This is a genomic window from Mycolicibacterium sp. CBM1 (assembly GCF_054073305.1).
Genome location: NZ_JBSXPP010000004.1, coordinates 229,022 through 340,341 on the forward strand (window position 1 = coordinate 229,022; position 111,320 = coordinate 340,341).

A 111,320-nucleotide genomic window follows, 5' to 3' on the forward strand; every position below is an offset into this window, starting at 1 on the left:
GGCCCGCGCCCACGAGCACTTCTCCGACGAGTTGCTCGCCGACCTGACACTGTCATGCGCCATGTGGGTCGGCATGGGCCGGATGCTCAGCACGCTCGACATCGGCCAGTCCTGCAAGCTGACGCTACCAAGCCGCGCCTGACGGCACCGATACCCGGCACACGGCGGGCACGCTCGGCAGAATTGCTCCCATGACCACACCGCTTGCCGGGGCAGGGATCACCCAGCTCCGGGCCGACGGCGTCGATACCGTCGTCGGCACCGTCGTCAATCCCGCCGGCCTCACCCACGCCAAGACCGTGCCCGTCGCGCGGACCGGTGTCTTCGCCGATCCCGGCCTGGGTGCGAGCCCGGTCTGGCACGGGTTCGCCATCGACCGCGCCGGTATCGCGTTCAGCGAGGGCATCAGCGTCGTCGGCGACGAGCGGATCCGCATCGACGTGGAATCGCTGCGTGTGCTAGGTGACGGCCTGGCCTGGGCACCCGGATCGTTCTTCGACCAGGGCGGCGCCCCGATCCCGGCGTGCGCGCGGGGGACGTTGGGGCGCATCGAGTCCCGGCTGTCCGAAGCGGGGTTGCGGGCGCTGGTGGGTCACGAGATCGAGTTCCTGCTCGTCGACCCCGACGGTAACCGGCTACCGGGCAATCTGTGGGCGCAGTACGGGCTGGCCGGAGTGCTCGAGCACGAGAGTTTCGTGCGCGAGGTCACCGCGGCCGCCACCGCTGCCGGTGTCGGGATCGAGCAGTTCCACCCCGAATACGGCCTGAACCAGTTCGAGATCTCGCTGACGCCGAAATCCCCGGTTGCCGCCGCCGACCAGTTGGTGCTCACCAGGATCATCGTCGGCCGAGTGGCCCGCCGCCATGGGATGCGGGTCAGCCTGTCCCCGGTGCCGTTCGCTGGAAGCGTGGGTTCGGGTGCGCACCTGCACTTTTCGCTGCTGCGCGGTGACACGACGCTGTTCTCCGGCGGAACCGGGGCGCAGGGCATGACTGAGGAGGGGCAGAGCGCCGTCGCCGGCGTCGTCGCCGGACTGCCCGAAGCGGGGCTGATCCTCTGCGGTTCCATCGTGTCGGGATTGCGGATGCAGCCGGGGAACTGGGCCGGCGCCTATGCCTGCTGGGGCACCGAGAACCGGGAAGCGGCGGTGCGCTTCCTGCGCGGCGGCCTGGGCAATCCCCACGGCGCCAACGTGGAGGTGAAGGTGATCGACCCGTCGGCCAATCCGTACTTCGCCACCGCTGCGGTCCTGGGACTGGCGCTCGACGGTATCGAGCGCGGTGCCCCGCTACCGGCCGAGACCACGGTGGATCCCGGCACGCTGTCCGAGCAGGCGCGCGCCGCCGCGGGCACCGTGGCGCTGTCGGTGTCTCAGGCGGATCAGATTGCGGCACTGGATCAATCGGTGCGGCTGCGGTCGATCCTCGGCGATCCCGCGGTCAACGTGCTGGTTGCGGTGCGCCGCTACGAGCACGAGACCTACGCCCACCTCGATGCCGAGCAGCTGACCGACAAGTTCCGGATGGCCTGGAGCCTGTAGGGCTACTGGGGCAGGTCGAAATGCGTCCACCGGGCAATGTCCGCCGGCCCGGTGCATATCAGCGGGATGCCGGGCACCTGCGGTTCCAGAGTGTTGCCGGCGAGCCGCTCCTGGGCGGTGGTGCCCGGTGTCGCACACGGCAACGCCACCTTGCCCTCCCCGACGAGGGGACCGGTGGCTTGCCACACGCCGGCGGCCGAGCAGATGAGAGTCCGGTTGCCGGAGTCCATTCCGAAGACGAAGGACAGGCTGGGCGTGCACGGCGCGCCGTCGACGACATTGCGGGCGACGTTCGGCACGCAGGCGGCCGCGTTGCACGAATCGGCTGCCGACGGCCCGGCGAACGGGAGCGCAGCGGTCAACAGCCCGCACGCGACGAGCGGGGCGGCGATGAACTGGCGCATGGGTGCTCCCTCGACATTGCGGTAGCCCTTCGGCACATTCAGGCTATCCCCGGGCGGCGTCACACCGAGTGACGTTGCCGAGAATGGTTGCGCCGCAGCCGGACCTGGCCTCGGCACGCCACAACGGCGCGGCCAGTGCTCAGATCAGCCCGGTGGCGTCGAACATCCAGGATGTGTCAGCGCCGGCCAGCTGCTCCAGCCAATCCGCAGGAGCATGGTTGACCAAGCCGCCGAAGTCCCAGTAGTCCTTCCACAGCGTGATCTTGCCGTTCTGCACCTTGTGCACGGTAACGAACTGCAGCACCGTGCTTTCCCCGGTGGGCCACGTCCAGGTCTCGGAGTGCTCGTACATCGTGTCCACGCCATTGCTCACTAGCACGCCGTCGTGGTTCTCGTAGCCGGCCAGCGTCTGCAGCCCGACCTTGAGCCGCTTGACGATGTCCTCGGGTCCACGCGCCGCCGCGATGGGGCCGACCGGCATGTCGACGTAGATGCAGTCCTCGGCCAGGAACGTCTTGACCCTGTCCCAGTTCCGGTCGGACAGCGCCTTCCACATGCCCAGTACGGCCTCGGCGATCTCGGCGGGGACGGCCTGTGCGTCAACGGTGGGCATGTGCCAACTCCGATTCGGTTGTCGTTCCCGGCGCGGAAGTGGTCTGGCCGACTCGCAGGAAGCTTCCGGTGCGCTGGCTTCCGAGCACTGCGGTGGGGACGCCGTGCCGGACGACGGCGCGGCCCCCGATCAGGACCAGGTCGACGGCGTCATCGTTGCGATTGACCATCCGAGGCAGGCCCGCGTACTGCGCGACAGGCTCCTCGGCGTAGTCGTCGAGCCGGCTGTCGAGGTGATCGGGTTCCACCACGACCAGGTCGGCACGGTCACCGAGACGCAGATGGCCGGCGTCGATCTGGTACCAGTCGGCCAGCTCACCAGTCATCCGGTGCACCGCCTGCTCGAGGGTCATGAAGGGCCGCCCGGCGCGCTCGGCGTCGCGCACATGGCGCAGCAGCCGCAACCCGTAGTTGTAGAAAGCCATGTTGCGCAGGTGGGCCCCGGCATCGGAGAAGCCCATCTGGACGCCGGGATCGCGGGCCAGTTTCTTGAGCACCTCGGGGCGGTGATTCGAAATGGTGGTGCGCCACCGCAGCTTGGTGCCGTATTCGAGCACCAGATCCAGGAACGCGTCGACCGGGTGCAGGCCGCCGCGGTCCACCCCGACCTGTCCGAAGGACTTGCCGATCACGGATTCATCGGGGCAGCCGACGATTTCGGCGTCGAAGAAGTCTCGGTGCCATACCCGCACACCGAACTTGGTGTCATAGTCCTTGCGGAATCGGCGGCGGTATTCCTCGTCGGCCAGCAGCGCGTTGCGTTCGACCTCGTCGCGCAGGTGCAGCGCGGCGGCTCCGGAGCCGAACTCCTCGAACACCACCAGGTCGATCCCGTCGGCGTAGACCTCGAACGGGACCGGCAGGTGCTGCCACCGGAAGTCGGCGCCGAGCGCGTTCACCAGGCGGGCCAGCGGGCCCAACACCAGGATCGCCAACGGATTGGACTTGACGTCCGCAGCCGACAGCAGGCTGGTCTTGAGCTTCTTACGCAGTACCGGAAGTGATTGTGCCACTTGGGAGGCCAAGTTCAGCGGGTTCTGGATGTCGGGCCCGGACTGCAGTACCCGGCCGCGTTTGCGGACCAGCGACTTGAGCCGGCGCAACTCGCGCGGCTTGGCATAGGTCGACGGCAGCGTCCGTGAGCGGCAGGTCTCGCCGTCGATCTTGTCGAACAACAACTGCATCGAGGACATGCCGACGAAACCCGCATCGAGGGCGTCGACGAGCATGCGCTCCATCTGAGATTGTTCACTTGCGCTGGGCCGCTGGTCTTTCCGAGTTGCCCGGTCCAAACCCATGGTCGCGGTGCGCATGTCGGAATGGCCGATGAACGCGCCGATGTTGGGGCCCAACGGCCGTGATTCGAGTGCCTGCACGTACTGCTCGGCGTTGCTCCACGTCTTGGCCTCGTCGACGGCACGGATGACATGCTCCCGCGGTATGGCCTCCACCCGGCCGAACAGATCGCCGGCCTGGCTGCCGTCGACGTAGAGCGTCGACAGTGAGCATGAACCGAGCAGCACCGTGGTCACACCGTGGCGCACCGACTCGGTCAACCCGGGCCCGCCGAGCACCTCGACGTCGTAGTGGGTGTGGATGTCGACCATCCCCGGCAGCACCCACTTGCCGGCCGCCTCCACGATCTCTGTGCAGCCGGTCTCGTCCAGCGGATGCGGTGTCACCGCCGCGACACGGCCACCTCGGATGCCGATGTTGCGGATCGCCGACGGCGCACCTGTCCCGTCGAACCACCGGCCGTTGCGGATGATCGTGTCGTAGGTCACGAAAGTCCATAGAACCGTCCGGCCAGACCGGTGTCAACGATTTAGTTGACACTTTTTCTCATCTGTTTACTGCCGGGCGCCGCCTCACGCTTCGTGGCCGGGCTCGAGGTCGTTGACGTCGGTGAAGGCGACCAGCTCATCGAAGCGATCCGGCGGGCTGCCGGCCACCGGGTCGAGCAGGTGTCCGACGTGATCACCGAGGTCGAAGCGGTGCGACACCCGGCCGGCGCATACTCGCGAAGGTGACCCCGCTACAGCGCTACATCGCCGAAGAGATCGCCACCGATCACGTCGACGGCCTGCTCAGCCGCCGGGAGGCGCTGCGCCGGCTGGCGCTACTGGGCGTGGGGTCGGCTGCGGCAGGCGCGCTGATCGCCGCGTGCGCCGACACCAAATCCGCCACATCCACCATCTCCGCCTCGCCGGGGACCTCGTCAACGCCCCCGTCGGGGACCTCGTCGGTGCCCCAGTCTCCGCCGCCCGGCATGGCGGGCGGGCTACCCACCGCGCCGGTCACCTGGGCCGGCCCGCAGGGTCAGCTGCAGGGCAGTTGGTCAGCGGCCCCCAACCCGCGCGGAGCGGTGCTGGTGATCCACGAGAACAAGGGGCTCAACGACTGGGTGCGCTCGGTGGCTGGCCGGCTCGCCGGTGTCGGGTACTCGGCGCTCGCCATCGACCTGCTCTCCGAGCAGGGGGGTACCGCGACGTTCAGCGACCCGGCGGCGGCCACCGCCGCCCTGGGCGCCGTCGCACCCGAGCGCTTCGTCGCCGACCTGCGGTCGGGCCTCGACGAGGTACAGCGCCGCGCGCCGGGCCAGAAACTGGCCGTGGTCGGCTTCTGCTTCGGCGGGGGACTGGTGTGGCGGCTTTTGGCCGCCGGCGAGCCGAGGTTGGCCGCCGCCGTCCCGTTTTACGGCCCGCTGCCCGACAGCCCGAACTTCGCCGGTTCCGCCGGCGTCGCGGTGCTCGGCTTCTACGGCGCACTCGACCAGCGGGTCACCGCATCCGAACCGGCGGCCAAAGCAGCGCTGGACCGGGCCGGTCTGGTCAACGAGCTGATCGTCGAACCCGACGCTGATCACGCCTTCTTCAACGACACCGGCCCGCGCTACAACCCGGCGGCGGCCGCCGACGCCTGGACCCGCATCCAGGACTGGTTCACCGCTCACCTGGGCTGACCCGCGGCGGAGTTCACCGGCTGTTCAGGACGCGGAAGCACCGTGGTCGCCGTACGCACATGGCCACGCGTTCAGATACCGCCATGATGCGGGTCGCGCAGGTCGCGAACTTTTACGGCCCCCGCTCCGGTGGCCTGCGCACCGCGGTCGACCGGCTGGGCGCCGAATACTGCGCAGCCGGCCACGAAGTCTTCTTGGTGGTCCCGGGACCGGCCGCGACACGCACCGAGCTGCCGACCGGCGTGACCCGAATTACCGTTCCCGCCAGGCAGATTCCGTTCACCGGCGGATACCGGGCGGTGATGCCGGCGCCGGTGACGGCGCTACTGGAGGAGCTGGCGCCCGACGCGGTGGAGGTCTCCGACCGATTCACCCTACGTTCGCTGGGTAGTTGGGGCGCACACCACGGCGTGACGACGGTGATGATCTCCCATGAACGCCTGGACCGCCTCACCGGCCAGTTGCTGCCCAGACCGCTGGCCCGCCGGATCGCCGACCTGGCCAACCGCCGCACCGCCACCAATTACGACACGATCCTGTGCACCACCGGCTTCGCCCGCGAGGAGTTCGACCGCATCGGTGCCACCAACGTGATGACGGTGCCGCTCGGAGTCGACCTGGAAATGTTCCACCCCAGCCGGTACTGCACCCGGACTCGCGGCCGGTGGGCCGGGCCGCACCAGGTTCTGCTGGTGCACTGCGGTCGGCTCTCGGTGGAGAAGCGTGCCGATCGCAGTATCGACGCCCTTGCCGCGCTGCGTGATTCGGGGGTGGACGCGCGGCTGGTGATTGCCGGCGACGGCCCGATGCGGGCCCGGTTGGCTCGTCAGGCGGCCCGGCTTCCGGTGGACTTCACCGGATTCATCGAGTCCCGTGGCGCGGTGGCCACGCTGCTGGCCTGTGCCGACGTGGCGCTGGCGCCCGGACCGCACGAGACCTTCGGGTTGGCCGCGCTGGAAGCCCTTGCCTGCGGCACACCAGCCGTCGTCTCCCGCACGTCGGCGCTGGCCGAGATACTGACCGCGGACAGCGGCGCTTGCGCGGACAACGACCCGCAGGCCATCGCCGCGGCGGTCGCCGGGGTGATCGATCAGCCGGTGCAACAGCGACGGTTCTGCGCGCGGCGGCGCGCGGAGACGTTCACCTGGCCCCGCTCGGCTGCGGGCATGCTCAGCGCGCTGAGCGGTTTGGCGGATGGCCCGGCAGGGAACGCCGTGAGTTGACGGTGCCGCGTCCGCCACCCGCTCAACGAAGGAGCCGAGGATGGCCACGAACACGACCGTGTGGATTGTCGTCGCTGTGATCGCCGCGCTGATCGTCATTGCAGCGCTTGCCTGGATCGCCCGCAACCGTCACTGGTCGTATGCCGAAAAGCTCGACCCGCGGTCGGCGCAGAGCGAGACCGAGGCCGAAGACCGGGTGCGCGCCGATGTTCCCACCGCCGAGCCCCGCACCAGCTAGCCGCAGCGCGCCGGTCAGTCCGGCACCGAGATAAGGTGCGCCGAGCCAAGTTTGACCGGGAGTTCGGCCCAGCCGCGCAACACGCGGGTATCGCGCCGGGCGCCGAGGCCGGCGGGTTGCGCATCGGGGAACTGGGTGAAGAACCGGCGCAGCCCGACCTCGCCCTCGGTGCGCGCCAGGGCAGCACCGAGGCAGAAATGCCGGCCGCCCGAGAACGCCAGGTGCTTGCCGGCGTTCGGCCGGGTCACGTCGAAGCGGTGCGGGTCGTCGAACACCGCAGGGTCGCGGTTGGCGGCAGCGAGGTACAGGACCACCATCTCCCCGGCCCGCACTCGCGCCCCGGCGACGTCGGTGTCTCGCCGAGCGACTCGCGCCGAGAGCTGCACGGGTGACTCGAGGCGCAGGATCTCCTCCACGGCGCCCGGCCACAGCGTCGGGTCCGCAGCGAGAATCGCCCGCTGGTCGGGTGCGTTGAGCAAGAGCCGTATCCCGTTGCCCAACAGGTTTACCGTCGTCTCGAACCCCGCAGCCAGCACCAGTCCCGCGATCGCCTGCAACTCGGTCTCGTCGAGTCGATCGGCGTCGGTGATCGCGATCAGCTGACTCATCAGGTCCTGGCCCGGGTGCTCGCGCAGGCCGCGCAGATGCTCGGCGAGCCAGTGATTGAATCCGGCGATGCCGTGCTGTACCCGCTGGTACTGCGGCCAGGCCAGGCCCACGTCCAGGCTGGGCGCGGCGAGTTCGCCGAACTCGAGGATGCGCGGCCGGTCGGCTTCCGGGACGCCGAGGATGTCGCTGATCACGGCCACCGGCAGTTGTGCGCAGTAGGCCGCGACGACGTCCACCACTGCGGGCCCCTCGGTCAGCCCGGCGAGCAGTTCGGTGGCGGTGTCCTCGACCCGGTCGCGCAGCGCGGTCACGGCGCGGGTGGTGAACACCGACGATACGGTCTTGCGGTAGCGGGTGTGTTCCGGCGGTTCGACGGCGAGCAGTGACGGCGGCCGCAGTGGGTGCAGCAGGTCGTCGCGGGTGCGCCGCTCTAGCCAGCGCAGCGGCGCGGGCAAATTCGCGCCGAGGGTGATCACCCGGAAGTCGTCGGAGCGCAGCAGTTCGTGCGCGACGGCATGGTCGACGGTCAGGTAGCCGGCCCGCGAGCGCACCAGCGGGCCGGCCGCGCGCAACTCCTCGTAGAACGGCACCGGATCGGTGCGCACCGTCGGGTCGGCGACCAGCCGGGCCTGCGGATCACCGCGGCGCGCCGACCAGCCGGCCACCCCACGGACCACGCCGTGCATCGCAAACCAGTGCAGCCGCTCTTTGAACATCATCGTTCCCTCCGCCGGCTCGTGGTGTTCACGCTACGAGCGCTACGCGCCGCGCGCCACCACCTCAGCGCGGTGCCGTCCAGGCGACCGGAAGCCGCTTGATGCCGTGGATGAATGCCGAGAGCAACATGGCCGGCTCTTCGGTGACCTCGATGTCGGGAATCCGCCGGTGCAGTTCCTCGAACACCACCGCGATCTCGCGGCGGGCGAGGTTGGCGCCCAGACAGAAGTGTGCGCCCCCGCCGCCGAAGCCGACATGGTGGTTGGGGCTGCGGGTGACATCGAACAGCCAGGGGTTGGCGAACTTGTCCTCGTCGCGGTTGGCCGAGGCGTACCACATGGAAACTTTGTCGCCGGCCGCCATTTTCACCCCGCTGAGTTCGATGTCGCGGGTGACGGTGCGGCGCATGTAGATCACCGGCGAGGCCCAGCGCACGATCTCTTCGACGGCGCTGGCCGTTGTGGCCTCGAAGTCATCCCACCAGATCCGGCGCTGCTCGGGGTAGCGGGTCAGCGCCAGCACACCGTGGCTGATGGCATTGCGGGTGGTCTCGTTGCCCGCGACGGCCAGCAGGATGAAGAACGAGGCGATCTCGGCCGACGACAGTCGCTCCCCGTCGACTTCGGCAGCGACCAGGGCGGTGGTGAGATCTTCGCGCGGATTGAGCCGGCGGTCCTCGGCCAACGCGGTGGCGTAGGCACCGATGTCCATCGCCACCTTGAGGAACTCGTCGAAGTCGGTGGTCAGGTCCGGGTCGCCGAAGCCGAGGATGATGTTGGTCCAGTGGAATATCCGGTCGTGGTCGTCCTCGGGGATGCCCATCATGTCGCAGATGACCTGTAGCGGCAGCGGGCCGGAGAGTTCGGTCACGAGTTCCGCGGTGCCGTCCGGGTGGTTCTCGATCATCGCCGAGACCAGACGTTGCGCACGGTCACGTACCGACGCTTCGGTGCGTGCGACGACCTTGGGGGTGAAGGCGCTGCGCACGATGTTGCGCAGCCGGGAGTGCCGCGGATCGTCGAGGGCGATCATCGACCCGAAGTACTCGGCCACCTCGGGGATCTGATCGCCGATGGTGATGTTGGGATAGGAGCTGAAGATCTCGGGATGCCGGCTGGCGAAGAAGACGTCGTCCAGCTTTGTCAGCGCCCAATGGCCCTGGCCCTGCGGCACACCTTCCATCTCCATCTCGTGGAAGAACGTGATCGGCGACTCCCGGCGCAGCGTGGCGAAGGCGCCGTCGCGGACGGCGTCGTCGAGTTGCCAGAACTCGAAGGTGCCCAGGTCGATGTCCGCCAGTGCGACGTCGGGTGGTGGCTGACCGTTGATCCGGGTGGTGATGCCCATACCACTTCGTCCCATCGTCGTCGATGTCCAGCAGGATGATTCGACAGTAGAGTTCAGCGGCGGCGGTCGTCATCGTTTCCGGGATCAGGGCGCCCGCGGCGGTGGTGCACGCGATAAGGGACGGAGAACCGACGTGAGCCTTCCAGCACTGCAATGCCGCTCGTGCGGGCGCGAATTCGGCGTCACCGACCTGCTGTGGCGATGCCCGTGCGGTGGCCTGTTCGACGTCAGCGAACAGTGGCGCCCGGTGCCGGGCACGGTGACGCCGGTGTCAGTGGATCGCGCGACCACCCTCGGCGAGGGTCACACCCCGATGATCGCGTCGCGCAGCGTGGCGGGTATTCGCTTCAAACTCGAATTCCTCAGCCCGACATTGTCCTTCAAGGACCGGGGTGCCGTCGTGCTGGCAGCCCTGGCCGACCGCATCGGTGTCGGCTCGGCGGTGGTGGACAGCAGCGGTAACGCCGGAACCGCTGTGGCCGCCTACTTCGCCAGGGCGGGCATCGACTGTGAGGTGCTGGTGCCGGCCTCGACGTCGAAGGAGAAGCTCGCTCAGATCCGCGCCCACGGCGCCACGCTGACGCTGGTACCGGGCAGCCGGGTCGACGCCGCCGCTGCGGCGATGCGCATCGCCGAACGACCCGGCGTCTTCTACGCCAGCCACGTGTATCACCCGTACTTCCTGCACGGCGTCAAGACCTACGGCTACGAGATCTGGGAGCAGAACGCAGGCACCCTGCCCTCGGCGGTGCTCGTCCCGGTCGGCAACGGGACCCTGCTGCTGGGTTGCCACCTGGCGTTCACCGAACTCGTCGCCGCCGGCCTGGCCGAGCGGGTGCCGGCATTGGTGGGTGTCCAGGCGGCCGGCTGCGCGCCGCTGGCTGCGGCCCTGCACGGCGGCGCCGCGACGCAGGCTGCGACGGTGGCCGAGGGGATCGCGATCACCGCACCGCCGCGGGCAGAGCAGATTCTGGCCGCGGTGCGCGACAGCGGTGGAACCATCGTGACCGTCGACGACGCCGCCATCGTCGCCGGTCGGGCGGCGCTGGCGCACGAAGGTCTGTTCGTGGAGCCGACCGCGGCGGTCTGCTACGCGGCGGCGGCCACCGCCGCGACGCGTGCCGGGGCGGGCTGGCAGCTGGTGCGCGACCTGCTGGCCAACGGCGACGCGGTGATTCCGCTGTGCGGTGCGGGGCTCAAGCACCCAGACGATTGAGGACCGCTTTCGACGACACCGAGGGCTGCGCCGGCTGAGCGCGGCCCAGGCCAGGTCTAATTCGGGTCCCAGCCCAGCTTGCGCGCAAACTCGACCGCGTCGTCGGAGATGGTGCCGAGATTGCGGCATGCCTCGATGTACTCGCGCACCATGGGCACGAAGTTCATGGGGTTGTAGGCGTCTTCCTCGTAGCTCCACAACCCGTCACCGGCGTACTTGAGCACCGAGATGTTGGGACGCTGGTGGATGCTGCCGTCACCGGGATCGCGCATGCGGTTCTGGAACTCGCAGATCACCCAGCCCTTGTCCTCGTCGATGGAATGCCACGTCGAGGGGTAGAAGGGCATCTCGCTGCCGGGAAAGGTGTTCATGGTCTTGACGATCCACGCCCGGATCTGTTCGCGGCCGTGGAATGTGCCGTAGGAGTGCTCGACGTAGGTTGCGTCCTGGGTGAACTGGTCGGCGAACCGGGCCCAGTCCCAGCTCTGGCCGATTCCGACGACCACCTGCTTGTGCTGCTCGAACGCGGAAGCGAGCTCGTCGCGTGACCATCGACCCATTCAGCGGTTCTACCAAACCCGCGGCGGGACGTGGCCGGGTTCAGTCGTCTTCGACGACCTTCTTGATGCGTTCCAGTGTGGTGCGCATGTCCCGCACGTTGCGGCGGCCGCGCTGGAAGCCCGCGAACACCCAGAAGATTCGCTGGGAAGGGCCGCTTCGAGCCGGAACGATTCGGTGACGTCGGTCCCGTCGCCCTTCGGCTCCAGTCGGTAGTGCCAGTTGTTCAGCGCGCGGTCACCGGCCAGCACGGCGAACCCGACTTCGCGGCCCGGTTCACACGCGGTGACGCGGCACGTCGTCCAGTACACCGGTCCGATCTCGTTGCGCCGGACATGCCCGCGGAACCGGGCGCCCAGTGCGGGTCCGGTGGCGCCGTCGAGCCACTCGGCCTCGAACACCTCCGGGGAGAACCGGGCGGTGTTGCGGACGTCGGCGATGAGGCTCCTAGATCTTGTCGGCCGGTGCGGCCATGTGCACGGTGGCTGAGCCTTCCATCAGGTGAGCCTATGCGCGTCGTTGCCGATCGCTCGGCCCGGTGGTCATGCGGCGTAGCGTCGCAGACGTGGGCAGGGGATTGCCGTCGCGGCCGCGACTCGGGGTGCAGCGCCACATCGACGCACCGGTCGACGTCGTGTGGCAGATCCTCGTCGACCTGGATTCATGGCCGCGCTGGGGTCCGTCGGTGGCCGCCGCGACCCTCGACGGCGGAGCCCGCCGGATCGAGGCGGGCTCGACCGGCCGGGTGCGGACCGTGGTCGGCGTCGAATTGCCCTTCGTCATCGACGAATTCACGGCCGGCACGCGTTGGGCGTGGGTGGTGGCCGGTGTGCCGGCCACGGCGCACGAGGTCACCCGCGACGGTGCGGGCTGCCTGCTGCGGTTCACCGCACCCTGGTGGGCGACGGCGTATCTGGCTGTGTGTGCGGTCGCCCTGGGCCGCATCGCCCGGCTGGCGGTCGCTAACCCGATATGACGTGCGGGATTTCCGGCTGCAGGAACACGTCGTTGAGGGTCACTGTGCGCAGCTTGCGGGACCGGATCACGTCGACCAGCGCGGGGTAGACGTGGGTAACCGGTAGATGGTTGAGGTGGCCGATCACGATGTTCTGCTGGATGAAGTACTGGTCGGCCATCTTCACGATGTAGTCCTCGGTGACCGGCGTCGAGTCGGCCAGCGACCCCGACCACAGCGTGGGCACCCGGTAGCCGAGATCGGCGGCGATGCCGTCGACGTCGTCGTTGTGACTGCCGTAGGGCGGCCGGAAATAGGGCGTGGCGTCCGCGCCGAACGTCGAGCGCAGGAATCGGTCGTTGCGCAGCAGCTGGTCGGCGACGGCGTCCTTGCTCAGGGTGGTCAGGTCGGGATGTGACCAGGTGTGGTTGCCCAGTTGGATCTGGCCAGAGTCCACCATGGGCCGCAGTAGCGTGGCGTTGTCGCGCCAGGAGTCGTAGACACCGTTGACGAACATCGTGAGCCGGATGCCGGTGTCCTTGGCGAGTTGGGCGTAGAGCCGCACGACCTCGGAATTGACGCCGTCGTCGAGGGTCAGTGCGAGCAGGTCTCCCGAGCCCGGCAGCTTGGTCAGTTCACCGCCGCCGGGTAGGGCGAGCCGTGCGGCCGGCGGCGGTGGGGGCAGCAGGGGAGCGGCGCCGACCGGCGGCGGCGCGGGTTTGGCTGCGGGTGGAGTGCTGGCCTGCGACATGCCGATGGCACTGGAGGCGCCGACCATACCGGCCGAGGCGAGCAGGCCGATTACGAACTGGCGCCGGGTCACCTCGGGCATGTCGACCGCCGAATCCCTGAAGTCACACCCGTAACACCAGTCACATTTCTAGGCTAAGCCTCGTCCGGTGGAATCACGGCACATCCGCGCTGTGTCGCGCTCATCGCACGGGTTTACCGTGGCGGAATGGGCGAGGTGAAGATCAGATTCGGGGTGAGCCCGGGGCCGAGCACTGGTGTCGGCGACCTTCCGCGCATCATCGACCGGCTCGAATCGGCCGGCGTCGACTCGCTGTGCTTCTCCGAGCTGGTGTATACCCCGGCCGTCGACCCGTTCGCCGGCATGGCCTACGCCCCGGGCCGGACGACCCGGCTCAAGGCCGGTACGTCGGTGGCAGTGCTGCCGTGGCGCAACCCGGTGCTGATGGCCAAGCAGCGCGCCTCGCTGGCGGCGTTGCGCCGGATCGGGCGGCTCGCCGACGGCTGGCTCGGCAGCTTCCTCACCGCCGCGGAAGCCCGGGCCGCCCGCGAGACCATCGAGCGGGCCGCCGCCGAAGCCGGGCGGGCGATCGAACCGGGCCACTACGGTCTTAGCGTCGCAGTCGCCGATGGGGTGGTGCCCGACGAGGTCACCGCCACCTGGACGGGCTGATCGCCGCCGGGCTGAGCAAATTCGTCGTACGGCCGGTCGGGCACACCCCGGTCGATGAGTTCATCGACCGTTTCATCGGCGAGCTGTTGCCTCGACAGAACTGATCGGGCAAAGTTCCTTCGTCAGCGTGTGGTGGGGGTCAGCGAAGGGTGCCTCAGATGTCGAATCACTTCACCGGATTGAGCCTCGGTCCGCCCCTAGGCGATCAACGCCTGGACCTGTGCGACCTCTACGCGTTCCAGTCGCCCGCCGACCCGGCCCGCACGGTGCTCATCCTCAACGCCAACCCGAATGCCGACGCGTTGCACCCCGAGGCCATCTACCGGCTGGCGATCGACAACGACGGCGACCTGCGCAACGACATCGCGTTCAGCTTCGTGTTCTCCGAGCCGGTGGACGGCCGCCAGACCGTCGACGTGTTCCTGGCCGTCGGCGACGAGGCCGAATCTCCGCTTCCCTTGGGCGAGAAGATCTTCGAGGCCGTCGAGGTGTCTTTCGGTCCCGAGCCGCACATCGCGACCAGTGGTAGCTTCACGTTCTTCGCCGGCGCCCGCAGCGACGCGTTCTTCTTCGATTTCGACGGCATCAAGAACCTGTTCGACACCACCGGGGGCCGCAACTTCACCGCGCCGCATCTGGGGGGTGAGTCGCCGTGGACCGGCCAGGACTCCAACACCGAGGCGAATGTGTTCTCGATCGCCGTCGAGCTGCCGACCGCCGAGCTCGGCGCCGATCCCGACATCCGGATCTGGGGGCGGTGCAGCCTGCGGCGCGACGGCGAGCTGGTCCACGTCGACCGGGCCGGGCATCCGTCGGTGAGCAGTTTCTTCAACACCGACGACACCAAAGAGGAGTACAACGCCAGTGTGCCGGTGCACGACCGGGAGCGCTGGATCGAGCAGTTCATCCACTTGATGGGCCACACCGGTGACTACAGCCGCGAGGAGGCCATCGAAGCCATCGACACCGAGGGCACGCTGCCCGACATGCTGACCTTCGACCCCGCCAAACCCGCGAAGTACCCGAACGGCAGGGTGTTCACCGACGACGTGATCGACTACCGGCTGGCGTTCCTCACCAAGGGTGACTGCCCGCCGACCGGCCTGTCACCGCACACCGACACCCTCGAGGTCTTTCCTTACCTGGGCCCGCCGCACCCGAAAAGCTAGGCGCCGCAATACGACCGGGTGGCAACGTCGAGCGCCGCGCGGTAGAGGTCGTCGAACTGCCGCGCGGTGGCGACCCCCGTCTTGGCTGTGCCGAGCGCGTCGAGGCATCCCGGCGAGTGCAGCACCGGCCACTGCAGCGCGATCTGGGTGACCATCGTGTGGTTGAGGCCGTCGATGACCGAGCGGGAGGACGCGAGTTCAGGTGCCGACGTCGGCGCCGTGGCGGGATCGAACTTCCAGCCGGCGAACCTGCTGTACTGGATGCCCTCGGTGGCGTCGATCTGGTCGGTGAAGACATCGGTGACGTAATCGCCTGACACGCCGTTCGATTCGGCATCCTTGGCGACCGTGGCCAGCACCTGCTGCACCCTGGCCGGGTCGGTGATCGGGCCGCCGGTCAGCCACTTGTTGGCGGCCACGGGATCAGCGGTCTGCAGCCGCTGAGCCGCAGCGTCGACCAGGTCGTGTAGCGGATCGGCAGGCTCGGCTGCGGCCGGGCCTGCCAGCGCGATGGCCAGCACGCCCAGCGTCGTCGCGGCGCCGAACGCCAGGGCAGTGCTCACCCGATCGTTCTTCAGCACGCGGCTCAGCCCACCGGGCCGGCGGCCAGGACCAAGGGGGCGCTGCGGGGATTGCCGTCCCGATCCAGCCAGGTCAGAGTGATGCTGTCACCGGGGCGGTGGGCGTCCATCAGATTGGACAGATCCGATGCCGAATTGATCGGGACACCGTCGACGGCGGTGATCACGTCGCCACCGGCGAGGCCGATGTTGCGGGCCGGGGTGTCCGGGAGGACCTGGCGCACAACGGCACCCGGCGGCCCGCCGTTGACTGCGTCGGCGATGCCGACCCCGATGAAGGCGGTGTCGCCGATGTGGACGGTGCCGCCGGCGACCCCGGAGCGGATCTGATTGGCCACGCCGAGAGCGCGGTCGATGGGGATCGCGAAGCCCTCACCGCCCCGCACGCCACCCATCCGGTAGGTCAGTGTCGCCGCGACATTGACGCCGACAACCTCGCCGACGCCGTTGACCAGAGGCCCGCCCGAGTCTCCGGGCCGCACGTCAGCGGCCACCCGGATCAGATCGGACAGCTCACGCGAACCACCGCCCGACTCGTCGGACGCCCGGACCGAGGCACCCAGCTGGGTGATGCTGCCCGGGGAGAAGCTCGGTGCTCCGCCTGCCCCGCCGGCGTTGCCGATCGCGGCGATCGGATCGCCCACCGCGAGGTTCGACGACGTGCCCAGCGACGCCACCGGCAGGTCCGCGGCACCACGCAGGCGCACCAGCGCGATGTCGTTGGTGCGGTCGTAGCCGATGACGTCGACCGGGTAGGTGCGGCCGTTGGCCAGGCTGGTGGCGTTGATCTGGGTCGCGCCCTCGATGACGTGGTTGTTGGTCAGCACTTCGCCGCTGGGATCGAGCACGATCCCCGTGCCCGCCCCCACCGCGCCCTGGTATTCCAGGGTGGTGTTGATATCGACCAGCCCCGGGGTTACCTGACCCAGCACCGCGGACTGGTCGAGTGGGGCCAGCGGAGCCGGCAGCGCGGGTGCCGGCGCAGCGTGCGCCGGTGCCGCGAGCAGTCCCCCGACCAGCAGAAGAGAGGCCCCAAGTGCGGGCAGCCGGCGGGCATGGCGAAGTGGATGCTGTGCGTCCATAGCTCAACTTTGCCTGAAAAGCGGCGCATATGGCACTCGGATGGCATTCACGCGCGTGGAACGTTGCTGAGCGAAGTATCACTGTTTGGTGGGTCACACATGTGGGCAGTCCATGCAGAGCGTCACATCGGTCCCCGAGGGGAACCGGCAGATCGGCTCCCGCAAGGCCAGAAGGGAACGCATCGTGAGCACCCCGCAGATCACGCCGGACGACGGCGCTAAGGCCAAAGCCAAGGAGATGGCCAAGGCCTACGAGGACCGGCCGACGGCGGCACTTCCCGGCTCGAATGGGGCGGTCACCGGCGCCGCCATCAACGAGTGGCTCGACGATGGCGGCCAGCCGATCTACGGCCGCGACGACGACAACGGAGGCCCCACCTACGGGTGAATCACAGCGCCCACACAGTTTGCTCAACTGTGGCGCTATTCGGAAGTCACGTAAAGTACAGGCGTCACGTCACCAGGGGAGTGTGACCGGTTTCGCGGGGGTTGAGCCGGGACAGACGCTAGAACAGGATCCGGAATTTTGTCAGATACGCCCGCACACGCCGCGCCCATGATGCCGCGCTTCGACGATGTCCAGCACCACTACGACCTGTCCGACGACTTCTACAGGTTGTTCCTCGACCGCACGCAGACCTACAGCTGTGCCTATTTCGAGCGCGACGACATGACCCTGGAAGAGGCGCAGATCGCCAAGATCGACCTCTCGCTCGGCAAGCTCGGCCTGCAGCCAGGGATGACGCTGCTCGACGTGGGCTGCGGCTGGGGCGCCACGATGATGCGAGCCCTGGAGCGCTACGACGTCAACGTCGTCGGGCTGACACTGAGCAAGAATCAGGCGCTGCACGTCCAGCAGCTATTCGACGAATCGGACAGCCCTCGGACCAAGCGAGTCGTGCTCGACGGCTGGGAGCAGTTCGACGAGCCGGTGGATCGCATCGTGTCGATCGGGGCCTTCGAGCACTTTGGCTTCGACCGCTACAACGCGTTCTTCAAGATGGCCTACGACGCTCTGCCCTCCGACGGAGTGATGTTGCTACACACCATCGTTCAGCCGGGCAACGAAGAATTCAAGGCGCGCAACATGCCGATCACCATGCGGCACCTGAAGTTCTTCAAGTTCATCTTGGACGAGATCTTCCCCGGCGGCCGGTTGCCCAGCGTGGCGGTCGTCGAAGACCACGCGACCCGCGGTGGCTTCACGGTGAACCGCGTGCACCCGCTGCGTCTGCACTACGCCCGCACGCTCGACCACTGGGCCGCCGCACTGGTGGCCAACGAAGAAGAGGCCGTGGCCCTGCAGTCGCGTGAGGTGTATGACCGCTACATGAAGTACCTCACCGGATGCGCCGAGCTGTTCCGCGACGGCTATACCGACATCTGCCAGTTCACCCTGGCCAAGGGCTGACTGCTCGCGATCAGCCCCTGGCATCACCACATCGGGCGATACGGGTGCACCGCTGGCCCTTCCCCCGAGTGGGCCGATGCGGTGGCAGTCTCGACGTTAGAGGTTTGCCGAGTCGCAGTCCCGGGCCGGAGGTCCGCAACCGGTAGGGACTTTGGTCCATTCCACGGTGTTAGCATGCCCGCGTGGCCGGGGTGGCCGGTGAGGAGCTCGACATGGTCCGCGCGTTGACGTTCGCCGGTGCGGTGCTGGCGATCGCCCTGGCGCCGGTGACAACACCGGGCAGTGCCACCGCCGATTCCGGCACGGTCTACATGTTCGGCCGCTGCTACGACCCGAGTCAGCCGCTGGAACAGCAACCACAGCGGGTGGTCTACGGGTGCGACTCGACGAATGTCATGCAGGACATGACCTGGACGTCGTGGGGCGCCGACGGTGCGCGCGGTACCGGAACCGACAATGCCGTTGAATGCCAACCGAATTGCGCCCAGGGCCGCCACCTCTACAACCCGATCGTGGTGCACGCCTGGAACCCGCTGCCGGCGGGCGAGCCGGGGTGCCCCGCCAATGCTGAGTTCTTCGCCGACTTCACTGTCGCCTACCCCGCCGGTGTGCCGCCGTGGGTGGTCCCGGGGACCGCGTGGGGCTCGGATGTGCAGTACGTCTACGTCGACGGCATGCCTGCCGTGCACTACTTCGACCAGCGGCCCTTCAGCTGTACCCCGCTGACCTGAGGCCATGCCCGCCCCGCCCGGCCTTCGCTCGAGACCCGCGGTGCTGCTCATCGCGGCGGCACTGCTGATCAGCCTGGTGATGGGGCTCAGTTTCATTGCGCTGCACCGGTTCCGGGAGCTGCGCGGCCCAGCGGTCGAGCCGGTCGCCGACCCGCTCAGCGACGAACAGAGCCGACTGCAGGTCGTGACACCGGCACGCGAGATCGTCGCAGGCAGGGCACTCGCGCGGGTGAGCGCCAGTTATCTGCTGGTGTCGTGTAAGAACGCCGACGACCCGCCCTACCAGGGCGCGATCTATCTCAACTTCGACGCACCCGCGGTGACCGAGACACCCCGGTTCTTCCGGTCACTCGCCTCGTCGATGACGGCCAGGGGCTGGACAGAGGGCCTGGCGCCGAATCGGCATCCGGGTGGGCGAACCTTCACCCGCGACGGGGTGGCCGTCATCTTCTACCGCAACCCCGACCTGGTCGACCGCGCCACCATGCAGATCTACGGGCAGTGCCGCAACACCACCGACCATCGGATGGACACCACCGGGTGGGTGGACGTCACCGCGGATCTCACTCGCTGACGTCCGTCCACGCGGCATCCATACCCCACCAGCCGGCCCCGCACCGGTCCCGCGAAATGGGGACTTTGGTCCCCGGCGCGGCGGGCCTTCGACTCGTGTCTGGTACGGCTGGTAACAGTTAGGCTGCGGTCATGACCTACGTGATCAGCAGTGCGTGTGTCGATGTCAAGCACAAGGCGTGCATGAAGGAATGCCCGGTGGACTGCATCTATGAGGGCGACCGCACCATGTACATCAACCCCGACGAGTGCGTGGAGTGCGGGGCCTGCCGGATCCTGTGCGAGGTCGACGCGATCTACTTCGAGTCGGACCTGCCCGAGGACGAGAAGCGGTTCCTCGCCGACAACGCGGCCTTCTTTACCGAGGTGCTGCCTGGGCGGGACGCCCCGATCGGAAATCCGGGAGGCTCTTACGAATTCGGCGCGGTGGGGGTGGACACCCCGATGGTTGCCGCTCTGCCGCGCCAGCAGGACTGACTCAGGTCGAGGTGGGCGCCGCCGCGTCTGCGAATTCACAGAACGCGTCATAGGCGCGGGCGCCGTAAATGGTGGCCGGTCCGCCGTGCATCATGATCGCCACGCCGACGGCCTCGGCGGCCTCTTCCTTGGTGGCTCCGGCCTGCACGGCCCCGCGCGCATGGGAGGCGATGCACCCGTCGCAGCCCTGCACCACGCCGACGACCATCGCCATCAGTTCCTTGACCTTCGTATCCAGCGCGCCCGCGCCGAGAGTCGCGCCGCTCATGTCGTTGAACGCGCGGTAGACATCGGGAATCATCTGCCGCAACGCGCGGTGCTGGGGCCGCAGATCGTCGAGAACTTGGTGGTAGTGGCCGTGGTCCATACCTCGACCATATACCGGGCACCGTATGGTGAGCTGGCTTTTCATCCGCCTCAGCCGTGGGTGTGGCCGTTATCGCATCGTCGCCTTACCGCGACCGCCCCGCGCTCGCTCGCTGGTATTAGCCACTGCGGGTAGGCTCCTCGAAGGTCGACGACCACCACGCTGTCCGGTTCACTTCCGGCGCTCTCGGCGACGTACCGCAGCCAGACCCCGCACGGGCCGCGGCGCGGCGTGCGTGGCGGCAAGTCAGGGCAGAAGAGGAGCACTAGTTGGACACCGTCCTGGGACTGTCGATGACACCCACGACCGTCGGACTCGTCCTCGTCGAAGGCGACGGGATCGATGGCGCCACCAAGCACCATGACGCGTTCGAGGTGCGCCGCGGCGGATTCAGCCCGGTCACCACCTCGGAGTTCGTCGCCGAGGCGCTCTCCCGCACCCAGGCCATCGCCGGGGGCCAGCGACTGCAGTCCATCGGTGTCACGTGGAGCGACGACGCCTCCCTCGAGGCATCGCTGCTGCTGGACTCCCTGGCCGACTCCGGTTTCCGCAATGTGGTCCCCATCCGGCTGCCGGAGGCCACCGAGGCGTTCGCCCGCGGCATCGGCGCGGTGATCGGCTCCGAGGTCACCGCGGTGTGCGTCGTCGAGCCGGAGGCGGTGGTCGCCCTGGTGGTCGACTCGGGCCAGGAGGCGGTCCAGACCGCGGTCAACTACGACCTGCAGACCGAGCAAGATCTCATCGCCTGGTTGTCGGATCTGCTTGCCCGGCCGGGCTGGCAGCCCGACGGCCTAGTGTTGCTGGGCTCGGGCGACGAGTTCGACGTCATGGCCCGCGAGCTCGAGCAGATTCTGGGCATCCTGGTACTCGCGCCGGCAGAGGCCGAACTGGCGCTGGCCCGCGGCGCCGCGCTGGCGTCGGTGAACAGTGTCGGTCTCCTCGACGATCCGTTCTTCGCCGTCTCGGCGGTCGCCCCCGCCCCGCGTCGGGCTTCGGCCGCTCAGCGGGCCCCCATGGCCCTGCTCGTCGGTGGCGTGGTGGCTTTCGTGGTGTCGTCCTCGGTGGCCGTCGGCCTGGAGTTGGTGCCCGAACGTACGACCCCGACCGTGCACCGCGACGTGGTCAACACCGCGGAGACACCCGCGCTGAAACCGGCGGCGGTGCCACCCGCCGCCCCGCCAGTCGAGGCGTTTCCGGTTCCGCCGCCCGAGCAGTCTCTGCAGGCCCCGCCTCCCGAGTCCCTGCCCGAGCCGGCCCCCGAACAGGTCCAGGACACCGCCATCACGATGGATCCGGTCGAACCCGCACCGCAGGACCCCGCCCTGGCCGCACCCGTCGACCCGGCAGCGGTCCCGCCGGTCGACGTCGGCGCACCGCCTGCCACCGTCCCGCCGGTCACCGAGAGCAAGCCGTCGCTGCGGACGCGGATTCTCGAGCGCCTGCAGGGCCTGCGTTCGGACCCCGCGCCCGCCGGCTAGCTGGACGGATTTCGCTGTCGTCCCGCGCTGGGGCCGTCAAGCTCACCTGGTTCACCGCAGTTGCCGCAGCTGGCCGCATGTTCCGTGTGCGTCGCCGCCTCGAACGCCTCACGCCATCTAGACTGTGACTTTGCTGATCGCCCAGAGGACGGGACCCATGGCCAGAGTAGTTCGCCGAGTACTTGCCGCCGCCGGCATCGCCATACTGGCGCTGGCGGCGACCGCGCCGACCAGTATCGCGGCCATCGCCCCGTCGGTCGGCGGCGCCACCGTCGCGTCGGTGTCACCCACCAACGGACAGCTCGTCGGGGTGGCACACCCGATCGTGGTGACGTTTACCGCGCCGGTGACCGACCGGTCGGCGGCGCAGCAGACCATCTCGGTGACTTCCCCAGCCGACGTGTCGGGACGGTTCGAGTGGCTCGACGACACCACCGTGCAGTTCGTGCCCGACCAGTACTGGCCAGCGCACTCCGAGGTCACGATGATGGCCGGCGGCATCCCACGGACCTTCGGGACCGGCTCGACCGTGCTGGGCGTCGCCGACATTTCCGCGCACACCTTCACCGTCAGCATCGACGGCCAGGTGGTCCGCCAGATGCCCGCTTCGATGGGCAAGCCCAAGCACCCGACTCCGGTCGGCAATTTCGCCGTTCTGGAGAAGCAGTCCTCGGTGGTGATGGACTCGCGCACCATCGGCATCCCGCTTAGCGACCCGGAGGGCTACAAGCTGACCGTGGCCGACGCCGTGCGGATCACCTGGGGCGGGGTGTACGTGCACTCGGCGCCATGGTCGGTCGGATCGCAGGGGTATGCCAACGTCAGCCATGGCTGCATCAACCTGAGCCCCGACAACGCGGCGTGGTACTTCGACCAGGTGCACATCGGTGACCCGGTGGTCATCAACGCGTGACAGTGTTGCGGCGCAAAGCCGTTCAGCGAGAGCTGGGCAGATGTTGCGCGTGCAAGTTCTTAGCGGTGGGCGAGCTCGCGACGGTCGCGGGATCGGGATAGGTGCGCAGTAGCCGGTCGGCCGTGCCTGGCGTGGTCACGCCGAACCAGTAGTGCTCGTTCTTGAAGTGGTGCAGCCGATGGTCGCGCCGGATCGCCCGGTAGAGAGCGGTTTTCGGCTTGTAGTCGGTGTGCACCAGGTAGTGGCACCACTCGTAGCCCAGACCGAAGGCCAGGATCGCCACCAGGAACGTCAGTCCCATGGCGGTTCGCGGGAACACCCACAGTGCGATCGCCGTCGCCGACACCAGGGCCCCCATCACCGACGGCAGCGGGATGAACACCAGCGCGACGTCGCGGGGGGCGACGTGGTGTTCGCGGTGCTTGCGCGCGAGCAGTGGATCGAGGGTCAGCCGGCCGATCCGGCGCGGACGCCAATGCAAGACGAAAACGTGAATCATCCACTCGAATAACGGGAATGCCGCTGCTGTCAGCACCGGCACCAGGGCGTCGACGGGACGCCAGTCGCCGACGGCGATCCGGGCGATCACGGCGGCGGCCAGTCCGACGGCCAGTAGCCAGGGTGAGGGGTGACGCCAGAACTCGCGGGCGGCCTGGGTCAGCGTGACACCGGGACGGGGGCGTGGGGATCCGCTCATTGCTGCTCTCCCAGGGATTCCTCCAGAGCGGTCAACGCCGTGCTCAGCGCGGTGGTCGCCGGCTCAAGCAGGTCGTGGGCCGCGGCGGCGGCCGTGGCCGGCTCGCCCGCCGCTATGGCCGCTGCCAGCGAGCGGTAACCCTCGATGTGGCCCACTTCAGCGGCCATCATCGCCGGCAGCGCCGGCAGCGCCGGTTCGTAGGCGGCTCGTAATGTGTTGAACATCAACCGGAATGCGATGGAGTCCGCGCCGTCGACGACGTGATCCCAGAACGTCAGGGCGTGCAGCTGCTGCTCGATCGGGTCCTGCGCCGCCGCCAGCGCCGCGATCGACTCGTCGAGCCGGTCGGCGAGTCCAGGTGCCTGGCGCTGGGCGGCAAGCTCGGCCACCTTGGGACCGTTGTGCAGCCGGGCCGCCAGGATGCTGCGGGCCACCGCAGGGTCGAGGTTCCCGCTGCGCAGCAGCAGCCGGGGGAGCAGGTCGAGCCCCCCGTGCCGGCGGAAATCCCGCACGGTGGTGGCGTCGCCCTGACGGACCTCGACCAGGCCGGCCGCGGCGACGCGCTGGAGCGCCTCGCGTACCGCGGGCCGGGACACCCCCAGCACCTCGGCGAGCCGACGCTCGCTGGGCAGCGGTTCGCCGGGCTGCATCTCGCCGCTGAGGACATCGGCGAGGATCTGGTCGAAGACCTCTTCGGGGACCGACCGGCGGATGACCTGCTGCAGTGCCATTCACTCAGCATGAACCGGGTACCAGCCAGAGGTCAAGTGGTCATACCAGTGTTGTTACTTGGGGTGTCGCGCGGTGAAGCGCAGCGTCACCTCGTCGGCAACTTTCATCGTGCCCATCAGCAGCGAGTATGGCTTGACGCCGAAGTCGGTCTGGACCAGGGAAACCTCGGCTGACATCGTCCAGATCCCGCCGGCGTCCTCGACTGCCAGGTCGACGTCGCAGGGCCGGGAGGTGCCATGGATCTCGACCGCTCCGTCCAGGCGGTAGCCGGCGGTCGATGTGGCGATGGTCTCGGTGGCGAAGCGGATCTGCGGGTATTTCTTGACGTCCAGCGCCTTGAGCGCATTGGCGCGGACCACGCTCTTCTCCGGCCCCGACAGCGGCGTCACCCCGCCTTCGCCCTTGATCACCTGCAGCGAGTCCACGTCGACGACCAACTCGGCGGACTCCGGTTGGCGGCCGCTCCAACGCACGTCGGCCCGCCAGGACGCCATTGCGATGGTGAGCCGGTGGCCCATCTTGGCCGCGGGGCCGGCGACCCCGGTGAGAATTTGCAGTTCGCCTTCGGCGGCGGTCAGAGTCCAGGCCGTATCGCTCACGTTTCGACTGTATCGGCATGCACCGCAGGGCTCTTGCTCGCGTTCGCGCCGGTGTAGGCCACCTGCCAGTGTTTGATGCCGTTGAGCCAGCCCGACCGGAGGCGCTCCGGTTTGGCCAGGGGAGTCAGGTCGGGCATGTGATCGGCGATCGCGTTGAACATCAGGTCGATGGTCATCCTGGCCAGGTTGGCCCCGATGCAGTAGTGCGCACCGGTGCCGCCGAAGCCGACGTGCGGATTGGGATCGCGCAGGATGTTGAAGCTGAAGGGATCCTCGAAGACGTCTTCGTCGAAATTCGCCGAGCGGTAGGACATCACGACCCGCTGGCCCTTCTTGATGGTCACCCCGCCGAGCTCGGTGTCTTCCAGCGCGGTCCGCTGGAACGACGTCACCGGAGTCGCCCACCGGACGATCTCGTCGACCGCTGTTTTCGGGCGCTGCGCCTTGTACAGCTCCCACTGGTCGGGGAAGTCGGTGAAGGCCGTCATGCCGTGGGTGATCGAGTTGCGGGTGGTCTCGTTGCCGGCCACTGCCAGCAGGATCACGAAGAAGCCAAACTCGTCGTCGGAGAGCTTGTGCCCCTCGACGTCGGCCTGCACCAGCTTGGTCACCAGGTCGTTGCGAGGATTAGCGGTCCGGTCGGCGGCCATCTGCATGCCGTACATGATCAGCTCGCCGGCTGCACCCGTCGGGTCGTTGCGGGCGAACTCCGGATCGGCTTCGCCGACCATTTGATTGGACCAGTCGAAGAGCTTCTTGCGTTCGTCCTGCGGGACGCCCATCAGGTCGGCAATGGCCTGCAGTGGCAGCTCGCAGGAGACCTGTTCGACGAAGTCGCCGGACCCCTGCGCGGCGGCGGCCTTGACGATCGCCTCGGCCCGCGTGGCCAGGTCGGCGCGCAATGTCTCGACGGCCCGGGGGGTGAACGCGCGGGAGACGATCTGGCGCAGATGGGTGTGGTGCGGGGCGTCCATGTTCAGCAGGATGAACTGGCCAGTGTCCTTGTGCGACACCGCTGAATTGTCCGGATAGCGCGGCAAGGCGGTGTTCTCCAGGCTGGAGAAGATGTCGCTGCGCCGCGAGATCTCCTTGACGTCCTTGTGCTTGGTGACGACCCAGTACCCGTCGTCGTCGAAACCGCCGACATCTCTCGGTTGCTCGTTCCACCAGACGGGCGCAACCCGGCGCAGCTCGGCGAGTTCCTCGACGGGCAACCGTTCGTTGTTCAGGTCGGGATCGGTGAAATCGAAGCCGGGGGGCAAGTTGGGGCTGACCATGAACAGTGCACCTTTCGTATGAACTTGTCTAGTGCCCGGTGTTCCATGCCTACACCACGCCCGGAACACTGCGTGGCGCCTTTTGGAAACTGGCAACTGAAACGTGTTCCATTCGGGTTGGGCTAGTCGCGCAGCGCCTCGGCGGCGGTCAGGTCGAGCGCGGTACCGAAGCTGGTCACCGTGCAGATGACCCGTAACAGCACCCCGTCGAGCAGGGCGGTCACCGAGGCCTTGCAGGGCGGTGCTGATCAGCCGGACCGTCGTCTCCTGCCCGGCCGAGTAGAGATTGGCCGCGACCCGGGCCACGTCCCCGGGATCGGGCACCGAACCGTCGGGGAAGGTCGCCGCGGCCATCTCCGACAGCACGTCACCGCGCGGGTTGGCGCGCCGGTCCTCGATCTGAATCCCCGCAACGCGGAGCACTCCTACGTCGCCGACGTCACCGACCGCGCGCAGATCGACGCCGCGCTCGCCGAGACTCGCGCGGCGCTGGGGCCGCATCGTGAACATCTCGTCGTCGAGCATGCATTCCGGTGTCCCGTACATGTCGGCCTATGTCGCGGCCAAGTCCGCGGTCGACGGCCTCACCAAAAGCCTTGCGCTGGAATACGGTCCGCTCCTCATCACGGTCAACGCGGTGCCGCCGGGCTTCATCGACACTCCGATGCTGCGCAAGGCCGAATCGCGCGGGAACCTCGGGGACATCCAGGCCAACATCGACGCCACCCCGGTGCGCCGGATGGGCAGGGCCGAGGACATCGCCGCGGCATGTGCGTTCTTAGTCTCCGCGGAAGCCGGCTACATCACCGGACAGATTCTCGGCGTCAACGGTGGGCGCAACCCCTGAGCGCTAGCCGCCCGATTTCGACGTCGTCGGAGCGGCTGTCGTGGTCACGGTGACCGTCGTGGTGCTCACCGTGGTGGTCGCGGAGGACGAACCACTGCTCGAAGGCGAGAAGCGCGGTTCCTTGAACTCGATCCAGGAATCCTTGTAGATGACGTCGTCACCTTCGGACACCAGGAACTGGGTGGGCGAGACGGCGTAGGTGACACCGTCGTTGGTGGCGATCAGCGTTCCGTCGGAGCTGCGGCTGATCGGGATATGCAGCGAGGCGTTGTCGGCGAGCCGCACCCCTCGGTATTCCAGTCCGCCGTCGGACTTCACGCAGATCGCGACCAGCGACCGCGAGGTGCGACCGTAGGCCATCAGCGTCTCGGTGTCGTCGCAGCGGGCACCGGTGTCGATGTAGCCGTGTGCGTCGGCCTGGTAGGACGCGGCCCCGCCGGACGCCGTCGACGTTGTCGAGGTGGCCTCCGCCGACGTTGTTGCCGTTGTCGTGGCCGTTGCCGTGGTGGTGGGCGTCGTGGTCGCTGTCGTCGGTGCCGCCTGCGCGACGGGCAGCGTGTCCGACGAAGCGGACGTCACGGTGACCCCGACGACCAACCCGACGGCGGCCAGGATGCCGCCGCCCCCCAGCCACGCGAGCAGACGCGACGACGGTGCGATTGCTGACCGTTGAGCGGACATTGGGTTCCTCCAGCTGCGGGGCGGGTTAGGTTCACCCAACCACTTCCGGTGGTGAATTCGGCGCTGGTGGCGCGGCGTTTCCTCGGCGAATTGGGCCACATCGCGGCCTGAACGGGTCGCTACCCTCGAACGGGTGCCTACACAGCGGTTGATCTTCACCGGACACATCGCGGGATTCGGCACGGCCGCCGGCGTGCGGCTCGTCGTCGGCCGTTGGACGGACTCGCCGTTCGGCTCGTTCACCGACGTCATGGTTCAGACCCGCGAGGACGAGCGGATCCTGCTGGCCCCCGACGCGCAGGTGGCCGAGTTCGTCGCCAGCACCTATCGGTTCGACCGGATCGAGCTGGGTCCGGTGGCTTCGGAGCTGACGGCAGGCCGGTTGACGGTCACGGCCCCGGGGCTGGCCGTGGCGGTGTCCCTCGGCGGTCCGGCGCCGCTGGATCGGCTGCTGCGGCTGGTACCCGCCCGCCTGGCCATCGCGCCCTGGTGGCTCACTGCGATCGATCCCGTCGCCTCTCGGCTGGTGGCGGGTGTGCACACCGCGGGCAGTGCGGGCCATGGCCGGCGGGAGTACTAGGGCGTGCGACGCTCGCGCCGTATCGTCGGGGTCGACGGCAGCTTCGGTGGAACGGACCTCGGCGGGGTGGCACCCCTGCTGCCGCCCGTTGGCTTCGGCTTCTCCTCGGCGCCGCCACAACCCCAGATCGTGGCCGTGACGACGATCATCGACCTGCCGGCCTCAGCTGCCGGGTGAGACCGGGTTGGAGTCATGGGTGAGGACCGCCCACAGCAGCCGAGCGGCAGTTCGGGCCGGCTCGTCGGGGACGATCGGGGACCCCACCGCGGGCTGCTCGGCGGGAGCCCCGCTGATGTGCTCGATCAGCGCCACCGCGAGCGCACGCAGTTTGACGTTGGATTCGTGGCTGGCCCGGCGCAGCGTCCCCCATGCGGTGTCGGCGTCGCAACGCAGCCGGCTCATGATCGCGCCCTTGGCCTGTTCGATGGCTCCGCGCGACTGAAGCACGGCCAGCATGTCGGCGGTCGCGGTGGCATCCTCGGCGCCGGCCGCGACCATCGCAGCAGAGACCAGCTGCTCGTAGCCGATCAGTGTGGTCACCGTGCTCGCCGTCGCCGGCCGGTCTAGGGCGACCGACAACACAACGGTGCCGTCCGCCTTCCAGACACCGGGCACCGCGACCGACCCGCGCACCTCCCGCCACGCCGCAACGTGTTCGGGCGCCCGCGCCTGCATGGCCTCCAGGGTCAGCTGGGGCCAGCGGTCATCGGACCACAGATCGAGACTGAGCACCGGTATCTGGTGGACGCAGGCGTCGACCACGGGGCCGCCGCGGCCATCGAGCTGGGCGCCGACGATGTCGGAACCGAATCCCCGGGCTGCCAGCAGTGTCATTTCGTCGCCGTCGGCACGCCGGTCGTGCACCGTGACCGCGAGCCCGACGGCGTCGGGAATGTCTCGGTGGACTCGCTCGAGGATTCGGTCGAACAACTCGCCGGGCTGGGAGAGGTCGCGGGGTTGGAACTCGGGAACAGGCATCGTGCGGGTTACTCCTCGATGACCACGGTGGCCACCCGGTCCAGGCCGGAGATGCCCAGCAGGGCGCGGATGGGACCGTCGGCCGCCACGATCATGGTGAGGTCGACGGTCGCCGCGACGGCGAACAACGCCCGGATGGTGGCGCTGTCGCAATAGGTGACCTCGCCCAGGTCGACGGTGACTGCGGTGGCGTCGGCCATCGCCTTGCTCATGGCGTCCTGGAACTGGCTGACGTTGGCTAGATCGATGTCGCCCGCGGCGATCACCCGCGGCGCGTCGTGGTCCGACGCCGTGGAAAGCCGGAATTGGGCTTCGATCATCAGCGCAACTCCCTGAGCGTGTCGGTGTCCGTTCCGGTGTCGGACAGACCGGCATCGCGGTTGCCCGCGGGGTGTGTCGGGGGTGTCCGAGAATCGTTGCCGGCAACCCTGACCTGCGTACCGTCGCTGCTGACCGCGTCCGAGGCGATCAAAACAACTGTATGCCGGTTTCCTGACACGCCGGGTTGGGTTGCGCAACGACGTACGGCGGCAGCGACCACCGCGGTGTCGGCGGCCGACGGCAGCGCTGAGCCCCACGCCGCTGCGCGCGTCTGAACCACCAAGGTCTCCCGTCGCCCTCTTACTTCGCCCCCCGACGACGCAATCGCGGCAGCCTATCAAGCCGGACATAGCGCGAGCAGCGTCTGGAGGCAGAAATCGTCGGGCGCGTCACGTCGGGGTCGACTCGTGCGCCTTTGCGGTTTCACCCGAGTCGGCCCGACGCCAGCCGTTAGGCTCTGCCCAGGGCCGTCGGGGGCACAGGGCCCCTGCGGCCACGACCAAGAGGGTGGAAGATGCTCCGCGAATTCGTCATCGCTGCCGCTGTCGCCGGCACCGCGTTGGGGGTGGCCCCGTCGGCGATGGCCGACGAACCCCATGGCCCGTTCCCCGGCGACCCGCCCGGAATGAGCTACGACGCGTACCTGAGCGCACCGTGCTACCGGTGGGACCGCTTCGTCTTCGGGCGCGGCCCGGGCGGTGAACCGTTGGCATGCCACTGGATTCCCGGGCAGTCGCCGATCGGCATGGACCGGCCGCCGGAGGGTGTCGGTTTCTGGGTGGTCTCGCCGAAGATCTATGGCGTGCAGGAGGTCGGGTCGCCGTGCCCGGGCTCGCAGGCCGCCGCGCAGTCGCCCGACGGGCTGCCGATGTTGTGCCTCGGTGCGCAGGGCTGGCAGCCGGGATATCTGCACTCCGGCGACTGGGGCAACGGAAGCGATTTCTATCCGGCCAGCTGATCGAGAGTGCCGCCGGGGCGGGACAACAGTGAAAAGTCCCGCCCCGGAGGCCTCCTCGTCGTGGGTCAGACGGCCGCGGCCGCCTCGTTGATCTCCTCGAGCCGGCCGCTGGCCTCGAGGTATTCCTGCACCCAGCGCTCGATCACCGCGGAGGTCTTCTCGACCTTGGTGAACTGGCCGACAACCTGACCGACCGGGTTGAACGCCACGTCGACGGTCTCGTTGGGGTACTTGTTGGTGGCGGCGACGGCCATCCCGGACACCATGTACTGCAACGGCATTCCGAGTGGCTCGGGGTTGCCGGCCGTCTGCCACGCCTCAGTCCAGTCGTTCTTGAGCATGCGGCAGGGCTTGCCGGTGAACGAGCGGCTGCGCACCGTGTCCCGACTGCTGGCCTTGATGTAGGCGGCCTGTTGGACCGGTGTGTTGTGAGCCTCTTCGACCATCAGCCACTGCGAACCGGACCACGCGCCCTGGCAACCCAGTGCCAGCGCGGCCGCGATCTGCTGACCGCTGCCGATGCCACCGGCGGCGAGCACCGGACGAGGTGCGACCTCCTTGACGACCTGCGGCCAGAGCACGATCGAACCGACCTCGCCGCAGTGGCCGCCGCCCTCGCCGCCCTGGGCGATGATGATGTCGACGTCGGCCTCGGCGTGCTTGCGGGCCTGGGCGGGGGAGCCGCACAGTGCGGCGACCTTGCGGCCGGCTTCGTGGATGTGCTTGATCATGTCGGCCGGCGGGGTGCCCAGTGCGTTGGCGATCAACGTCACCTTCGGATGCTGCAGGGCGATTTCGACCTGCGGGGTGGCGGTCGCCTCGGTCCAGCCGAGCAGTTGCAGGGCATTCGAGTCCGCGTCCGAGGTGGGCACGCCGTGATCGGCCAGCAACTTCTTGGCGAAGTCCAGGTGCTGCTGAGGGACCATCTTCTTCAACATCTCGGCGAGGTCGTCGCCGGACATGTTGGCGTCCATGCCCTCGTACTTGTTCGGGATGACGATATCGACACCGTAGGGATGGTCACCGATGTTCTCGTCGATCCACTTCAGTTCGATCTCGAGTTCTTCGGGTGTGAAACCGACCGCGCCGAGAACGCCGAAGCCGCCGGCTTTGCTGACGGCGACGACGACGTCACGGCAGTGGGTGAAAGCGAAGATGGGGAACTCGATGCCGAGTTCGTCGCAGAGGGCAGTGTGCATGAACCGGGTCCTTAAGGGGGCGGTAGGCGTACTGGAACGTGTTCTAGTTTAGTACGTCCCCGGACGGCGAGTTGCAGGTATCTGCCACAGTGGGCCGACGAATGGCTGTCCGACCCGAATGTCGCACCACCACCGACTCCGCACCCGCGGTGTCGTCACCGAAGCGTCACGCACACGGGTGCCGCCCGGAGTAGCGTTGACCTCACGCTCGACGACGAGCGCAGAACTGCCGATAGGGGTTCGTCATGGTTGCTTCGAAGGTGACCGACCGTCTGCTGGTGGCCGGATTGGCCGCCGCTGCAGTATTTTCCGCTCTGGCTCCGGCCATCGGCGACGCGCTGGCACCGCCACCGGCGATCGCCGCGGCCGGCCCCGACTGCGTCAACGGGGTGGTACCGCTCAACCCGTACGTGGTGAACTGCAACCTGCCGCCGCGCAGGACCCAGATAGTCGGTGCCGCACCCGACGCCGGGGCGATCATCGCCTGCCGGCACGTGCCGATGTGCCTCTCGTACTACGTGAACTATCCCGGCACGTTGATCGTGCCGGGATATCGCCCCTAGGTCAGCGATCCGGCGCCGTGGCGGCCGCCGACCACCAGAGCGCCACCTGCTACCAGCGCGCCGATCACTGTCAGCGGGATCGACCAGGCCCGCCGTTGTGACACCTCGGATTGGCACTGCGCCACGTAATCGGCATGTGGGACAACCTGATTCAGGATCGGAACGTTGGCCACCGTCTTGCTGTTGGCTTCGCGCGCACCGGACAGGTCGGCCGAGATCGCGTTACCGCACCCGATGCTGCCGCCGTTGCCGTCCGAGGTCGAGACCGGCACCAGCAGTGCGATCACGCCCACGACGAACAGCGCCGCCCCCACCAGCAGAACCAACCGCTTGACCGTCACGTGTCTCTCCAGATCTGTTCACAGGGCCGTCCGGCGAATCGGTGCGGTGTCTACCCGGCGATCGGTTCGACCAAACCCGCTCGGCGGGGGTCAGGGGGTGCTGAAGAGTTCCACCTCGGAGACCAGCGGCAGATTCAGGGTGGTTCGGATACCCGGCGGCGCGGCGATCACCGCAGGGATCGCATTGACCACCCGGGCCGCCGCGGCGGCGATCGCGGCATGGTTGTGGTCGCCCTTGGCGCTGGTCGGACAGATGTCGACGGCGTAGGACGGCTCTCCGGTGATCTCGATGCGGTAGGAGCCGCCATCCTGGGCGGGCTGTGCCCAGTCCGGCCGCAGGTCGCCACGCACCCGCGTGACGTGCTCGACGACGATCGCCGGGTGATCGCCGACCATGCCCTTGATCTCGAAGCGGACGGCCGCGACGCCGCCCTTGGGGATATGTCCGGCGGCGATGTCGAAGGCCTCCGGGGCAGGCTCGCGTTCGTAGCTCTCGGTGATGGACTCCAGCTCGATGTTGAGCCCCGCGGCGAGCTGGCGGATGCCACAGCCCCAGGCGATGCTAAGTACCCCAGGTTGGAACAGCATCGGAAGCTCGTCGAGAGGCCGGCCGAAGCCCATCACGTCGAACATGACCGTCGCGCCGTCGTAGGTGGCGTAATCGGCGATCTCCATGCACCGGACCTGCTGGATGCTCGCGCAGGTGCTGGCGAACGCCAGCGGAATCAGGTCGGTGATGAAACCCGGGTCGACACCGTTGATGAAGATGCTCGAATTACCTTGTTGTCCAGCCTGTTCCAGTGGCTCGATGTACTTGTCGGGCATCACGCCCCACGGGTATTGCAGTACCACCGGCGCGGAACCGACCACGTTGATACCGGCCGCGGAGATCTTGTAGACATCGGCCATCGCCTGCGGCATGCGGTTGTCGCCCATTGCGCAGTAGACCGCGCACTCCGGCCCGGTCGCCAGCACGGCGTCGAGGTCGGTGGTGGCGGCGATCCCGGTGTGCACGTCCAGCCCGGCCAGCTCGCCGGCATCCTTGCCCACCTTCTCCGCGGCGGACACACACAGTCCGGTCAACTCGAAAGCCGGATTGCTGATCAGTTCGGCCAGGGCCAGGCGCCCGACGTTGCCGGTGCCGATGTGGGCGACGCGGATAGCCATACGTTCTCCTCGCGACGGGGTGGGGTGCCACACAGTATGCGCATCCGGCGGCACAACTGAAACAGGTTCTATTTGGCGGCCGGCGGCTGCGGTAGCCTGTCGCGTCATGGGACGCGTAGACGACAAGGTGGCCATCATCACGGGTGGGGCGCAGGGGATGGGCGCCGCCGATGCGCGGATGCTGGTGGCCGAGGGCGCCAAGGTCGTGATCGGCGACATCCTCGACGACAAGGGAAAAGAGCTGGCCGACGAACTCGGTGACGCCGCGCGCTACGTCCATCTCGACGTGACCGACGCCGACCAGTGGCAGGCGGCGGTGGACACCGCGCTCGCCGATTTCGGCAAGGTCAATGTGCTGGTCAACAACGCCGGCATCGTCCAGGTCGCGCCGCTGAAGTCGTTGGACGTGGAGCGCTGGAAGAAGGTCCTCGACGTCAACCTCACCGGGGCGCTGCTGGGTATCAAGGCGGTGCTGGGTCCGATGCAGGCCGCCGGCGGCGGTTCGATCATCAACGTGTCATCCATCGAGGGGATGCGTGGTGCCTCCTGGGTGCACAGCTATGTGGCCTCGAAGTGGGGGCTGCGCGGGCTGACGAAGTCGGCGGCCCTCGAGCTGGCGTCGGACAACATCCGGGTCAACTCCGTGCATCCAGGGTTCATCCGCACCCCGATGACCAGGCACCTGCCCGACGACATGGTCAGCGCGCCGCTTGGCCGTCCGGGCAGACCCGAAGAGGTGGCGACCTTCATCGTCTTCCTCGCCAGCGACGAGTCGTCCTTCTCGACCGGTTCGGAGTACGTCGTCGACGGCGGCCTGATCACCGACGTGCCGCACCGCTCCGTGTAATTCAGCCGCGGCCGGTGCGGCGAGCCCGCAGCGCGACCGAGCTCAACGCCGCGCCCAGGGCGGCCCGGCCCAGCGCAGGCAGGTGCCCCATCGCATTCACCGCGCCACTGCGCCGGCCGGGGATGCTCAGCTGCAGGATCGGCCAGTCGTTGGCCGCCGCCTTCGCCGCCAGCCCGGGGCGGGGGTTGACCGGCCGTGGGTGGCCCACCATGCCCATCAGCGCGGCGTCCTCGTCGCCGTCGGCGTAGAAGTAGCTGCGAGCCAGCTCGACGTCGTTGGCCGCGCAGAACCGTTGCACGGCAGCGGCTTTCTGTCGGCCCCAGACGATCGGCGTGGCGATGGTCCCGGTCAGCCGGCCGGCGTCGTCGAGTTCGAACGTGTTGCACACGACGTTGGTGATACCCAGCGCCCGCGCGACCGGCTCGGCGTGGATGGTCAACGCCGACGAGCTGAGCACCACGGTGTGGCCACGGGCCCGGTGCGCCTCGACGATCTCGCGCATCATTGGATACACCCGCTGGGCGATCTGTTCGGCGTACAGCCGCTCGCCGATCTCGTCGAGCTCGGCCAGTGACTCGCCGCGCAGATAGCCGGCGGCACGGACCAGCAGGCGTTCGAACTGCATGCGGCCGAGCTTGTAGCGCAGCGACGCCTCGACGACGCCGAAGATCTCGCCGATCCTGGCCTGTCCTCGGCGCAGCCGGTCACTGGCATGCGCGGTGGCGGTGAACCCGGCGACCAGGGTGCCGTCCAGGTCGAAGAACGCACCGACGGCCGGTCCCGGCGGGCTCTGGGACACCTGAGCGAGCGGATCCGATGACAGCACCACCCCACCATCATGGCCGAGGGTCAGCAGTGCGGCCGCTCGGGAGCCGTTGGACGCCCCTGCGCCCCTCCGGTTGACGTGACGACCCCAACACCCCACACTTGCGGTCATGCACAGTCAGAAACCCACAACTTCGGTCATCTGACGTGCTACCCGTAAAGCGGCACGAGGCGATCATCGAGGCGGTCAGCACCGGCCACGCGGTGAGCACCGACGAGTTGGTGCGGTTGCTGAACGTGTCCGCCGAAACCGTGCGCCGCGATCTGGCACTCCTGGAGGAGAAGGGAGCGCTGCGTCGCGTGCACGGCGGCGCCGCGGCGGTGGCGGACCGGCGCGGCGTGGAACCGTCCTTCACGGAACGGTCGCTCATCTGCCACCAGGCCAAAGCTCAACTGGCCACGGTCGCTGTCCGGCTGCTGCAGCCCGGCCAGACCGTGATCATCGACATCGGCACCACCGCGGTGGCGGTGGCGCGCGCCATCCCCCGAGGCTTCTCCGGGACCGTCATCACCCCGTCGCTGCCGGTGGCGGTCGAACTGGCCGACCGCCCCGGACTGGAGGTTCTAGTGGCCGGCGGGCGGGTCCGAGCCGGGGACCTGGCCTGCTCCAACACCCACACCAAGTCCTTCTTCGCCGACATCTACGCCGATATCGCACTGCTGGGGTCCGGTGGCGTCGATGCCCGGACCGGGCTGACCGACTTCCACGTCGACGAAGTGGACGTCCGGCGCACCATCATCGCCAACAGTGCCCGCAGCTACATACTGGCCGATTCCACCAAGCTCGGGCAGGTCGCCCCGTACCGGGTCTGCGGTCTCGGTGACGTCAACGGTCTGATCACCGACAAGAACCCGCCGCCCTCGGTCGCGACGGCGTTGGAAGAGACGGGAGGTGTGGTGCTGTCAGCGCGAACTGCCCCGCAGTGCGACTGACCTGAGTCTTTGCCACAAACGGGGTGCGGGCGGCGTTGCAGCGCCGCCCGCCGGACCGAACCGTTACTCCGAAACAGTCACTGCCACGCAGAAAGTTCGATCCGATGACAGATTCTTCCACACCATCCGGTAAACCCCTGGTACGCGCGGGCGAGTACACCGACACCCTGGAACGCTCCACCGGGCGCTTCGCCTCGTTCGCCGTCGCGTTCGCCTTCGTGTCGATCGCCACCGGCATCTTCACCACCTACGGCAGTGTCCTGAAGAGCTCCGGCCCGCTCGGAATCTGGACCTGGCCCATCGTCATCGTCGGCCAGCTGGCGGTGGCCCTCCTGCTCGGGGCCCTGGCCGCCCGCATCCCGGTCACCGGTTACGCCTACCAGTGGGTGTCCCGGCTGGCCAATCCGATCCTGGGCTGGATCACCGGGTGGATCTCGTTCACCTTCCTGGCCATCGTCGCCGTGGCCGTCGACTACACAGTGGCTGCCACCGTCGTCCCGGCCCTGTTCGATTTCACCGGAACCGCACTGACTTCCTTCCTCATCACCGCGGGTGTACTGGTTCTGCAGGGCGTGCTCGTCGGGCTGTCCACCAAATGGACCGAGCGGGTCAACAACTTCGCGGTGACGGCGGAACTGGTGTGCATGATCGCCCTGGTCGTATTGCTGTTCGTCGTCGGCGTCATCGCCCACAAACTGTCGATGGGCAATCTGTTCTCCCACGGCGACGTCCCGGTGGAGGGCTATTGGAGCTTCGGCACCGCGACGAGCGTCGGCCCGTGGATGCTGGGCTTCCTGCTCGGCGCCTTCACCATCGTCGGCTTCGAGTCCGCCGCCAACCTGGCCGAAGAGACCAAGCGCCCGGAAGTCGTTGTCCCACGGGCTATGTGGCAGGCAGTGCTCGCCTCGGGTGTCCTCGGCTTCTTGTTCCTGCTCGTCGTCACCGCAGCGGTCAACGATCCGAGCACGCTCGCCGAGTCCGGCACCCCCATCGCCGATGTCATCCAGGACATCCTCGGATCGTTCGTGGGCACCGCGTTGCTGGTCCTGGTGGCCATCGCCATCTTCGCCTGCGGACTGGTCATCGTGATGAGTGGCGTGCGCCTGGTCTGGGCGATGTCTCGAGACCAGCGCTTCCCCGGCTGGCAAGCGCTGCACAAGGTCTCGCCGCGATTCAAGACACCGCTGAACGCGACGATCGCGATGACGACGATCTCGGCGGTGATCCTGGCGATGTTCTCCACGAGCACCGACGCGCTGTTCATCCTGTTCTCCGCTGCCACCCTGCTGCCGGCGATCATCTATGCCATCACCGTGGCCCTCTACATCGCGACCCGGCGCGGGTTGCCGGCCAGTTCCGGTTTCAGCCTGGGCCGCTGGGAGGTTCCGGTCATGGTGGTCGCGGTCGTCTGGCTGGTGTTCGCCTTGTCGTTGTTCCGGGATTCCTCCTTCGCCCAGCCATGGCTCTACGTGGCGGTCATGGTGGGGCTGGGCGCGCTCTATCTGGCGTATCTGTTGCTCACCCGCGGAGCGCGTGGCCTCAAGATGCCCGATCTGCGTTCGATCGACGCCGAACTGGACGAGGCTGCAGCTGACGAGCGCGACGGCGGGAGGTGAGCGGGTGACGGTTCTGGCGATCGATCAAGGCACCTCGGGTACCAAGGCCATCGTCGTCGACCCCGAGGACGGGGTGGTCGGCCAGGCCGAAGTCGCGGTGCACCCGCGCTACCTCGACGGCGGCGGCGTCGAGCAGGATCCGAACGAACTGCTGGATTCCGTTCTCAGCGCCGGACGCGCAGCGCTCGCGCAGGCCGGCCGGCCTGTCGAGGCCGTTTCGCTGGCCAACCAGGGTGAGACCGTGCTGGCCTGGGATCCCGACACCGGCCGGCCGCTGACGGCGGCCATCGTGTGGCAGGACCGCCGGGCCGAGGCGGTGTGCGCGGCGCTCGGCGACCATGCCGAGCTGTTCGCCGCCAGGACCGGGCTGGTGCTGGATCCGTACTTCTCGGCGCCCAAGATGGCCTGGCTGCGCCGCAACGTCGAGTCCGCTGGCGTCGTCACGACCTCGGACAGCTGGCTGCTGCACCGGCTGACCGGCGCCTTCGTCACCGACGCCACGACGGCCAGCCGCTCCTTGGCCGTCGAACTCGGCGGCCGGGACTGGAGCCGGGAGCTGCTGGCACTGTTCGGGCTGGATGGCGAGCGGCGCCCCGCTATCGTCGGCAACGACGAAATCATCGGTAGCACAGATGTATTCGGCGCCGAGGTACCCGTCGGTGGAGCCGTGGTCGACCAACAGGCCGCACTGCTGGCCGAGGGATGCCTCGACCAGGGGATGGCGAAGTGCACCTTCGGTACCGGTGCATTCCTGCTGGCCAACACCGGTACCACTGCCGTGCACTCGACCAGCGGGCTCACCTCGTCGCTGGCCTGGCGGGTGGCCGGCGAGGACACCTTCTGCGTCGACGGCCAGGTCTACACCGCAGCGTCGGCGGTACGGTGGCTGTCCGCGCTGGGCGTCGTGGGTAGCGCCGACGAGATGGACGAGCTGGCCGCCCCGGACAGCAACGGCGTGCTGTGCGTTCCCGCCCTTGCCGGACTGGCCGCACCCTGGTGGAAAGCACATGCCACAGCGGCACTCTCGGGTATGACGCTGTCGACCGGCCGCGGCCATGTCGTGCTGGCTGTCCTGCAAGGGATCGCGGCGCAGATCGCCGAACTCGTCGATGCCATCAACGCCGACACCGTGGTACCGCTGCGGGCACTTCGTGCCGACGGCGGCCTGACCCAATCGAAGGTCCTCATGCAAGCCTGTGCCGACATCGCGCAGGTGCCGGTCGAGATCTACCCGTCGGCGCACGCCACCGCGCTCGGCGCGGCGGCGCTGGCCCGGCTGAGTCTGCAACCGCACCAGCCGATCCGCGACGTCGTCACCAAGTGGCGCCCGTCGGCGACCTACGAACCGCGCTGGACGGCATCCCGTGCCGCTGAATTCCGTTCTGGTTGGCGGCGGTTGGCCGCGACCACATACTCCGGGCAGGAGCTCGAATGACCACCGTCTGCTACGACGTCGCCGTCATCGGGGCCGGCATCGTCGGATCCGCGATCGCGCGGGAACTGGCCGGCCATGAACTGTCGGTGGCACTGATCGAGGGACGCGACGACATCGGCGACGGCACCAGCAAGGCCAACACGGCGATCCTGCATACCGGCTTCGACGCCAAACCCAGGACCCTGGAATCGACCCTGGTCGGTCGCGGCTACCGATTGCTGTCGGACTATGCCGCCAGGACGGGCATACCCGTCGAACGCACCGGGGCCATCCTGGTCGCGTGGGATCGCGAGCAGCTCGACGCACTGCCGGGGTTGCGGGACAAAGCCGAGGCCAACGGCTACCACTGCTGCGAGATCATCAGCGCGCCGGCGGTATACGCCGAACTGCCGAACCTCGGGCAGGGTGCGCTGGGCGGTCTGACGGTGCCCGACGAGTCGATCATCTGCACCTGGACGGTCAACCTCGCGCTGGCGACCGACGCGGTCAACCGCGGCGCGGTGTTGCTGACCAACCATCGCATCGCCCGCGTCGAACTCGGTCCGGACACCACCACGGTGCACAGCAGCCGGGGCGACTCGGTCACCGCGCGATGGGTTGTCAACGCCGCCGGGCTGGGCGCCGACCAGCTGGATGCCCTCTTCGGCCACGACAGGTTCACCGTCACCCCGCGCCGCGGCGAACTCATCGTCTACGACAAGCTCGCCCGCCGGCTGGTCGACAAAATCGTGCTGCCCGTGCCCACTGCCCGGGGCAAGGGCGTCCTGATCAGTCCCACCATCTACGGCAACGTCATGCTCGGCCCGACCTCGGAGGACCTGCGTGACCGCACCGCCACCGGGACCACAGAAGCCGGGTTCGAGTTTCTGCTCGACAAGGGCCGCCACCTCATGCCCGAGCTGCTCGACGAGGAAGTCACCGCGACATATGCCGGCCTGCGGGCGGCGATCGACCACGGCGACTACCTCATCGAGACCGACCGTGACCGGCGCTACCTGCTCGTCGGTGGTATCCGCTCGACCGGACTCACCGCGGGCATGGCGGTGGCCGAGTACGTCCGGGGTGAGCTCGCCGCCGCGGGCCTGACCCTGATTCCGCGCCGGAGACTGCCCGATCCGCCGCACATGCCCAATCTCGGCGAGGCATTCCCACGCCCGTATCAGCAGGCCGACACGATCGCCGCCGACGCGTCCTACGGACGCATCGTGTGCTTCTGCGAACGCGTCACCGAAGGGGAGATCCGGGACGCCTGCCGGGCGGCGATCGCGCCGGCCACCGTCGACGGCCTACGGCGCCGTACGCGGGCGATGAACGGTCGCTGCCAGGGGTTCTACTGCGGCGCAGAGGTGCAGGACGTCTTCGAGACCTTTTCGGCCACATCGTCTTCAGAAAGCCAGCCATGATCGCCACCGCCACCGCCGACGTCGCCATCGTCGGTGCCGGCCCCGCCGGCCTCACCGCCGCGGCCGAACTCGCCCGCGGCGGCAACCTCGACGTCGTCGTGCTGGAACGGGAAGCCGAGCCCGGCGGCATCCCGCGGCACAGCGATCACCTCGGATACGGCATCCGCGACCTGAAGTGCTTCGTCAGCGGCCCGGCGTACGCCCGCCGACTGGCCCGCACCGCGGCCGAGGCCGGTGCCTCGATCAGGACCAACACCATGGTCACCGACTGGGTCGACGACATGACCGTGGCGCTGACCTCACCGCGCGGCCGGGAGCACCTGACGGCTCGGGCGATCGTGCTCGCCACCGGCGCGCGGGAGCGGGCCCGACCGGCGCTGCTGATCCCGGGGGACCGCCCCACGGGGGTGTACACCACCGGAGCACTGCAGAACCGCGTGCACCTGAAGAATCGGTGCGTCGGGCGGCGCGCGGTGGTCGTCGGTGCCGAACTCGTCAGCTACTCCGCGGTTCTCACCCTCAAGCACGCCGGCTGCCGCACCGTGTTGATGACCACGCGATATCCGTCGCCGGAGTCCTATGGCCTGTTCAACCTCGCCGGCAGGTCCCCGCTGTTGGGGGTGACGATCGCCCGCCGCACGCGCGTCACCCGCATCATCGGCAAACCTGCCGTCATCGGTGTGGAGGTCGAAGACCTGGACACAGGCGAGCGCCGCGTCGTGGCGTGCGACACGGTGGTCTTCACCGGTAACTGGATCCCCGACCACGAACTGGCGCGCGCTACCGGGCTGGACATCGATCCCGGCACTCTGGGCCCTGTCGTCGACACCGCGCTGCGCACCAGCCGGCCCGGCGTCTTCGCGGCCGGCAACCTGCTCCACCCGGTCGACACCGCCGACATCGCCGCTCTCGACGGCCGGCACGTGGCCGCCCAAGTTCGAGCTCATCTGGACGGCGCCCGCCCGTCCGCGTCGGGCATCCCGATCCGCGCCGCGCAACCACTGCGCTGGGTGGCGCCGAACCTGCTGCGGCCAGGCGACCCGCCCCCGGCCCGGCGCCGGCTCCTGCTGTGGACCGACAAGTTCGTTCGACTACCGAAAGTCGTTGCCCGGCAGGGCGACAGGACTATCGGCAGTAGGTACCTACCCTGGCCGGCGGCGCCGGGCCGGGTTTTTCGCGTCCCGTCGGGCATCCTCGACGGTGTCGACCCGTGCGGGGGACCGGTGACGATTTCGGTGGACGACACCGACTGACACCGAATGACACGGCTCATCCGAGCTCGGGACTGGGACCGGCACCGCCCGCATCGTCGAGGTGGCGCGGGCCTTGGCCGGGCTGACGGGCGTCGGTCAGTCCCGGGGCTGAACGGTCGGCCGGTTGGCTGCCTTCTCGGCTTCCAGGCTGGCTTCCAACTCTTCCTCCCACGCGCCTTCGTCCCGCCCCAGCGCGATGGTGGCGGCCACCATGACCGCGACGGCGATCGCCAGCACGGCCGCAGCGGACTTGCTGACGTCCAGATGTTCGCCGAGCACCACCTCGCCGAGCAGTACGGCGACCATCGGTTCGAGCACCAGCATCGCTGGCACCGACGTCCGCAGCGAACCGGCGTGAAATGCCGACTGCTGCAGCAGGGTGGCCAGCACCCCGAGCGCGATCAGCACGTACAGCACCGGTGAGGTCAGCAGTTTGAGCACGTCACCCTCGCGCACGATGTGCATGACCAGCTTAGTCAGCACCGCGACCACACCGAACAGGACACCGACGCCGACGGCGAGCAGGATGGCGCGTCGCCAGTCCGACAACCGAACCGCTATGGCCAGGCACGCGCCCACGAACGCCAGGCTGATCCCGGCGACGATGACAGCAGGCAGCGCCGCCCCGTCGTAGTCACCGGGCTTGGTGCGGGCCAGCGACACGAACACGCCCAGAGCCGCCGTCAGCAGCACCGCCCAGCCCCATTCGGCCCGGCTGACCCGCCGGTGCGCCAACCGGGCACTGAGCGGCAACGCGAACAGCAGTGCCGACACCAGCAGGGGAGCGACCAGCAACAGCGAGCCGTAGGCCAGGGCGACCGCCTGGAACGCGTAGCCGGTGACCGCGGCTCCGGTACCGGCCCACCACAACCGGCGGCGCAGCAGCGTCGAGACCATCACGGTGCTGACGCCCTGATCGCGCGGGACGTCCATGGTGGCCCGCTGCCTGATCACGATCCCGATGGCGGCGAACACCGCACCGGCGAGGGCGGCAGCCACCACCAGCGCGTGTTGCAGCAATGTGCGTCCCTTCGATTGTTGTGCGAGTGCCGAGCCTGTCATCGACCCTAAGGCAAAGCGGGGTGGGTCCGACTGTCAGCGCACCTGGACGACCACCGGTGAGCCGTTGTAGCCGGTCACCCTGACCCAGGACGGGGCCGGCCCGGAATCGGGTACCCGGCCGTGGATCTCGGCGGTTTCGCCGGGGAAGACGGTCACGTAGTTGTCGTCGTACTGGACCGGCAGGATCTCGTCGGCCAGGGGGCCGGTCAGCAGTTCGGCGCGCTGGAAGAAGGCGATCCGCGCCGTCGGGTTGTGCAGCCGGATCGTCACGTCACGACCCGCGTCGCCACCCCCGGCGGCGGTGATGTCCAGCGGCGCCGGCGGCAGCGAATTCAGTGCGGTCATGTCCGCCCAGCTGACCTGTTTGGAGTCGAAGGCCGCGTCATTGCTCGGCGGGCCGACATCGTCGACCTGGCGGGACTGCCAATAGACGTTCTCGGCGATGACGGCACCGGAGCGGTCGAGCAGCTCGCAGCGCACGAAGAACACCGGCGAGTCGGGCGGACCCGGCGGCAGCGTCATCGCCTGGACCGCGCCGCCCGCGTCGACGCGCACGTCGTCGGCGGCCCGGTCGTCGCGCAGCACGCCCTTGATGTCGTAGGTACGCACCCGCACCCGCAGATCCTGGCGGGCGTCGGCGGTCTGGTTGACCACGGTGACCTTGGCCTGGCGGTGGTTGCCGGTCGCGTAGGAGTCGAAGACCACCGACAGCGGGGCCAGGCCCTTCTTCGCGCCGTAATAGGCGCCACCGGGGCGCAGGTAGTAGTCGAAGATGTTGCCGAAGAACGACGGCCAGTGGCTGTTGAGCATCCAGTAGATGGTCATCTTGTGCCCGTCCCAGCCGTTGGCGGCGAACGACTCGAACTGGGCGCGGGTGGCTTCGTAGTGGGCCAGCTGCGCCTTGTCGGCGAACATCCTCGCGCTGGTCGACGGGCCGTACCGGCGATCGATGACGCGCTGGATGTTGATCAACCGCGAGTTCTGCGGACCGGACCCGGCGTGGAAGAACCAGGTGTCGTTGATCGGCCACAGCTTGTCGGGCGGGATGAACTTACGCAGGCTGGCGTAGGGCGGGATGTGCTCGTTGTCGCCCTGCTCGGCCGATGATCCGCGGGCGGCGCCGTAGCGGCCGCTGAACCAGTACGACGGCGGCCGCCAGCTGTAGGGGCCGGCCATCTGGATGCCGTCCCATAGTGTGCGACCCTGGGCGTCGCGATTGAGCGAGGACACCGTGTCCACGGTCGCGTTCTGCCAGTGCAGGTCGGTCAGGATTTGGTGGTATTCGGCCAGCACCTCGGCCGGCGGCCGGCCGTCGCTGGCATTGGCCCAGACGAACACCGACGCGTGGGAGCGCAGCATGTCGATCTGGGAGCGCATGCTCTCCTGGGCGACTTGGCGGTCTTCGTCATCCCACTGCTGCCACTTCTCCCACTGGTTGCAGCACATCCAGCCGTACATCAGCGGGATGCCGAGTTCGTCGGCCATCTCGACGAAACGCTGCGAGGAGATCTTGGATTCCAGCCGCAGCATGTTCAGCCCGAGATCCTTGACGTAACCGAGGATCGCGGCATCGCGTTGCGGGTCGTACTTGTAGAGCAGGTCGGGGGTGTAGGTGGCACCTCGGACCAGGAAGTTCTTGCCGTTGACCTGCAGGTAGAAATTGCCGCCGGTGCCCAGGTCGGCGAACGAATCGTCGGAGTCGCGGCCCTGGGTGATGGTGCGGATGCCGAACTTCAGCGTGGCGACTTCGGTGACGGCACGGTCTTGGACGAACTCCAGGCGCAGGTCGTACAGATCGGGCCGGCCCATCGTGTAGGGCCACCACAGATCGGGGTGCTGCACGGTCAGCGCCGCGAACCTGTCCGGGCTCAGCGTGACCTCGCGTTGCTCACCGGGCATCAGCGCGACTGGTTCATCGACGTGGATCGGCGCCTTGCCGGCGCGGGTGATGGTGGCGCGCAGCACGCCACGCACCTTCTCGGCGGAGTAGTTGCGCAACGGCGCGTAAACGGTCAGCCGGGCGCTGTCGGTGTCGGGCAGCGGCAGGTCGGTGTTGACCGTGGCCGCGCCGATGGCGACCGGCCCGGAGGTCTTGAGATACACCGGCTTCCAGATGCCGGCATTGCGATCGGGCACGAAGGAGTTGCCGTTGGCCGGGTTCTTGTCCGGGCCCTGATAGCCCAGGTAGCGCCAGTTGATCCAGTCGTACCAGCTGTCGGCCAGTTCGACCCCGTTGACGTCCTGGATGGCCCGCTCCGGGGTGACCTTGACGGCCAGAACGTTGGGCCGGCCGGGCTGTACCCAGCGGGTGACGTCGAGTTCATGCTCGTTGTACATGCCCACGATCTGGCGGTTGTCGGCGATGCGATGCCCGTTGAGCCAGATCTCGGCGCGGTAGTTGATGCCGGGGAAGTCCAGTACATAGGTCTGGTAGTCGGCCGGCGCGGTGAAGCTGGTGCGGTACCACCAATCCTGCTGGTAGAGGTCCTGCGGAACGTCCTCGAGCAGGTTCTTGCCGTAATAGAGGTTGGGGTAGACGCCGTCTTCCTGCAGGGTTTCCAAGACCGTGGCCGGCATCCGGCGCACCGGGTGCCAGCCGGAGTCGTCGTAGCCGGTGCTGGCGATGGCCGTCCCGTCGGCCGGCAGGTCACGCGCCGAGGTGAGTTTCCAGCCGGCGGACAGCTCGATGTCTTGCGCGGGGTGCGGCGGGGGACCGCCGAAGACCCGCAGGTCACCCGCGCACACCAGCAGGAGCACGATGACGACGATCGTCCCGAAGGTCTTCGCCACCGTCTGTGAGCTCCTTGCGTCGAATGGCGACAGCGTGCACCGGCACCCGATCACAGGCGTCGGATCCGTTCCCAGCTGTCTGCCGCGCGTTCATCTTGGCAGAGGCTCGGGCCGTAGGCGGTGTCCGGTTTGGTTAGACGCAGCACACTCGTTCGGCAGAGGAGTCGATGAGGAGACCGCCGAACTCAGCTCGCCGTTCTACGCTTACGCCATGACCGACCACGACCGCGCCGCCAGCCGCCGCGAGATTGCCGATGCCCTCCTGACCGCGCTCGAACGCCGGCACGACGTGCTCGACGTCATCGTCGACTCGTCCGATCGATCCGCCGCCGTCGACGCCATCGCCAAGTTGCTCGGCACCTCGCGGCTGGGCAGTGAAGCCGTGATGGGGATGTCCTTCGACCAGCTCACCAAGGACTCCCGCCGTCGCATCGCCGACGAACTCGACGACCTCAACAGTCAGCTGTCCTTCACCCGTAAGGACCGCCCGGCCAGCTCCGACGAGAGCCTGCAGCTGCGCCCGTTCTCGCACGAGAACGACCGCGACATCTTCGCCACCCGCACCCAGGAGGTCGGTGCCGCCGGTGACGGGTCGGGGGCGCCGGCGGGCACGCTGGACGACGAGATCCGGTCGGCCCGTGACCGTCTGGGTGCCGAGGAGGCGGCGTGGTTCGTCGCCGTCGACGGCGAACAGAAGGTCGGCATGGTGTTCGGTGAGCTAGTCGGCGGCGAGGTCAACCTGCGCATCTGGATCCACCCGGACCACCGCAAGAAGGGCTACGGCACCGCGGCGCTGCGCAAGTCCCGTTCGGAGATGGCAGCCGCGTTCCCGGCTGTGCCGCTGGTGATCCGGGCGCCGGGCGCCGCGCCGCGCTGACGGAGCCTGCGTAACCTCGCCGGTATGAGCGTGCGCGCGGGAATCGTGGTCACCGGCACCGAAGTCCTGACCGGACGCGTGGCCGACCGCAACGGCCCCTGGGTGGCAGACCGGTTGCTGGAGTTGGGCGTCGAACTGGCCCACATCACCATCTGCGGTGACCGTGCCGCGGATATCGAGGCTCAGCTGCGCTTCCTGGCGGCAGAGGGCGTCGATCTGATCGTCACCACCGGTGGCCTCGGGCCGACCGCCGACGATATGACCGTGGAGGTGGTCGCGCGCTTCGCCGGCCGGGAACTCGGGCTGGACGCCGAGCTGGAAGCCAAGATCGCCGCCATCCTGAAGAACCTGATGACCCGATACACCGGTGTGGACTTCGACGCGGTGCGCGCGGCCAACCGCAAACAGGCGATGGTCCCGGCCGGCGCGACGGTCATCGACCCGGTGGGTACCGCGCCCGGGGTAGTGGTGCCCGGCACCCCGACGGTGTTGGTACTGCCCGGCCCGCCGCGCGAGTTGCAGGCGATGTGGCCGGCCGCGGTGGCCACCGAAGCGGTCCAGCAGGCGATCGCCGGCCGCACCGTCTACCGCCAGGAGACGGTGCGGATGTTCGGCCTGGCCGAGTCCGGGCTGGCCGAGACGCTGCGCGAAGCCGAACATGACGTACCGGGCTTCGGCGAGCTGGAGATCACCACCTGTCTGAGGCGCGGCGAGGTCGAGATGGTCACCCGCTACGAGCCGCACGCCGAGGCGGCCTACCGCCGGCTGATGGAGATGATGCGAAATCGCCACGGCGCCATGGTGTTCTCCGAGGATGGTGCACTCGTCGACGACCAGGTGGCCGACCTTTTGGCGGGACGCCGGATCGTGACGGCGGAGTCGTGCACGGGGGGACTACTGGCTGCCCGGCTGACCGAGCGGCCCGGTTCCTCGGCCTACGTCGCCGGCGCGGTGGTGGCCTACGCCGATGAAGTGAAGACCGACCTGCTCGCAGTGGACAGCGACGTCGTCCGCACCCATGGCGCGGTGTCGCAGGAGGTCGCCGAAGCGATGGCGGCTGGGGCGCTGCGCCGTTTCGGTGCCGACACCGCGGTCGCGATCACGGGTATCGCCGGGCCGGGCGGGGGTACACCCGACAAGCCGGTGGGCACCGTCTGGTTCTGCGTGATGCTGGCCGACGGGACGACGGTCAGCCGGTCGCTGCGGCTTCCGGGCGAACGCGCCGACATCCGGGAACGGTCGACGACGGTGGCGATGCATCTGCTACGCCGCACCCTGCTCGGGAACGCCGAACCCATAGCCGGCTGACTGTCAGATCACGACGGCCCTGGCTCGTGACGCCGCGGCTCTGGGCGGCAGGTCGGTCGAATCGGCGCCGCTGGGATCACAGAGCGCGAACATCCGCGCCCCGAGATCCGCGAGCTCGACGATGAGCTCGGCCCGATCCAGCCCGGCGTCGAGGGCCTGCTCGAGCAGAAGCACGACATCGGAGCGGCACGGCTGGCCGCTGTCGGTGTCTCCGGCGGACTGGGTCCGCCGAGCCGCCCGGATCATGCGCCAGGCGTACTTCCGCTCGTCGACGACCTCGTTCATCGGCACGGCCTTCTCTCGGATCTGACAGAACTCGTCCAGACTGCGCCGCGTCCGGGCGGTGCCGACAGGGACTTGCGACCCTCGGTGGGGAGGACGTTGGGCATGACGTTTGACAGCACCAAGATGGACCGATGGTCGACAAACGTGCCGGGACGAGCGCCACGAATAGCCGGAATCGTGGTAAGGGCTCACGTAATGTAAAGCGGTCCCAGTCAGCGAGTCCGCAGTTGGGGGAGTTCTTATGCGAAAAATCTTCATGGGAATTGCGGCTGCCGGCATCATTGCGGGGTCGTTCAGCGGTATGCAAACGGCCAATGCGGCCGCCACGAACAATGCCACACCATCGGGCCCGCAGAATTCACCGATCATCACCGCACTCGATTGCCAGGGCGGCACCGGCAACATGGGTTGCGGAGCCGGTTTCTTCTGGCGCGACGGCTGGCGCGGGTGGGGTTGCTATCCCTGCTGAGTCACCGCGACACAGTCATTCGTCGGCAACCAACTCCAAAGGAAACACTCCGCCATGCATTCTCGTCGTCTCGGCGCATTGAGCGCCGCCGCGCTGCTGTCCGCCGGGTTGTCCTTCGGGGCGGGCCTGGCTTCCGCAACCGATGACTACACCGTCCTGCTCATCGACCCGAATGTGGTCACCGACTCGCTGGCCTACACCGCCGGCCCGCCGACACTCAACCCCGGTGGCCAGCCAGGTGCGATGACGGTCTACACCCACCGCGACGGCCGCACGATCACCGATACGGTGTGGGTTCTGGCCGATCCGGGCGCAGCCGCCGGAGCGATCAGCCAGGCGCAGGCGGTCACCCCTGTCGCCAACCAGAGAACCGTCAACGTTCCGGTCGGAACGGGCGGGCAGTTGGTCACCGGGACTTCACCCGATGGCCGGAACTCGCTGAGCGTGCTCTATTTCACCGAGGGTAATGCGGCGTCGTCACTCGAATTCGTGGGTCCCGCGGGCGATCCGGTGCCGTCCGATTTGGTCGTCGATATGGGCCAGAAACAGGACGCTTTGATCAAGAGCCAATTGGGTACATAACGGTCGGCTGACGGGTCGCCAATCGCGCCACGGCGGGGATTTGCCACTAGCCCGCCGTGGCGCATTTACTTTCGGTTCAAGAACGTGTCACGGACTACCGTCGCGATCCCAGATGTCGATCATGGTGCTCAGAATGTCCTCCGCTCGGCCGAGCCCGGCCAGGTGGCTTTCACCGGACAGCTGGTGCAATTCGGCGTCGGGCAACCGGGACACCACATGCTGGCCGTGCGCGAACGGCACGATATGGTCGCGGTCCCCGTGCCACCACCGCACCGGCACCTTGACCTCGTCGAGCCGGAATCCCCAATCCCGGGCGAACACCACGATGTCAGCGAACGGCGCGGCGAGCTGTTTACGGCTGCCGTTGAGTAGGTCGTCGAGGAACATCGCCTTGAACTCGGGGCGCACCAACATCTTTCGGTCCCCCTCCGGGGAGATCCCGGCATAGAGGTAGAGGGCGGGCTCGGCAACCGGCCTGATCAGCCGGATGAACGTCGACGCCGCCAGCCGGATCGGCCCACCAGCGACCTCGATGACGGGGGCGGCCATCGTGCCGAGCTTCATCAGCCCGCCGCCGATCGCATCGGGCCCGACGGTGGGGGCGACGCCGCCCAGCACACCGGCCGCCACGATTCGCTCAGGCAGGGCTGCCGCGCAGGCCAGCGTGTACGGACCGCCACCGGACAAACCGACGACCGCCATCTTCTCGACGCCCAGTGTGTCGGCGATCTTGGTCATGTCACCGGCGAAGGCCAGGACGTTGTCGTACTGGAACGGGGTGGAGCTCCCGATCCCCGGCCGGTCGATCCCGATCAGCCGAATGTTGTTCTTTTCGGCGAACACCCGGGCTTCCATCGGGATCTGGCGTCTGGCCCCAGGAGTGCCGTGCAGCCAGAATACGGCGCGCCCCTGCGCGGCTCCGAACTCGGCGAAACCGATCTGACGGTCCTCGCCGACGGCGATGTTGCCCTCCAGCTTCGGACGCGCGATAGAGACAACCATGGGCACAGTGTGTCACGCAGGGCGGCGCCGCCGGCCGGATCGCGCAACGGCGAATGGGTCAGGAACTGGCCGCGCCGAGCCACCCCGGCGGGCGTCGGTGAGCCCAGGGCAGTGCCTGCTCGAGCTGGGCGCCCAGCTGCAACAGGATGGTCTCGTCGGGGGCCATCAGCTGAACGCCGATCGGCAGGCCGTCCTCGGTGACTGCCAGGGGAAGCGAGATCGCCGCCCAGCCGGTGACGTTGGCCATCGTGGTCCACCCGGTGTGGGCGAACTCGACGTCGAAGAAGGCCCGGGTGGTGCCGCGGGGCCGGTCGAGCACGCCGTAGCCCGGCGGGGGCGCGAGCAGCGTCGGAGCCAGCAGCACATCGTGTGCCGCCATGCCCGCGACGAATTCGCGCGTCTGCGCGTGGATGGCCTCGATGGCTTCGGCATAGGCGATGGCGGGAGTGGTGAAGCCTTCCTGCATCATCACCCAGCTGCTCGGCTCGAATTCGTCCTCGCGCGGGTCACGGCCCAGGTGTGTCCTGGCCAGGTTGTAGAGACCCACATTGCTGACGTTGTGCAGCACGGCGATCGCAGCGGCGACGGCATCCGCGTCGAAGCCGGGCGCACCGGCTTCGACGTGGTGGCCGAGTGCTTCCAGCGCCCGGCCGGCGGCGGTGACGGCGGCGACGACCTGCGGGTCGGTGGCGGGGGCGGGAAACGGTGAGCCGGTGGCGATGAGGATTCGCTGCGGCGTCGGCCTCTGCGCGATGGCCCGCAGGAACGGGATGGTCGGTAGCGGCGCGTTGTACGGGTCGCCGGGTCCGACGCCGGTCACCGCGTCGAGCAGGGCGGCACTGTCGCGGATCGTGCGGGTCAGGGCATGCTCGACGGCCAGGCCTTCGAGCAGCTGCCCGGCCGGGGCGAACGACGTACGCGCGCGGCGCGGTTTGAGGCCCACCAGCCCGCAGCATGCGGCGGGCACCCGGATCGAACCTGTGCCGTCCCCACCCGAGGCGGCGGGGACGACACCGGCGGCCACCGCCGAGGCCGACCCGCCGCTCGAGCCGCCGGGGGTGATGGCCGGTGACCATGGATTGACGGTGGGGCCGAACAACGCCGGCTCGGTGGTGCAGTGATTGCCCCACTCCGGGGTGTTCGTCTTGCCGAACACGACGAGATTGCCGGCCAGATACCGATCGACGATCCACGCGGTGTGCGTGGCCACGTGGCTGCTCAGCGCCCGCGAGCCCATCGCCTCCCGTGCACCGGCCAGCGACGCCCCGAGATCCTTGAGTAGGAACGGGACTCCTGCGAGCGGACCGGCCTCACCGGAGCGCAACCGTCCCGAGTCGTCGAGGGCGCGGGCCTGCTCGCGGCCACGTTCGAACAGATCGGTGATGACCGCGTTGAGTTCGCGGGTGGCCTCGGTCCGTGTGATCGCCGCCTCGAGCAGCTCGACAGCCGAGAGTTCTCCGGAGGCGGCCAGCGCCGCTTGACCGATCGCATCGAGATCCGCGAGCTCGGCAGCCAGTTTCTCATCCATTGCCACGGATCCTTACCGCCGCGGCGCTCGGCGGCAAGCCGAGACGAGAATCGTCAGTCGCCGCCGGGCGAGACGAGCTCGCTGGACGAGTTCTGGTCGTTGGCGGCCTGCTGAGCGGCGGCGTCCTTTGCGGCCTGCTCGTCTTCGGCGGCCTTCTCAGCCTGGCCCTCGGGGCTGGCCAGCGAGTTGCCCGGTTGTCCCGCCGTCGCGAGCTTGGCGTTGCAGTTGAGGTACAACAGCACGGTGTCGGTGACGGGGGAGAAGTTGTCGCCCTTGAGCCACGCCGCGCTCTGTGAACGACTGACCACGCAGTCGCCCTGGCTGACCGCGTCACCGACCGACGAGGCGATGACGGCCTTCTTGCCAGCACCGCTGATCGCCGAGGAGGCGTCAGAGTAGGACTGGCCGGCGTAGTCGTCGGCAGTGGCGATGCCGGACCCCCATGCGAGCGACATCGCCCCGAGGGCGAGGCCGCCCAGGCCTACGCGGATGAGCTTGGTCATTGCGATCGTCCTTTACGCTCGTCTCGACATGCTGCGTCACTGTCGCCGGGACGCGAAAACACAGGTTAGAGCCTGTTTCTGGGAAGTAGCTTGGGGAATGCTGGTGCCGGACTGGCAGCCCGATGGTCGTCTCTTCGCCTGCCGGAGTCCCGTTGGTCACTTGGCCGATATCGGCCCGTCGGGCCGACGGGGTTGACTGGGCGCATGTCAGAATCCACTTTCGCCGGAGCTTCGGACTCCGAAACTGCTTCTGCTGTACCGATCCTCGACGCTGACGTCGTCGCCGAACCTGAAGCCGAACCCGGCGCCGAATCCGAAGCCGGGGCCGACCTCGACGACCTCGACGACCTCGAGTTGCTGCCCGGCGAGACAGTCGGTCAACATCGGGAACCGCGGATGGCCATCGTCCTGCGCAGTGTGCTCGAGCGTCAGATCGCCGCCAGCCAGGCATTGAGCAATCAATTGCTCGACGCCGCAACCGATGTCACCACCGCCGTCGCTCACGCCCCGAGCACGTTCGCGGAGGCGATTCAGGACGGTGACACCATCGCCTCGGCGTGGGCACAAGCCGGGACCGAGATTCAGGGTGTGGCCGGCGAGGCCGGTGGCCGGGTCCGCGGCGCGGTCGTCAGCTATGTCGGCCACCAGGCCACCCTTCCGGTTGCCGTGCTCGGCGGGCTCGGTGAGATCGCCGGCGCGTGGGCATCAGCGCAGGGCACCATAGCGGGCTCCGCCCTCGACGGCGCGTTCGCGGTGGCCACCGCCGCCACCGTCGGTGACGACCTTCGTCTGGCACTCGGTCGCCGGGTCGAGGACTTCCGGTCCACCGCGGCCGCGGCCGGTGGCGATCTCAACGATTCGGTCAAGAGAGCCGGTCGTGACGTCCAGGAGGCGCTCGGCGGAGAGCTCGGGCCGTTGGTCGCCGCAATCACCGGTGCGGGCGAGGATTCTTGACTGACGGCTTCTTGACGGACACCGAACTTCAGGTGACGGACGGCATATCGGGACGCGTGTCGCGGTTGCCGGTATCGGGCGGCTGGCACAGTGGTGTCATGGCACACAACCGGCGAACCAGGTCCCGGTCGTCGCTTCGGCACCCGCTGTCGCTGGGTTTCGAGGCGCACCGCGGCCTGCTGCTGCTGCGACTGCGCTGGCACGAACGGTCGGCGCGGCGGTCAGCGCCGGGCGGCTCCGGTCTCGCTGACTCGGGCCCGGTATGACGACGGGGTTTCTCCGCAGAACTGACTGAACGCCCGGGTGAACGATCCGACGCTGTCGAAGCCGACTGCTGTCGCGGTCTGTTGCACACCCTGCGCGGGTGCGGCAAGCAGGGCCATCGCGCGCAGCATCCTGGCGTGCAAAAGGTAGCTGCGCCAGGACATTCCGGCCTCGTGCTGGAACTGGCGGCGCAATGTCCGCTCGGAGACCGCCACCGCTCGGCATACGTCGTCGAGGCTGACCGACTGCAGATGGTCTTTGGTGTAGCTCATCGCCGCCGCGACGACCGGGTCTTCCGAGCTGGGCAGGCTCAGCGGCGCTTCGTGATCCAGCGCTTCGGCGATCAGGTTGGCCAGCGCGCGGAAGAACGCATCGGATGCCTTGTCCTCCTCGGCGCTGCCCGGCCCTCGGTAGATCGGCCAGCGCATGGCGTAGAGCATCATCTCCCGGATCAGCGGTGAGACCGCCAGGATGCGGGCCCGGTCGCCCGCGGCCGGGACGAGTTCGGGATCGAACATCACCGCCAGGGTCTTGACCGACGGGTTCATCGTTGCCTGGTGTTCGAGTCCGGCGGGGATCCAGGCCGCCTGCTGGGGCGGCACCAGATAATGCGCCGAGGCGGTCTCGACCTCCACCACGCCGCCGATGGCGTACTCGATCTGGTGCACATCGTGGTGGTGCCAGCCGGTGACCAGCAGGTCGCCCTCGTAGAGGTAACTGCCGGCCACCACGGGCCCACCCCGGCGCAGTTCCACCTGGCCGATGTTGGCGGGTCGGGCGGCCGGCCGAACTTTGGCCGTTTGGGCCAAGTCTCTGGCCGATTGTGCGGAGACGGTCACGATTATCGAGGGTACAACTAAGGCAACGCTTGGTAATTCCGCCCGCACGAGGAGAGACATGAACGTCGACGACCTGATTCTGGTGAGCATCGACGACCACGTGGTCGAGCCGCCCGACATGTTCCTGCGACATGTGCCCGCCAAGTACCGCGACGAGGCACCGATTGTGGTGACCGACGCCAAGGGCGTGGATCAGTGGATGTACCAGGGCCGGCCGCAGGGCGTCAGCGGGCTCAACGCCGTGGTGTCCTGGCCAGCCGAAGAGTGGGGCCGCGATCCGGCCGGCTTCGCCGAGATGCGGCCGGGCGTCTACGACGTCCATGAGCGCGTCCGTGACATGAACCGCAACGGCATCCTGGCCTCGATGTGTTTTCCGACCTTCACGGGCTTCTCCGCCCGTCATCTGAATATGACGCGCGAAGACGTCACCCTGGTGATGGTGTCGGCCTACAACGACTGGCACATCGACGAGTGGGCCGGTAGCTATCCCGACCGGTTCATCCCGATCGCAATCCTCCCGACGTGGAGCCCCGAGGGGATGTGCGCCGAGATCCGGCGGGTGGCGGCCAAGGGTTGTCGGGCGGTCACCATGCCGGAACTGCCGCACCTGGAGGGACTTCCGAGCTACCACGACGAGGACTACTGGGGTCCGGTGTTCACCGCGCTGTCCGAGGAGAACGTGGTGATGTGCCTGCACATCGGCACCGGCTTCGGGGCGATCAGCATGGCGCCCAACGCGCCGATCGACAACATGATCATCCTGGCTACCCAGGTGTCGGCGATGTGCGCCCAGGATCTGCTGTGGGGCCCGGCGATGCGCAATTACCCGGACCTGAAGTTCGCCTTCTCCGAAGGCGGCATCGGCTGGATCCCGTTCTACCTCGACCGCAGCGACCGGCACTACACCAACCAGAAGTGGCTGCGCCGCGACTTCGGCGACAAGATGCCCAGCGACGTCTTCCGGGAGCACTCGCTGGCCTGCTACGTCACCGACAAGACGTCGCTGAAACTCCGCCACGAGATCGGTATCGACATCATCGCCTGGGAGTGCGACTACCCGCACTCGGACTGCTTCTGGCCCGACGCCCCCGAGCAGGTGCTGGCCGAGCTGAATGCCGCGGGCGCTTCGGATTCCGACATCAACAAGATCACCTGGGAGAACTCGTGCCGGTTCTTCAGCTGGGATCCCTTCGCCCGCACCCCGAAGGATCAGGCCACGGTGGCCGGGCTTCGCGCCAAGGGCACTGACGTCGACACCTCGATCCGCTCCCGTAAGGAATGGGCGGCCCGCTTCGCCGCAAAGCAGGCCGAGAAGCAGCTGGCCAAGGCGTAGACCCGGTGGGCGAGTCCAGTGAGCAACCCCGCAGGGATGCACCCGCATCTCTTCTGCGTGGCTGCTCACTCGGCGAGAAGTTGGGATCGATAGCGCGCGACGACGGTTAGGTGGCCAGCGGCGACGGCGGTCCGGGCGTGACGCCGGCCGCGTCGCGGCGGCGCGCCGCCATCCCGGCCAGCGCCTCGAACACCACGCGGTGCGCGGCATTGACGGTCAGTTCGGCGTGGTCGTAGGCCGGGGCCACCTCGACGACGTCGACGCCCACTACGTCGTGGTCGTAGCACAGCTGGCGGACCATGCGCAGCAGGTCCGCGCTGGTGATGCCGCCCGGCTCCGGGGTGCCGGTACCCGGTGCGTGAGCGGGGTCCAGCACGTCGATATCGACTGACACGTAAAGCTTTTCCGCCTTCGCGAGAGCCTCGCTCACCGCCTTGGCCATCACCGACTTGAACCCGTGGTCCCAGATCTCCTGCATGGTGTGCCAGGTCATGCCCTGTTCCTGCATCCACTCGAAGGTGTCCTGCGGGGGCCAGTACCCGCGCAGGCCGACCTGGACGAAGTGGGTGCCCGGCACGGCCCCGGACTCGATCAGCCGTCGCATGGGTGTGCCGTGGCTGGCCAGGTTGCCGTCGATGATGTCCGCGGTGTCGGCGTGGGCGTCGAAGTGCACGATGCCGACGTTGCCGTAGCCGTGCACGTCGGCGACCGCGGTGGCCGCCGGCCAGGTGATCGAATGGTCACCGCCGAGGACCACCGGAACGATGCCCTTGGAAGCGACGGTGTGCACGCGCTCGCGGATGTTGGCGTGCGACACCTCGGTCATCCCGTGCGGACAGTGCGCGTCGCCGAAGTCGACGACTTCGAGCCAGTCGAAGATCTCCAGCCCGAGATCCATGTGATAGCTGCCGGGTTCGTAGGCCGTGGCCCGGATTGCCCGCGGCCCGAACCGGGCGCCGGGACGGTTCGTGGTGGACACGTCGAACGGCGCCCCGACGATCGCCACGTCGGGCTGCCAGGATTCCAACTGCTCGGGCTCGGTGAGAAAGGGGCGATGCCCGAACGACGCGAGACCTGCATAGGGCAGGTCGAGTTGCCCGGCCATGCCCGGGGGCAGGTCGCGCATGGGCTTGTGGTCGTGGCCGGAGCTCATCGGCCAGACATTACCGCCGCCGGCAGACCGCCGCGGCCGAGAAGCGCCGCGCCGACCGCTATAGCGTGCGGGTCTTTGGCCTGGGCCGGTTAGCCTCGACGAAGCGAAGTTCGAGGGAGATGGAATGGACGTGGTCGGAGGCGCACGGCGCAGAGTCGTCCCGGCGCCTATCGGAATGGCGGATGCGGTGGCCGATGTGGTGAACGGTGTCCGGGGGCGCGGCCCGTCGGTCACCGCGGTGTCGATGCAATGAGCGCGCCGACTACGCGCGCGGAGATCGCCCGCGCCTTCGCCCAGCATCGATTCGACGATGCCCTGCCGCACCTAGCCCGTGACGTCCGCTGGACCATCGTCGGCTACTCGGTACTCGAAGGCGCCGATGCGGTGGCTACCACCTGCCGCGAGACGGCCGGAGGCCTCGACACCACCGTCTCGACCTGGGATCGCTGCCTGACCGTCGAGCAGGATGACACCGTCGTAGTCGAGGTACTCGGCCGGTATCGACGGCCCGACGGCATGACCATCGTCTCTAGTTGTCACATCTTCCGATTCGCCGGTGCCGAGATCGTTTCGATCACCTCCTACGGCGTGGAGATCGATCCGGACTCGGTGGGAGCGCCGGCCGACGTCGACCAAGGCTGACGGCCGAGCTCACGCGGCCTCGCTTCACGACAGGGGGCTGTCGTGCCCGTCACTGTCGTCGATGATGCTGAGGTTGGGCCGCACCACGTAGCGGGCCTGATTGCCTCCGGAGCGTCGCGCGTCGTACATCGCTGTGGTGGCCAGCGCGATGATCTCGTCCAGAACGTCGTGCGGTGGATGCTCGACCAGCGGGCGAAGCGGTGTCGCGACCACGCCGATGCTGGCGGTCATCCCCGACGGTGTCCCGGCGATCGCGCCGAGGATGCGGTCGATCAACGGTGATGGGTCGGGCGTGGTGAAGGTATCGGCGACGAAGTACTCAGCCTCGCTGACATGGCCGACGATCGCGTCGCGGCGCACCGTTTCCCGCAACGCTTGCCCGGCGGTGACCCGCGCGCGGTTTCCGGCCCGGTTGCCGGCCATGCTCACCATCGCGGCGAAGCTGTCGATGTTGACGACGGCGACCACGATGTACCGGTCGTCGTCGCGGTTGCGCGAGGCCAGCAGCGTGGCCGTCTGCAGGTAGAACGCGTCGCGGTTGAGCAGTCCGGTCAGCGGTTCGATGGCGTCGGCGTCGTCTTGGGTTCCGGTCAGCCACACCACCAGGCGGCAGGCGAACGCCGCGAACAAGTAGAGCAGCACGATCAGCGCGACACCGGCCAGCGACAGTGCCGGATCGCGGCCGATCAGCCGAACCGCCAGCCAGAGCAATGTGGCGACGGCCACCGTGAAGACCGCCGTCAGCAGCCGAAGGCCGTGAAATAGCGCCGCGTATCCGATGATCAGGGCGAACGCGGTGGACCCGAGCAAGCCGAACATGGCGTCGGCCGGGATGAGGCACCCGACCGGGATGACGATCGTCGCGGCGGATACCAGCAGCGTCGATTCCGTTCTGGTCGGCCAGCGGTGCCGCAGCCAGATCCCTGCGGAGGCGAAACTGCAGATTGCCAACGCGACCAGCAGGCTGCGAGCGCCCTTCCACTGCATGGTCACCGAGCTGACGAAGGTGGCCATGGTGATCAGGCCCAGGATCGCCATCGTGGCGGCGATGACACGGGAGGTGGTCGTCTGCGCTCCGCGGGCGGCCAGTAGGGCCGTGAGGGTGTAGTACTGGCTCGCGGGACGGGCTGAGAAAGCCGATCTCATCAACCATCCCCTCTATTGATGGGCCGGAGCCGCGGATTCACCAGCAACGAGTGCGAAGTCGATCTACCGGCGACGGAAACCGACTCTAGCGAGCGCTACTTGCACTGGCCACTCCCGTTGTCGTCGGTTTATTGCCAACGATAATTTCATCAGGTCGGCGAAGCATCCAGGCGGTGGACAGAGACAGCGTAATCACCGTCGGCGAAGGGCTGGCGATCCCACGTGGCCCAGCGCTGCACCGGCTGCAGACTGGCCTGGGCGGCCAGCCGGTCGTAGTGGTCCAGCGAGAGTCGATCCGGACGCAGGCTGAAGCCGACCACGGGCACGCCGCGGCGGTCGAGCTCGATCGCCACCCGCCCCGTACCGCAAGCCGCGTCGAGAACGGATCGGCCTGCGCTCTCGGTGAGTAAGCCGGCAACCAGGTCGGCCTCGCCGTGGATGATGCGTCGTGCGGCGGCAAGCGTGGACCATCGGGCGTCGTAGTCAGCGCCGCGCGGCGCCGTCGATTTCTGCCAGCGGCTACCCATCGGGCCGATTGTGGCAGAACGTGCGGTCACGCCGGAACGATGACGGTCACCTCGTTGCCGCTGCGCTCGACACGCATTCCGGCCCGGCGGGCCACCGCTGCGACGGCGGCGGCGTCGCCCGGCTCGGAGCGGCTGCTGGCCAGGGCGCGGGCCAGCCGGCCTTTGTGTGCCTTGTTGAAGTGGCTGACCACGGTGCGACGGCCGTCGGGCTGTTCGGCCAGGACGTCGACCCGCACCGCGTCCGGCAGCTTGCCGAGGGCCGCGTAGGAGCCGGAGCGCAGGTCGACCACCAGTTCAGCGGCACTCAACTTGGTGAGCACCGGCTCGAGCGCCGGCCGCCAGCGGGCCGCTAGCGTCGGGCGGCCCGGCAGCTTGGAGGTGGCCGAGAGGCGATAGGCGGGGACCTGGTCGTCGGCGCGTAGCAGGCCGAACAGTGCCGAGCCGACCGCGAGCCGGGCGCGGGCCCGCGCCGCGGGAGCACCGCGAAGCGACCCGATGTCCAGGGAGTCGTAGAGCACACCGGTGTAGCGGTCGATCGCCGGTAGCGTCGGGGCGGTCCACAGCGCGGCATTGCGCGCGATCTCGCCGTCCTGGGCAGGTGAGATGCCCAGTGCACGCCGGCTCGCCTCTGGGTCGGCGGCCAGCGAAACGAGTTCGTCGACCAGTTCCTGGCGCACCGGCCCCAGTTCCGGATTGCTCAGTTCGGTCACCTGCAGCGGCGGTCCGTCGCCGCCGGTGCGTTTGGTCTCAGACGGCGGAAGCAGCACGATCACGACGCAGACGCTAGCGGGCGGTCACTTGTGACGTCCGCCCGGACCAGAACCCCAAGGGGGCCACTCCCTTTGCCAATCTATTGACTAATCGGTAATTTATGTCCGCCAGGAGTTTTGAGCAACCAGGACACGGTCAGGCCCGCGTCAGTCCGGGGGTGATCGGTGGCGTTCAAGTATCCGCCGAGGCACGACGACGAACTTCGCCGGCTTCGCGTTCTCATCGATCGGCTGCCCGCGATGATCGGCTATTGGGACCGCGACCTGCTCAACGTCATCGCCAACGACGCATACCGGCAGTACTTCGGGATGACGCCCGCCCAGATCCACGGCCGACATGTCCGTGAGGTCCTCGGCGAAGACGTCTACCAGTTGAACCTCCCATACATCAGAGGTGTCCTGGACGGTCACGAGCAACAGTTCGAACAAGACCTCGTCGACCGGGATGGGAAGATCCGCCACACGCTGGCCACCTACGTCCCCGATGTCGTCGCTGGCGAGGTACGGGGCTTCTACGTTCAGGTCGCCGACGTGACCAGCCGGGTCGAGGCCGAACGCAGCCGTGACGAGGCACTGGCCTTGTTCCAGATCAGCATGGCCAACGCAACGTTCGGTGAAGCGATCCTGACGATCACCGGCCAAGCACTGATGGTCAACCCCGCCTTGTGTCAGCTGGTCGGCTGCTCCGCGGAGGAACTCTGCGGCTCCAATTACCGCGACTTCGTCCACCCCGACGACCTGGCCGCCATCATCGAGGAGCACCGCCAGCTGCTCAACCGGGAGGTGCCGCGAATCGTCTCGGAGCGTCGCTACTGCCGCCGGGACGGGACGACGATCTGGTTGCAGCGCAACGCCGTACTGGCCCCCGGCGGTGAATATGGTGCGCCGGACGTCGTCGTCGCGCAGTTTCAGGACGTCACCGCCCGTAGGCGCGCCGAGGCCGAGCTGGCCCGGTTGGCCGTGACCGACCAGCTCACCGCGCTGCTCAACCGTCGCGCCCTGATCGGCCGGATCGAGGAGCATCGGGCCGCCGAGCCGATGACACCGGTCGGTATCGTCTTCGTCGATCTCGACGGGTTCAAGGAAGTCAACGACCGGCACGGGCATGCGGCCGGTGACGCGGTGCTGGTCGAAGTCGGACGCAGACTCGCCGAGGTGGTCCCAGAGCCGAACTCGGTGTACCGCATCGGTGGCGACGAGTTTGTCGTTCTGGTGGCGGCGGCCGATACGGTTGAGGCGGTCGCCGAGCTCGCCGCGGCGATCAGCTCAGAAGTGACCGGCGCCTACGACATCGACGCCGGCCAGTTCCAGCTGACCGCCTCGGTGGGCTGGACCCTGGGCCCGGCCGGTAGCGCCGAGGAATTGATTCGCCGGGCAGACACCGCCATGTACCGGAACAAGCCCGGTCGTCGCGGAACGCCGCCGCCCGGCGACCAGACTCGGTCCGGCGCTCAGCCGTAGGCCAGCAATAGCGGCACCCGCTGTTCGGCACGGGTCAGGGAACCGTGGTGGCCGACCAGGGCCGACTCGGCCGGCTCGACGGTCCTGCGCACCAGCACCGCACGGTCGCGGGCGGCGGCCACCACGTCGCCGATCCTCGGACGCACCCGATCGTCGACGTGACTGCCGAACCAGCCGGCCTCGATCGCTTCGTCCCGAGACACCACCCAGGCATGCCGGCCCAAAGTTTCCCGCCACCCGGCCAGCACCGCGGGGACAGCGCCGTCTCGCACATAGACGTGCCGCGCCCGTGGTTCACCGGCTACCGCCGCCACTCCGTCGAGTAGGCCGGCGTCGAGTAGGCCGGCGTCATCGAGGTCGACGGTCGATTGGGGGTCGGCCGCCACCATCCCGTGGTCGGCCACGACGGCGAGCAGGGCTCCGGCGGGCAACGCCTCGACGACTGATTCCACCAGCCGATCGACGTGCCGCAATTGCATCCGCCAGGCCGATGATCCAGGTCCGTGCAGGTGACCGACCAGGTCGAGATCGCCGTGATAGCCGTAGCAGAATCCGCCGGCCGCCACGCTGGCACTTACCTGAGCGGCCAGCTCGCCGAGCGCGTGCACGCCGACATAGCGGCCACCGCGCAGCACCGCCCGGGTCAGGCCCGAGCCAGCGAATTCCGCACCCGAGACGACGGACACCGCGACTCCCGACGCGGCCGCCCGCTCGAACGTGGTCGGCAGCGGCTGCACCTCCTCGGGGGCGACGGTGTCGCGCCAGTCCTCACCCCACGGATGCGGCCGCCACCGCAGCGCGTTGATGACACCGGCGTCGGGAAGTCGAAACGAGTAACCGACCATGCCGTGGCCGCCGGACGGACAGCCGGTGCCGACAGCGGCCAGGCCCGCCGCGGTGGTGGACGGGAAGCCGACATGCAACGTGCGGCCGCGCAGCCCGGCCAGCACCGGTGCGTCCGCGAGGTGGGCATCCAGCAGATCGGCGCCCAGGCCGTCGATCAACAGGACACATGCCCCGGCGATAGGCTCGGGCAACCCGATGCGACGATCGAAACCGGCAACGCCCATCGCGCTCAGCACCGCGGGCACCACGTCGGCCAGGTGCGGGGTATCGGATTCGACGTGGGGCAGGTCCACAGTGCGTGAGCCTGCCACACGGTTCAGGGCTTTCCGAAACCGGCCTTGGCCAGAATCTGTTGCCCCTCAGGGCTGGTCACCAGGTCGACGAATTTGGTTGCCAGGTCAGGGTTTCGGGAGCCTTTGAGAGTGGCGATCGGGTAGGTGTTCACCGCGCCGGCCGCTTCGGGGAACGAAACCGCGTCGGCCTTGCCCGTGGCGCCGGCCACGTCGGTGACGTAGACCAGCCCGGCGTCGGCCTGTCCGCTGGTGACCTTGTTGAGCACGTCGGTGACCGACGATTCCTCGCTGACCGGGTGCAGCTGCACCCCGGTGCGGGCTTCCACCGTCCGGGTGGCCGCGCCGCACGGCACCTGCGGCGCACACACCACTACGTCGAGGCCAGCCGCGGTCAGGTCGCGAAATGTCTTGATGTCCTTGGGATTACCCGGCGCGACAGCGATGGTGAGGGTGTTCGACGCGAAGTTCACCGGAGTGCCTGCCAGCAATCCGGCCTGCGCGGCCTTGTCCATGTTCTTGGTGTCTGCCGAGGCGAAGACATCCGCATAAGCTCCCTGGCTCAGTTGCGTCACGAGGTCCGACGAGCCGGCGAACGAGAACTCCACCCGCAGATCGGGATTATCCTTGTCGAAGCGGTCACCGATCGCGGTGAACGTGGACTTCAGCGAGGCCGCGGCGAACACCACCAGTGTCTGCTGGGCCGACGGGGACTGGCCGGACGCGCAGCCGGACACGGCGACCAGGACACCGACGAGCAGACCGGCGATTGCGGCTGCCATCCGGCGCGCGCTCACGAGGCGCCCGGGGTCTCGACGATTACCGTGGTGGCTTTGACGACGGCCACCGCGACGCTGCCAGGCTCGAGCTTCAATTCGCGCACGGCGTCGCTGCTCATCAGCGACACCACGGTGAACGGGCCGCACTGCATTTCGACCTGGGCCATGACGGCGTCGGTGACGACCCGAGTGACCAGGCCCGCGAACCGGTTGCGCGCCGAGCTAGCGATGGACAATGGGTCCTTCGGCGCGGTGGCGGCATTCTTGCGAGCGAAGGCCGCGAGTGCGGCACCGTCGACCATCTTGCGGCCGGACTCGTCGCTGGCGATCGGCAGCTGGGCGTCCTCGATCCACCGGCGCACGGTGTCGTCGCTGACGCCGAGTAATTCGGCGGCTTCTCGTATTCGCAGCATCGGCACCGGGGGAGTCTATCGAGTAACGTCCGAATCTGCGGTTCTGGTGGCCGATTTGCGCCGCATCCGCGGAGTCATTCGCGGGGCGCGGCGAATTCTCGTCGGCCGTAGGGTGGTGTCGGTGCGACATACCCGGGGCAGTGTTCTGCTGGCGGCTCTGCTGGCGGTCGGTGTCATCGAGCCGGCGTGGGCCCAGGCCGATCCCAACGCGCTGTGGACGATCGTGCACGACAAGTGTGTGACCGATGTGCGGGCGTTCCGCGATCCGGCGCCCTGCGCTCAGGTCTACCTGAGCCCCAGCGAGGAACATGGCTATGCGGTACTCAAAGACACGGTCGGCGCTCGCCAGTACTTGTTGATCCCCACCGGGCCGCTCAGCGGCATCGAGAGCCCTGAGCTGCTCGAGCCCGACGCCACGAACTACTTCGCCGCAGCGTGGCAGGCCCGGGCGTTCACCGAGCAGCGCGCCGGCGGAACGATTGCGCGGGACTGGATGAGCCTGGCGGTGAACTCCGCGGTGTCACGCACCCAGGATCAGCTCCACATTCATATCGACTGCCTGCGCGCCGATGTACACGACGCGCTCGTCTCGGGAGCCGGCTCGATCGGTTCGACGTGGACATTGTTGCCGGTACCACTGGCCGGGCACACCTACTGGGCGATGGGGGTGCCGGGAACCGACCTCGGCATCAACCCGTTCACGGTGCTCGCCGACGGCGTCGCCGGAGCCCGCGCAGACATGGGCCGGTACACGCTGGTGGTGGTCGGCACGGACGTCGGGGGACAGCCGGGGTTCATCCTGCTCGCCGACCGTGTGGACGCCGCGAGCGGCGACACCGCCGGTGGGGAGGAACTTCAGGACCATCACGCGTGCCCGGCGCCGCTGCCGGCGACGAGCGGCACCGCTAAATAGGGGGCATCTAAGTGGGGGGCATCGCCCGCCGCGCAAATCCGCGGGTAGCGGCTCAGTACGGCGGCAGCTGCCCGTTACCGGACTGGCCGGCCAGGCCGTTGATCTGGTCGAGGTAGTGCCGCAGCTGTAGCTGCGACATCAGCGGCCCGGGCTGGCTGGGCGGCTGAGCATCGGTGAGCTGCCACGGCTGGCAGCCGTCGGTCTTGAACGTGGTGTCGGTGGGGTCGATCTGGATGATCTGCGGCTTCTTGGTCAGCCCGCTGTCCACCGTGGTCTGGCCGTCCTCGCCGCCGATGCGCTTCCAGTAGCAGGCGCTGCCCTCGACCGGTCCCGCCGTCGAATAGGTTCCGGCAACGATGTCCACGCCGACCTTGTAGGTACCGGCCTGGTCGATCGTCGACTTGGGGCCACCGGGTGGGGGCGTGGGGTTCTGTCCGGCCGGCGGCGTGGACGCGACGGGTGACGGTGTCGAGGCGGGATCCGACGGCGCGGGCGAGGGCGCCGGAGTCGTCGGATCGGCGGCCGAAACGCCCGAACCTGCCAGGCAAGCCGCCACAGCCATAGCTGTGGCGGCGATCACGCTCGTCGTCCGACCCACGCCCACCAGGATAGCCGGTCGCCACCACGGGTCGGCCCGGAAGGTCGAAGGGGCACCCCGGTCCCGGTTCGGGTTCTCGAAATGATCTTGTGCACCAGCGGTATGGCCGGATGTCTAGCCGATCCCAGGGTGGGAGTCTGCCGCAAAGACAAGCACCCCGGCGCGTGCGCCGGGGTGCTTGATCGAGAAGTAAACGAGAAGTAACTGAGGCGGCGGGCCGGACTCAAGCCGTCTTGCTGAGCAGCGGAAGCAACAACCGGCGCCGGTTGAGGATCGCGTCGTCGAATTCGTGCTCCGCCTCGGCCACCGAGCCGACGACTGGGAAGACGACATCGTCAGCGCGAAGGCGCCGGTTGACGGCGTCGCTGGGCACCAGCGCCCATTCCACACCGGCCGCGGCGCACACGTCGTCGATCTCGGCGAGCAACCGGACGGAATGCGCACTGAACGACCTCACGCCGGAGAGATCGAGGACGAAGGGCTTGTCGGCGAGGATCAGCCGCTTCGCGCTTTCGGCGATCCGCTCGACATTGGCTGAGTCGACCCGGCCGCTGACGGCGACGACCGTCACCACGTGGCGGCAATGAGCGCGGATGTGGGCACCCTTGTAGTCGACGGCGGGATTGCCATACCTCGACGTGAAACTCGTCATCTTGTGCCCCATTTCGGTCCAGTGCCACCAACGGCGGCCTCATCGACTGCCTCAACCTGACCGCTACGCTATGTCGCAAATCTAAGGCCCCTGGGAGCGGCGGCTAAAACTCTGTTAAGAACCCAACTTTCGTGCCCGGACCTGCGAACGGGCAACATCGCTCGGGAGGTCGCAGACGTTACCGAGCGGTACGAATCGGGGTTTGGAATGTCCGATCGGGGGTAGGCCGGGCAGTGCTGCCCGTCGTCACGGTCGCAGGCGGGACGCTAGCGCAGGGCCGGCAACACCTCGTCTGTCAACAACTGCACCGACTTCCACGCTTCGTCAACCGGCATGCCGCCGACGAGGGGATGCATGACGATCGGACCGTAGTTGGCCGACCGGCGGACCTCGGCGATCAGCTCGTCGGGGGTCAGGAACCGGTAGCGGCCGGACGCCCGCACCTCCTCGAGTGTCCGCACGCCCGGCAGGTGCATCGACGATCGCGGCGGGTCGTCGGACCACCGTCCATAGGTGACGGCCTCCCACAAAATATGCTCACCCAGCTCGGCCCAGGCCCGCTCCGGATCCTCGTGCAGGTAGATCATTCCGCGGTTGACGGCGGGCGGCATCAGCACCAGGGGCTGCAGTCCGGCGTCCCGGCACAACTCGGCGTAGTACTCCGCGAGGTCAGGTCGGTGGTCGGGCAGGCTCAGGGGCAGCCCGAACCGCACCGCGCGCCGCACAGTGGCCCGGACCCCGCCGCCGAGATACAGCGGCGGATGCGGCCGCGACCACGTACCCGGCATCACTCCGGTCGTGCCGCTCCACGCCTCCAGCATCGCCTGCAGGCTCTGATCCATCAGTTCGCCACGACGGGTGAAGTCCACCCCGAGCGCCTCGTACTCGATTTCGCGGTAACCCAGGCCGATGGTGGTGTGCAGCCGGCCCTGGCTCATCGCGTCGACCAGGGCGATGTCCTCGGCCATCCGGACCGGATTCCACAACGGCGCCAGGGCGCAGTCGATGCTGGCGAAAATGTTGGCCGTGCGAGCCAGGAACATCCCGGCAATCATCACCGGGTTGGGGCTCCAGCCGTGTCCGGTGGCATGGTGTTCGTCGACACTGATCGCGGCGATGCCGTGCCGATCGCCGAATACCGCCAATTCGAGTGCGGCGGAGAGCAACTCGCCTTGCACCCGAGGTCTTCCGCCCGGCGAGGCGAAGTTGAACCGGAGAATGGCAAGCATTTCAGCACTGTATTGTCGCAACGGCGGCAAGTCGGCATAAAACGCCCGCCCGGCTGGGTCACGATTTGGCTGCCGCGGTCGCCGGCAGCCCGCGGCTGTCGGTGCCCGACGTTACGGTGACGGGCGTGCGTGAGGACTCCGCGACGTTGGCGACGGCGCTGCAGTGGGTGGGCCTGTGGGTCGTGGCGACGGTGTTGTTGACGTTGGTCGGGCTGCTCAACCGGGCGGTGTGGGTGCTGGCGGCTGCGGCCGCGGTGATCGCGATGGTCTGCACCTGGCGGGCATTGCTCGCCTGGCTCGACCACCGTCGCGAAACCCGCCTCGATGCCCTGTACCGGGCATCGGGCCAGGCTGCCGTCGATGCGATGGGTGGAGTGGAGTTCGAACACTACGTCGCGGCGGTGTTACGGGGTCGCGGATACATGGTCGAAATAACAAGGGCTACTGGTGATTTCGGAGTGGATCTGATCGCGGTCAAAGACGGTGTGCGCACTGCGGTGCAGTGCAAGCGGCAGAACCGGGTGGTCAACGGGTCCGCCGTCCAGCAGGTGGTGGCAGGTGCCGCCATTCACGACTGCACCGCCACCATGGTGGTCTCCAATCACCGGTACACCAGGGCCGCCGAACAATTGGCGCAGGCGCACGGCTGTGTGCTCGTCGATCGCACCCGGCTGGCCCGGTTGTCCCGGGCCGCCCGCTGAGCCGGGTCAGCCGAGGAATCGGTCCCGGTAGGGGCGTAACCGCTCGGCAACGTCGGAGGGGTCCAGCCCCACGTCGGCGAGGTCGTAGAGCACCTCTCCGTATCGGCCCCGCGGGTGGGCGGCGATGAAGTCTGCCATCGCCACCCGCACGGTGGCGTCGAACGGCTGGCCGGCAAGCTCATAGATCGCCGCCAAAGTGCCCTGCTCATCGGCCATGAAGTCACCGAACCGGACGTCGATCGACTGCTCGGCGGGCAGAACGTCGCGGTCGCGCAGGCAGCCGTTGAACAGGTCCGCGGCACGGTCGAGCCAGTACCGGCCGATCTTGTGCGGATCGGGACGGGCGGTCGCCATCCGGGACGCGTAGACGATCATGGTGGCCATCGACCTGGTCACCTCGACCGGATCACGATGCGTGACAACGAAGGTCGCGTCCGGGAAGGTGGCATACAGGGCGGGGAACTGCTCGAGGTGCTGCGGAGATTTCAGCACCCAACGCCTCCCGCCGCGCAGGAACTGCATGGCCTTGAGCTGGAGTTTGAGGTAGGCGTACGACGACCCCTGGTCGTGGGTCTTGTAGTAGGCCGCGTACGACGGCAGGTGATAGGTGGTCTCGAACAGCATGGTGGATAGGTCGTTGGCCAGCAGCTGGATCTCTTCGTGGGCGTGGTCGACGGTCATGTCGTGCATTCGCCTGAATTCGGGCATCGCCGTGTTGACCAGATCCAGCCCCGCCGAGCAGCGGTCGCGGCGGGGCTGGTCGTCCACCTCGTCGGGCGCGCCGATGGGTTCAAGACTTTCCCAGTACGGCAGGTGACGCAGGTGGGGGTCGGCGGCCATCAGGTTGTGCAGGTGGGTGGTGCCGGTGCGGGGCAGCCCGCAGATGATGATCGGCCGCTCGATCGCGATGTTCTCGATTTCGGGGTGCACGGCGATTAGCGCCTGCAGCCGGAGCCGGTTGACCAGGTTGCCCACCAGCTGCTCGAAGACGACCGCGACGCCCACGTCGGACAGCCCGGCCTCTTCGCGTAACGAGGAACACAGCACCTCCAGGCGCTCCCGGAAGGCGGGGGCGCCGAAGTCGTCGAGACCGGTGCGTTCCACGGCGGCACCCAGCAGCACCTCCGGGGTCAGCGTGAGGGCTGCCCCATAGCTGGCGAGCGCTTCGCGCATCGGCATCGCTGCCTCGGGGTACACGGGATCGGCGAGATCGGTGAACCTGATCGGAGCGGGCCGCTCGACGCCGGTGGTCACGCCGGACGCTCCGTGGCTCTGCCGGCGTCGGCGACGTTCACGACGCGGCAAACGGGGCGCTTCGGGGTGTGTTCGGGCAGAAACCAGCGCAGCCAAATCAGCCCCTTGGTCCGGCCTGCGGTGGAGACCCAATTGGGATGTCCGGGATCGGTGTCGCTGACCACGATTTGCCACGAACCGTCCGATTCGTACGTGATGTGCGCGCCGTTGATGGTCACCCGTTCGTAGGTGTAGTCGTAGGTGTGCAGGAAGTGATTCCACAGGCACAGATTCCAGAACACACACGGCGGCGAGGTGCCTTCTATGACCAGCGCCTCGCCAGGTGCCAGGTCATAGGCACCCATCGCATAGGCCGCATCACCGGCGGCCCAGCCGTAGGTCTGTTGCGGCACCGGATACGGCTCGGCGATCTCGTTGGCCGGCCCGATGCGGGTGGGGATGAACGAAACCTGTTCGGCAATCCAGGTTTTCGCTGAGCGTAGCCGGCGGATCAGGTCAGCGCGGTCGTCGTGCTTGCGAGCCGGTGGATCGACCGCCTCGATCTTCCACTGCACGCGCCGGTCGGTCTCGGGGTTCTCCAGGTAGTCGCGGGTGAGGGCGACGACGGCATCCGGCTCGAGTTTCAACCACGCGCCGGGGTGCTCGTGGGGGCTGATGACGAACTCGAAGTTGCCGTCGTCGTCGAAGTCCAGCGACCGGTCGTTGACGGTTCCGACGATCCGGTTGCTGTAATGGCCGTCGTCGGGCCCGCCGTACACGGTGATCGACAGGTAGACCGAGTCGCCCCGGTTACCGGTGACCCGATAGGTGCGGCCCGGATCGATCGGCGCGAGTTGGTAGAACGCGTCGGTGTTGTCGCCACCCCAGCGCTGGTAGGGCCCGATGACGTCGACGAAGCGCGGATTGTCTTTGTCGCCCCACACGTAGGTATCGACGGCGACGCGCAGCAGGCTAAACGCGAGCCGGTAGCCGTCGAGGATGTCGGCTTCCTCCAGCGGGGGATCGGCGGCCAGGAACTTGCGTTCGATGGCGCCGAGTTCGTCGAGCAGCTCGTGGAAGGCGGTCGAGAGTTCGTCGGGCAGCGTCATGTCCTGGTCACGTCCTAAGTCAATCCTGATTTCGAGGTTCAATTCCCTGCATGACCAGCGAACAAAGCTGGTCTACCAGCGGATCGGTGTCGTCGCGTCCGTCGACCAGGGCGCTGTAGAAGGTCGTCCCCACGAGCACGTTGAACAACGTGTCGGTGTCGACGTCGGCGCGGACCAGCCCTTGCTCGGCGCCTGCGCGCACCAGTGTCGCCAGCTCTGCGCGGATCATGTCGTCGAGCAGCTGTTGGGTGCGGATGTGCAGTTCGGCACCGCGGCGACGCTCGGCGAGGATGCCCATGGTCGCGGCCTCGACCACCGGTTCACGCCAGAAGGCGACAGCGGCACGTACGAAGTCGCGCAGGTCGGCGTCGAAATCACCGGTGTACGGCAGGGACTTGGTGCCCCCGACGGTCCCGAACGCGGCCTCGAACACCACGTGCGCCTTGGACGGCCAGCGCCGATAGACGGTGGGTCGGCTGACGCCGGCTTCCCGGGCGATCGATTCCATGGACACCTGGTCGTAGCCCACGTCGGTCAGTAACCGGCGGGTCGCCGCCATGATCGCCTCGTCGGTGCGCGGGTTCCGCGGCCGGCCGCGCGCGGGTTCGGGAGCGGGGGCTCGGTGGGGTACTGGCACCCGAATTATGTTCCATTACGTCACGTAAACAGTCAATGTCTGTGTCGGTGTGACGGGTTTCTGACCCTCGCCGGCAGCTACTGACTCGGCGGCGGGCCCGCCCATAGCCTGAGACGACGAGGCGCGGCTGAATCGTTGGGTGAACCACGGGTTCGGTCGCACCGTGACATCACAACAGTCTGTCGGTGACCGCGGGAGGTTTTCATGAAGCGTTGGCTCGTTGGTGCGATGCGGTCATTGGTGGTGGCGATGGCGTTCGGGATGGGAATGGTGGCGCTGATATCTGCGGTGGTACGGCCACCAGTGGCGCTTGCCGAGGACCAGTTGGACTTCTCCGCGACGACGTTGAGCGGCGCGCCCTTCAACGGCCAGAGCTTGCAGGGCAAGCCGGCGGTGCTGTGGTTCTGGACGCCGTGGTGCCCGTTCTGCAATCAAGAGGCCCCCAACGTCAGCCAGGTGGCGGCCGCCAATCCCAAGGTCACCTTCGTCGGGGTCGCCGCACGCGCCGATGTCGGACAGATGGAGGCGTTCGTGTCGAAGTACAACCTGAACTTCACCAACCTCAACGACGCCGACGGATCGATCTGGGCTCGGTTCAACGTGCCCTGGCAACCCGCGTATGTGTTCCTCCGGCCAGACGGTTCCTCCACCTTCGTCAACAACCCCACGTCGGCGATGAGCGAACAGGAACTCAGCGACCGGGTGCGCGCGCTGGCATCCTGATCGGCGCACGGTGAATCCGAACCTCTCCGGTCTCGCGCTCGCCGCGGGGATGGTCGCGGCGCTGAATCCGTGCGGGTTCGCGATGCTGCCGGCCTACCTGACGCTCGTGGTGCGCCGCGAAGACGTCGCGCCGGGCCGGATCACCGCGGTGGCGCGCGCCCTCGCCGCCACCGCCGCGATGGCGCTGGGCTTCCTGGCGGTGTTCGGCGCGTTCGGGTTGCTGACGGTGTCGGTGGCCTCGACGGTGCAGCGCTACCTGCCCTACGCCACGATCGTCGTCGGCATCCTGCTTGTGGCGCTTGGTGTCTGGTTGCTCAGCGGCCGGGAGCTGACGGTGGCGGGTCTGGGCCGGCTCGGCCGCGGGCAGCGCTGGGCGCCCACGTCCGGTCTATGGTCGATGTTCGGCTACGGCGTGGGCTACGCGATCGCCTCGTTGTCGTGCACCGTCGGCCCGTTCCTCGCCGTCACCGGCAGTGCGCTGCGCACCGGCTCGGCGATCGACGGCGTGCTGGTCTACCTGGCCTATGCGGCCGGCTTCGCATTGGTGGTCGCGGTGCTTGCGGTGTCGGTGGCGCTGGCCAGTACCGCGTTGGTGGACCGGATGCGCGCCCTGCTGCCCTACGTCAACCGCATCAGCGGCGCGGTGCTGCTGGTGGTGGGACTGTATGTCGGCTACTACGGCCTCTACGAGGTGCGGCTCTTCAGTGCCGGCGGCGACCCCGCCGACCCGATCATCAGCGCCGCGGGGCGGGTGCAGCGCGTGCTGGCCGGCTGGGTGTACACCACGGGCGGCTGGTCGTGGGCGCTGGCGCTGGCGGTGTTGGTCGGTCTCGCCGCGGTACTGGTGCGGATGCGTCGCAGCAGCCGTGAGCGTTCCCGTTGACCGCACTACGCGCGGCTATATACTCCGCTGCACGTCCGAGACAGGAGAGACGCCGATGAGAAGACGTTCGCCACGAACCTGGGGGGCCGCGGCCGCGGCGGTGCTGGCACTCAGCAGTGTCCCGGCGGCGCTGGTCACCATCGCGCCCAGCGGTGAGGCCAACGCGGACGTGTGTGCCAGCGCTGGGCGCCGCGTCACCGTGAGCGGGTGCGCGGACCTCGGCGAGGTGATGGCGCCGTACGTGCCGCCCCCGGCCTATTACGCCCCGCTACCCGAGGACTACCCGCCGCCACCGCCACCGCCGCCACCACCGGTGACCGGTTGCGTGGGCTGGAACGGCCGCTGGGTCAACGCCGGCGCCTGCAACTAGCCACCGCCCTCAATGACGAAAACCCCGCGGGCTGCAAGCCCGCGGGGTTTCGTCATTCGGTTAGGGATCAGGCCAGGTCGAACCGGTCGTTGTCCATGATCTTCGCCCACGCCGCGGCGAAGTCCTTGACGAACTTCTCCTTGGCGTCGTCCTCGGCGTACACCTCGGCCAGGGCCCGCAGCTGCGAGTTGGAGCCGAAGAGCAGATCGACCCTGCTGGCGGTGTACTTGGTCGCACCGCTGCTGCGGTCCTTGCCGATGTAGGTGCCGTCGTCAGCCGCCGACGGTTCCCACTTGGTGCTCATGTCGAGCAGGTTGACGAAGAAGTCGGTGCTCAGCACACCCGGCTTGTCGGTGAACACACCGTGCTTGGTGCCGCCGAAGTTGGTGCCGAGCACACGCAGCCCGCCGACCAGAACCGTCATCTCCGGACCCGACACACCGAGCAGGTTCGCCCGGTCGATCAGGTGGTACTCCGCGGGCAGGTTCAGGCCCTTGCCCGCGTAGTTGCGGAAACCGTCGGCCTTGGGCTCCAGGTAGGCGAACGACTCGACGTCGGTCTGATCCTGGGTGGCATCGCCACGACCCGAGGTGAAGGGCACCTGGATGTCGAATCCGGCTGCGGCAGCTGCCTTCTCGACACCGACGTTGCCGCCCAGCACGACCAGGTCGGCAAACGACACCGGGAAGCCCGCCGAGGACTGGATGCCCTCCAGTGCGCGGATGACCTGAGCCAGCTCGTCAGGCTCGTTGACCTCCCACCCGAGCTGCGGCTGCAGCCGGATCCTGCCGCCGTTGGCGCCACCGCGCATATCGCTGTCGCGGTAGGACGACGCCGCCTTCCAGGCCGTGGACACCAGCTGAGCCACGGTCAGACCCGAATCGGCGATGGCCGACTTGAGCGAGGCGACCTGGTCGGCCGACAGGGGAGTGCCGGCCGGAACCGGGTCCTGCCAGACCCAGGTCTGCTTGGGAACCTCCGGCCCGAGATAGCGGACGACCGGACCCATGTCGCGGTGCAGCAACTTGAACCACGCCTTGGCGAACTCTTCGGCGAGTTCTTCGGGGTGATCCAGCCAACGGCGGGTGATCTCACCGTAGATCGGGTCGAGCCGCATCGCGAGGTCGGTGGTCAGCATCGACGGGTGGGTCTTGCCGTCACCCTGCGCCATCGGCACCGAGTTGGCCCAGCCGTCGTTCTTCGGCTTCCACTGATTGGCGCCGGCCGGGCTCTTGGTCAGCTCCCACTCGTTGCCGTAGAGGATCTCCAGGAAGCTGTTGTCCCACTTCGTCGGGGTGTGCGTCCAGATGACCTCCAGACCACTGGTGAAGGCCTCGTTTCCGACACCGCTGTTCTGGGTGTTGCGCCAGCCCAGGCCGAGCTCCTCGAGCGGAGCGGCTTCCGGCTCGGGACCGATCAGATCGGGGTTGCCGTTGCCGTGGGTCTTGCCGAAGGTGTGTCCGCCGACGATCAGCGCCGCGGTCTCCACGTCGTTCATCGCCATCCGGCCGAAGGTCTCGCGGATGTCGACCGCCGCGAGCAGCGGGTCCGGATTGGCTTCGGGGCCTTCAGGATTCACATAGATCAGGCCCATCATGGTGGCGCCGAGAGGGTTCTCCAGCTTGGTGCGGTCGCTGCCGGAGTAGCGGTCCTGCGAGCCGAGCCATTCCGCCTCGGCACCCCAGTAGACGTCCTCCTCCGGCTCCCAGTAGTCCGGGCGGCCGAACGCGAAGCCGGCTGTCGAGAAGCCCATGTTCTCCAGCGCCCGATTGCCGGCGAAGACGATGAGATCCGACCACGACAGCTTCTTGCCGTACTTCTTCTTGACCGGCCAGAGCAGGCGGCGCGCCTTGTCCAGGCTGGCGTTGTCGGGCCAGCTGTTCAGCGGCGCGAACCGCTGCATGCCCTTGCCAGCGCCGCCGCGGCCGTCTTGCACGCGGTAGGTGCCCGCGGCATGCCAGGCCATGCGAATGAAGAACGGGCCGTAGTGGCCGAAGTCAGCGGGCCACCAGTCCTGCGAGTCGGTCATGACGGCGTCGACGTCCCGTGCCAGCGCGTCGAAGTCCAGGCTGAGGACCTCAGAACGGTAGTCGTAGCCTCGGTCCATCGGGTTGATGACGTCGGGATCCTTCTGGAGGATCTTCAGATTGACCGCGTTGGGCCACCAATCCCGATTGCTGCCACCCTCGACGGGCGGCTTGATCCGCATCGGGCAACCGCTTTCGGCCGGCTCGGTCTGAGCCTCTCCAATCGGAGGAGTTTCCTCTGGCACTGCTGTTCCTTTCAAGGGGTGGTGATGTGGGCTGCGATCACGGTTGCGATCGCGAAGGCTGTTGAGCCGAACAGTCGGGGCACATCCCCCAGTAGGTCACCTCGGCCTCGTCGAGAACGAAGCCGTCTAACTGGCGATCGTCGTCGGAGGGGGTCAGGCAGGGCGCCGCGCCGACCGCGCAGTCGACGTCGGCGATGGTGCCGCAGCCGCGACAGACCACGTGGTGGTGATTGTCGCCGACCCGCGATTCGTAGCGTGCGACCGATCCGGACGGCTGGATGCGACGGACCAGCCCGGCGGCGGTCAGGGCGTGAAGGACGTCGTAGACCGCTTGCCTGGACACTTCCGGCAACGCCGCGCGGACTGCGCCGAAGATGGTGTCGGTGTCAGCGTGCGGGTGTGCGTTGACCGCTTCGAGCACTGCGACCCGTGGCCGGGTGACCCGCAACTCAGCCCCGCGCAGCTGAGCGGCGAAGTCCGACATGGAGGTCACATTGCGATAGTCGTCCCGTTTCTGGAATGAGTCAAGAGTTTGGCGGAACTGATTCGGTGAACTCCCGGTACTGGGGAGCACGGGGTCGATGTGACGCTGTCGGGGTTCGTCCGCCCGCGGTCGGGCAGTCGGTATGGTGATGCTCTCGGCGGACCGCGTTCAGCGGCCATCATCGGCCCGCGCCCCGGGGGAACCAGTCGTCTCATCAGGAGAAGTTCCGTGCCCCTCAACACCGTCGCACTCGAACTCGTGCCGCCCAACACCGATCGCAGTGCGGACGAGATCCTCGAAGAAGCGCACAAGGTCACCCGACTGTGCGGGGAGACCGGCCTCGAGGGCCGGATCGGCCACGTCATGATCCCGGGAATGATCGACGAGGACGACGACCGCCCCATCGAGATGAAGCCCAAGCTCGACGTGCTCGACTACTGGTTGCGGATTTCCCCGGAGCTGCCCGGCGTGAAAGGCCTGTGCACCCAGGTGACCGCGTTCCTGGACGAACCTGCGCTGCGCGGCCGGCTGACCCGGCTGCTCGACGCGGGGATGGAGGGCATCGCGTTCGTCGGGGTGCCCCGGACGATGGCCGACGGCGAGGGCGCCGGCGTGGCACCCACCGACGCGCTGGACATCTACCACGACCTGGTGCCCAACCGGGGCGCGATCTTGATCCCCACCCGGGTCGGCGAGGCGGGCCGGTTCGGATTCAAGTGCGGCCGGGGCGCCACCTACGGTATGACGCAGCTGCTCTACTCCGACGCCATCGTCGGGTTCCTCGGCGAGTTCGCCCGTGAGACCGACTACCGCCCGGAGATCCTGCTGTCGTTCGGCTTCGTTCCGAAGGTCGAGTCCCGCGTCGGACTGATCAACTGGCTGATCCAGGATCCCGGCAACCCGGCGGTCGACCCCGAGCAGGAGTTCGTGCGCACGCTCGCCGCCAGCGAGCCCGACGTCAAGCGCCGGCTGTTGGTCGACCTGTACAAGCGGGTAGTCGACGGCGTGGGTGACCTCGGTTTCCCGCTGAGCATCCACTTCGAGGCGACCTACGGGATGTCGCGGCCCGCGTTCGACACCTTCGCCGACATGCTGGCCTACTGGTCGCCGCCGCGGCCCGCGTCGTAGCCCGCCCGTGAAAGCCCTGATCGCCTTCGACACCGCGCCGGTTTTCGTCATCCGGCCCCGCGCGGGGTTCGACGGCTTCGGCTGTGCGGGCATGCTCGTCGAGGGCCCGCAAGGCTGGGGCGAATTCAGTCCCGCGCCAACATGTTCCGCGGCCGAGGACCAGCTTTGGCTGACCTCCGCCATCGAGGGCGGAACGGTCGGCTGGCCCGATCCGGTCCGTGGCCGAGTGCCGGTTGCGGTGACGGTGCCCGCGGTAAGCCCGCAGGATGCGCGGGCCGTCACCGTGAGCAGTGGATGCCGGGCGGCCGACGTGCGGGTTGGTGGTGAGCTGTCCGAAGACGAGGCTCGGCTCGAAGCGGTGCGCGACGCGCTGGGTCCGGCCGGTGCGATTCGCGTCGTCGCCGACGGACGCTGGGACGCCGAGGCCGCCGCCGCGGCGATCCCGATTCTCGACCGGGCAGCGGGTGGGCTGGAGTTCGTCGTGCAGCCCTGCGGGCGCGCCGACGAACTCGCGACGGTGCGCCGGCGGGTGGACGTTCGCATCGCCCTGGATGTCGCGGCCGTCGCGACGGACCGCGCCGCCGGCTCGCCGTCGGCGCTATCGGTTAGCGCCGACGTCGTGGTACTCAGCGTCGGGCCGCTCGGTGGAGTGCGGCGCGCGTTGCGTATCGCCGAGCTGTCCGGTTTGCCCTGTGTGGTGTTCTCGGCGCCGCAGACCAGCATTGGATTGGCCGGCGGGCTGGCGCTGGCCGGGGTGTTGCCCGAATTGCCGTTCGCCTGCGGTCTGGGGGTGGCCGCCGCTCTGAGCGCGGACATCGTGTCGGCCGGCCGGTCACTGATCCCGGTCGATGGCTACCTGCCGGTGGCCCCGATGCCGCCGGCGCCGGACCCCGAGCGGCTCGCGCAGTTCAGCGTCGACGACCCCGACCGGGTCGCCTGGTGGCGCCGTCGCCTGCAGACGGCCGCCGAGTCGATCTGAAGGGCCGTAGCGGATAGCTCCGTCTAGCGGCGGGGACGCCACGCCGCGACGGCGAGGCCCAGCCCGACGAGGACAACGAGCGGGCCGAGCACCGACCACGTGGTGGTGTTGCTCATCGGGCTGCCCTGGACGGCGCCGAAACCTTGCAGTGTGAACAGCAGGCCGAACAGTGCGACCAGCACCCCGAGCCCTCCGATGGCGTGACGCATGATCAGTCCTTCTTCCCGGTCGGCATGGCGGCGGAGACGGCCCGCATCACGGCCCGCTTCACCTTGATCGCGCCGGATTCGGCGGTGGCGCCGATCGGCGAGCGGCATAGCGGATCCAGTTGCAGCACATCGCCTTCGGCGATTCGGCCGGGTCTGGTGACGGTGCCGTAGATACCCAGGCAGCGACGCGAGTGCGCGGCGATGGTGCGGGTGATCGCTTTGTCACGCTTGAGTTCAGGCTGCTCGTGGGAAGGCATCACGCAGCGAATGGTGGGGATGAGCGGCTGCAGATCGGCGTGTGGGGCGTGCAGTGTGCCGCCGCACCAGTCCCACTCCGGATGGGCCGAGGAGCCAGAAGCGTCTACGACGACGGTCGGTCGGAATCGGCGGATGTCGAAATCGGAATCCGGTGCCAGGGCAGCCATTGTCGCCAGGCTCTGCTCGGTGATCAGGTGCACCGGGTAGGCGTCGACATAGCTTCCGACCGGGGTGGCGTAGCGGCTGATCTCGGCGAGTTTGCGCACCGGGAACATCGACAGGTCCGGCAGCGGCTCGTCGTCCTCAAGGCCGAAGATGGTGCGTAGGTCGGTCTTGGTCGCCATCGGCCCGCGGTATTCGTCGCGCCGCTCGATCGGCGGCAGCGCCCGCAGCTCCACCCGGCAGTCCAGATACTGCGACAACGCCTCGTGGACCTTGGGATCGGAGCTGCTGACCTCGCTACCGTCGGGGAAGCCGATGACGACCTCCGGGGCGTGGCCCGGTCCGGCGTCCGGCGGTGGGGCCTGCGCGTAGCGGGCGGTGCACCACAGCAGCCCCGGCAACCGCTTGGCGCTGGTGGTCGCATCGGACGCCACGTCGCGTACGGCCCAGGTCCGGTCGGCGTGCAGGCCCAACTCACCGATGCCGGCTTCGGTCAGCCGCTCACCGAGCATCGACTTCACCGGGTACCGCCAGATCGACGTGATTCGGCCGGCGTTGATCATCAACCCAGCCTAGGACCTCAGGCCGCCGGGGAGCGATCCAATGCGCGTGACGACACCACTAGGACCACCAGGCTGACCACCAACCACAACCCGAGAACGACGAAGGGCAGCATTCGCTGGTTCTCCGGGAAGTACGTGGCGGCGTGGATGGCCGATACCGTCGCCCCGCTGGGCAGTGCGTGGTTGAGGAACGCGAAGGGTTGCGGGAGCAGCGAGGCCGACACGGCCCCGCCGGAGGAGGTGTTGCCCAGCAGGATGAACACCACCCAGGTCGGAATGATCGCCCACCGATGGATCAGTACCAGCATGGCCGAATTGAACGACGCGGCCACCGCGATCTGCAGCGACGTTAGGAGCCACAGCTGGGGAAACGGGGTCGTCAACGCGCCGAGGACCGGGCCGGTGACGACCGACAGGGTGGCGCCGCCCACGATGGCGAGGACCGTCACGCAGGCCAGCCAGCGGCTCAGCGAGAGGGTTTTGACATTGGCGCGCAACTGGAACATCGTGATGAAGCCCAGGATCGTGGCGGCGATCACCAGGTAGAACGTCGCCAACCCGGCCGGGTCCGACGGCGGCAGCGGATGCAGGTCGATGATCGGCAGAACAAATTGGCCGGGCTGCGTTTGGTCGAGCTGGGCCAGGGCGCGCGATCCCGACGGGTCGCTGGCGCTGGACAGCAACAGCTGTGGCGGCGCCGAGGTGGCATCGATGACCGCGGTGATGCGCTGGCCGTTGAGGGCGCCGACCGCCGCTTCCCGGGTGGGGTACTGGTGCACGTCGAACTCGCTTGGCCTGCTTTGTACCGCCGCGACGAGCGCCTGGGTGGTGGCCACCGAACCGACCACGCCCACCGGCATGTTGCGCGGGAACGGGCGGCCCAGCGCCACGGTGTACGCGGCGGCGAAACTCGCGGTCATCACGATCGCGATGGCGATGACGGTGGCGGCCTTGCGGATCTCCAACGGGATGCGGGCCAGCAGCGACGGCTGGTCGGTCACGGCAGGACGGGTCACATGTGCTCCTCATCCGATGGCAGCCCAACGTACCTCGCACTCGACCAGGCGGGGAGATCGGACGTGGCGTCGACTGCTGGTCGGCATCGTCAAGATCAACGGTTTGTTCAGCGGAGACCCTGCGCGCAACGACCTGGTTTCGGCCCCGGCCTGCGCCGATGCGACGATGTAGCCGCGCCGCGGCTGCGGTGCCGCGGGACGGAAGGCACCAGGCCAGGCGATGTACGACCAGACCACTTCGGGGTGGGACACCAATCACGATCCGCACGACGTGGGCTTTCGCATCGACCCGGTGCTGGCTCGCAGTTGGCTGCTGGTCAACGGCGCGCACCAGGACAAGTTCGCTCCCGCCGCGCGTTCCCGCGCTGACATCGTCGTGCTCGACATCGAAGATGCCGTCGCGCCCAAGGACAAGGCCGCGGCCCGCGACAACGTCGTGCAGTGGCTGGCCGCGGGCAATTCGGACTGGGTTCGGGTCAACGGGTTCGGCACGCCGTGGTGGGCCGACGACCTGGCCGTGCTGGCGGGGACTTCGGTCGGCGGGGTGATGCTGGCGATGGTCGAGTCCGTCGACCACGTCACCGAGACCGCCAAGCGCCTGCCGAACGTTCCGATCGTCGCCCTGGTGGAGACCGCCAGGGGACTGGAGCGGATCACCGAGATCGCCGCGGCGAAGGGCACCTTCCGGCTGGCGTTCGGGATCGGTGACTTCCGCCGCGACACCGGGTTCGGCGAGAACCCGGCCACCCTTGCCTATGCCCGGTCCCGATTCACGATCGCGGCCAAGGCCGCCCACCTGCCCGGCGCCGTCGACGGCCCGACAGTGGGCTCGAGCGCGCTGAAGCTCAGCGAGGCGACCGCGGTGTCGGCGGAGTTCGGGATGACGGGCAAGATCTGTCTGACGCCCGATCAGTGCCCCACGGTGAATGAAGGTTTGTCACCGTCGCAGGAGGAAATCGCCTGGGCCAAGGAGTTCTTCGCCGAGTTCGAGCGTGACGGCGGGGAGATCCGCAACGGCTCGGACCTGCCCCGCATCGCCCGGGCCAACAAGATTCTCGACCTGGCCCGCGCCTACGGCATCGAAGTCTCGGAGTTCGACGATCAGGCCGTCCACGTGACGGCCCCGTCGGACACCTATCACTATTGACCGACTGTGACTCCCAGGCGCCGGTCGCGACACCCCGGCAGGCGCAGGATCAGCGCGTGACGGCCCGCGACATGTGCCGTGTCTAGAGTTCGACCGGCATCGGGTACACGCCCCAGATGTCGTCGCAGTACTCCTCGATCGCGCGATCCGAGGAAAACTTGCCGCTGCGGGCGGCGTTGAGGATCGACATCCGCGACCAGGTGTCGTCGTCGAGCCAGGCGGAGCTGACCCGGGACTGACAGTCCACATAGGAGCGGTAGTCGGCCAGCACCAGGAACGGGTCGTCGTGAATGAGGTTGTCCACCACCGGCCGCAGCACCTCGGTGTCGCCGTGGGTGAACGTGCCGTCGAGGATCAGCTCGAGCACCTCGGCGAGTTCCTGGTCGCGCTCGATGTAGCTTGCCGGGCGGTACCCGTCGGCTTTGATCCGCTCCACCTCTTCGACCGTCAGCCCGAACAGGAAGAAGTTCTCCGCCCCCGCCTCCTCGCGGATCTCGACGTTGGCGCCGTCGAGGGTGCCGATCGTCAGCGCGCCGTTCATCATGAACTTCATGTTGCCGGTGCCGGACGCCTCCTTGCCCGCGGTGGAGATCTGCTCGGAGAGGTTGGCGGCCGGGTAGATCAGGTGGGCGTTCTGCACGTTGAAGTTCGGCAGGAACACCACCTTCATGAAGCGGTTGACGTCGGGGTCGTTGTTGACCGTGGCGCCGACGGCGGTGATGAGCCGGATGATCCGTTTGGCCATGAAGTAGCCGGGTGCGGCCTTGCCGCCGAAGATGAAGGCGCGCGGCGCGATCGCGAAACCGGGATTGCGCTTGAGGCGGTTGTACAGCGTGATGATGTGCAGCACGTTGAGGTGCTGACGCTTGTACTCGTGGATGCGTTTGACCTGAATGTCGAACATCCAGGTGTGGTCCAGCTCGATTCCGGTCGTGGAGTGGACGAATTCGGCGAGCCGTTTCTTGTTGGCGCGCTTGACTTCTCGCCACCGCTGCCGGAACGCCGGGTCCTCGACGTAGTTCTCGAGTTCGCGTAGCCGGTCGAGGTTGGTCAGCCAGCCGTCGCCGACGGTCTCGTCGAGCAGCCCGCGCAGCCCGGGGTTGGACAGCGCCAGGAACCGGCGCGGAGTGACGCCGTTGGTGATGTTGCCGAAGCGTTCCGGCCACATCTCGTAGAAGTCTTTGAGCACACTGGCTTTGAGCAGTTCGGAATGCAGCGCGGCGACGCCGTTGACGGCGTGGCTGCCGACCGTGGCCAGGTGCGCCATCCGGACGCTCTTGCCGCCGTTCTCACCGATCAGCGACATCCGCCGCAGCCGGTCCTCGTCGTCGGGGAACCGCGAACGCACCTCGTCGAGGAAGCGTTCGTTGATCTCGTAGACGATCTCCAGGTGCCGCGGCAGCGATTCGCCGAAGATACTCAGCGGCCAGGTCTCCAGCGCCTCGGGCAGCAGAGTGTGGTTGGTGTAGGCGAACGTCCCCAGCGTGATGTCCCAGGCCTCGTCCCAGCCCATATGGTGCTCGTCGATCAGCAGGCGCATCAACTCGGCCACCGCGATCGAGGGGTGGGTGTCGTTGAGCTGGATCGCCCACTTCTGCGGCAGCGCCGACAGTGGCAGTCCGGCCCGCTCGGTGTGGATCCGCAGGATGTCCTGCAGCGAGCACGACACGAAGAAGTACTGCTGCTGCAGCCGCAGCCGCTTACCGGCATCAGGTTCGTCGTTGGGGTAGAGGACCTTCGAAACCTTCTCGGCGACCACCTCTTCCTCGACGGCCTTGTAGAAGTCGCCGGTGTTGAAGGCCTCCAGTGCAAAGGATTCGACCGAACGCGCGCTCCACAGGGTGAGCGTGTTGCAGGTGTTGACGCCGTAACCCTGGATAGGGGTGTCGTAGGAGACGCCCTTGATCACCTGCTGGGGAATCCACCGGACTCGCAGGTGGCCGGCGAGATCCTCGTACTGTTCGGTGTGCCCACCCCAGTTGACGATGTAGCTGGCGTCGGGTTTGTCGATCTCCCAAGGGTTTCCGCCGACCAGCCAGTTGTCGGTCTTCTCGACCTGCCAACCGTTCTGGATCTCCTGGTCGAAGATGCCGAACTCGTAGCGGATGCCGTACCCGATCGAAGGCCGTTCCAGGGTGGCCAGCGAATCGAGGTAGCACGCGGCGAGCCGGCCCAGCCCGCCGTTGCCCAGCCCGGGTTCTTCCTCGCAGGCCAGGATCTCATCGAGTTCCTGGCCGAGGTCGGCCAGCGCCTCGCGGGCCTGGGTCTCGATGCCGAGGTTGAGCAGGTTGTTGCCGAGCTGCGGACCCATCAAGAACTCCGCCGAGAAGTAACACGTCACCTTGTTGGACAGATCCAGCCAGTCCTGGGTGGTCGCCATCCAGCGCTGCTGCATCCGATCGCGCACCGCCAGCGCCAGCGCGCGGTAGTAGTGATCGGCCGTCAGTGCCGCCGCGGGCCGCGCTATCGAGTAGGTGAGGTGGTCGCTGATCGCGCGACGCAGCGCGTCCGCCGACAAGCCGGTCCTGCTGTGTTCGTGGGGCCGTACGGCGCCGCCGTCGGGGTCGGCGACGTCACCCGGCGCGGTGTTCACGACATCGGTCATTGCCTTCTCCTGATCCCGGACCGCTTCTCGATCCCTACGAGGACCCGAAGCATGCCACCTCCGTGTTGCGGCAGGGCGAGGCACACGAGTCGCTCCAGTGAACTATGGCTCATCGGAGTGCCGCGCGCTCGCCGAGCAAACTCCCGGCAGCCAACCGGCGCAACGGCGAACCTTGCTCGTACCGGGCGGCCGGGCTATACAGTTTTTCAGAGTTGTTCACTGCCGCGCGCCCACGCCCATACGATCGGAAAGAGGACAATGACGTCGACACTTCACTCGGGGGACCATCTCGTCGGGTTGGCCCGGGGAATGCGGGATCTGGTGGCGGCCCAGGCCGGTGACTCGGAGAAGCTACGAACCCTGTCCCCGGTGGTCGTCGACGAGATGTGGTCCAGCGGCCTGATGTCGGCGTTGAACCCGGCCGACGCCGGTGGTGTCGAGCCGTCTTTCGCCCAGATGATCGAGACCTGGATCGAAATGGCTTGGCAGGACGGCTCGTTCGGCTGGATAGGCATCGCCAACCTGCCGTCGTCGTTCGCCGTGGCCGCCTACTTGCCCGACGAGGGTTTCGCCGAGGTGTTCACCGCCAACGACAACCACGTCACGATGGGCGGGCAGTTCTTCCCCAACGGCCAGGGCGCGGCGGTCGACGGCGGCTACCGGCTGAGCGGATCCTGGAGCTTCGGCTCCGGCACCGGTCACGCCGAGTACGTCTGCGCCGGATTCTTCCCGATGGACGGCACCGAGATGCGCTGGGCCGCCGAAGGCATGCCCGAGATGCGGGTCGCGGTGATCCCGCGCGCACAGATCGACTTCAAGGACGGTTGGCATGTCCAGGGGCTCAAGGCGACCGGCTCCTATGACTACGCCGTCACCGACGTGTTCGTCCCCGAGAGCCGCACCTTCGGTCTGTTCGCCCGCGTGCCGCACCGGGGTGCCTCACCGGCCACCCGGATGGGGCTGATGCCGGTGACGGCAGCCGGGCATGCGTCGTGGGCCCTGGGGGTCGCCAAGAGCATGCTCGACGACCTCCAGGAGCTGGCCGCCACGAAGTACCGGATGAGCGACATGGCGTCCCTGGCCAGTCGTCCCACGTTCCAGAAAGACCTCGCCCACCACGTCGCCGCCTGGCGCGCCGCGCGCTTGCTGGTGCTCGACGCGTTCGGCACCGCCGAGGCCGCCGTCGCGGCCGGCGATGACCTCACCCCGGCGCTGCGCGCCGACATGCGAGTCGCCGCCGTCTACGCCACCGACGTCGCCCGCGCCGCGGCCGAATGGGCCCACCTGGCGGCGGGCACCACGTCGATCCGGGAGGGCAGCCGCCTCGAACGCGCCTTCCGCGATATCTACACCGGCACCCAGCACGCGTTCATCAGTGAGAAGGTGGCCATGGACGTCGCGCAGATCTGGCTGGGCATCATCGACGACCAACCCGGTCTGTGACCTCCTCGAGCCTGAGCATTCCGCAGGCGGCGGCAACGACTCGCAACTAGGGTCAGACAGTTATGACAGCCTGGCCGGATCCGGTGTTACCGGGTGATCGGTCGGCCAGCCGCCGCGAGGTCAAGAGACTGAGCCGCAGGTTCGCCGGGGTCGGTGTCGGTATCCCGCCGGAGCGGCTACACCAGATCGTGGCAGGCGGCTCGGCCACCGACGACGAACTCGTCGACATCACGTTCGCCCTGACAGCAACACAACTGCTCACCGAACAGCGCCGCACCAAACATGGTCGCGCTCAACGCCGTTGCGTGCACGGCCTGATCGTCTTCGCCGCCATGCTGATAGCGATCAACGTGCTGCTGTGCCTGGGCTTGGCTCTGTTCGTCCTTACCCAGCACACCAGCCCGTACTGAGTCAGCCGGTCACATACCCGTCGGCGACGGTGAGCGCCTTGTCCAGCACGGCCAGGCCCTCGGCCACCTCGGCGTCGGTGATGTTGCACGCCGGCACCGCATGAATCCGGTTGAAGTTGGCGAACGGCAACAACCCCCCGGATTTGCAGGCGGCGAGCACGTCGTTCATCGCTGGGCTGGAGCCGCCGTAGGCGGCCAGTGGTTCGCGGGTCTGCCGGTTGGCCACCAGCTCGACGGCCCAGAACACGCCGAGCCCGCGCACCTCGCCCACCGAGGGGTGCCGGGAAGCCAGCTCGTGAAGTCCGGGGCCGAGCACCTTCTCGCCGATGCGGGCGGCGTTGGCGACCATGCCTTCGTCTTCCATGGCGTTGATCGTCGCCACCGCGGCCGCGGCGGCCAGCGGATGCCCGGAGTAGGTGAGGCCGCCGGGGTAGGCGCGGTCGGCGAACGTCGCCGCGATCGCGTCGTTGATTGCGACACCGCCCATCGGCACGTATCCGGAGGTGACACCCTTGGCGAAGGTCATCAAGTCCGGGACGACGTCGAAGTGGTCGATGGCGAACCACTTGCCGGTCCGGCCGAAGCCGGCCATCACCTCGTCGGCGATGAACACGATGCCGTGCCGGTCGCAGATCTCCCGCACACCGGCCATGTAGCCGGGCGGCGGCACCATGATGCCGGCGGTGCCGGGCACGGACTCGAGAATGATCGCGGCGATTGTCGCCGGGCCCTCGTGGGCGATCAGGCGCTCCAGGTAGTCCAGGGCGCGCTCGGACTCCTGCTGCTCATTCTCGGCGAAGAACGACGAGCGGTACAGGAACGGGCCATTGAAATGCACGACACCGGAGCTGCCGTAGTCGTTCGGGTAGCGGCGCGGATCACCGGTGAGGTTGATCGCGGTGTCGGTGCCGCCGTGGTAGGAGCGGTACCGCGACAACACCTTGCGGCGGCCGGTGTGCAACCGCGCCATCCGCACCGCGTGTTCGACGGCGTCGGCGCCACCATTGGTGAAGAACACCCGGTTCAGGTCACCGGGGGTTCGCTCGGCGATCAGCCGGGCGGCCTCCGACCGGGCGGCGTTGGCGTGTTGCGGCGCGATCGTGCACAGCTTGGCCGCCTGCTCGGCGATGGCGGCGACGACCTTCGGATGCTGGTGGCCGATGTTGGTGAAGACCAGCTGGGAGGAAAAGTCGAGCAGCTTGTTGCCGTCGCCATCCCAGACGTAGGAGCCCTCCGACGCGACCACCGTCATCGGTTTGATCTGGGCCTGGGCCGACCAAGAGTGAAACACATGCTGGCGGTCGAGGTCATAGGCCCGGGCGGCTTCCGCGCGGGCGGTGTCGATGTCCTGGCCGCTGGGCAGGATCTGGGACTGGGTAGCGGTCATGTGAGTGCGCCTCTTTCCGAGCTCGGTCGTCTCAGTGGTTCTGGGGGAAGCCGAGGTTGATGCCGCCGTGGGACGGATCAAGCCACCGCGTGGTGACCACCTTGCCACGCGTGAAGAAGTGCACGCCTTCGGTACCGTGCGCGTGGGTGTCGCCGAACAGCGAGCTCTTCCAGCCGCCGAAGCTGTAGTAGGCAGTCGGAACCGGAATCGGCACGTTTATACCGACCATGCCGACCTCGACCTCGTTCTGGAACCGCCGGGCCGCGCCGCCGTCATTGGTGAAGATGGCGGTGCCGTTGCCGTAGGGGTTGGCATTGATCAGCGCCAGTGCTTCGTCGTAGGAGTCGACGCGGACCACGGAGAGCACCGGGCCGAAGATCTCGTCGGTGTAGACGCTCATCTCGGGGGTGACGTTGTCGATCAGGGTCGGGCCCAACCAGAAACCCTCGTCCGCGCCGTCGACGGAGACGCCGCGGCCGTCGACGACGATGGTCGCGCCATCCGCCTCGCCGGCGGCGATGTAGGACGCCACCCGGTCGCGATGGGCCTTGGTGACCAGCGGCCCCATGTCGGAGTCCCGCGTACCGTCACCGGTCTTGAGCCCCTTGGCGCGCTCGGCGATCTTGCCGACCAATTCGTCGGCGATCGGGCCGACCGCGACGCACGCGGAGATGGCCATGCACCGTTCGCCGGCCGAGCCGAAGCCGGCGTTGATCATGGCGTCGGCAGCCAGGTCGAGATCCGCGTCCGGCAGCACGATGGCGTGGTTCTTGGCGCCGCCGAGCGCTTGCACGCGCTTGCCGTGCATCGTCCCGGTCGAGTACACGTACTGCGCGATCGGCGTGGAGCCGACGAAGCTGACGGCCTTGACCGTGGGGTTGGTGAGCAGTTCGTCGACGGCGACCTTGTCGCCCTGGAGCACGTTGAAGACGCCGGCGGGCAGGCCCGCCTCGGCCCACAGTTCGGCGAGCCACAGGGCGGCCGACGGATCCTTCTCGCTCGGCTTGAGCACGACGGTGTTGCCCGCGGCGATGGCAATCGGGAAGAACCACATCGGCACCATGGCCGGGAAGTTGAACGGGCTGATGATGCCGACGACGCCCAGCGGCTGGCGGATGGAGGCGACGTCGACGTTGGTCGACGCGTTCTCTGTCATGCCGCCCTTGAGCAAATGCGCGATGCCGCAGGCGAATTCGACGACCTCTTGGCCGCGGCTGACCTCGCCCAGAGCGTCGGAGACAACCTTGCCGTGCTCGCTGGTGATGATCTGGGCCAGCTCACCCTTGCGGGCGTTGAGCAGCTCGCGGAACGCGAAGAGCACCGACGTGCGCTTGGCCAGCGAGGTGTCGCGCCACGCCGGGAAGGCGGCGGCGGCCGCGGCGATGACCGCGCGGGCGTCGGCGACATCAGCCAGGGCGACCTGCCCGGTGACCCGGCCGGTCGCCGGGTTGGTCACCGGGGCACTGCGATCGCTGCTGCCGGCGAGGTGCTTACCGTCGGCCCAGTGGCCGATAGTGCGGACGCGGGTGTTGGGCGCGGTGAGGGTCATGCCGTCGATTCTGCGCGCCTGGACGGCATCCAACGCCCGACGAACTGTAAGGATATATGCAATCGGGATTACACTATGTAAATGCAGCCGACACTTCGCGACATTCTGGACCTGCCGACAGTGCAGGCGGGCTGTCCCGAGGTGGTGTGTCCGGGCCCGATGGACCGACCGGTGCGTTGGGTCCACGTCTCGGATCTCGCCGATCTGTCAGGTCTGCTCACCGGCGGCGAAGTGGTGTTGACCACCGGACAGGCGCTGGCCGACCCCCTCCGCCGCGACGCCTATCTGCCGGGTCTGGCCCACGCCGGTGCGGTCGGCCTGGTGGTCGAACTCGGACTGCACATCGACGCGGTGCCCGATTCGGTGCGCGAGATCGGTGCCGGCCTGTCGCTGCCCGTGATCGCCCTGCATCGGCCTGTTCGCTTCGTCGAGATCACCGAGGAGGTACATCGGCGCATCGTGGCCGACCAGTACGCCGAGGTGGCGTACGCCCAACGGGTGCACGAGGCGTTCACGGCGCTGAGCATGCGCCGCGCCTCGATCGACCAGATCGTCAGTGCTGCCGCGGAGATGCTGGACACACCGATCGTGATGGAGGACCTCAATCGCCAGGTGCTGGCGTTCGACGGCCGCGGGATGGCGGCTGCGGCGCTCTTGGCGGACTGGGACCGCCGCTCGCGCCTCACGCCGGACAGCGCCTGGACGGCGCGCCCGGTGGGCCCGTACCGCGAGGAGTGGGGCAGGCTGATCGCCCCGAACCTGGCCGACAGCAACGGTCGTGCGGTGATGACCGTGGAGCGAGCAGCACAAGCTCTGGCCTTGCACCGCATGGTCGAGCAGAACCGCAGCTCACTCGAATTGCGCGCCCAGAGTGGCCTGGTCGACGATCTGCGTCGGGGCCGCATCGTCGACGAGGCCGAGGCGACCGCCCGCGCCCACGCACTGGGACTGCGCCCTGCGCTGACCTACGTGCCCATGGCCGTGCGGTTGCGCGAGAGTGTCGGTGTCGACCAGGTTGTGGTCGCGCAGCGCCGCGTTCGCACGCTCGACGCGATCATGCACACCGTGCGCGCAGTCGGCCACACCGGGCTGGCGGCAACCCGCGACGACGGCCAGATCGACCTGGTGTTGGCGCCGCAACGCACCAGCGACCAGACCGGAGGACTGGACGCCGCCCTGGCTAAGGTGTGTTCGGCGATCCGCCGGGCGGTCACCCGCCTCGACGGGGTGGGTGACTGCGTGATCGGCCTCGGACCAGAGTCCAGCCGTCTGGTCGCCGCCGTCGGCGGCCTACGGGAGGCGGACCACGTCGCCGAGGTCGCGATGGCATTACCGTTGCACGAGAAGCCCTTTCACCGAGCTGCCGACGTACGCCTGCGCGGCTTGCTGGCGCTGATCCGCGCCGACCCGCGGGTACAGGCCTTCGCCGAGACCGAACTGGCCGGCCTGCTGGCCCACCGCGCCAAGCACGGGGACGACTACTTCGACCTGCTGCGAAGCTTCCTGGACGCCGGCGGGAACAAGGCGGAATTGGCACGAGTCCTGCACATGTCGCGCCCGACCCTGTATTCGCGGTTGGACACCCTGCAGCGAATCGTCGGCATGGATCTCGACGATGCCGAGTCGAGGACCTCTCTGCACGTGGCGATGCTGATCCTCAGCGCGGCGGGGGGGTAGCGACCACCTGCCCGGTCAATCGGAGGTGGAGTCGAGCCCTTCCATCTGGCGGCGCTCGTCCTTCAAGCGTTCCTTGCTGCGCAACAACCGCAGCAGAGTCACCAACACCAGCCCGCCGAGGACGTTGCCGACCAGGGTGTAACCGAACCAGCCCAGCCAGTCGAGGTACCCGAACGGGGCTTGGCGGGTTGCGAGGGCGCCGAAGATCAACAGCGAATCCAGGATGGAATGGAACAGCTGGAGGCCGGCCAACAGGAACGCTCCCGCCACCGCGGCGGCGATCTTTCCCGGCACGGAATCGGTGCCGTGCTGCATGCGGGTCATCAGCGTGATCGCCATCCCGCCCAGCACCGCCAGGGCCATGCTCTGCACCGACAACGGCGCGGTGACGAAGTGCTGCGCCGACTCGATCGTCTGCTCTCGCAACTTCGGGAACGCAGTGATGATCAACCACATGATCACCCAGCCGCCGACGAGGTTGCCCACCAGTGTCCCGCCCCACAACTTCCCCAGCTGCGCGATGCTGGCGCGTTTGGCTACCACGGTCGTGACCGGGACCAGGAAGCCCTCGGTGAACAGCTCACTGCGCCCAAGCAGCAGGGCGAGGAAGCCGATCGAGAAGGCCACGCCGGCAAGCAGCTGGTTGTGGGTCTCGTGCAGCACGGTCAGGTAGGCGAGCACCCCCATGGCCACCTCTGTGCCACCGAAGAACCCGGTGACCAGCACTTCCCGCCAGGTGCGGTGCAGCCGCTGACTGCCTTCGTCGATCATCCGGTTGAAGGCTTCTTCGAGCTCGTCCTCGATGGGGCTGTCGGAGTCGCCGAGTTGGCGCTGGCTTGTTCCACTCACGGCGGTCCTCACAGTCGGTGGTGGCAGACCGTACTGGGTACCCGTCGGGGACGACACCGAAGCGGCCCCCCGAATGGCGGACGGCCTGGCCATACACTGAGCCACCGTGGGCATTCTGATGGGATTCGCGCCGTGGATCGTCTATTGGGTACTGGTCGGCAACGTCCCGTTCGAGACGGCGGTTCTGGTGGCCCTCGGTATCGCAGTCCTGGGCCTTGCGGTCGGCCGGGTCCGCAAGGCCTCCGGCGTAGTATTCGAGATCGGTGCTGTCGCAACGTTTTCGGCTTTGACCATCCTGACATTCCTGGTTAATCAGTCGTTTATGGAGCGGTGGCTGCAGCCGTTGAGCAATGTGGGGATCTTCCTGGTGGCCCTCGGCGGGGCGCTGATCGGTAAGCCGTTCGTGCGCGAGTTCGCCGCGGCCGGCCGCCCCGACGAAGTAGTCGCCAGCGCGGCCTTCAAGCGGATCACCTCGGTGCTCACCTGGATTTGGATCGCCGCCTTCGCCGGGATGACGGTTTCGTCGGCGATACCGCCCATCGTGCTGGGCAAAGCCACCATCCTGGACACCGAGACGCCGTTGTCGTTCGTCTTCTACTGGGTAATCCCGTTCGCGCTGATGGGCCTGGCCGCACTCGCCTCGAGAGTGCTTCCGGACTCGATGACCCCGTCCGACGACGTGGTTCGGGAGACATCGTTCGTGGCGTACAGCGAGGCGGCGATCGACGAGCTGTACTACCTCGCCCAGGAGCACGCCAATCGCGAGGTCGGCGCCGGCAAAGAAGCCTACGACGTGAAGGTCGGCGGCATGGGGATTCCCCTGACCGGCGACGGCTCCCGCAAGTCGTGGCCGTCGACGTACCGGGTCCGCGACCGCAAGCGCTGACCTGACCCGCAGGGTGCCTGGCCGAGCCGGTCTGCTCTTTCGCTTCGGGCCGGCGGGTCAGCTCGCTCGGGCGTGCCCCAACCGTTGCCCGCCGATGGTCCAGTTGTCGGGCCTGCGCGCCGATTTCGGTGCGTTTCGGGGCCCAGTGCGGCGACTCGTGCGCACCGGGCGTCCGCGCGGAAACGGCAACTGAACGGGCAAGGCTGCGCACCACTTCGGACACCGTTGCATCACGGTTCGGACAAAAGCCCAGTTCGTCTCTCCCGCGCGGTCACCGACCGCAATCTGTTTGCTGTAAAAGTGACAGAAGTGACCCTTGTGAACGAGGTCGGGCTTTGCTCGCACAGCGTTCGCGGCGTGGGGTAGATGGTCGTGGGCCGCGGTGACAGGAAGCCGTCGCGGCGCGGGAGAGGTGGAGATGACGATGAACGCAATGAAGAGGCTGTGCGCCTTTGCGATTGGTCTGGCGATGCTGCTGGCGATTCCGGGACTGGTGTCCGCCGCCGCGAACGCCGCACCGGTCAGCCGCGACCAGTACGTGCAGATCGTGATCGATCGCGGACTGGCTCAGCGCGGCGTGCCGTATTCCTGGGCGGGCGGGGACATCACCGGCCCGACTCTGGGCAAGGGCACCGGAGCGACGACCGTCGGGTTCGATTCCTCGGGTCTGATCCAGTACGTGTACGCCGGCGTGGGCGCCAAACTTCCACGCTCGTCGGGAGATATCTACAAGGTGGGTCAGCACGTGACGGCCGACCAGGCGTTGCCCGGCGACCTGATCTTCTACGGGCCCGATGGCACGCAGAGCGTCTCGATGTTCCTGGGCAACGGTCAGATGCTGGAGGTCACCGACACGATGGTCGCGGTCTCGCCGGTGCGCACCACCGACATGGCTCCCTACCTGGTTCGGGTCATCGCGTAACCGTCAGGCGCGAAAGCGGCGCCTGTGGGCGCCACCGGGCAGAGCGCCACGAGGGTGCGGGACCGACGTCGGTCCCGCACCCTCGTGGCGTAGAAGGGTGCCCCGCTTAGGCGCAGTCGGTGCAGACCATGGTGGCGGCGTCCGCCAACCGGCTGCGGTGATGCACCAGAAAGCAGCTGCTGCAGGTGAACTCGTCGGCCTGCTTCGGGATGACCCGTACCGTGAGTTCTTCATCGGAGAGGTCGGCGCCGGGCAGTTCGAAGGAATCCGCGACGTCGGCCTCGTCGACGTCGATCACGGCGGTAGCCGCGTCTTTACGTCGACCGGCCAGGTCTTCGAGAGATTCCTCCTCAGGCTCGGCCTGGGTGCGCCGGGGGGCGTCGTAATCAACCGTCATGGTCCGTGCCTTTCAGATCGGTCCGCGTGCGACTGTGGCGTCAACGCGGGCGAATGCGACATTGTTCCCGAACATGGCACGGCTTAAACACCGGTTTTCGGTCGATGCCCGCGGCCCCTCGCTCGGGCCGCGAAATTCTGCACGGCGGAGAACATAGCGCAGCACGGCCTCAAGGTGGCGGATCGGCGCGGATCAGGGTCGCCACAGCGACTCTTGGGCGACGCTCGCCACTAGTGTGCCGTCCTCGCGTTGTATCGAACCGCGCGCCAAACCCCGCGCGTCACTGTGGCTCACCGCAACGGCGTCGTAGTAGTGCCACCGGTGCGGGTCGGTTGGCCGGTGCAGCCAGAGCGCGTGGTCGAGGCTGGCAGCGCCGCCCGGACCGGGCATCGCGGGGCCCGGTGGACGTGCCGAGGAGACCAGCCCGATATCGGAGATGAACGTCAGCGCGCAGGCTCGCAGCACCGCGTCGTCCTCGACGGGTTCCCTGGTTCGGAACCAGAACGGTTGGTTGGGCCACTCGACGCGGCTACCGGCCGCCAGTCGGATGTCGAAATGGTCGGCCCAGCGCTCCGGTAGTCCGGACTCGACCGTCGCCTCGGCCAGCGGCACGGCGGGCGGCTCGCTGCGCTGCCAATCTGTGGTCACCTCGGGATGGTGGAACGAGGCCATCATCTCGAAGATCGCCGCCCCGTCCTGGACTCCGGTGACTCGGCGGGTGTTGAACGAACGGCCGTCGCGGGTCAACTCCACGCTGAATTCGACGTCGACGTCGGTGCGTCCGCCCTTGATGAAGTAGGCGTGCAGGGACTGGGGAACACGAGCGGGCTCGACGGTCGCCGCCGCGGCGGCCAGTGCCTGCGCGGCGATCAACCCGCCGAACAGTCGGGCGCCCGCCCCGAAGGCCGCCGAGGTCCGGAAGCATTGACCGTCGCCGTCGAGTCGGACCAACTCCGCGATCCAGCTCGGCAATTCAGTCTCCAGTCGTTGTGGTCGACATCGCTGTGTTCGAAATCGCACTCACGATAACGGGTACGCGCCGTACGGCCGCACCTGGAGCGAGCGTCTCGGTGCCTAGACTGCGGTCATGGATCGCGGCAATACCGACGCCCCCGCGGGGCTGCTGCGGATCGAGGACTGCCTGGATGCCGACGGCGGTGTAGCGCTGCCGCCTGGTGTGACGCTCATCTCGCTGATCGAACGCAACGTCGCCAATATCGGTGACTCCGTTGCCTATCGGTATCTCGACTACAGCCACGCGGCCGACGGGCAGGTGAGCGAGCTGACCTGGGCGCAGCTCGGCCGCCGGCTAGTGGCCATCGGTGCACGCATCCAGCAGGCGGCCGGGCACGGCGACCGCGTGGCGATTCTGGCGCCGCAGGGTCTGGACTACATCGCTGGGTTCTTCGCCGCGATCAAGGCAGGCACCATCGCGGTGCCGTTGTTCGCGCCCGAATTACCCGGGCACGCCGAGCGTCTCGACACCGCACTGGCGGACTCGCAACCCACGCTGGTGCTGACCACCGCCGCGGCGACCGAGTGCGTCGACGGATTCCTCGCCAAACTCCCCGGCGCCCGCCGGCCACCGGTGCTAGTCATCGATGACATCGCAGACAGTGTGGGCGAGGGGTTCGTGCCCACACCGATCGACGTCGACGACGTGTCGCATCTGCAGTACACCTCGGGCGCGACCCGCCCGCCGGCCGGCGTCGAGATCACCCACCGGGCCGTGGGAACCAACTTGATCCAGATGATCCTTTCGATCGACCTGCTGGATCGAAACACCCACGGCGTCAGCTGGTTACCGCTCTACCATGACATGGGTCTGTCGATGATCGGCTTCCCCACGGTGTACGGCGGGCATTCGACGCTGATGTCGCCGACGGCGTTCGTCCGCCGGCCCCAGCGCTGGATCCAGGCGTTGTCGGCAGGCTCCCGTACCGGTCATGTCGTCACCGCCGCACCGAATTTCGCCTACGAATGGACCGCCCAGCGCGGTCGGCCGGGCCCAGACGAGGACATCGACCTGTCCAACGTCGTGCTGATCATCGGTTCCGAACCGGTCAGCATCGACGCCGTTCGGGCATTCGACGCCGCGTTCGCCCCGCACGGCTTGCCACCGACCGCCTTCAAGCCGTCCTACGGTATCGCCGAGGCCACCCTTTTCGTCTCGACCATCGCGCCCGCCGCTACCGCCGATGTGGTCTATCTCGACCGCGGACAGCTCGCCGAGGGCCGGGTTCGGCAGGTCGGATCCGATCATGCCGACGCGGTAGCCCAGGTCTCCTGCGGTCAGGTCGCTCGGAGCCAGTGGGCGGTGATGGTGGACCCGGTGACCGGCCGGGAGCTGCCCGACGGCCAGGTCGGCGAGATCTGGCTGCACGGGCGGAACATCGGGCGCGGCTATTGGGGCCGGCCCACGGAGAGTCGGCGGGCATTCGGCGCCTGCCTGACCCGGCGGGCCGGCGTCAGTCACGCCGACGGTGTGCCCGCCGACGCGGTGTGGCTACGCACCGGTGACCTCGGCTTCTACCTCGACGGTGAGCTGTACGTGACCGGCCGCCTCGCTGACCTCGTCACGGTCGGCGACCAGACCTTCTATCCGCAGGACATCGAGTCGACAGTCGCCGATGCGTCGCCGGTGGTCCGTCGCGGCTATGTGACCGCCTTCTCGGTGGGTCAAGCCGATTGCGGCACCAGCCAAGACGCCCCGAGCCGACTGGTGGTCATCGCCGAGCGCGCGGCCGGCACGAGTCGGAGTGACCCGCAAGCCGCGGTGGCGGCGATCCGGGACGCCGTATGCCGCCGCCACGGTGTCGAGCCGGCCGACGTGCGGCTGCTTCCCGCGGGAGCCATCCCGCGGACCACCAGCGGCAAGCTTGCCCGGCGAGCTAGCCGGGCCGAATACCTCGCCGGACTGCTCGGCGCGCACTGAGGCCCCAGGCCGAGGGTCAGCGGCCGCGCCACCGCGGCGGGCGCTTCTCCCGCCAGGCCCGCAACCCCTCGGCGACGTCCTCGGTGGCCCCGACCACTTTGCGCATCACCTCGCCGAAACGCACCGATTCGATCCAGCCCATGTCCGCGGTCCGCCACGCCACCTCCTTGGTGGCGCGCTGCGCCAGCGGCGCGGCCTCGGTGAGGGTTCGGGCCCAGGCGCGGGCTTCGGCGAGCAGGTCGGCGGGTTCGACCAGCTTCCAGACCAGACCGATCTCCTTGGCGCGTTCGGCGCTGATCGGCTTGCCGGTCAACAACAGCTCCATCGCGTTGGCCCACCCCACCCGATGGGGCAGCCGGATCGCCCCGACGATGGTGGGCACCCCGAGGGCCACCTCGGGAAACGCGAAGCTCGCCGCGGTGGAAGCGATGACGAAGTCGCAGAACAGCACTCCGGTGAGGCCGTACCCGACGCAGGGCCCCTGGACTGCGGCAATGGTCGGTTTGAACAGCTCCATGCCCGACTCGAAGGAGTTGATGGTCGGCTTCTCCCAGAATGTGCCGCCGAATGTGCCAACCGACCCTTCGCCGTCCCTCAGATCGCCGCCGGCGCAGAACACATCGCCGGTTGCGGTAAGGATCGCCACCCAGGCGTCTTCCTCGTCACGGAAGCGGTCCCAGGCTGCGTTGAGATCTCGGCGCAGCGCGCCGTTGATGGCGTTGCGCGCCTCGGGCCGGTTGAGGGTGATGGTCGCGACGTGATCGTCGAGCTCATAGGCGACGAGGCTCATTGAGAGCACTGTAGTGCGCCGCGCCCGCTGCCGGACGGCGTCCTACACGGCCGTCCGCCAATCCTTTGGTGACCAACTCATTGTTTGCTGCATATGCGCGATCTTGAACTAGTTCGCCTAGGAGCCGCTTTAAGCGGAAGCTTTAATGTCGCCAATAACAGATTGGCAAATATCAACCCATCACTAATATAAATTGCTCTTATCTCTTCTGGTCAACAACAGGACGAAGTCCGCGGTTATTGGTAATTTTCGCCTGCGGAACCAAGCGGGTTGGTGGGGGAATCTGTTCAGTCAAAACCCCTCTGACATGGGTCGAGAGTCGGGGGATGACGATGCCGGTAGAACGGAGCCAGCCCGGTTCACCGCGGGCGCACAATGTCCCCACAACGCATAATTCACCGAGTTCTTATGCGTTATGCATCGGCCGGATCGGTGGTTTGGCACTCGCGCTGGGAATCGGAACGGCAATAGCCGGACTCGGAACCGCGCACGCCGACACTGGCGACTCCGGCCAATCGGCGGCGACCAACTCCTCGTCGCAGAGCACCGCCACTGGACGGACTGCTCGGGCCACCCGGCATGCGACCGGTTCGTCGGCAGCGGACACCTCCGCGGGCTCGTCCGCGCGGGCCGCGACAGGTGCGGTGTCGGCAACCAGAATTCGGTCGCTCGCGACAGTGGCGCGCTCATCGGTAAGCCGTTCCACGACTGGTTCAGTGTCGACGTCCGTCGTCACCGGATCGGCGGTCGCCGACGCCACCGCAGTCGCCACCCTGAGTTCCGAGGCGGTGAGCGCCGCGGGCGCCACGGCCAGCTCGACGGCCAGCAGCGTGGTCACGCCGGCCGCAGCGGTCACCACCATCGTTTCCAAGGCCGTGTCCACCCTGGAGAGCCTCGTGCAGGGCATCAAGCCGCCCGCGGCGCCGCCCGGCGCCGAGGCCCTGATGACGCTGCTGGCATGGACCCGACGGGAATTCGAGTCCCTATTGGGGATCGCCCCGTCGGGAGCGTCGGCCGCCACCTCGGGAACCACCACGACCACAGCGACCACGACCGGGTCCACCACAGTCGTGGTGGAGGGCGAGACCATGACGGTCACGCCGGCCAAGGCGGGCAGCATCTTCAACGACACCGGGGCCTCTGGACGGAAAGCACTTCTGCTGTCGACGAACTCGACGGCATCGAAGACCGTGACCTTGCCGGCGACGACGAGCGTCGTGATTCGAGCGCGCGGTGACCAGTACAAGGGTGCGCCGCAGATGACGGTGTCCATCGACGGCACGGTCGTCTCCACCGTATCGGTGTCGTCCACCAAGTGGACCGACTACACGATTCCGGTCACATTGGCCGCCGGCACGCACACCATCACTGTCGCGTTCACCAACGATCTTCGGCAGTCCGCCAGCAAGGACCGCAACCTCCGCATCGACCAGATCACCTTCGTCGCTGCCTCCACCACGACAACACCGCCCACTCAGACTTCTTCCTACTTCCAAGCCGCCAGCTGGTTGTGGACCCCGATCGTCGACAACCCGGTCTTGGCCGCCAACAGCGCAAAGTGGGTGAGTTATCTGTCCGCGGCCAACACCACGCATGTCGCCGATCTGTACGACAGCGGAGTCACACTGGTCACGGCAACCAGCAGCACACCTCGCTACGACGTGACGTTCACCGAGTCATGGGGCAGCGACCCGTTCGGGTCGTACACCGTTCCGATACCCACCGGGTTGAACCTGCCGTCCGGCGCCGACGGCGCGATCGCGATCCTCGATCCCACCACAGGCAAGGCGTTCGGCCTGTGGCAGGCCAAGTACGACTCCACCACCGGCACCTGGTCGGCCTCCTGGGGTGGCATGACCGACCTGAGCGGCAACGGCATCGACACATCCGGCTCGGCCACTGGCACGAACATCGCGCGCTACGCGGGAGTCGTCACCGCCGCGGAGCTGAGCGCCGCCGTCGCCGCAAACACGGGAATCAACCACGCACTGTTCATCTCCAGCAACCTCGCCGGTGCTCTCCTTGCCTCCCCGGCCACCAAGTCGGACGGCACCAATTTGGCCGGCGTCGAAACGCCCATCCCCGAGGGCACCCGCATCCAGTTGGACCCCTCGATCGATGTCGACGCGATACCCGGCATCACCGATGCCGAGAAGGTGATCGCCAAGACCCTCCAGACGTACGGGGCCTACGTCGGCGACCAGGGTGGCTCTGCGGTAGCGGTCGTGTTCGAGGTCGCGGCTGACGCGACGTCGACGAACCCCGGCGCGGTGTACACCAGCGCCGGGTTGTCGTGGGACTACTACGACATGTCCGCCATCCCGTGGTCATCGCTGCGGGTGCTGGCGAATTGGGACGGATCGGCCTAGCCGGTCCTACGGGCTGGTGCTGGCCCCGCCGCGGGCCGCCGGATCCGCGATCGCCGTCGCCATCGCGGTGCCGAACGCCCCCGCGTCGTCGAAGAGGGTGACGGTGCCCACCGAGAGCCCGTCGGCGCACGCGCGGGACTCAGCTTGAACGCCAACGAACTCGCCGTGGGGTTGTCTGGCCAGGGCGACGGTCAGATCGCCACTGAGATAACCGAATCCGTGGGTTCCGAGATTCGTTACCAAGCAAGTGACCGTTTCGGCGACGATGACGGCGCGTACGAACGGTGTGGCGGCACGCCCGGCCACCGCGTGCGGGCCGCGAAAGTAGGCGCGTTTCCGCTCGGCGTTGTGGTGCTCGCTGCCCAGGGGGCTCCACGGCACCCTATCGCCGCCGAGATAGAGCACTCCCTCGTCGGCGGCCTCCGGCGGCACGAACCGCTGCTCCGGCTGCCAGCGCGACCCAACCGGCTCGTGGGAGCTTCGATATTGCAACAGGGTTGCCCGCGCAACGATCCAGTCGTCCTGCAGGATGTCGCACTCCGCGATGCGCATGCGCTGACCGTGCCGAACCAGCCGGGTCTGGGTGTAGGTGGGCGTCATCCGGGCCGACTTGATGCGGTCGATGGTCAACCGCACCGGGGCGAAGCCGAGGGCACCGTACTTGCGTTCCAGCGTCGAGGCTGCCAACGCGGCCACGGCCGGCGCGCTGAGCATCTCGTCGATCGGGCAGCCGGCCGCGGCGGCCGTCGGCCGGAAACCTCCGTTGCCCTGTTCAACGAAGAACGCCGGACCGCTACCCAGCCCCGATCGCGTTGCCGCGGCCTCCGATCGGTCATCTGACACGGCCACAGTGGTGCTACTCATCGGCGCTCCTCGAACAGTTGGGGAGTCGCCGCTTGCTTGACGACTCGCCTCTTACTCTGCCGCGATATGCCAAGACGCGGTGTCCGCCGATCAGAGGTATCACCGGATGAATCGTGGTCCGCCGATCGGGGGACAGCTGTCCGACCAACGCACCGTCAGATGTACCCCGGCGCGGCATTCTCGGCGCGAATGCGAATGGTCAGCACCAGCGCACTGGCGATGCCGATCGCGATGGCGGTCACCCACGCCGAGTGCATCAACGGCAGCGCCGCAACCTCGGCGGGCACGGCTGTATAGTTCGGATGGCGCCACAGCCGATCGGGTCATCGGTCAACCAGGGGAACGTCCATGATGAGGATTAACCGCGGGTAAATCCCGTTGGGCCAGCAGCAGTTTCGGCGTTGGCCATCCAGTGATCCACACCAAGCCCTGCCGAACCTGCTGGTTGATCTCACGGAGAAGGTGCATCGGAAGCAACCGATCCCTTAAAGTTCTTAGCAAACAAACGATGGGGAGGATTTCACTTGACCAAGCACGCTGTCCGGACCGCTCTGATGGCCGGAGTCGTTGGCGCAGTTACCTGGACGCTGGCCGGTACTGCCGTTGCCGTGGCCGCACCGTTGAACGATCCGAGCGGGTTGTGCACCACGCACGATGCCAAGGGCAACTGCTGGCTTGCCGCCAGCGGCCCGTCATCCAACATCGACATCGTCATCCCGGCCAAGGTTCCGCAGGAACAGGCTGTCGTCGACTACGTCACCGGAGTCCTCAACGACTACAACGCCATGGTGCAGCACGGGACGCTGGACAATCCCGTACCTGCCCAGGAATTGGACGTGACTACCACCAGCTACACCTCGGGAAGCGCGGCGACCGGGACACAGACCGTCGTGCTGAAGGTGTATCAAAACATGGGTGGTCCGCACCCCAATACGAGCTACAAGGCCTTCGCCCTCAGCGATGCGACCAAGGCTCCGATCACGTTCAACACCCTGTTCCGGCCGGGCTCGCAGCCGCTGACCAACATCCTGCCCATCGTGGAGCAGCAGATGAGCGCCACAGCGGGCCAGCCCATCACCATCGCGCAGGATATCGGTCTCGATCCGGCCAACTACCAGAACTTCGCGATCACCGACGACGCCGTCATCTTCTTCTTCGACCAGGACCAGATCCATCCGGCCTTCGAAGCCACCCAAGTGTCCGTGCCGCGCAGTGTCATCGCCGGATCGTTGAGCCCCGGTATCTGACGCGCCGGTGAAGGCTCAGCGCCCAAACCCAGCGTCGCGCAACGCCTGAGCCAGGGATCCGGCCGGCGGGCCCGGCTCGCGTTTCCCGGACTTGTTGCCGCCGGCCGGCTTTCGTCGGCCGGCGGCAGCACCGGAGTTACCGGGACGCTCGGCGCCCTTGGGATTCGCTCGTTTCGGCGCGTCGTTCAGGCGCAGGGTCAACCCGATCCGCTGGCGGTCCACATCGACCTCAAGGACCTTGACCCGGACCACCTGTCCGGACTTGACCACCTGGTGTGGATCGGAGACGAATCGATCCGACATCGCCGAGACGTGGACCAGGCCGTCCTGGTGCACGCCGACGTCGACGAAGGCGCCGAAGGCGGCGACGTTGGTGACCACACCCTCGAGCACCATCCCCACCTTCAGGTCGGCTACCTTCTCTACACCGGCGGCGAACGTGGCGGTGGTGAACGCGGGACGCGGGTCGCGCCCGGGCTTCTCGAGTTCGGCCAGGATGTCGCTCACCGTGGGGACACCGAATCGGTCATCGGCGAACTCGGCGGGCCGCAGCGATCGCAGCGATCGTTCGTTGCCGATCAGTTCGGCCAGGGTGACGCCGGACCGATCGAGGATTCGCCGGACCACCGGATAGGCCTCCGGGTGGACGCCGGACGCGTCGAGCGCATCGTCGCCGCCGCGGATCCGCAGGAAGCCGGCGCACTGTTCGAAAGCCTTGGGGCCCAAGCGCGGAACCTCCAGAAGTGCGCCCCGATTCCGGAACGGGCCAGTCTTCTCCCGGTAGGCGACGATCGCTTCGGCCAGCGACTCCGAGACACCCGATACCCGCGCCAACAGGGGGACCGACGCGGTGTTCAGGTCGACCCCGACGGCGTTGACGGCGTCCTCGACCACGGCATCGAGGCTGCGGGCGAGCGTTCCTGGTGTCACGTCGTGCTGGTACTGCCCGACACCGATCGACTTCGGTTCGATCTTGACCAGCTCGGCCAGCGGGTCCTGCAGGCGTCGCGCGATCGATACCGCACCACGCAGAGTGACGTCCAGGTCCGGCAGCTCCCGCGCGGCGTAGGCCGAAGCCGAGTACACCGACGCACCCGCCTCACTCACCATTGCTTTGATGGGAGCGGTGGCTCCCGACGCGCGAATGTCGGCGATGAGCTCGGTGGCCAGCGCATCGGTCTCCCGTGACGCGGTCCCGTTGCCGATCGCGATCAGTTCCACACCATGGCGTGCCACCAGCGCCGCGAGTGTCACCTTGGCCGAATCCCATTGCCGGGCCGGGGCGTGCGGATGGATCGCACATGTTTCGAGCACCTTGCCGGTGCCGTCGACGACGGCGACCTTCACCCCGGTACGAAAGCCGGGATCCAGTCCCAGGGTGGTGCGGTTACCGGCCGGCGCCGCCAGCAGAAGATCCTTCAGATTCTTGGCGAACACCGCCACCGCGTCTTCCTCGGCGCGCTGGCGCAGTCGCAAGCGCGCGTCGACCGCGGCCGAGATCATCAATCGGGTCCGCCACGCCAGCCGCACGGTACTCGCCAGCCATGCCGTGGCAGCCGCCCCGGCGGCCAGGTCGATCCGCAGCGCACGCGCCACCATCGCCTCGTAACCGGCATCCTCACCGCCGTCGAAGCGCAGCGCCAGGGCCTGTTCCTTCTCGCCGCGCATCACCGCCAGCACCCGGTGCGACGGCATCGTCTCCAGGGATTCGGCGAAGTCGAAGTAATCGCGGAACTTCTGGGCGGCGGGCGTCTTGGCGGCCTCGTCGGAATAGGGCGTAGTGCGCAGCGTCCCCGCGGCCCAGAACTTGGTGCGGATCGCCCCGACCAGCTCGGCGTCCTCGGCGGCCCGCTCGATGACGATGTGGCGCGCGCCGTCCAGTGCCGCCGCCACGTCGGCGACGTCGTCGGTGAGGAATTCCGCGGCGGCGGCTTCGGGAACCAGTGCCGGATCAGTGAGGAGTCGATCGGCCAGCGGCTCCAGGCCGGCCTCGCGGGCGATCTGGGCGCGTGTGCGTCGCTTGGGTTTGAACGGCAGGTAGATGTCCTCGACGCGCGATTTGGTGTCGGCGCTCAGCAACGCCGAGCGCAGTTCGTCAGTGAGTTTGCCCTGTTCCTCGATGCTTGCCAGCACTGCGGCACGCCGCTCGTCGAGCTCACGCAGGTAGCCCAGTCGCTCCTCGAGATCACGCAGCTGGCCGTCGTCGAGGCTGCCGGTGACCTCTTTGCGGTAGCGGGCGATGAACGGCACCGTCGCACCTTCGTCGAGCAGCCGCACAGCGGCAGCCACCTGGGCTTCGGCGATGTCCAGTTCTTCAGCGAGACGCGTATTTACGGGCTTGAGGGTTGGGCTCGAAGTCACGCCGAGACCCTACCGAATCCGCTCTCGGTGACACCGTGCCGACTCGGCGTGGCTACCCGGTGACAAACGTCTCGCCGTTCCAGGAGCCGCCGAGCAGGCCGGCCAACCCAGACAACGCCGCCCCGGCCAGCGAACTGTTCGGCCACTGGCGGTGCAGCCTCGGACCGTGCGTGATCCCGGCCGCGAAGGCTCGACCTGTCAAACGCCGGAAAGGCGTTCCATCGCCTCGGGCCACGCCGGCGGCGGCGCATCGCTGGGCGCAGCCCAGAATGCGAAGTCCGCGTTGGCCATTCGGGACCGGAAGTAACCCCCGCGGCAACCCGCCGAGTGCAACATCTGCCGACGAATCCGCAACGCGGCGAAGAAGAATCGGGGCACGTCGCGGTGCGAGGTCAGGCCGAAGCAGGACGCCATCACGACGACTTCGTGACGGCCGCCGACATTTTCACCTTGGGGAAGATTGGCTGTCGTCGGCGTGGCCCAGGGAAGGGTGGCCATGGCACTCCTCATATTTCGGCGATCGCCCCATATTGACATTCCAGTTATGACATGTCAACTATGACCTGTAGTTGCCTGGGCTCCCACCGCCGGATGTCCAACCGTCTGTCGGTGACCGTACCGTCAACAGAATCGGCGAAATATGCTGCTGCATAGTGCGTTTCGGCTACCGCCTCGACAAAATCGCAGCCCCGGTGGGGGACGCCGGCGCCGCCGTCCCTGGCGAACGGCGCTGGTCCTCGGAGTCGTAACGCAAGCCGTTGACATGAGCCACGAACCCGAGTCCGTTGGCCAGCGGGGAAATACGACAGGCGTGCGGCCGCAAACCCCGGACAGCTCGACGGCGAAGTCGGTCAAGGCGGTGAACGTGAGGCGGGTACGCGTGCGCGATCCGAAGGCCACCGCCGGTGGCCAGCATAGTGGGGGAGTCGGCCGACATCGGACGAAAGTATCCGCCCGGCGCAACCATCGCCATCATCACCGAGCCACGCTTGGATGGTGGTCATGGCTCACCCCGCGATTCTGGTGACCGGAATGTCCGGCGTCGGCAAGTCCAGCGCGCTGATCGAGCTCGCCCAATGCGGCTTCGCCTGCGTTGACACCGATGCCGACGACTGGATACGGATCGTCGACGACGAGCCGCTGTGGGACGAGCAGCGGATCGACCGACTCCTGCGTGCGCCCCGGCGGGCAGCCCTGTTCGTCCAGGGCACCGTGGCCAACCAGGGAACGTTCTACGACCGCTTCGAGGCCATCGTGCTGTTGAGTGCGCCGGCGGCCGTGCTCTTCGAACGTCTGGCAACTCGCCAGAACAACCCGTTCGGCAAGACACCGTCGCATCGGCGCCGCATCGCCCGCGACATCGCTGATGTCGAACCACTCCTTCGTGCGGCGGCCACTCACGAGATCGACACCCGGCAGCCGCTGAATCAGGTGGTGAACACCCTGCAAGCAATCGCGCGGGACATCACCGCCGGACAATCCCGGGCCGCCTCGATACCCGGGTCTGAAACACCGAGACCGTAGCGGCCGATAAGACCTCCAGTACCGGCCTCGGCACGCCATGATCCCGACCGTCCATATGTGCGACGATGCCTGTATACCGCGCCCCGGCCGACCCCGGTCGCGGCATGGGCGCCAAAGAGAGGACCGCCGGATACATGACCGATGGGCATCGCACCAACGCGTTCACCAGCGCAGTCAGACTCACGATCGCCGGCTTGACCGTTGGAGCCGCACTCGTTGGCGCGGCACCGGCCATCGCCGACCCGGTCCCGCCCGTCCCAACGCCGGCCCCTGGTGATCCCGCCCCGCCACCGGCGGCCGATCCGGCAGCGGCGGTACCCGGTCAGCCCGATCCCGCCGCGCCGCCTCCACCGCCGGGCGGCCCACCGTCGGTCCCGGAGATCGCCAATCCGGTGTACGGCTCCGGCCAGAACGGCGGCGGTGTGTTCGGCACACTCAAGGACCTCTGGCACCAGGCCCGTGACCCCTACTACGGGCCGGAGGAAGATCCGGCAAGCGGCTCGGTGGCCCCGCCGCCCGGGTCGGGCGCGCCCCCGCCGTTGCCTCCCGGCTACAAATCGTTCAATGCACCGGGTTCGGAGACGGCGCCCTCGTCGACCCCCGGCGCTCCGGCAGCTGGCGGGCCAGCGCTCCCGCCAGGCTATTACCCGATCAGTGGGCCCCCGCCGCCAGGCTATGAGTTCAACAACTCGGGACAGGGCTCCGCACCGGCGCCCGCTCCCGCGACGCCCACGACCGTCGTTCCCAGCCCGTAAGCCCGCCGGCCCGGCGCAGCGGGGTGGAATTCGCGGCCGCGCTGCTGGTTATATATGCTAAGTATCACGAAGCATCTTCAACGTGGGAGTCCCGCTCATGTCTTGGTTCAAGTCACTGTTCCCCACCGCTGCCATCGCCGGCGCTCTCGCTGCCGGCTCCTTGGGCCTCGGCACGGCTCCTGCCAGCGCTGATCCGCCTCCACCGCCGCCTGCTGTGGGGGAGGTTGCGCCTGCATGGGCACCGGCGAAGCCGGCTGAGGTGTGGGACGGTCAGCCGGTGGTGTGGACCTCGGGCTGGGGTGGCCGCTGGGGTGTGTGGATCAACGGTGCGTTCATCACGCTGTCGTCGAACCCGGTCACCAACGGCGGTTGACCGATGGCCGCCGAGGTGATGACGTCCCCGTCACGCATCGCCTTGGTGTATCGGCGATCCAACCTGGCCATGTGATGGTTACGGCGTACCTGACCGCTATATAGTTAGTGATAGTTAGTGCGCATAAGAGTCAGTGTCCGGCCGTGATTAGCGGTAGCGGACCTGGCGGGTCAACCGACTGATGGGGCAGAAACGATGGCTGGACTGATGAGTCGCTCGACGCTGGTGAGCCTTGCGTTGAGTGCAGTGGCGGCGGCCGGGATCATCTCTGCCGGACCGGCGGCAGCCGACGCCACCGACGACTTCCCCATCCCGCACCGGATCATCATCACCAACTGCGACGTCGAGCAGTACATGGCGGCAGCGCGCGACACCAGCCCGGTGTACTTCGAGCGCTACATGATCGACCGCAGCAACCGTCCCGCCGACGTCCAGCAGTTGGCCTTCGACCGGATCCACTGGTTCTTCTCACTGGACCCGGCTGCCCGCCGGCAATACTCCGAGAACACCGCCACCAACGTCTACTACGAGTTCGTTGCGACCCGCTGGGGTAACTGGGCCAAGCTGTTCTTCAACAACAAGGGCGTCGTCGCCAAGGCCACGGACGTGTGCATGAACTACCCCCCGGGCGACATGTCGGTCTGGGACTGGCCCGTCGCCCGGTAACCGTGCTATCGCGGTAATGGCCCACGTGCCGGTTCACTGCCCGGCCCGCACCAGTTGCGGACCCTGACGTTCGCTGCGGCCGTGATCCTGGCCGGCGCGGCGGCGAGCACCGCACCACCGGCCACCGCCAACTCCGAGGGGCAGGCGCCCTGAGGAGTGCTCAGTCAAGTATGCGAAAGCCTCGACGACGACGCCACCGCCGGGATCGACGGTATGCGAACCGTCATCAGTTCAACGGCAACAACGTCGTTCCGGGGCTGACGCCGTTGCTCGTCAATTTGGACCGTGCCAGCAATGACATGCGGGACGCAGTCGAAGCACTCTTCCAGTGGTCCGGTGGCAGTTTCGGTTACGGCGATTACGGGCCGACGATGCCGCTGGCGCGGCCGCAGCCGCCGACGTGGACCGCAATCGACTACGCGGATCGGAAGAAGGACGACATCTACGCGTTGCTCAACAGCCTGCAGAACAGCTGCGCGCCCTAGCCGCGGCGAGGCGCAAGTTCGGGACTTCCAAAGGCCTTCACCCAGCCCGAAACGCACTGTGTGACGGTGGATTCAGGTATCCACGCCGGAGATTCGTTCGCGTTCTGAGCGAATCGTCGCGTACCGCAAGCGCTATACAGCGGTCATTGATACGGTGACGCGATGCGGGGGTGGCGTTCATCGCGAGTCGTGACGGCAACGGCTGCAGTGATTCTCGTCGCCGAACACATCGTCACCACACCCTTGGCGGCTGCCGACACCCGGCCCGGTTCCGACACCCTGGTATGGCATCCCTGTGATGACTGGGTCGCCACCGCGAAGATCCCGACCGCGCAGTGCACGATGGTGTCGGTTCCGGTTCAGTGGGACCAAGCCGGGGATCCCCAAGCCGCACAAGCGAACTTGGCCGTGATGCGTGTGCCGGCCACCGGTGCCAGGATGGGCATCGTCATTTCCAATCCCGGCGGACCCGGTGAATCGGCGGTCGACGTGATGGCGAGGTTCGCCCCGAAACTGGCCCGGACGGAAATTGGCAGACACTTCGATCTGGTGGCGATCGATCCTCGGGGAGTCGGCCATTCGACCCCAGAATTGCGTTGCCGCACCGACGCGGAGATGGATGCCGATCGCCGCGAGTCCGAGGTCGACTTCAGCCCGGCCGGAGTGCAACGCATCGAAGACGACCGCCGGCGATACGCCCAGCAGTGTTTGGACCGGATGGGGGAGTCGTTCCTCGCCGCCATGTCCACTGAGAACAGTGCCCGCGACATGGACGCGGTACGCGCGGCACTCGGCGAGGAGACGATCAACTTCTTCGGCTACTCCTACGGCACCCGCCTCGGCACCGCCTACGCCGAGCAGTTCCCGGATCGGGTGCGGGCCATGATGCTCGATGGGGTCGTCGACCAGAACTCGGATCCACTCGAGGACGAGAAGGTCGAGGCCGCAGGCTTCCAGCAGGCGTTCGACGCCTATGCCGCCGATTGCGCACAATCCGCCGACTGCCCATTGGGCACCGACCCGGCGGCGTCCGTCACCCGCTTCCACCAACTGGTCGACCCGCTGGTCGCCAGGCCCGCGGCCACCGCGGATCCACGTGGGTTGAGCTACGCAGACGCGATCACCGGCGCCAACGAAGCGTTCTACAGTTCCGAGGACTGGGATTCTCTGACCGCCGGCCTCGATGCCCTCGCCCACGGCCGGAATGCCGATGACCTGCTGGAGCTCGCCGATGACTACGAGGGCCGCGACGCCGACGGGCACTACACCAATCTGCAGGACGTCTTAAACGCCGTGCACTGTGTGGACACCGTCTATCCCACTGATCCAGCAACATGGATCGAGAACGACCGACAGGTCCGCGAACTCTCGCCATACGACAGTTACGGACAGTTCACCGGTGACGCACCCCGGCCCCTGTGCGCGTTCTGGCCCGCCAGAGCGGAAACGCCGGCGCACCCGGTGACGTCGCCGGGGCAGGGCAAGGTCGTCGTGGTGTCGACGACAGGGGATCCGGCGACCCCGTACCAGGTAGGCGTCGGCGTGGCCGCTCAGCTCGGCGCACCGCTGATCACCTATCAGGGCGCCCAACACACAGTCGCGTTCAGCGGCGTGGCGTGCGTGGATACACCGCTGGTGGCTTTCATCGTCGACGGTGTCGCGCCGCCGGCGGAGCTACGCTGTTGAGCCGCCCGATCAGCTGGACGCGCTGAGGATCTTGATCGCGAAGACCAGCGTGTCGCCAGGCAGAATTCCGGCGGCGGGCTGCCCCTGTGGATAGCCGTCGGCTGGGACCATGGCGACCGCGACCGTGGAGCCGACCTTCTGTCCGGCGATGGCCTTCTGGAAGCCCGGCACGACCCCGTCGAGGGAGAACTCGGCCGGCTCGCCACGCTGATAGGCGCTGTCGAACACCGAGCCGTCACGGCCGTTGACACCCATGTAGCAGACGGAGACGGTGGCGGTGGGAGCGACGACGGGTCCGTCCCCGGCCTGCAGGGTGTGCACCTGGGTCTCTTTGACGCTGAACGGAGCGGTCACCTTGACCGCAGGGGCTGCGGTGTCGGTGGATCCCGTGACGGCGACGTTGCCCGTGGCGCCGGAGAGCGTCCACTGCGGGGTGGCCCCGTTCGCGGGTGGGGTGGTCGGGCAGGCGCTGTCGGGCCCGGCCGCTTCGGTCACCGAGGAGGCCACCACTTCCGCGGTGGACGGCGTGCTGGCCGCCGGCTTTTCGGTGGACGAGCTGCACGCTCCCAGCGCCAGCGCGAAGGTCGCAGCGCACGCACCGACGGCGGCGACAGAAGACACACGAGAAAGAGTCACGGTCGTCACGCTACAGCCGGGTCGGCCGAATCCGGTGCCAGCCCACCGCGCGTTGCGACGCCGCGAAAGTCTTGGCCGGCACCGAACTCCTTCTCAGCAAAGCTTCAGTCGCGCCGGGCACTCTGCAGACAGGCGCCATGAGGCGCGCATGTTCGTGTTACGAGAAAGAGATATCCAGCGCGATGAACTACCGGTCAGGAAATCCTCCGCAGGGCGGCCATCACCAGTGGCAGCCGAATCATCCTGTGGATTATCCAAACTCGCCTCAGTGGTCCCAGTCCGGGTATCAGTCTCGTTACAGTGACGCAGACACGACTCAATTGCGGCTGCCTCCCTATGGCCTGGATCCGCAGGCCAACCGACGGTTCACCGGCCCGCAGGTGCAGCAAAAACCGCGACGACGGAAGAACACCCGAGTCGGCGTTCTGGTCTGTGGCACGGCCGCCATCGCCATGGTGGCCGGGGCTGCCGGGGCGGTCGCGGTGGTCGATCATCCTGGGCGACCGACGCCCAATTCGCTGGTCGCGGCCGGTCTGCCGGCTCTTAAGACGGCGCCCGCGCCAGGCCAGTCCGTCGCCGCCATGCCGGGCGGCTCTGTCGAGCAGGTGTCAGCCAAGGTCCTTCCGAGCGTGGTGAAGCTGCAGATCAGCAGCGGCCAGCAGCGCGAGGAGGGCTCCGGGATCGTGTTGAGCTCCGATGGACTGATCCTGACCAACAATCACGTCGTGGCTGCAGCCGCGCACACGGGCGCCGACGGCGGCCCGATGGCAGCCGGTGGGACCGCCGGCTTCGGCGGTGCCGCGGAGGCGACGGTGACGTTCTCCGACGGCCGCACGGTGCCGTTCACGGTGGTCGGGACAGACCCAGCCGACGACATTGCAGTGGTCCGCGCCCAGAACGTGTCGGGGCTGACCCCGATCACCATCGGTTCGTCCAAGGATCTGAAGGTGGGCCAGAACGTCGTCGCGGTCGGCTCACCGCTGGGGCTGCAGGGCACCGTGACGACCGGCATCATCAGCGCACTAGATCGCCCTGTCGCCACCGGCGACGACCAAACCGGCCAACACTCGGTGATGAGTGCCATCCAGACCGATGCCGCCATCAACCCCGGCAACTCGGGGGGTGCGTTGGTCGACATGAACGGTGACCTGATCGGTGTGAATTCGGCGATCGCGTCCCTCGGCGGTGGCCAGGATTCCCCGGGCGCCCAGGCCGGGTCAATCGGCCTTGGCTTTGCCATCCCGGTCGATCAAGCGAAACGCATTGCCGATGAACTGATTTCGACGGGAACCGTGCAGCATGCCTCGCTCGGCGTTGCACTCAGCTCCAATGACCGCGCCCAGGGCGCCGTGGTCGCAGGGGTCGCCGACGGAAGCCCCGCGGCCGCTGCGGGCGTGCCCAAAGGTGCGGTGATCACCAAGGTCGACGATCACGTCATCGACGGGCCGGAATCCCTTGTCGCGGCGATCCATTCCAAGGCGCCAGGCGACAACGTCAGCCTGACCTACGAGGACCCGTCGGGCGGCTCGCACACCGTGCAGGTGACACTCGGGCAGCTGCAGTCCTGAGACCCGTC

114 protein-coding genes and 5 pseudogenes (2 of these 119 running past the window's edge) are annotated in these 111,320 nt (G+C 67.8%); 58 read left to right on the forward strand and 61 right to left on the reverse strand.

Annotated elements, in window-relative coordinates; translation table 11 throughout:
• Together ACXDF8_RS07325 and ACXDF8_RS07330 are read left to right on the forward strand one after the other, a co-directional pair.
• Positions 1-142: the final stretch of a carboxymuconolactone decarboxylase family protein gene (locus ACXDF8_RS07325; protein ID WP_457222584.1), read on the forward strand. The gene continues 356 nt to the left of window position 1, outside the view; the window shows 142 of its 498 coding nt (coding positions 357-498); its start codon lies beyond the left edge, outside the window; it ends in the stop codon at positions 140-142.
• A 49-nt stretch (positions 143-191) separates the two neighbouring features.
• Positions 192-1,541 (forward strand): type I glutamate--ammonia ligase, encoded by a 1,350-nt coding sequence (locus ACXDF8_RS07330; RefSeq protein ID WP_457222585.1) that lies wholly within the window; start codon positions 192-194, stop codon positions 1,539-1,541.
• Between the two features lie 2 nt (positions 1,542-1,543).
• Here ACXDF8_RS07330 and ACXDF8_RS07335 read toward each other — a convergent pair whose 3' ends face one another.
• The 4 genes and pseudogenes from ACXDF8_RS07335 to ACXDF8_RS07350 form a co-directional block, all read right to left on the reverse strand.
• Positions 1,544-1,945, reverse strand: a complete 402-nt coding sequence (locus tag ACXDF8_RS07335; RefSeq protein ID WP_457222586.1) for a hypothetical protein — start codon at positions 1,943-1,945, stop codon at positions 1,544-1,546.
• Positions 1,946-2,084: 139 nt separating this feature from the next.
• Positions 2,085-2,558 carry a nuclear transport factor 2 family protein gene (locus ACXDF8_RS07340; RefSeq protein ID WP_457222587.1) on the reverse strand — a complete coding sequence of 158 codons (474 nt, stop codon included), beginning with the start codon at positions 2,556-2,558 and terminating at the stop codon, positions 2,085-2,087.
• Positions 2,545-4,341 (reverse strand): N-acyl-D-amino-acid deacylase family protein, encoded by a 1,797-nt coding sequence (locus ACXDF8_RS07345; protein WP_457222588.1) that lies wholly within the window; start codon positions 4,339-4,341, stop codon positions 2,545-2,547. The genes ACXDF8_RS07340 and ACXDF8_RS07345 overlap by 14 nt, the downstream gene beginning before the upstream one ends.
• 84 nt (positions 4,342-4,425) lie before the next feature.
• Positions 4,426-4,569: pseudogene (locus ACXDF8_RS07350) on the reverse strand (oxidoreductase); the annotation flags it as partial.
• A gap of 14 nt (positions 4,570-4,583) precedes the next feature.
• Here ACXDF8_RS07350 and ACXDF8_RS07355 point away from each other — a divergent pair.
• From ACXDF8_RS07355 to ACXDF8_RS07365, 3 genes are all read left to right on the forward strand, one after another.
• Positions 4,584-5,519, forward strand: coding sequence for a dienelactone hydrolase family protein (locus tag ACXDF8_RS07355; protein ID WP_457222589.1), 936 nt, complete (start codon positions 4,584-4,586; stop codon positions 5,517-5,519).
• A gap of 86 nt (positions 5,520-5,605) precedes the next feature.
• Positions 5,606-6,742, forward strand: a complete 1,137-nt coding sequence (locus ACXDF8_RS07360; RefSeq protein ID WP_457222711.1) for a glycosyltransferase — start codon at positions 5,606-5,608, stop codon at positions 6,740-6,742.
• Positions 6,743-6,782: 40 nt separating this feature from the next.
• Entirely contained in the window at positions 6,783-6,980 is a 198-nt protein-coding gene (locus ACXDF8_RS07365; RefSeq protein WP_457222590.1) for a hypothetical protein, read from the forward strand.
• 14 nt (positions 6,981-6,994) lie between these two features.
• Here the strand turns inward: ACXDF8_RS07365 and ACXDF8_RS07370 are convergent, their stop codons facing one another.
• Both ACXDF8_RS07370 and ACXDF8_RS07375 read right to left on the reverse strand, forming a co-directional pair.
• Positions 6,995-8,308, reverse strand: a complete 1,314-nt coding sequence (locus ACXDF8_RS07370) for a cytochrome P450 (protein ID WP_457222591.1) — start codon at positions 8,306-8,308, stop codon at positions 6,995-6,997.
• Positions 8,309-8,369: 61 nt separating this feature from the next.
• Positions 8,370-9,653, reverse strand: a complete 1,284-nt coding sequence (locus tag ACXDF8_RS07375) for a cytochrome P450 (RefSeq protein WP_457222592.1) — start codon at positions 9,651-9,653, stop codon at positions 8,370-8,372.
• Between the two features lie 133 nt (positions 9,654-9,786).
• On the opposite strand from ACXDF8_RS07375, the gene ACXDF8_RS07380 reads away from it, so the two are divergent.
• Positions 9,787-10,869, forward strand: coding sequence for a pyridoxal-phosphate dependent enzyme (locus ACXDF8_RS07380; protein ID WP_457222593.1), 1,083 nt, complete (start codon positions 9,787-9,789; stop codon positions 10,867-10,869).
• A gap of 56 nt (positions 10,870-10,925) precedes the next feature.
• Here the strand turns inward: ACXDF8_RS07380 and ACXDF8_RS07385 are convergent, their stop codons facing one another.
• Positions 10,926-11,429 (reverse strand): nuclear transport factor 2 family protein, encoded by a 504-nt coding sequence (locus ACXDF8_RS07385; protein ID WP_457222594.1) that lies wholly within the window; start codon positions 11,427-11,429, stop codon positions 10,926-10,928.
• Positions 11,430-11,469: 40 nt separating this feature from the next.
• A pseudogene (locus tag ACXDF8_RS07390) lies at positions 11,470-11,925 on the reverse strand (SRPBCC family protein).
• A 67-nt stretch (positions 11,926-11,992) separates the two neighbouring features.
• Here ACXDF8_RS07390 and ACXDF8_RS07395 point away from each other — a divergent pair.
• Complete coding sequence (locus tag ACXDF8_RS07395; protein WP_457222595.1) at positions 11,993-12,403, forward strand: SRPBCC family protein; 411 nt, start codon at positions 11,993-11,995, stop codon at positions 12,401-12,403.
• Here ACXDF8_RS07395 and ACXDF8_RS07400 read toward each other — a convergent pair.
• The gene (locus tag ACXDF8_RS07400) at positions 12,390-13,205 is read right to left on the reverse strand and encodes a polysaccharide deacetylase family protein (protein ID WP_457222712.1); all 816 of its coding nucleotides are present in this window, start codon (positions 13,203-13,205) and stop codon (positions 12,390-12,392) included. The genes ACXDF8_RS07395 and ACXDF8_RS07400 overlap by 14 nt on opposite strands.
• Positions 13,206-13,349: 144 nt before the next feature.
• Between ACXDF8_RS07400 and ACXDF8_RS07405 the strand changes: the two are divergent.
• Both ACXDF8_RS07405 and ACXDF8_RS07410 read left to right on the forward strand, forming a co-directional pair.
• Positions 13,350-13,909 (forward strand): annotated as a pseudogene (locus ACXDF8_RS07405) (LLM class flavin-dependent oxidoreductase).
• A gap of 54 nt (positions 13,910-13,963) precedes the next feature.
• The gene (locus ACXDF8_RS07410; protein ID WP_457222596.1) at positions 13,964-14,974 is read left to right on the forward strand and encodes a DUF4331 family protein; all 1,011 of its coding nucleotides are present in this window, start codon (positions 13,964-13,966) and stop codon (positions 14,972-14,974) included.
• Here ACXDF8_RS07410 and ACXDF8_RS07415 read toward each other — a convergent pair.
• Together ACXDF8_RS07415 and ACXDF8_RS07420 are read right to left on the reverse strand one after the other, a co-directional pair.
• Positions 14,971-15,537 carry a chorismate mutase gene (locus ACXDF8_RS07415; RefSeq protein ID WP_457222597.1) on the reverse strand — a complete coding sequence of 189 codons (567 nt, stop codon included), beginning with the start codon at positions 15,535-15,537 and terminating at the stop codon, positions 14,971-14,973. The genes ACXDF8_RS07410 and ACXDF8_RS07415 overlap by 4 nt on opposite strands.
• 23 nt (positions 15,538-15,560) lie before the next feature.
• Complete coding sequence (locus tag ACXDF8_RS07420; RefSeq protein ID WP_457222598.1) at positions 15,561-16,637, reverse strand: S1C family serine protease; 1,077 nt, start codon at positions 16,635-16,637, stop codon at positions 15,561-15,563.
• Positions 16,638-16,821: 184 nt separating this feature from the next.
• Here ACXDF8_RS07420 and ACXDF8_RS07425 point away from each other — a divergent pair, with 184 nt between their 5' ends.
• From ACXDF8_RS07425 to fdxA, 5 genes are all read left to right on the forward strand, one after another.
• Complete coding sequence (locus ACXDF8_RS07425) at positions 16,822-17,025, forward strand: hypothetical protein (RefSeq protein ID WP_457222599.1); 204 nt, start codon at positions 16,822-16,824, stop codon at positions 17,023-17,025.
• A 168-nt stretch (positions 17,026-17,193) separates the two neighbouring features.
• The gene (locus tag ACXDF8_RS07430; protein ID WP_457222713.1) at positions 17,194-18,048 is read left to right on the forward strand and encodes a cyclopropane mycolic acid synthase family methyltransferase; all 855 of its coding nucleotides are present in this window, start codon (positions 17,194-17,196) and stop codon (positions 18,046-18,048) included.
• A 182-nt stretch (positions 18,049-18,230) separates the two neighbouring features.
• Entirely contained in the window at positions 18,231-18,779 is a 549-nt protein-coding gene (locus tag ACXDF8_RS07435; protein ID WP_457222600.1) for a hypothetical protein, read from the forward strand.
• Positions 18,780-18,783: 4 nt separating this feature from the next.
• Positions 18,784-19,353: a lipoprotein LppJ family protein gene (locus tag ACXDF8_RS07440; RefSeq protein ID WP_457222601.1), complete on the forward strand. Its 570-nt coding sequence runs from the start codon at positions 18,784-18,786 to the stop codon at positions 19,351-19,353.
• Between the two features lie 131 nt (positions 19,354-19,484).
• The gene (gene fdxA, locus ACXDF8_RS07445) at positions 19,485-19,829 is read left to right on the forward strand and encodes a ferredoxin (RefSeq protein ID WP_457222602.1); all 345 of its coding nucleotides are present in this window, start codon (positions 19,485-19,487) and stop codon (positions 19,827-19,829) included.
• A gap of 1 nt (position 19,830) precedes the next feature.
• Here the strand turns inward: fdxA and ACXDF8_RS07450 are convergent, their stop codons facing one another.
• Complete coding sequence (locus ACXDF8_RS07450; protein ID WP_457222603.1) at positions 19,831-20,196, reverse strand: carboxymuconolactone decarboxylase family protein; 366 nt, start codon at positions 20,194-20,196, stop codon at positions 19,831-19,833.
• A gap of 269 nt (positions 20,197-20,465) precedes the next feature.
• On the opposite strand from ACXDF8_RS07450, the gene ACXDF8_RS07455 reads away from it, so the two are divergent.
• Both ACXDF8_RS07455 and ACXDF8_RS07460 read left to right on the forward strand, forming a co-directional pair.
• A complete protein-coding gene (locus ACXDF8_RS07455) occupies positions 20,466-21,674 on the forward strand; it encodes a DUF7159 family protein (protein WP_457222604.1) in 1,209 nt (402 codons plus the stop codon).
• Positions 21,675-21,831: 157 nt separating this feature from the next.
• The gene (locus ACXDF8_RS07460) at positions 21,832-22,587 is read left to right on the forward strand and encodes a L,D-transpeptidase (protein WP_457222605.1); all 756 of its coding nucleotides are present in this window, start codon (positions 21,832-21,834) and stop codon (positions 22,585-22,587) included.
• Between the two features lie 22 nt (positions 22,588-22,609).
• Here the strand turns inward: ACXDF8_RS07460 and ACXDF8_RS07465 are convergent, their stop codons facing one another.
• The 4 genes from ACXDF8_RS07465 to ACXDF8_RS07480 are packed head-to-tail and all read right to left on the reverse strand — an operon-like array spanning position 22,610 to position 25,892.
• On the reverse strand, positions 22,610-23,284 hold the full coding sequence (locus ACXDF8_RS07465) for a sterol desaturase family protein (RefSeq protein ID WP_457222606.1): 675 nt from the start codon (positions 23,282-23,284) through the stop codon (positions 22,610-22,612).
• Positions 23,281-24,015, reverse strand: coding sequence for a FadR/GntR family transcriptional regulator (locus tag ACXDF8_RS07470; RefSeq protein WP_457222607.1), 735 nt, complete (start codon positions 24,013-24,015; stop codon positions 23,281-23,283). Before ACXDF8_RS07470 ends, ACXDF8_RS07465 begins: the two co-directional genes overlap by 4 nt.
• A 54-nt stretch (positions 24,016-24,069) precedes the next feature.
• Positions 24,070-24,615: a YceI family protein gene (locus ACXDF8_RS07475; RefSeq protein ID WP_457222608.1), complete on the reverse strand. Its 546-nt coding sequence runs from the start codon at positions 24,613-24,615 to the stop codon at positions 24,070-24,072.
• Positions 24,612-25,892 carry a cytochrome P450 gene (locus ACXDF8_RS07480; RefSeq protein ID WP_457222609.1) on the reverse strand — a complete coding sequence of 427 codons (1,281 nt, stop codon included), beginning with the start codon at positions 25,890-25,892 and terminating at the stop codon, positions 24,612-24,614. Before ACXDF8_RS07480 ends, ACXDF8_RS07475 begins: the two co-directional genes overlap by 4 nt.
• 267 nt (positions 25,893-26,159) lie before the next feature.
• Between ACXDF8_RS07480 and ACXDF8_RS07485 the strand changes: the two are divergent.
• Positions 26,160-26,739: pseudogene (locus ACXDF8_RS07485) on the forward strand (SDR family NAD(P)-dependent oxidoreductase).
• A 3-nt stretch (positions 26,740-26,742) separates the two neighbouring features.
• On the opposite strand, the gene ACXDF8_RS07490 reads toward ACXDF8_RS07485, so the two are convergent.
• Positions 26,743-27,420, reverse strand: a complete 678-nt coding sequence (locus ACXDF8_RS07490) for a hypothetical protein (protein ID WP_457222610.1) — start codon at positions 27,418-27,420, stop codon at positions 26,743-26,745.
• A gap of 133 nt (positions 27,421-27,553) precedes the next feature.
• Between ACXDF8_RS07490 and ACXDF8_RS07495 the strand changes: the two genes are divergently transcribed.
• Positions 27,554-28,000: a hypothetical protein gene (locus ACXDF8_RS07495; RefSeq protein ID WP_457222611.1), complete on the forward strand. Its 447-nt coding sequence runs from the start codon at positions 27,554-27,556 to the stop codon at positions 27,998-28,000.
• A gap of 3 nt (positions 28,001-28,003) precedes the next feature.
• Positions 28,004-28,177 (forward strand): hypothetical protein, encoded by a 174-nt coding sequence (locus tag ACXDF8_RS07500; protein ID WP_457222612.1) that lies wholly within the window; start codon positions 28,004-28,006, stop codon positions 28,175-28,177.
• On the opposite strand, the gene ACXDF8_RS07505 is transcribed toward ACXDF8_RS07500, so the two are convergent.
• Both ACXDF8_RS07505 and ACXDF8_RS07510 read right to left on the reverse strand, forming a co-directional pair.
• A complete protein-coding gene (locus ACXDF8_RS07505; protein WP_457222613.1) occupies positions 28,163-28,978 on the reverse strand; it encodes an ANTAR domain-containing protein in 816 nt (271 codons plus the stop codon). The genes ACXDF8_RS07500 and ACXDF8_RS07505 overlap by 15 nt on opposite strands.
• Before the next feature lie 8 nt (positions 28,979-28,986).
• Positions 28,987-29,298 (reverse strand): STAS domain-containing protein, encoded by a 312-nt coding sequence (locus ACXDF8_RS07510; protein WP_457222614.1) that lies wholly within the window; start codon positions 29,296-29,298, stop codon positions 28,987-28,989.
• A gap of 515 nt (positions 29,299-29,813) precedes the next feature.
• On the opposite strand from ACXDF8_RS07510, the gene ACXDF8_RS07515 reads away from it, so the two are divergent.
• Positions 29,814-30,257 carry a hypothetical protein gene (locus tag ACXDF8_RS07515; RefSeq protein ID WP_457222615.1) on the forward strand — a complete coding sequence of 148 codons (444 nt, stop codon included), beginning with the start codon at positions 29,814-29,816 and terminating at the stop codon, positions 30,255-30,257.
• Positions 30,258-30,322: 65 nt separating this feature from the next.
• On the opposite strand, the gene ACXDF8_RS07520 is transcribed toward ACXDF8_RS07515, so the two are convergent.
• Entirely contained in the window at positions 30,323-31,456 is a 1,134-nt protein-coding gene (locus ACXDF8_RS07520) for a nitronate monooxygenase (RefSeq protein WP_457222616.1), read from the reverse strand.
• A 245-nt stretch (positions 31,457-31,701) separates the two neighbouring features.
• On the opposite strand from ACXDF8_RS07520, the gene ACXDF8_RS07525 reads away from it, so the two are divergent.
• On the forward strand, positions 31,702-32,019 hold the full coding sequence (locus ACXDF8_RS07525) for a hypothetical protein (RefSeq protein ID WP_457222617.1): 318 nt from the start codon (positions 31,702-31,704) through the stop codon (positions 32,017-32,019).
• On the opposite strand, the gene ACXDF8_RS07530 is transcribed toward ACXDF8_RS07525, so the two are convergent.
• Together ACXDF8_RS07530 and ACXDF8_RS07535 are read right to left on the reverse strand one after the other, a co-directional pair.
• Complete coding sequence (locus ACXDF8_RS07530; protein WP_457222618.1) at positions 32,016-32,360, reverse strand: aminopeptidase; 345 nt, start codon at positions 32,358-32,360, stop codon at positions 32,016-32,018. The genes ACXDF8_RS07525 and ACXDF8_RS07530 overlap by 4 nt on opposite strands.
• 90 nt (positions 32,361-32,450) lie before the next feature.
• The gene (locus tag ACXDF8_RS07535) at positions 32,451-33,527 is read right to left on the reverse strand and encodes an NAD(P)H-dependent amine dehydrogenase family protein (RefSeq protein WP_457222619.1); all 1,077 of its coding nucleotides are present in this window, start codon (positions 33,525-33,527) and stop codon (positions 32,451-32,453) included.
• A gap of 106 nt (positions 33,528-33,633) precedes the next feature.
• Between ACXDF8_RS07535 and ACXDF8_RS07540 the strand changes: the two genes are divergently transcribed.
• Positions 33,634-34,374 (forward strand): glucose 1-dehydrogenase, encoded by a 741-nt coding sequence (locus ACXDF8_RS07540; RefSeq protein WP_457222620.1) that lies wholly within the window; start codon positions 33,634-33,636, stop codon positions 34,372-34,374.
• A gap of 1 nt (position 34,375) precedes the next feature.
• Here ACXDF8_RS07540 and ACXDF8_RS07545 read toward each other — a convergent pair whose 3' ends face one another.
• Positions 34,376-35,197: an HAD family hydrolase gene (locus ACXDF8_RS07545; RefSeq protein WP_457222714.1), complete on the reverse strand. Its 822-nt coding sequence runs from the start codon at positions 35,195-35,197 to the stop codon at positions 34,376-34,378.
• A 149-nt stretch (positions 35,198-35,346) separates the two neighbouring features.
• On the opposite strand from ACXDF8_RS07545, the gene ACXDF8_RS07550 reads away from it, so the two are divergent.
• From ACXDF8_RS07550 to ACXDF8_RS07570, 5 genes are all read left to right on the forward strand, one after another.
• Positions 35,347-36,132, forward strand: a complete 786-nt coding sequence (locus ACXDF8_RS07550) for a DeoR/GlpR family DNA-binding transcription regulator (protein WP_457222621.1) — start codon at positions 35,347-35,349, stop codon at positions 36,130-36,132.
• A 104-nt stretch (positions 36,133-36,236) separates the two neighbouring features.
• A complete protein-coding gene (locus ACXDF8_RS07555; protein ID WP_457222622.1) occupies positions 36,237-37,748 on the forward strand; it encodes an amino acid permease in 1,512 nt (503 codons plus the stop codon).
• Between the two features lie 4 nt (positions 37,749-37,752).
• Positions 37,753-39,183, forward strand: coding sequence for an FGGY family carbohydrate kinase (locus tag ACXDF8_RS07560; RefSeq protein WP_457222623.1), 1,431 nt, complete (start codon positions 37,753-37,755; stop codon positions 39,181-39,183).
• Positions 39,180-40,586 (forward strand): NAD(P)/FAD-dependent oxidoreductase, encoded by a 1,407-nt coding sequence (locus ACXDF8_RS07565; RefSeq protein WP_457222624.1) that lies wholly within the window; start codon positions 39,180-39,182, stop codon positions 40,584-40,586. Before ACXDF8_RS07560 ends, ACXDF8_RS07565 begins: the two co-directional genes overlap by 4 nt.
• A complete protein-coding gene (locus ACXDF8_RS07570; RefSeq protein WP_457222625.1) occupies positions 40,583-41,839 on the forward strand; it encodes an NAD(P)/FAD-dependent oxidoreductase in 1,257 nt (418 codons plus the stop codon). The genes ACXDF8_RS07565 and ACXDF8_RS07570 overlap by 4 nt, the downstream gene beginning before the upstream one ends.
• 96 nt (positions 41,840-41,935) lie before the next feature.
• Here the strand turns inward: ACXDF8_RS07570 and ACXDF8_RS07575 are convergent, their stop codons facing one another.
• Complete coding sequence (locus tag ACXDF8_RS07575; RefSeq protein ID WP_457222715.1) at positions 41,936-42,859, reverse strand: DMT family transporter; 924 nt, start codon at positions 42,857-42,859, stop codon at positions 41,936-41,938.
• Positions 42,860-42,934: 75 nt separating this feature from the next.
• Complete coding sequence (locus ACXDF8_RS07580) at positions 42,935-45,691, reverse strand: glycoside hydrolase family 2 protein (RefSeq protein ID WP_457222626.1); 2,757 nt, start codon at positions 45,689-45,691, stop codon at positions 42,935-42,937.
• 211 nt (positions 45,692-45,902) lie between these two features.
• Between ACXDF8_RS07580 and ACXDF8_RS07585 the strand changes: the two genes are divergently transcribed.
• Together ACXDF8_RS07585 and ACXDF8_RS07590 are read left to right on the forward strand one after the other, a co-directional pair.
• Positions 45,903-46,568 carry a GNAT family N-acetyltransferase gene (locus tag ACXDF8_RS07585; RefSeq protein WP_457222627.1) on the forward strand — a complete coding sequence of 222 codons (666 nt, stop codon included), beginning with the start codon at positions 45,903-45,905 and terminating at the stop codon, positions 46,566-46,568.
• 24 nt (positions 46,569-46,592) lie between these two features.
• Positions 46,593-47,876 (forward strand): competence/damage-inducible protein A, encoded by a 1,284-nt coding sequence (locus ACXDF8_RS07590; RefSeq protein WP_457222628.1) that lies wholly within the window; start codon positions 46,593-46,595, stop codon positions 47,874-47,876.
• A 3-nt stretch (positions 47,877-47,879) separates the two neighbouring features.
• Here ACXDF8_RS07590 and ACXDF8_RS07595 read toward each other — a convergent pair whose 3' ends face one another.
• Positions 47,880-48,161 (reverse strand): hypothetical protein, encoded by a 282-nt coding sequence (locus tag ACXDF8_RS07595; RefSeq protein ID WP_457222629.1) that lies wholly within the window; start codon positions 48,159-48,161, stop codon positions 47,880-47,882.
• 256 nt (positions 48,162-48,417) lie between these two features.
• On the opposite strand from ACXDF8_RS07595, the gene ACXDF8_RS07600 reads away from it, so the two are divergent.
• The gene (locus ACXDF8_RS07600) at positions 48,418-48,630 is read left to right on the forward strand and encodes a hypothetical protein (RefSeq protein WP_457222630.1); all 213 of its coding nucleotides are present in this window, start codon (positions 48,418-48,420) and stop codon (positions 48,628-48,630) included.
• Positions 48,631-48,684: 54 nt separating this feature from the next.
• Entirely contained in the window at positions 48,685-49,212 is a 528-nt protein-coding gene (locus ACXDF8_RS07605) for a hypothetical protein (RefSeq protein WP_457222631.1), read from the forward strand.
• An 87-nt stretch (positions 49,213-49,299) separates the two neighbouring features.
• Here ACXDF8_RS07605 and ACXDF8_RS07610 read toward each other — a convergent pair whose 3' ends face one another.
• The 3 genes from ACXDF8_RS07610 to ACXDF8_RS07620 are packed head-to-tail and all read right to left on the reverse strand — an operon-like array spanning position 49,300 to position 52,245.
• Positions 49,300-50,214, reverse strand: coding sequence for an alpha/beta fold hydrolase (locus ACXDF8_RS07610; RefSeq protein ID WP_457222632.1), 915 nt, complete (start codon positions 50,212-50,214; stop codon positions 49,300-49,302).
• Positions 50,215-50,272: 58 nt separating this feature from the next.
• Entirely contained in the window at positions 50,273-51,742 is a 1,470-nt protein-coding gene (locus tag ACXDF8_RS07615) for an amidase (protein ID WP_457222633.1), read from the reverse strand.
• A 53-nt stretch (positions 51,743-51,795) separates the two neighbouring features.
• Positions 51,796-52,245: a hypothetical protein gene (locus ACXDF8_RS07620; RefSeq protein ID WP_457222634.1), complete on the reverse strand. Its 450-nt coding sequence runs from the start codon at positions 52,243-52,245 to the stop codon at positions 51,796-51,798.
• A gap of 204 nt (positions 52,246-52,449) precedes the next feature.
• Here ACXDF8_RS07620 and ACXDF8_RS07625 point away from each other — a divergent pair, with 204 nt between their 5' ends.
• Positions 52,450-53,199: a hypothetical protein gene (locus ACXDF8_RS07625; protein WP_457222635.1), complete on the forward strand. Its 750-nt coding sequence runs from the start codon at positions 52,450-52,452 to the stop codon at positions 53,197-53,199.
• Positions 53,200-53,420: 221 nt separating this feature from the next.
• Here the strand turns inward: ACXDF8_RS07625 and ACXDF8_RS07630 are convergent, their stop codons facing one another.
• Complete coding sequence (locus ACXDF8_RS07630) at positions 53,421-54,302, reverse strand: AraC family transcriptional regulator (protein ID WP_457222636.1); 882 nt, start codon at positions 54,300-54,302, stop codon at positions 53,421-53,423.
• A 58-nt stretch (positions 54,303-54,360) separates the two neighbouring features.
• Here ACXDF8_RS07630 and ACXDF8_RS07635 point away from each other — a divergent pair, with 58 nt between their 5' ends.
• On the forward strand, positions 54,361-55,635 hold the full coding sequence (locus ACXDF8_RS07635; protein WP_457222637.1) for an amidohydrolase family protein: 1,275 nt from the start codon (positions 54,361-54,363) through the stop codon (positions 55,633-55,635).
• 106 nt (positions 55,636-55,741) lie between these two features.
• Here the strand turns inward: ACXDF8_RS07635 and speB are convergent, their stop codons facing one another.
• On the reverse strand, positions 55,742-56,740 hold the full coding sequence (gene speB, locus ACXDF8_RS07640) for an agmatinase (RefSeq protein WP_457222716.1): 999 nt from the start codon (positions 56,738-56,740) through the stop codon (positions 55,742-55,744).
• A 297-nt stretch (positions 56,741-57,037) separates the two neighbouring features.
• On the opposite strand from speB, the gene ACXDF8_RS07645 reads away from it, so the two are divergent.
• Entirely contained in the window at positions 57,038-57,430 is a 393-nt protein-coding gene (locus ACXDF8_RS07645) for a nuclear transport factor 2 family protein (RefSeq protein WP_457222638.1), read from the forward strand.
• A 24-nt stretch (positions 57,431-57,454) separates the two neighbouring features.
• Here ACXDF8_RS07645 and ACXDF8_RS07650 read toward each other — a convergent pair whose 3' ends face one another.
• The 3 genes from ACXDF8_RS07650 to yaaA form a co-directional block, all read right to left on the reverse strand.
• Positions 57,455-58,576, reverse strand: a complete 1,122-nt coding sequence (locus tag ACXDF8_RS07650) for a diguanylate cyclase domain-containing protein (protein ID WP_457222639.1) — start codon at positions 58,574-58,576, stop codon at positions 57,455-57,457.
• A 149-nt stretch (positions 58,577-58,725) separates the two neighbouring features.
• On the reverse strand, positions 58,726-59,103 hold the full coding sequence (locus tag ACXDF8_RS07655) for a class I SAM-dependent methyltransferase (protein ID WP_457222717.1): 378 nt from the start codon (positions 59,101-59,103) through the stop codon (positions 58,726-58,728).
• A gap of 26 nt (positions 59,104-59,129) precedes the next feature.
• A complete protein-coding gene (yaaA, locus tag ACXDF8_RS07660) occupies positions 59,130-59,876 on the reverse strand; it encodes a peroxide stress protein YaaA (RefSeq protein ID WP_457222640.1) in 747 nt (248 codons plus the stop codon).
• A gap of 162 nt (positions 59,877-60,038) precedes the next feature.
• Here yaaA and ACXDF8_RS07665 point away from each other — a divergent pair, with 162 nt between their 5' ends.
• Complete coding sequence (locus ACXDF8_RS07665; RefSeq protein ID WP_457222641.1) at positions 60,039-61,334, forward strand: diguanylate cyclase domain-containing protein; 1,296 nt, start codon at positions 60,039-60,041, stop codon at positions 61,332-61,334.
• Here ACXDF8_RS07665 and ACXDF8_RS07670 read toward each other — a convergent pair.
• From ACXDF8_RS07670 to ACXDF8_RS07680, 3 genes are read right to left on the reverse strand one after another with little or no spacing between them, the layout of a single operon-like run.
• Positions 61,325-62,473 (reverse strand): alkaline phosphatase family protein, encoded by a 1,149-nt coding sequence (locus ACXDF8_RS07670; protein WP_457222642.1) that lies wholly within the window; start codon positions 62,471-62,473, stop codon positions 61,325-61,327. The genes ACXDF8_RS07665 and ACXDF8_RS07670 overlap by 10 nt on opposite strands.
• A 23-nt stretch (positions 62,474-62,496) precedes the next feature.
• Entirely contained in the window at positions 62,497-63,252 is a 756-nt protein-coding gene (gene modA, locus ACXDF8_RS07675) for a molybdate ABC transporter substrate-binding protein (RefSeq protein ID WP_457222643.1), read from the reverse strand.
• Between the two features lie 11 nt (positions 63,253-63,263).
• Positions 63,264-63,668: a TOBE domain-containing protein gene (locus ACXDF8_RS07680; protein WP_457222644.1), complete on the reverse strand. Its 405-nt coding sequence runs from the start codon at positions 63,666-63,668 to the stop codon at positions 63,264-63,266.
• A 115-nt stretch (positions 63,669-63,783) separates the two neighbouring features.
• On the opposite strand from ACXDF8_RS07680, the gene ACXDF8_RS07685 reads away from it, so the two are divergent.
• Complete coding sequence (locus ACXDF8_RS07685) at positions 63,784-64,575, forward strand: CDP-diacylglycerol diphosphatase (RefSeq protein ID WP_457222645.1); 792 nt, start codon at positions 63,784-63,786, stop codon at positions 64,573-64,575.
• A 52-nt stretch (positions 64,576-64,627) separates the two neighbouring features.
• On the opposite strand, the gene ACXDF8_RS07690 is transcribed toward ACXDF8_RS07685, so the two are convergent.
• The 3 genes from ACXDF8_RS07690 to ACXDF8_RS07700 form a co-directional block, all read right to left on the reverse strand.
• On the reverse strand, positions 64,628-65,173 hold the full coding sequence (locus tag ACXDF8_RS07690; protein WP_457222646.1) for an Rv1352/Rv1906c domain-containing protein: 546 nt from the start codon (positions 65,171-65,173) through the stop codon (positions 64,628-64,630).
• A gap of 223 nt (positions 65,174-65,396) precedes the next feature.
• Entirely contained in the window at positions 65,397-65,825 is a 429-nt protein-coding gene (locus ACXDF8_RS07695) for an STAS domain-containing protein (protein ID WP_457222647.1), read from the reverse strand.
• Positions 65,826-66,091: 266 nt separating this feature from the next.
• A complete protein-coding gene (locus ACXDF8_RS07700; protein ID WP_457222648.1) occupies positions 66,092-67,054 on the reverse strand; it encodes an LLM class flavin-dependent oxidoreductase in 963 nt (320 codons plus the stop codon).
• A gap of 65 nt (positions 67,055-67,119) precedes the next feature.
• Here ACXDF8_RS07700 and ACXDF8_RS07705 point away from each other — a divergent pair, with 65 nt between their 5' ends.
• Positions 67,120-67,755: a restriction endonuclease gene (locus tag ACXDF8_RS07705; protein ID WP_457222649.1), complete on the forward strand. Its 636-nt coding sequence runs from the start codon at positions 67,120-67,122 to the stop codon at positions 67,753-67,755.
• Positions 67,756-67,761: 6 nt separating this feature from the next.
• Here the strand turns inward: ACXDF8_RS07705 and ACXDF8_RS07710 are convergent, their stop codons facing one another.
• Genes ACXDF8_RS07710 through ACXDF8_RS07720 form a run of 3 tightly spaced genes read right to left on the reverse strand, consistent with a single transcriptional unit; the run spans position 67,762 to position 70,734 of the window.
• On the reverse strand, positions 67,762-69,009 hold the full coding sequence (locus tag ACXDF8_RS07710) for a sulfotransferase family protein (RefSeq protein ID WP_457222650.1): 1,248 nt from the start codon (positions 69,007-69,009) through the stop codon (positions 67,762-67,764).
• Positions 69,006-70,097, reverse strand: a complete 1,092-nt coding sequence (locus ACXDF8_RS07715; protein WP_457222651.1) for a DUF1214 domain-containing protein — start codon at positions 70,095-70,097, stop codon at positions 69,006-69,008. The genes ACXDF8_RS07710 and ACXDF8_RS07715 overlap by 4 nt, the downstream gene beginning before the upstream one ends.
• A 19-nt stretch (positions 70,098-70,116) precedes the next feature.
• Complete coding sequence (locus ACXDF8_RS07720; protein ID WP_457222652.1) at positions 70,117-70,734, reverse strand: TetR/AcrR family transcriptional regulator; 618 nt, start codon at positions 70,732-70,734, stop codon at positions 70,117-70,119.
• Positions 70,735-70,995: 261 nt separating this feature from the next.
• On the opposite strand from ACXDF8_RS07720, the gene ACXDF8_RS07725 reads away from it, so the two are divergent.
• The 3 genes from ACXDF8_RS07725 to ACXDF8_RS07735 are packed head-to-tail and all read left to right on the forward strand — an operon-like array spanning position 70,996 to position 72,710.
• Positions 70,996-71,457, forward strand: coding sequence for a protein disulfide oxidoreductase (locus tag ACXDF8_RS07725; RefSeq protein ID WP_457222718.1), 462 nt, complete (start codon positions 70,996-70,998; stop codon positions 71,455-71,457).
• 10 nt (positions 71,458-71,467) lie between these two features.
• Complete coding sequence (locus ACXDF8_RS07730; protein ID WP_457222653.1) at positions 71,468-72,340, forward strand: cytochrome c biogenesis CcdA family protein; 873 nt, start codon at positions 71,468-71,470, stop codon at positions 72,338-72,340.
• Positions 72,341-72,395: 55 nt separating this feature from the next.
• Positions 72,396-72,710, forward strand: coding sequence for a hypothetical protein (locus ACXDF8_RS07735; RefSeq protein ID WP_457222654.1), 315 nt, complete (start codon positions 72,396-72,398; stop codon positions 72,708-72,710).
• Between the two features lie 67 nt (positions 72,711-72,777).
• Here the strand turns inward: ACXDF8_RS07735 and katG are convergent, their stop codons facing one another.
• Positions 72,778-74,982, reverse strand: coding sequence for a catalase/peroxidase HPI (gene katG / locus ACXDF8_RS07740; protein WP_457222655.1), 2,205 nt, complete (start codon positions 74,980-74,982; stop codon positions 72,778-72,780).
• A 37-nt stretch (positions 74,983-75,019) separates the two neighbouring features.
• The gene (locus tag ACXDF8_RS07745) at positions 75,020-75,466 is read right to left on the reverse strand and encodes a Fur family transcriptional regulator (protein ID WP_457222656.1); all 447 of its coding nucleotides are present in this window, start codon (positions 75,464-75,466) and stop codon (positions 75,020-75,022) included.
• A gap of 228 nt (positions 75,467-75,694) precedes the next feature.
• Between ACXDF8_RS07745 and ACXDF8_RS07750 the strand changes: the two genes are divergently transcribed.
• Together ACXDF8_RS07750 and ACXDF8_RS07755 are read left to right on the forward strand one after the other, a co-directional pair.
• Positions 75,695-76,594: a mycobacterial-type methylenetetrahydrofolate reductase gene (locus ACXDF8_RS07750; RefSeq protein WP_457222657.1), complete on the forward strand. Its 900-nt coding sequence runs from the start codon at positions 75,695-75,697 to the stop codon at positions 76,592-76,594.
• A 7-nt stretch (positions 76,595-76,601) separates the two neighbouring features.
• On the forward strand, positions 76,602-77,573 hold the full coding sequence (locus tag ACXDF8_RS07755) for an enolase C-terminal domain-like protein (protein WP_457222658.1): 972 nt from the start codon (positions 76,602-76,604) through the stop codon (positions 77,571-77,573).
• Between the two features lie 23 nt (positions 77,574-77,596).
• On the opposite strand, the gene ACXDF8_RS07760 is transcribed toward ACXDF8_RS07755, so the two are convergent.
• The 3 genes from ACXDF8_RS07760 to ACXDF8_RS07770 are packed head-to-tail and all read right to left on the reverse strand — an operon-like array spanning position 77,597 to position 79,781.
• Entirely contained in the window at positions 77,597-77,782 is a 186-nt protein-coding gene (locus ACXDF8_RS07760; RefSeq protein ID WP_457222659.1) for a hypothetical protein, read from the reverse strand.
• Between the two features lie 2 nt (positions 77,783-77,784).
• Entirely contained in the window at positions 77,785-78,765 is a 981-nt protein-coding gene (locus ACXDF8_RS07765; protein ID WP_457222660.1) for an MOSC domain-containing protein, read from the reverse strand.
• Positions 78,766-78,782: 17 nt separating this feature from the next.
• Positions 78,783-79,781, reverse strand: coding sequence for a DUF3533 domain-containing protein (locus ACXDF8_RS07770; RefSeq protein WP_457222661.1), 999 nt, complete (start codon positions 79,779-79,781; stop codon positions 78,783-78,785).
• Between the two features lie 220 nt (positions 79,782-80,001).
• Here ACXDF8_RS07770 and ACXDF8_RS07775 point away from each other — a divergent pair, with 220 nt between their 5' ends.
• Positions 80,002-80,928 (forward strand): HpcH/HpaI aldolase/citrate lyase family protein, encoded by a 927-nt coding sequence (locus ACXDF8_RS07775; protein ID WP_457222662.1) that lies wholly within the window; start codon positions 80,002-80,004, stop codon positions 80,926-80,928.
• 82 nt (positions 80,929-81,010) lie between these two features.
• Here the strand turns inward: ACXDF8_RS07775 and ACXDF8_RS07780 are convergent, their stop codons facing one another.
• The gene (locus ACXDF8_RS07780; protein ID WP_457222663.1) at positions 81,011-83,533 is read right to left on the reverse strand and encodes a glycogen/starch/alpha-glucan phosphorylase; all 2,523 of its coding nucleotides are present in this window, start codon (positions 83,531-83,533) and stop codon (positions 81,011-81,013) included.
• A 258-nt stretch (positions 83,534-83,791) separates the two neighbouring features.
• On the opposite strand from ACXDF8_RS07780, the gene ACXDF8_RS07785 reads away from it, so the two are divergent.
• Both ACXDF8_RS07785 and ACXDF8_RS07790 read left to right on the forward strand, forming a co-directional pair.
• Positions 83,792-84,976 carry an acyl-CoA dehydrogenase family protein gene (locus ACXDF8_RS07785; protein WP_457222664.1) on the forward strand — a complete coding sequence of 395 codons (1,185 nt, stop codon included), beginning with the start codon at positions 83,792-83,794 and terminating at the stop codon, positions 84,974-84,976.
• Positions 84,977-85,038: 62 nt separating this feature from the next.
• Positions 85,039-85,386 carry a hypothetical protein gene (locus ACXDF8_RS07790; protein WP_457222665.1) on the forward strand — a complete coding sequence of 116 codons (348 nt, stop codon included), beginning with the start codon at positions 85,039-85,041 and terminating at the stop codon, positions 85,384-85,386.
• A gap of 1 nt (position 85,387) precedes the next feature.
• On the opposite strand, the gene ACXDF8_RS07795 is transcribed toward ACXDF8_RS07790, so the two are convergent.
• Together ACXDF8_RS07795 and ACXDF8_RS07800 are read right to left on the reverse strand one after the other, a co-directional pair.
• Positions 85,388-86,773, reverse strand: coding sequence for an aspartate aminotransferase family protein (locus ACXDF8_RS07795; RefSeq protein WP_457222666.1), 1,386 nt, complete (start codon positions 86,771-86,773; stop codon positions 85,388-85,390).
• Positions 86,774-86,804: 31 nt separating this feature from the next.
• Positions 86,805-88,322: a CoA-acylating methylmalonate-semialdehyde dehydrogenase gene (locus ACXDF8_RS07800; protein WP_457222667.1), complete on the reverse strand. Its 1,518-nt coding sequence runs from the start codon at positions 88,320-88,322 to the stop codon at positions 86,805-86,807.
• A gap of 81 nt (positions 88,323-88,403) precedes the next feature.
• Here ACXDF8_RS07800 and ACXDF8_RS07805 point away from each other — a divergent pair, with 81 nt between their 5' ends.
• Positions 88,404-89,999, forward strand: coding sequence for a PucR family transcriptional regulator (locus ACXDF8_RS07805; RefSeq protein WP_457222668.1), 1,596 nt, complete (start codon positions 88,404-88,406; stop codon positions 89,997-89,999).
• A 15-nt stretch (positions 90,000-90,014) separates the two neighbouring features.
• On the opposite strand, the gene ACXDF8_RS07810 is transcribed toward ACXDF8_RS07805, so the two are convergent.
• Positions 90,015-90,848 (reverse strand): formate/nitrite transporter family protein, encoded by an 834-nt coding sequence (locus ACXDF8_RS07810; protein WP_457222669.1) that lies wholly within the window; start codon positions 90,846-90,848, stop codon positions 90,015-90,017.
• Positions 90,849-90,954: 106 nt separating this feature from the next.
• Between ACXDF8_RS07810 and ACXDF8_RS07815 the strand changes: the two genes are divergently transcribed.
• On the forward strand, positions 90,955-91,734 hold the full coding sequence (locus ACXDF8_RS07815) for a hypothetical protein (RefSeq protein WP_457222670.1): 780 nt from the start codon (positions 90,955-90,957) through the stop codon (positions 91,732-91,734).
• A gap of 433 nt (positions 91,735-92,167) precedes the next feature.
• Positions 92,168-92,650, forward strand: a pseudogene (locus ACXDF8_RS07820) (NlpC/P60 family protein); the annotation flags it as partial.
• Between the two features lie 112 nt (positions 92,651-92,762).
• Here ACXDF8_RS07820 and ACXDF8_RS07825 read toward each other — a convergent pair.
• Positions 92,763-93,053: a DUF4193 domain-containing protein gene (locus tag ACXDF8_RS07825; RefSeq protein WP_457222671.1), complete on the reverse strand. Its 291-nt coding sequence runs from the start codon at positions 93,051-93,053 to the stop codon at positions 92,763-92,765.
• A gap of 192 nt (positions 93,054-93,245) precedes the next feature.
• Entirely contained in the window at positions 93,246-94,025 is a 780-nt protein-coding gene (locus tag ACXDF8_RS07830; RefSeq protein WP_457222672.1) for an acyl-CoA thioesterase, read from the reverse strand.
• 115 nt (positions 94,026-94,140) lie between these two features.
• Between ACXDF8_RS07830 and ACXDF8_RS07835 the strand changes: the two genes are divergently transcribed.
• Positions 94,141-95,988 carry a fatty acyl-AMP ligase gene (locus ACXDF8_RS07835; RefSeq protein WP_457222673.1) on the forward strand — a complete coding sequence of 616 codons (1,848 nt, stop codon included), beginning with the start codon at positions 94,141-94,143 and terminating at the stop codon, positions 95,986-95,988.
• 16 nt (positions 95,989-96,004) lie between these two features.
• Here the strand turns inward: ACXDF8_RS07835 and ACXDF8_RS07840 are convergent, their stop codons facing one another.
• Positions 96,005-96,778, reverse strand: coding sequence for an enoyl-CoA hydratase/isomerase family protein (locus ACXDF8_RS07840; protein ID WP_457222674.1), 774 nt, complete (start codon positions 96,776-96,778; stop codon positions 96,005-96,007).
• Positions 96,779-97,494: 716 nt separating this feature from the next.
• On the opposite strand from ACXDF8_RS07840, the gene ACXDF8_RS07845 reads away from it, so the two are divergent.
• Positions 97,495-99,147 (forward strand): carbohydrate-binding domain-containing protein, encoded by a 1,653-nt coding sequence (locus ACXDF8_RS07845; RefSeq protein WP_457222675.1) that lies wholly within the window; start codon positions 97,495-97,497, stop codon positions 99,145-99,147.
• A gap of 6 nt (positions 99,148-99,153) precedes the next feature.
• Here the strand turns inward: ACXDF8_RS07845 and ACXDF8_RS07850 are convergent, their stop codons facing one another.
• Complete coding sequence (locus ACXDF8_RS07850; RefSeq protein ID WP_457222676.1) at positions 99,154-100,011, reverse strand: thioesterase family protein; 858 nt, start codon at positions 100,009-100,011, stop codon at positions 99,154-99,156.
• A gap of 155 nt (positions 100,012-100,166) precedes the next feature.
• Complete coding sequence (locus tag ACXDF8_RS07855; RefSeq protein WP_457222719.1) at positions 100,167-100,325, reverse strand: isoprenylcysteine carboxylmethyltransferase family protein; 159 nt, start codon at positions 100,323-100,325, stop codon at positions 100,167-100,169.
• A gap of 210 nt (positions 100,326-100,535) precedes the next feature.
• Here ACXDF8_RS07855 and ACXDF8_RS07860 point away from each other — a divergent pair, with 210 nt between their 5' ends.
• Positions 100,536-101,258 carry an esterase gene (locus ACXDF8_RS07860; RefSeq protein WP_457222677.1) on the forward strand — a complete coding sequence of 241 codons (723 nt, stop codon included), beginning with the start codon at positions 100,536-100,538 and terminating at the stop codon, positions 101,256-101,258.
• Positions 101,259-101,273: 15 nt separating this feature from the next.
• On the opposite strand, the gene ACXDF8_RS07865 is transcribed toward ACXDF8_RS07860, so the two are convergent.
• Together ACXDF8_RS07865 and ACXDF8_RS07870 are read right to left on the reverse strand one after the other, a co-directional pair.
• Positions 101,274-103,619, reverse strand: a complete 2,346-nt coding sequence (locus tag ACXDF8_RS07865) for a Tex family protein (protein WP_457222678.1) — start codon at positions 103,617-103,619, stop codon at positions 101,274-101,276.
• A gap of 198 nt (positions 103,620-103,817) precedes the next feature.
• Positions 103,818-104,117, reverse strand: a complete 300-nt coding sequence (locus ACXDF8_RS07870; protein ID WP_457222679.1) for a hypothetical protein — start codon at positions 104,115-104,117, stop codon at positions 103,818-103,820.
• 504 nt (positions 104,118-104,621) lie between these two features.
• Here ACXDF8_RS07870 and ACXDF8_RS07875 point away from each other — a divergent pair.
• The 6 genes from ACXDF8_RS07875 (at position 104,622) to ACXDF8_RS07900 (ending at position 109,108) form a co-directional block, all read left to right on the forward strand.
• Positions 104,622-105,143 (forward strand): ATP-binding protein, encoded by a 522-nt coding sequence (locus ACXDF8_RS07875; protein WP_457222680.1) that lies wholly within the window; start codon positions 104,622-104,624, stop codon positions 105,141-105,143.
• 134 nt (positions 105,144-105,277) lie between these two features.
• A complete protein-coding gene (locus ACXDF8_RS07880) occupies positions 105,278-105,898 on the forward strand; it encodes a hypothetical protein (protein ID WP_457222720.1) in 621 nt (206 codons plus the stop codon).
• A 97-nt stretch (positions 105,899-105,995) separates the two neighbouring features.
• A complete protein-coding gene (locus ACXDF8_RS07885; protein ID WP_457222681.1) occupies positions 105,996-106,271 on the forward strand; it encodes a hypothetical protein in 276 nt (91 codons plus the stop codon).
• Between the two features lie 195 nt (positions 106,272-106,466).
• The gene (locus ACXDF8_RS07890; protein ID WP_457222682.1) at positions 106,467-106,937 is read left to right on the forward strand and encodes a DUF5078 domain-containing protein; all 471 of its coding nucleotides are present in this window, start codon (positions 106,467-106,469) and stop codon (positions 106,935-106,937) included.
• 299 nt (positions 106,938-107,236) lie between these two features.
• Positions 107,237-107,422, forward strand: coding sequence for a hypothetical protein (locus ACXDF8_RS07895; RefSeq protein WP_457222683.1), 186 nt, complete (start codon positions 107,237-107,239; stop codon positions 107,420-107,422).
• Between the two features lie 162 nt (positions 107,423-107,584).
• Complete coding sequence (locus ACXDF8_RS07900) at positions 107,585-109,108, forward strand: alpha/beta hydrolase (RefSeq protein WP_457222684.1); 1,524 nt, start codon at positions 107,585-107,587, stop codon at positions 109,106-109,108.
• A 9-nt stretch (positions 109,109-109,117) separates the two neighbouring features.
• Here ACXDF8_RS07900 and ACXDF8_RS07905 read toward each other — a convergent pair whose 3' ends face one another.
• On the reverse strand, positions 109,118-109,744 hold the full coding sequence (locus tag ACXDF8_RS07905; protein WP_457222685.1) for an FKBP-type peptidyl-prolyl cis-trans isomerase: 627 nt from the start codon (positions 109,742-109,744) through the stop codon (positions 109,118-109,120).
• A 452-nt stretch (positions 109,745-110,196) separates the two neighbouring features.
• Between ACXDF8_RS07905 and ACXDF8_RS07910 the strand changes: the two genes are divergently transcribed.
• Positions 110,197-111,312, forward strand: a complete 1,116-nt coding sequence (locus ACXDF8_RS07910; protein ID WP_457222721.1) for a S1C family serine protease — start codon at positions 110,197-110,199, stop codon at positions 111,310-111,312.
• 6 nt (positions 111,313-111,318) lie between these two features.
• Here the strand turns inward: ACXDF8_RS07910 and ACXDF8_RS07915 are convergent, their stop codons facing one another.
• Positions 111,319-111,320: a 2-nt sliver of an NlpC/P60 family protein gene (locus tag ACXDF8_RS07915; RefSeq protein ID WP_457222686.1), read on the reverse strand. It continues 823 nt past the right edge of the window; a 2-nt sliver of its 825-nt coding sequence is all that appears in the window; its start codon lies beyond the right edge, outside the window — the gene reads right to left on this strand; only part of the stop codon is in view: it crosses the right edge, with 2 bases visible at positions 111,319-111,320.

Bases quoted from the DNA above. Each gene is read 5' to 3' on its own strand.
- ACXDF8_RS07330 (WP_457222585.1), top strand. From the start codon at position 192: ATGACCACACCGCTTGCCGGGGCAGGGATCACCCAGCTCCGGGCCGAC.
- ACXDF8_RS07335 (WP_457222586.1), bottom strand. From the start codon at position 1,945: ATGCGCCAGTTCATCGCCGCCCCGCTCGTCGCGTGCGGGCTGTTGACC.
- ACXDF8_RS07340 (WP_457222587.1), bottom strand. From the start codon at position 2,558: ATGCCCACCGTTGACGCACAGGCCGTCCCCGCCGAGATCGCCGAGGCC.
- ACXDF8_RS07360 (WP_457222711.1), top strand. From the start codon at position 5,606: ATGCGGGTCGCGCAGGTCGCGAACTTTTACGGCCCCCGCTCCGGTGGC.
- ACXDF8_RS07365 (WP_457222590.1), top strand. From the start codon at position 6,783: ATGGCCACGAACACGACCGTGTGGATTGTCGTCGCTGTGATCGCCGCG.
- ACXDF8_RS07370 (WP_457222591.1), bottom strand. From the start codon at position 8,308: ATGATGTTCAAAGAGCGGCTGCACTGGTTTGCGATGCACGGCGTGGTC.
- ACXDF8_RS07375 (WP_457222592.1), bottom strand. From the start codon at position 9,653: ATGGGCATCACCACCCGGATCAACGGTCAGCCACCACCCGACGTCGCA.
- ACXDF8_RS07385 (WP_457222594.1), bottom strand. From the start codon at position 11,429: ATGGGTCGATGGTCACGCGACGAGCTCGCTTCCGCGTTCGAGCAGCAC.
- ACXDF8_RS07410 (WP_457222596.1), top strand. From the start codon at position 13,964: ATGTCGAATCACTTCACCGGATTGAGCCTCGGTCCGCCCCTAGGCGAT.
- ACXDF8_RS07420 (WP_457222598.1), bottom strand. From the start codon at position 16,637: ATGGACGCACAGCATCCACTTCGCCATGCCCGCCGGCTGCCCGCACTT.
- ACXDF8_RS07430 (WP_457222713.1), top strand. From the start codon at position 17,194: ATGATGCCGCGCTTCGACGATGTCCAGCACCACTACGACCTGTCCGAC.
- ACXDF8_RS07440 (WP_457222601.1), top strand. From the start codon at position 18,784: ATGCCCGCCCCGCCCGGCCTTCGCTCGAGACCCGCGGTGCTGCTCATC.
- fdxA (WP_457222602.1), top strand. From the start codon at position 19,485: ATGACCTACGTGATCAGCAGTGCGTGTGTCGATGTCAAGCACAAGGCG.
- ACXDF8_RS07450 (WP_457222603.1), bottom strand. From the start codon at position 20,196: ATGGACCACGGCCACTACCACCAAGTTCTCGACGATCTGCGGCCCCAG.
- ACXDF8_RS07460 (WP_457222605.1), top strand. From the start codon at position 21,832: ATGGCCAGAGTAGTTCGCCGAGTACTTGCCGCCGCCGGCATCGCCATA.
- ACXDF8_RS07465 (WP_457222606.1), bottom strand. From the start codon at position 23,284: ATGAGCGGATCCCCACGCCCCCGTCCCGGTGTCACGCTGACCCAGGCC.
- ACXDF8_RS07470 (WP_457222607.1), bottom strand. From the start codon at position 24,015: ATGGCACTGCAGCAGGTCATCCGCCGGTCGGTCCCCGAAGAGGTCTTC.
- ACXDF8_RS07480 (WP_457222609.1), bottom strand. From the start codon at position 25,892: ATGGTCAGCCCCAACTTGCCCCCCGGCTTCGATTTCACCGATCCCGAC.
- ACXDF8_RS07490 (WP_457222610.1), bottom strand. From the start codon at position 27,420: ATGTCCGCTCAACGGTCAGCAATCGCACCGTCGTCGCGTCTGCTCGCG.
- ACXDF8_RS07505 (WP_457222613.1), bottom strand. From the start codon at position 28,978: ATGCCTGTTCCCGAGTTCCAACCCCGCGACCTCTCCCAGCCCGGCGAG.
- ACXDF8_RS07510 (WP_457222614.1), bottom strand. From the start codon at position 29,298: ATGATCGAAGCCCAATTCCGGCTTTCCACGGCGTCGGACCACGACGCG.
- ACXDF8_RS07515 (WP_457222615.1), top strand. From the start codon at position 29,814: ATGCTCCGCGAATTCGTCATCGCTGCCGCTGTCGCCGGCACCGCGTTG.
- ACXDF8_RS07520 (WP_457222616.1), bottom strand. From the start codon at position 31,456: ATGCACACTGCCCTCTGCGACGAACTCGGCATCGAGTTCCCCATCTTC.
- ACXDF8_RS07525 (WP_457222617.1), top strand. From the start codon at position 31,702: ATGGTTGCTTCGAAGGTGACCGACCGTCTGCTGGTGGCCGGATTGGCC.
- ACXDF8_RS07535 (WP_457222619.1), bottom strand. From the start codon at position 33,527: ATGGCTATCCGCGTCGCCCACATCGGCACCGGCAACGTCGGGCGCCTG.
- ACXDF8_RS07540 (WP_457222620.1), top strand. From the start codon at position 33,634: ATGGGACGCGTAGACGACAAGGTGGCCATCATCACGGGTGGGGCGCAG.
- ACXDF8_RS07555 (WP_457222622.1), top strand. From the start codon at position 36,237: ATGACAGATTCTTCCACACCATCCGGTAAACCCCTGGTACGCGCGGGC.
- ACXDF8_RS07565 (WP_457222624.1), top strand. From the start codon at position 39,180: ATGACCACCGTCTGCTACGACGTCGCCGTCATCGGGGCCGGCATCGTC.
- ACXDF8_RS07570 (WP_457222625.1), top strand. From the start codon at position 40,583: ATGATCGCCACCGCCACCGCCGACGTCGCCATCGTCGGTGCCGGCCCC.
- ACXDF8_RS07585 (WP_457222627.1), top strand. From the start codon at position 45,903: ATGACCGACCACGACCGCGCCGCCAGCCGCCGCGAGATTGCCGATGCC.
- ACXDF8_RS07590 (WP_457222628.1), top strand. From the start codon at position 46,593: ATGAGCGTGCGCGCGGGAATCGTGGTCACCGGCACCGAAGTCCTGACC.
- ACXDF8_RS07595 (WP_457222629.1), bottom strand. From the start codon at position 48,161: ATGAACGAGGTCGTCGACGAGCGGAAGTACGCCTGGCGCATGATCCGG.
- ACXDF8_RS07600 (WP_457222630.1), top strand. From the start codon at position 48,418: ATGGGAATTGCGGCTGCCGGCATCATTGCGGGGTCGTTCAGCGGTATG.
- ACXDF8_RS07605 (WP_457222631.1), top strand. From the start codon at position 48,685: ATGCATTCTCGTCGTCTCGGCGCATTGAGCGCCGCCGCGCTGCTGTCC.
- ACXDF8_RS07610 (WP_457222632.1), bottom strand. From the start codon at position 50,214: ATGGTTGTCTCTATCGCGCGTCCGAAGCTGGAGGGCAACATCGCCGTC.
- ACXDF8_RS07615 (WP_457222633.1), bottom strand. From the start codon at position 51,742: ATGGATGAGAAACTGGCTGCCGAGCTCGCGGATCTCGATGCGATCGGT.
- ACXDF8_RS07620 (WP_457222634.1), bottom strand. From the start codon at position 52,245: ATGACCAAGCTCATCCGCGTAGGCCTGGGCGGCCTCGCCCTCGGGGCG.
- ACXDF8_RS07625 (WP_457222635.1), top strand. From the start codon at position 52,450: ATGTCAGAATCCACTTTCGCCGGAGCTTCGGACTCCGAAACTGCTTCT.
- ACXDF8_RS07635 (WP_457222637.1), top strand. From the start codon at position 54,361: ATGAACGTCGACGACCTGATTCTGGTGAGCATCGACGACCACGTGGTC.
- speB (WP_457222716.1), bottom strand. From the start codon at position 56,740: ATGGCCGGGCAACTCGACCTGCCCTATGCAGGTCTCGCGTCGTTCGGG.
- ACXDF8_RS07645 (WP_457222638.1), top strand. From the start codon at position 57,038: ATGAGCGCGCCGACTACGCGCGCGGAGATCGCCCGCGCCTTCGCCCAG.
- ACXDF8_RS07650 (WP_457222639.1), bottom strand. From the start codon at position 58,576: ATGAGATCGGCTTTCTCAGCCCGTCCCGCGAGCCAGTACTACACCCTC.
- ACXDF8_RS07655 (WP_457222717.1), bottom strand. From the start codon at position 59,103: ATGGGTAGCCGCTGGCAGAAATCGACGGCGCCGCGCGGCGCTGACTAC.
- modA (WP_457222643.1), bottom strand. From the start codon at position 63,252: ATGGCAGCCGCAATCGCCGGTCTGCTCGTCGGTGTCCTGGTCGCCGTG.
- ACXDF8_RS07695 (WP_457222647.1), bottom strand. From the start codon at position 65,825: ATGACGAGTTTCACGTCGAGGTATGGCAATCCCGCCGTCGACTACAAG.
- ACXDF8_RS07700 (WP_457222648.1), bottom strand. From the start codon at position 67,054: ATGCTTGCCATTCTCCGGTTCAACTTCGCCTCGCCGGGCGGAAGACCT.
- ACXDF8_RS07715 (WP_457222651.1), bottom strand. From the start codon at position 70,097: ATGACGCTGCCCGACGAACTCTCGACCGCCTTCCACGAGCTGCTCGAC.
- ACXDF8_RS07725 (WP_457222718.1), top strand. From the start codon at position 70,996: ATGGGAATGGTGGCGCTGATATCTGCGGTGGTACGGCCACCAGTGGCG.
- ACXDF8_RS07735 (WP_457222654.1), top strand. From the start codon at position 72,396: ATGAGAAGACGTTCGCCACGAACCTGGGGGGCCGCGGCCGCGGCGGTG.
- ACXDF8_RS07745 (WP_457222656.1), bottom strand. From the start codon at position 75,466: ATGTCGGACTTCGCCGCTCAGCTGCGCGGGGCTGAGTTGCGGGTCACC.
- ACXDF8_RS07760 (WP_457222659.1), bottom strand. From the start codon at position 77,782: ATGCGTCACGCCATCGGAGGGCTCGGGGTGCTGGTCGCACTGTTCGGC.
- ACXDF8_RS07765 (WP_457222660.1), bottom strand. From the start codon at position 78,765: ATGATCAACGCCGGCCGAATCACGTCGATCTGGCGGTACCCGGTGAAG.
- ACXDF8_RS07775 (WP_457222662.1), top strand. From the start codon at position 80,002: ATGTACGACCAGACCACTTCGGGGTGGGACACCAATCACGATCCGCAC.
- ACXDF8_RS07780 (WP_457222663.1), bottom strand. From the start codon at position 83,533: ATGACCGATGTCGTGAACACCGCGCCGGGTGACGTCGCCGACCCCGAC.
- ACXDF8_RS07785 (WP_457222664.1), top strand. From the start codon at position 83,792: ATGACGTCGACACTTCACTCGGGGGACCATCTCGTCGGGTTGGCCCGG.
- ACXDF8_RS07790 (WP_457222665.1), top strand. From the start codon at position 85,039: ATGACAGCCTGGCCGGATCCGGTGTTACCGGGTGATCGGTCGGCCAGC.
- ACXDF8_RS07795 (WP_457222666.1), bottom strand. From the start codon at position 86,773: ATGACCGCTACCCAGTCCCAGATCCTGCCCAGCGGCCAGGACATCGAC.
- ACXDF8_RS07800 (WP_457222667.1), bottom strand. From the start codon at position 88,322: ATGACCCTCACCGCGCCCAACACCCGCGTCCGCACTATCGGCCACTGG.
- ACXDF8_RS07805 (WP_457222668.1), top strand. From the start codon at position 88,404: ATGCAGCCGACACTTCGCGACATTCTGGACCTGCCGACAGTGCAGGCG.
- ACXDF8_RS07825 (WP_457222671.1), bottom strand. From the start codon at position 93,053: ATGACGGTTGATTACGACGCCCCCCGGCGCACCCAGGCCGAGCCTGAG.
- ACXDF8_RS07835 (WP_457222673.1), top strand. From the start codon at position 94,141: ATGGATCGCGGCAATACCGACGCCCCCGCGGGGCTGCTGCGGATCGAG.
- ACXDF8_RS07840 (WP_457222674.1), bottom strand. From the start codon at position 96,778: ATGAGCCTCGTCGCCTATGAGCTCGACGATCACGTCGCGACCATCACC.
- ACXDF8_RS07850 (WP_457222676.1), bottom strand. From the start codon at position 100,011: ATGAGTAGCACCACTGTGGCCGTGTCAGATGACCGATCGGAGGCCGCG.
- ACXDF8_RS07870 (WP_457222679.1), bottom strand. From the start codon at position 104,117: ATGGCCACCCTTCCCTGGGCCACGCCGACGACAGCCAATCTTCCCCAA.
- ACXDF8_RS07875 (WP_457222680.1), top strand. From the start codon at position 104,622: ATGGCTCACCCCGCGATTCTGGTGACCGGAATGTCCGGCGTCGGCAAG.
- ACXDF8_RS07880 (WP_457222720.1), top strand. From the start codon at position 105,278: ATGACCGATGGGCATCGCACCAACGCGTTCACCAGCGCAGTCAGACTC.
- ACXDF8_RS07885 (WP_457222681.1), top strand. From the start codon at position 105,996: ATGTCTTGGTTCAAGTCACTGTTCCCCACCGCTGCCATCGCCGGCGCT.
- ACXDF8_RS07890 (WP_457222682.1), top strand. From the start codon at position 106,467: ATGGCTGGACTGATGAGTCGCTCGACGCTGGTGAGCCTTGCGTTGAGT.
- ACXDF8_RS07895 (WP_457222683.1), top strand. From the start codon at position 107,237: ATGCGGGACGCAGTCGAAGCACTCTTCCAGTGGTCCGGTGGCAGTTTC.
- ACXDF8_RS07900 (WP_457222684.1), top strand. From the start codon at position 107,585: ATGCGGGGGTGGCGTTCATCGCGAGTCGTGACGGCAACGGCTGCAGTG.
- ACXDF8_RS07910 (WP_457222721.1), top strand. From the start codon at position 110,197: ATGGTGGCCGGGGCTGCCGGGGCGGTCGCGGTGGTCGATCATCCTGGG.